This window comes from Microbacterium sp. 71-36 (genome assembly GCF_001898305.1).
GTDB lineage: Bacteria > Actinomycetota > Actinomycetes > Actinomycetales > Microbacteriaceae > Microbacterium.
This window is the reverse complement of record NZ_MKTP01000007.1, coordinates 1-112,879: the sequence shown is the minus strand read 5'-3', so window position 1 is coordinate 112,879 and position 112,879 is coordinate 1. Positions and strand designations below refer to the sequence as shown.

General features: G+C 71.3%; 106 protein-coding genes, 1 tRNA gene and 2 pseudogenes. 37 read left to right on the top strand and 72 right to left on the bottom strand.

The window, feature by feature from the left end:
* The first annotated feature begins 18 nt into the window (after positions 1-18).
* Positions 19-519, top strand: coding sequence for a RidA family protein (locus tag BGO45_RS15415; RefSeq protein WP_292695835.1), 501 nt, complete (start codon positions 19-21; stop codon positions 517-519).
* Complete coding sequence (locus tag BGO45_RS15410; RefSeq protein WP_292695834.1) at positions 516-1,748, top strand: MFS transporter; 1,233 nt, start codon at positions 516-518, stop codon at positions 1,746-1,748. The genes BGO45_RS15415 and BGO45_RS15410 overlap by 4 nt, the downstream gene beginning before the upstream one ends.
* A gap of 15 nt (positions 1,749-1,763) precedes the next feature.
* Here the strand turns inward: BGO45_RS15410 and BGO45_RS15405 are convergent, their stop codons facing one another.
* The 18 genes from BGO45_RS15405 to BGO45_RS15320 form a co-directional block, all read right to left on the bottom strand.
* Entirely contained in the window at positions 1,764-2,195 is a 432-nt protein-coding gene (locus BGO45_RS15405) for a hypothetical protein (protein ID WP_292695832.1), read from the bottom strand.
* Entirely contained in the window at positions 2,192-2,962 is a 771-nt protein-coding gene (locus tag BGO45_RS15400) for an amidohydrolase family protein (RefSeq protein ID WP_292695830.1), read from the bottom strand. Before BGO45_RS15400 ends, BGO45_RS15405 begins: the two co-directional genes overlap by 4 nt.
* A gap of 44 nt (positions 2,963-3,006) precedes the next feature.
* On the bottom strand, positions 3,007-4,065 hold the full coding sequence (locus BGO45_RS15395; protein ID WP_292695828.1) for an ABC transporter ATP-binding protein: 1,059 nt from the start codon (positions 4,063-4,065) through the stop codon (positions 3,007-3,009).
* On the bottom strand, positions 4,062-4,934 hold the full coding sequence (locus tag BGO45_RS15390; protein ID WP_076491441.1) for an ABC transporter permease: 873 nt from the start codon (positions 4,932-4,934) through the stop codon (positions 4,062-4,064). Before BGO45_RS15390 ends, BGO45_RS15395 begins: the two co-directional genes overlap by 4 nt.
* A 1-nt stretch (position 4,935) precedes the next feature.
* Positions 4,936-5,814, bottom strand: a complete 879-nt coding sequence (locus BGO45_RS15385) for an ABC transporter permease (protein WP_292695826.1) — start codon at positions 5,812-5,814, stop codon at positions 4,936-4,938.
* A 207-nt stretch (positions 5,815-6,021) separates the two neighbouring features.
* Positions 6,022-7,095, bottom strand: coding sequence for an extracellular solute-binding protein (locus BGO45_RS15380; protein WP_076491446.1), 1,074 nt, complete (start codon positions 7,093-7,095; stop codon positions 6,022-6,024).
* A 184-nt stretch (positions 7,096-7,279) separates the two neighbouring features.
* The gene (locus BGO45_RS15375; RefSeq protein WP_292695824.1) at positions 7,280-8,701 is read right to left on the bottom strand and encodes an amidase; all 1,422 of its coding nucleotides are present in this window, start codon (positions 8,699-8,701) and stop codon (positions 7,280-7,282) included.
* A complete protein-coding gene (locus BGO45_RS15370) occupies positions 8,698-9,717 on the bottom strand; it encodes a hypothetical protein (protein ID WP_292695822.1) in 1,020 nt (339 codons plus the stop codon). The genes BGO45_RS15375 and BGO45_RS15370 overlap by 4 nt, the downstream gene beginning before the upstream one ends.
* Positions 9,714-11,075 (bottom strand): amidohydrolase, encoded by a 1,362-nt coding sequence (locus BGO45_RS15365; RefSeq protein ID WP_292695819.1) that lies wholly within the window; start codon positions 11,073-11,075, stop codon positions 9,714-9,716. Before BGO45_RS15365 ends, BGO45_RS15370 begins: the two co-directional genes overlap by 4 nt.
* 29 nt (positions 11,076-11,104) lie before the next feature.
* Complete coding sequence (locus BGO45_RS15360; protein WP_292695816.1) at positions 11,105-12,520, bottom strand: amidase family protein; 1,416 nt, start codon at positions 12,518-12,520, stop codon at positions 11,105-11,107.
* Positions 12,517-14,028, bottom strand: a complete 1,512-nt coding sequence (locus BGO45_RS15355; protein WP_292695813.1) for a GMC family oxidoreductase — start codon at positions 14,026-14,028, stop codon at positions 12,517-12,519. Before BGO45_RS15355 ends, BGO45_RS15360 begins: the two co-directional genes overlap by 4 nt.
* Positions 14,025-14,663, bottom strand: a complete 639-nt coding sequence (locus tag BGO45_RS15350) for a cysteine hydrolase family protein (protein ID WP_292695810.1) — start codon at positions 14,661-14,663, stop codon at positions 14,025-14,027. Before BGO45_RS15350 ends, BGO45_RS15355 begins: the two co-directional genes overlap by 4 nt.
* Positions 14,660-15,676: a hypothetical protein gene (locus BGO45_RS15345; protein ID WP_292695808.1), complete on the bottom strand. Its 1,017-nt coding sequence runs from the start codon at positions 15,674-15,676 to the stop codon at positions 14,660-14,662. The genes BGO45_RS15350 and BGO45_RS15345 overlap by 4 nt, the downstream gene beginning before the upstream one ends.
* A 3-nt stretch (positions 15,677-15,679) precedes the next feature.
* Positions 15,680-16,672: a hypothetical protein gene (locus BGO45_RS15340; protein ID WP_292695806.1), complete on the bottom strand. Its 993-nt coding sequence runs from the start codon at positions 16,670-16,672 to the stop codon at positions 15,680-15,682.
* Positions 16,673-16,695: 23 nt separating this feature from the next.
* A complete protein-coding gene (locus tag BGO45_RS15335) occupies positions 16,696-18,162 on the bottom strand; it encodes an aldehyde dehydrogenase family protein (RefSeq protein WP_292695803.1) in 1,467 nt (488 codons plus the stop codon).
* 8 nt (positions 18,163-18,170) lie between these two features.
* Positions 18,171-19,700, bottom strand: coding sequence for a glutamine synthetase family protein (locus BGO45_RS15330; protein ID WP_292695800.1), 1,530 nt, complete (start codon positions 19,698-19,700; stop codon positions 18,171-18,173).
* Positions 19,693-21,030, bottom strand: coding sequence for a Rieske 2Fe-2S domain-containing protein (locus BGO45_RS15325; protein ID WP_292695797.1), 1,338 nt, complete (start codon positions 21,028-21,030; stop codon positions 19,693-19,695). The genes BGO45_RS15330 and BGO45_RS15325 overlap by 8 nt, the downstream gene beginning before the upstream one ends.
* A gap of 45 nt (positions 21,031-21,075) precedes the next feature.
* Positions 21,076-22,023 (bottom strand): PDR/VanB family oxidoreductase, encoded by a 948-nt coding sequence (locus BGO45_RS15320; RefSeq protein ID WP_292695794.1) that lies wholly within the window; start codon positions 22,021-22,023, stop codon positions 21,076-21,078.
* Positions 22,024-22,165: 142 nt separating this feature from the next.
* Here BGO45_RS15320 and BGO45_RS15315 point away from each other — a divergent pair, with 142 nt between their 5' ends.
* On the top strand, positions 22,166-22,888 hold the full coding sequence (locus tag BGO45_RS15315; protein WP_076491478.1) for a GntR family transcriptional regulator: 723 nt from the start codon (positions 22,166-22,168) through the stop codon (positions 22,886-22,888).
* 19 nt (positions 22,889-22,907) lie between these two features.
* Here BGO45_RS15315 and BGO45_RS15310 read toward each other — a convergent pair whose 3' ends face one another.
* The 7 genes from BGO45_RS15310 to BGO45_RS15280 form a co-directional block, all read right to left on the bottom strand.
* On the bottom strand, positions 22,908-23,711 hold the full coding sequence (locus BGO45_RS15310) for a nucleotidyl transferase AbiEii/AbiGii toxin family protein (RefSeq protein ID WP_292695791.1): 804 nt from the start codon (positions 23,709-23,711) through the stop codon (positions 22,908-22,910).
* Entirely contained in the window at positions 23,711-24,358 is a 648-nt protein-coding gene (locus BGO45_RS15305; protein WP_292695931.1) for a type IV toxin-antitoxin system AbiEi family antitoxin domain-containing protein, read from the bottom strand. Before BGO45_RS15305 ends, BGO45_RS15310 begins: the two co-directional genes overlap by 1 nt.
* A 108-nt stretch (positions 24,359-24,466) precedes the next feature.
* Positions 24,467-24,976: a hypothetical protein gene (locus tag BGO45_RS15300; protein ID WP_292695789.1), complete on the bottom strand. Its 510-nt coding sequence runs from the start codon at positions 24,974-24,976 to the stop codon at positions 24,467-24,469.
* Complete coding sequence (locus tag BGO45_RS15295; protein ID WP_292695786.1) at positions 24,976-26,964, bottom strand: primary-amine oxidase; 1,989 nt, start codon at positions 26,962-26,964, stop codon at positions 24,976-24,978. The genes BGO45_RS15300 and BGO45_RS15295 overlap by 1 nt, the downstream gene beginning before the upstream one ends.
* Positions 26,965-27,004: 40 nt before the next feature.
* Complete coding sequence (locus BGO45_RS15290) at positions 27,005-28,504, bottom strand: gamma-glutamyltransferase (RefSeq protein ID WP_292695783.1); 1,500 nt, start codon at positions 28,502-28,504, stop codon at positions 27,005-27,007.
* Position 28,505: 1 nt separating this feature from the next.
* Positions 28,506-29,603, bottom strand: coding sequence for an N-methyl-L-tryptophan oxidase (solA, locus tag BGO45_RS15285; RefSeq protein WP_292695781.1), 1,098 nt, complete (start codon positions 29,601-29,603; stop codon positions 28,506-28,508).
* Complete coding sequence (locus BGO45_RS15280; protein ID WP_292695780.1) at positions 29,600-30,856, bottom strand: aminotransferase class V-fold PLP-dependent enzyme; 1,257 nt, start codon at positions 30,854-30,856, stop codon at positions 29,600-29,602. Before BGO45_RS15280 ends, solA begins: the two co-directional genes overlap by 4 nt.
* 79 nt (positions 30,857-30,935) lie before the next feature.
* On the opposite strand from BGO45_RS15280, the gene BGO45_RS15275 reads away from it, so the two are divergent.
* The 4 genes from BGO45_RS15275 (at position 30,936) to BGO45_RS15260 (ending at position 33,778) form a co-directional block, all read left to right on the top strand.
* A complete protein-coding gene (locus BGO45_RS15275) occupies positions 30,936-31,736 on the top strand; it encodes a class II glutamine amidotransferase (protein WP_292695778.1) in 801 nt (266 codons plus the stop codon).
* 26 nt (positions 31,737-31,762) lie between these two features.
* On the top strand, positions 31,763-32,629 hold the full coding sequence (locus tag BGO45_RS15270; RefSeq protein ID WP_076491502.1) for a spermidine synthase: 867 nt from the start codon (positions 31,763-31,765) through the stop codon (positions 32,627-32,629).
* A 103-nt stretch (positions 32,630-32,732) separates the two neighbouring features.
* Positions 32,733-33,260 (top strand): tetratricopeptide repeat protein, encoded by a 528-nt coding sequence (locus BGO45_RS15265; RefSeq protein WP_076491505.1) that lies wholly within the window; start codon positions 32,733-32,735, stop codon positions 33,258-33,260.
* A 29-nt stretch (positions 33,261-33,289) separates the two neighbouring features.
* Entirely contained in the window at positions 33,290-33,778 is a 489-nt protein-coding gene (locus BGO45_RS15260) for a SprT-like domain-containing protein (protein WP_292695774.1), read from the top strand.
* 44 nt (positions 33,779-33,822) lie between these two features.
* Here the strand turns inward: BGO45_RS15260 and BGO45_RS15255 are convergent, their stop codons facing one another.
* Complete coding sequence (locus BGO45_RS15255; RefSeq protein ID WP_292695771.1) at positions 33,823-34,440, bottom strand: 2-phosphosulfolactate phosphatase; 618 nt, start codon at positions 34,438-34,440, stop codon at positions 33,823-33,825.
* 83 nt (positions 34,441-34,523) lie between these two features.
* Here BGO45_RS15255 and BGO45_RS15250 point away from each other — a divergent pair, with 83 nt between their 5' ends.
* Positions 34,524-35,024, top strand: a complete 501-nt coding sequence (locus BGO45_RS15250; protein WP_292695769.1) for a hypothetical protein — start codon at positions 34,524-34,526, stop codon at positions 35,022-35,024.
* Positions 35,025-35,142: 118 nt separating this feature from the next.
* On the opposite strand, the gene BGO45_RS15245 is transcribed toward BGO45_RS15250, so the two are convergent.
* From BGO45_RS15245 to BGO45_RS15235, 3 genes are all read right to left on the bottom strand, one after another.
* The gene (locus BGO45_RS15245; RefSeq protein ID WP_292695766.1) at positions 35,143-35,793 is read right to left on the bottom strand and encodes a response regulator transcription factor; all 651 of its coding nucleotides are present in this window, start codon (positions 35,791-35,793) and stop codon (positions 35,143-35,145) included.
* Positions 35,794-35,854: 61 nt separating this feature from the next.
* Positions 35,855-37,003, bottom strand: a complete 1,149-nt coding sequence (locus BGO45_RS15240; protein WP_292695764.1) for a histidine kinase — start codon at positions 37,001-37,003, stop codon at positions 35,855-35,857.
* Between the two features lie 62 nt (positions 37,004-37,065).
* A complete protein-coding gene (locus tag BGO45_RS15235) occupies positions 37,066-37,554 on the bottom strand; it encodes an Lrp/AsnC family transcriptional regulator (RefSeq protein ID WP_076491520.1) in 489 nt (162 codons plus the stop codon).
* Between the two features lie 110 nt (positions 37,555-37,664).
* On the opposite strand from BGO45_RS15235, the gene BGO45_RS15230 reads away from it, so the two are divergent.
* Together BGO45_RS15230 and BGO45_RS15225 are read left to right on the top strand one after the other, a co-directional pair.
* Positions 37,665-39,071: a DUF6421 family protein gene (locus tag BGO45_RS15230; RefSeq protein WP_292695761.1), complete on the top strand. Its 1,407-nt coding sequence runs from the start codon at positions 37,665-37,667 to the stop codon at positions 39,069-39,071.
* Positions 39,072-39,229: 158 nt separating this feature from the next.
* Entirely contained in the window at positions 39,230-39,907 is a 678-nt protein-coding gene (locus BGO45_RS15225; protein WP_292695758.1) for an SDR family NAD(P)-dependent oxidoreductase, read from the top strand.
* Positions 39,908-39,917: 10 nt separating this feature from the next.
* Here the strand turns inward: BGO45_RS15225 and BGO45_RS15220 are convergent, their stop codons facing one another.
* Complete coding sequence (locus tag BGO45_RS15220; RefSeq protein WP_292695756.1) at positions 39,918-41,408, bottom strand: MFS transporter; 1,491 nt, start codon at positions 41,406-41,408, stop codon at positions 39,918-39,920.
* A 79-nt stretch (positions 41,409-41,487) separates the two neighbouring features.
* On the opposite strand from BGO45_RS15220, the gene BGO45_RS15215 reads away from it, so the two are divergent.
* The gene (locus BGO45_RS15215) at positions 41,488-42,555 is read left to right on the top strand and encodes a low specificity L-threonine aldolase (protein ID WP_292695755.1); all 1,068 of its coding nucleotides are present in this window, start codon (positions 41,488-41,490) and stop codon (positions 42,553-42,555) included.
* A gap of 29 nt (positions 42,556-42,584) precedes the next feature.
* Here the strand turns inward: BGO45_RS15215 and BGO45_RS15210 are convergent, their stop codons facing one another.
* Both BGO45_RS15210 and BGO45_RS15205 read right to left on the bottom strand, forming a co-directional pair.
* Positions 42,585-43,421: a helix-turn-helix domain-containing protein gene (locus tag BGO45_RS15210; protein WP_292695754.1), complete on the bottom strand. Its 837-nt coding sequence runs from the start codon at positions 43,419-43,421 to the stop codon at positions 42,585-42,587.
* A 22-nt stretch (positions 43,422-43,443) separates the two neighbouring features.
* On the bottom strand, positions 43,444-44,064 hold the full coding sequence (locus BGO45_RS15205) for an NUDIX hydrolase family protein (RefSeq protein WP_292695753.1): 621 nt from the start codon (positions 44,062-44,064) through the stop codon (positions 43,444-43,446).
* A gap of 210 nt (positions 44,065-44,274) precedes the next feature.
* On the opposite strand from BGO45_RS15205, the gene BGO45_RS15200 reads away from it, so the two are divergent.
* From BGO45_RS15200 to BGO45_RS15180, 5 genes are all read left to right on the top strand, one after another.
* Positions 44,275-44,943 carry an alpha/beta fold hydrolase gene (locus BGO45_RS15200; protein ID WP_292695751.1) on the top strand — a complete coding sequence of 223 codons (669 nt, stop codon included), beginning with the start codon at positions 44,275-44,277 and terminating at the stop codon, positions 44,941-44,943.
* Positions 44,944-45,132: 189 nt separating this feature from the next.
* A complete protein-coding gene (locus BGO45_RS15195; protein ID WP_292695748.1) occupies positions 45,133-46,722 on the top strand; it encodes an ABC-F family ATP-binding cassette domain-containing protein in 1,590 nt (529 codons plus the stop codon).
* 79 nt (positions 46,723-46,801) lie between these two features.
* Entirely contained in the window at positions 46,802-51,454 is a 4,653-nt protein-coding gene (locus BGO45_RS15190) for an ATP-dependent helicase (RefSeq protein WP_292695746.1), read from the top strand.
* Positions 51,447-52,223 (top strand): DNA-formamidopyrimidine glycosylase family protein, encoded by a 777-nt coding sequence (locus tag BGO45_RS15185; protein ID WP_292695743.1) that lies wholly within the window; start codon positions 51,447-51,449, stop codon positions 52,221-52,223. Before BGO45_RS15190 ends, BGO45_RS15185 begins: the two co-directional genes overlap by 8 nt.
* Positions 52,224-52,489: 266 nt before the next feature.
* Positions 52,490-52,897 carry a transferase gene (locus tag BGO45_RS15180; protein ID WP_076491546.1) on the top strand — a complete coding sequence of 136 codons (408 nt, stop codon included), beginning with the start codon at positions 52,490-52,492 and terminating at the stop codon, positions 52,895-52,897.
* 189 nt (positions 52,898-53,086) lie between these two features.
* Here BGO45_RS15180 and BGO45_RS15175 read toward each other — a convergent pair whose 3' ends face one another.
* Complete coding sequence (locus BGO45_RS15175; protein WP_292695741.1) at positions 53,087-53,476, bottom strand: DUF1304 domain-containing protein; 390 nt, start codon at positions 53,474-53,476, stop codon at positions 53,087-53,089.
* Positions 53,477-53,498: 22 nt separating this feature from the next.
* Here BGO45_RS15175 and BGO45_RS15170 point away from each other — a divergent pair, with 22 nt between their 5' ends.
* A complete protein-coding gene (locus BGO45_RS15170) occupies positions 53,499-54,236 on the top strand; it encodes a LysR substrate-binding domain-containing protein (protein ID WP_292695738.1) in 738 nt (245 codons plus the stop codon).
* Positions 54,237-54,255: 19 nt separating this feature from the next.
* Here the strand turns inward: BGO45_RS15170 and BGO45_RS15165 are convergent, their stop codons facing one another.
* Positions 54,256-54,576 (bottom strand): hypothetical protein, encoded by a 321-nt coding sequence (locus BGO45_RS15165; protein WP_292695737.1) that lies wholly within the window; start codon positions 54,574-54,576, stop codon positions 54,256-54,258.
* A 63-nt stretch (positions 54,577-54,639) separates the two neighbouring features.
* On the opposite strand from BGO45_RS15165, the gene BGO45_RS15160 reads away from it, so the two are divergent.
* Both BGO45_RS15160 and BGO45_RS15155 read left to right on the top strand, forming a co-directional pair.
* Positions 54,640-55,362: a GMP synthase gene (locus BGO45_RS15160; RefSeq protein WP_292695736.1), complete on the top strand. Its 723-nt coding sequence runs from the start codon at positions 54,640-54,642 to the stop codon at positions 55,360-55,362.
* 91 nt (positions 55,363-55,453) lie between these two features.
* Positions 55,454-56,281: a tryptophan-rich sensory protein gene (locus BGO45_RS15155; protein WP_292695734.1), complete on the top strand. Its 828-nt coding sequence runs from the start codon at positions 55,454-55,456 to the stop codon at positions 56,279-56,281.
* Between the two features lie 24 nt (positions 56,282-56,305).
* Here BGO45_RS15155 and treZ read toward each other — a convergent pair whose 3' ends face one another.
* The 7 genes from treZ to BGO45_RS15120 form a co-directional block, all read right to left on the bottom strand.
* Complete coding sequence (treZ, locus tag BGO45_RS15150; RefSeq protein WP_292695731.1) at positions 56,306-58,057, bottom strand: malto-oligosyltrehalose trehalohydrolase; 1,752 nt, start codon at positions 58,055-58,057, stop codon at positions 56,306-56,308.
* 25 nt (positions 58,058-58,082) lie between these two features.
* A complete protein-coding gene (gene treY / locus BGO45_RS15145; RefSeq protein WP_292695729.1) occupies positions 58,083-60,464 on the bottom strand; it encodes a malto-oligosyltrehalose synthase in 2,382 nt (793 codons plus the stop codon).
* 6 nt (positions 60,465-60,470) lie between these two features.
* Positions 60,471-62,693 (bottom strand): glycogen debranching protein GlgX, encoded by a 2,223-nt coding sequence (gene glgX / locus BGO45_RS15140; protein ID WP_292695726.1) that lies wholly within the window; start codon positions 62,691-62,693, stop codon positions 60,471-60,473.
* An 81-nt stretch (positions 62,694-62,774) separates the two neighbouring features.
* Positions 62,775-63,257: a glutaminase gene (locus tag BGO45_RS15135; protein WP_292695724.1), complete on the bottom strand. Its 483-nt coding sequence runs from the start codon at positions 63,255-63,257 to the stop codon at positions 62,775-62,777.
* Positions 63,254-64,099, bottom strand: coding sequence for a transposase (locus BGO45_RS15130; protein ID WP_292695721.1), 846 nt, complete (start codon positions 64,097-64,099; stop codon positions 63,254-63,256). Before BGO45_RS15130 ends, BGO45_RS15135 begins: the two co-directional genes overlap by 4 nt.
* Before the next feature lie 22 nt (positions 64,100-64,121).
* On the bottom strand, positions 64,122-64,799 hold the full coding sequence (locus tag BGO45_RS15125) for a GTP pyrophosphokinase family protein (RefSeq protein ID WP_292695719.1): 678 nt from the start codon (positions 64,797-64,799) through the stop codon (positions 64,122-64,124).
* 42 nt (positions 64,800-64,841) lie between these two features.
* On the bottom strand, positions 64,842-64,979 hold the full coding sequence (locus BGO45_RS15120) for a hypothetical protein (RefSeq protein WP_292695717.1): 138 nt from the start codon (positions 64,977-64,979) through the stop codon (positions 64,842-64,844).
* 119 nt (positions 64,980-65,098) lie between these two features.
* On the opposite strand from BGO45_RS15120, the gene BGO45_RS15115 reads away from it, so the two are divergent.
* Positions 65,099-65,425 (top strand): hypothetical protein, encoded by a 327-nt coding sequence (locus tag BGO45_RS15115; protein WP_292695714.1) that lies wholly within the window; start codon positions 65,099-65,101, stop codon positions 65,423-65,425.
* Between the two features lie 2 nt (positions 65,426-65,427).
* Here BGO45_RS15115 and BGO45_RS15110 read toward each other — a convergent pair whose 3' ends face one another.
* Positions 65,428-65,745 carry a hypothetical protein gene (locus BGO45_RS15110; protein ID WP_022879211.1) on the bottom strand — a complete coding sequence of 106 codons (318 nt, stop codon included), beginning with the start codon at positions 65,743-65,745 and terminating at the stop codon, positions 65,428-65,430.
* Between the two features lie 111 nt (positions 65,746-65,856).
* Here BGO45_RS15110 and BGO45_RS15105 point away from each other — a divergent pair, with 111 nt between their 5' ends.
* Positions 65,857-66,174 carry a hypothetical protein gene (locus BGO45_RS15105; RefSeq protein ID WP_292695708.1) on the top strand — a complete coding sequence of 106 codons (318 nt, stop codon included), beginning with the start codon at positions 65,857-65,859 and terminating at the stop codon, positions 66,172-66,174.
* A 1-nt stretch (position 66,175) separates the two neighbouring features.
* Here the strand turns inward: BGO45_RS15105 and BGO45_RS15100 are convergent, their stop codons facing one another.
* Together BGO45_RS15100 and BGO45_RS15095 are read right to left on the bottom strand one after the other, a co-directional pair.
* A complete protein-coding gene (locus tag BGO45_RS15100) occupies positions 66,176-66,430 on the bottom strand; it encodes a hypothetical protein (protein ID WP_076491581.1) in 255 nt (84 codons plus the stop codon).
* An 89-nt stretch (positions 66,431-66,519) separates the two neighbouring features.
* Positions 66,520-67,065, bottom strand: coding sequence for a MarR family transcriptional regulator (locus BGO45_RS15095; protein ID WP_076491584.1), 546 nt, complete (start codon positions 67,063-67,065; stop codon positions 66,520-66,522).
* Positions 67,066-67,212: 147 nt separating this feature from the next.
* On the opposite strand from BGO45_RS15095, the gene BGO45_RS15090 reads away from it, so the two are divergent.
* Positions 67,213-67,674: a MarR family transcriptional regulator gene (locus BGO45_RS15090; RefSeq protein ID WP_292695703.1), complete on the top strand. Its 462-nt coding sequence runs from the start codon at positions 67,213-67,215 to the stop codon at positions 67,672-67,674.
* A 28-nt stretch (positions 67,675-67,702) separates the two neighbouring features.
* Entirely contained in the window at positions 67,703-68,668 is a 966-nt protein-coding gene (locus BGO45_RS15085; protein WP_292695701.1) for an alpha/beta fold hydrolase, read from the top strand.
* Positions 68,669-68,671: 3 nt separating this feature from the next.
* On the opposite strand, the gene BGO45_RS15080 is transcribed toward BGO45_RS15085, so the two are convergent.
* The 5 genes from BGO45_RS15080 to BGO45_RS15060 form a co-directional block, all read right to left on the bottom strand.
* Positions 68,672-69,922, bottom strand: coding sequence for an ADP-dependent glucokinase/phosphofructokinase (locus tag BGO45_RS15080; RefSeq protein ID WP_292695699.1), 1,251 nt, complete (start codon positions 69,920-69,922; stop codon positions 68,672-68,674).
* Between the two features lie 18 nt (positions 69,923-69,940).
* Positions 69,941-70,804: a ketose-bisphosphate aldolase gene (locus BGO45_RS15075; protein ID WP_076491598.1), complete on the bottom strand. Its 864-nt coding sequence runs from the start codon at positions 70,802-70,804 to the stop codon at positions 69,941-69,943.
* A 32-nt stretch (positions 70,805-70,836) separates the two neighbouring features.
* A complete protein-coding gene (locus BGO45_RS15070; RefSeq protein ID WP_076491601.1) occupies positions 70,837-71,682 on the bottom strand; it encodes a carbohydrate ABC transporter permease in 846 nt (281 codons plus the stop codon).
* Position 71,683: 1 nt separating this feature from the next.
* The gene (locus tag BGO45_RS15065) at positions 71,684-72,613 is read right to left on the bottom strand and encodes a carbohydrate ABC transporter permease (RefSeq protein WP_292695695.1); all 930 of its coding nucleotides are present in this window, start codon (positions 72,611-72,613) and stop codon (positions 71,684-71,686) included.
* Positions 72,614-72,686: 73 nt separating this feature from the next.
* Positions 72,687-73,979, bottom strand: coding sequence for a sugar ABC transporter substrate-binding protein (locus BGO45_RS15060; RefSeq protein WP_292695692.1), 1,293 nt, complete (start codon positions 73,977-73,979; stop codon positions 72,687-72,689).
* 233 nt (positions 73,980-74,212) lie between these two features.
* Here BGO45_RS15060 and BGO45_RS15055 point away from each other — a divergent pair, with 233 nt between their 5' ends.
* Entirely contained in the window at positions 74,213-75,019 is an 807-nt protein-coding gene (locus tag BGO45_RS15055; protein ID WP_292695689.1) for a DeoR/GlpR family DNA-binding transcription regulator, read from the top strand.
* A gap of 3 nt (positions 75,020-75,022) precedes the next feature.
* On the opposite strand, the gene BGO45_RS15050 is transcribed toward BGO45_RS15055, so the two are convergent.
* The 4 genes from BGO45_RS15050 to BGO45_RS15035 all read right to left on the bottom strand — a co-directional run bounded on the left by BGO45_RS15050 (position 75,023) and on the right by BGO45_RS15035 (position 82,051).
* Positions 75,023-76,042, bottom strand: a complete 1,020-nt coding sequence (locus tag BGO45_RS15050; RefSeq protein WP_292695686.1) for a zinc-dependent alcohol dehydrogenase family protein — start codon at positions 76,040-76,042, stop codon at positions 75,023-75,025.
* Between the two features lie 76 nt (positions 76,043-76,118).
* Complete coding sequence (locus BGO45_RS15045) at positions 76,119-78,962, bottom strand: aminotransferase (RefSeq protein ID WP_292695683.1); 2,844 nt, start codon at positions 78,960-78,962, stop codon at positions 76,119-76,121.
* A gap of 115 nt (positions 78,963-79,077) precedes the next feature.
* On the bottom strand, positions 79,078-80,433 hold the full coding sequence (locus BGO45_RS15040) for an APC family permease (protein ID WP_292695680.1): 1,356 nt from the start codon (positions 80,431-80,433) through the stop codon (positions 79,078-79,080).
* A gap of 16 nt (positions 80,434-80,449) precedes the next feature.
* Entirely contained in the window at positions 80,450-82,051 is a 1,602-nt protein-coding gene (locus BGO45_RS15035) for an amidohydrolase (RefSeq protein ID WP_292695677.1), read from the bottom strand.
* A gap of 172 nt (positions 82,052-82,223) precedes the next feature.
* Between BGO45_RS15035 and BGO45_RS15030 the strand changes: the two genes are divergently transcribed.
* Positions 82,224-82,847: a TetR/AcrR family transcriptional regulator C-terminal domain-containing protein gene (locus BGO45_RS15030; RefSeq protein WP_292695673.1), complete on the top strand. Its 624-nt coding sequence runs from the start codon at positions 82,224-82,226 to the stop codon at positions 82,845-82,847.
* Positions 82,848-82,850: 3 nt separating this feature from the next.
* On the opposite strand, the gene BGO45_RS15025 is transcribed toward BGO45_RS15030, so the two are convergent.
* The 6 genes and pseudogenes from BGO45_RS15025 to BGO45_RS15000 form a co-directional block, all read right to left on the bottom strand.
* On the bottom strand, positions 82,851-83,654 hold the full coding sequence (locus BGO45_RS15025) for a DUF1206 domain-containing protein (protein WP_292695671.1): 804 nt from the start codon (positions 83,652-83,654) through the stop codon (positions 82,851-82,853).
* A 16-nt stretch (positions 83,655-83,670) separates the two neighbouring features.
* A complete protein-coding gene (locus tag BGO45_RS15020; protein WP_292695670.1) occupies positions 83,671-84,363 on the bottom strand; it encodes a phosphatase PAP2 family protein in 693 nt (230 codons plus the stop codon).
* A gap of 94 nt (positions 84,364-84,457) precedes the next feature.
* On the bottom strand, positions 84,458-86,068 hold the full coding sequence (locus BGO45_RS15015; protein ID WP_292695928.1) for an L-lactate permease: 1,611 nt from the start codon (positions 86,066-86,068) through the stop codon (positions 84,458-84,460).
* Positions 86,069-86,076: 8 nt separating this feature from the next.
* Entirely contained in the window at positions 86,077-86,655 is a 579-nt protein-coding gene (locus BGO45_RS15010; RefSeq protein WP_292695668.1) for a hypothetical protein, read from the bottom strand.
* 129 nt (positions 86,656-86,784) lie between these two features.
* Positions 86,785-87,063 carry an HNH endonuclease signature motif containing protein gene (locus tag BGO45_RS15005; RefSeq protein ID WP_292695666.1) on the bottom strand — a complete coding sequence of 93 codons (279 nt, stop codon included), beginning with the start codon at positions 87,061-87,063 and terminating at the stop codon, positions 86,785-86,787.
* Between the two features lie 224 nt (positions 87,064-87,287).
* Positions 87,288-88,229, bottom strand: a pseudogene (locus BGO45_RS15000) (DUF222 domain-containing protein); the annotation flags it as partial.
* A 538-nt stretch (positions 88,230-88,767) separates the two neighbouring features.
* On the opposite strand from BGO45_RS15000, the gene BGO45_RS14995 reads away from it, so the two are divergent.
* Positions 88,768-89,418: a hypothetical protein gene (locus BGO45_RS14995; protein WP_292695663.1), complete on the top strand. Its 651-nt coding sequence runs from the start codon at positions 88,768-88,770 to the stop codon at positions 89,416-89,418.
* A 75-nt stretch (positions 89,419-89,493) separates the two neighbouring features.
* Here the strand turns inward: BGO45_RS14995 and adhP are convergent, their stop codons facing one another.
* Positions 89,494-90,552, bottom strand: coding sequence for an alcohol dehydrogenase AdhP (gene adhP, locus BGO45_RS14990; RefSeq protein ID WP_292695660.1), 1,059 nt, complete (start codon positions 90,550-90,552; stop codon positions 89,494-89,496).
* A gap of 139 nt (positions 90,553-90,691) precedes the next feature.
* On the opposite strand from adhP, the gene BGO45_RS14985 reads away from it, so the two are divergent.
* The 3 genes and pseudogenes from BGO45_RS14985 to BGO45_RS16865 all read left to right on the top strand — a co-directional run.
* Positions 90,692-91,528 (top strand): universal stress protein, encoded by an 837-nt coding sequence (locus BGO45_RS14985; RefSeq protein WP_292695658.1) that lies wholly within the window; start codon positions 90,692-90,694, stop codon positions 91,526-91,528.
* 98 nt (positions 91,529-91,626) lie between these two features.
* A complete protein-coding gene (locus BGO45_RS14980) occupies positions 91,627-91,983 on the top strand; it encodes a YciI family protein (protein WP_292695656.1) in 357 nt (118 codons plus the stop codon).
* A 92-nt stretch (positions 91,984-92,075) separates the two neighbouring features.
* Positions 92,076-92,852: pseudogene (locus BGO45_RS16865) on the top strand (RNA polymerase sigma factor); the annotation flags it as partial.
* Positions 92,853-93,121: 269 nt separating this feature from the next.
* On the opposite strand, the gene BGO45_RS14970 reads toward BGO45_RS16865, so the two are convergent.
* A complete protein-coding gene (locus BGO45_RS14970; RefSeq protein ID WP_292695654.1) occupies positions 93,122-93,658 on the bottom strand; it encodes a pyridoxamine 5'-phosphate oxidase family protein in 537 nt (178 codons plus the stop codon).
* A gap of 117 nt (positions 93,659-93,775) precedes the next feature.
* Here BGO45_RS14970 and BGO45_RS14965 point away from each other — a divergent pair, with 117 nt between their 5' ends.
* From BGO45_RS14965 to BGO45_RS14955, 3 genes are all read left to right on the top strand, one after another.
* Positions 93,776-95,446 (top strand): GAF domain-containing protein, encoded by a 1,671-nt coding sequence (locus BGO45_RS14965; protein ID WP_292695652.1) that lies wholly within the window; start codon positions 93,776-93,778, stop codon positions 95,444-95,446.
* Positions 95,443-96,078: a response regulator transcription factor gene (locus tag BGO45_RS14960; protein ID WP_076491659.1), complete on the top strand. Its 636-nt coding sequence runs from the start codon at positions 95,443-95,445 to the stop codon at positions 96,076-96,078. The genes BGO45_RS14965 and BGO45_RS14960 overlap by 4 nt, the downstream gene beginning before the upstream one ends.
* Before the next feature lie 73 nt (positions 96,079-96,151).
* Positions 96,152-96,982: a universal stress protein gene (locus BGO45_RS14955; protein ID WP_292695648.1), complete on the top strand. Its 831-nt coding sequence runs from the start codon at positions 96,152-96,154 to the stop codon at positions 96,980-96,982.
* A gap of 34 nt (positions 96,983-97,016) precedes the next feature.
* Here BGO45_RS14955 and BGO45_RS14950 read toward each other — a convergent pair whose 3' ends face one another.
* Positions 97,017-97,856 carry a universal stress protein gene (locus BGO45_RS14950; protein WP_292695645.1) on the bottom strand — a complete coding sequence of 280 codons (840 nt, stop codon included), beginning with the start codon at positions 97,854-97,856 and terminating at the stop codon, positions 97,017-97,019.
* Positions 97,857-98,007: 151 nt separating this feature from the next.
* Here BGO45_RS14950 and BGO45_RS14945 point away from each other — a divergent pair, with 151 nt between their 5' ends.
* Complete coding sequence (locus BGO45_RS14945) at positions 98,008-98,883, top strand: serine hydrolase (protein WP_292695643.1); 876 nt, start codon at positions 98,008-98,010, stop codon at positions 98,881-98,883.
* 36 nt (positions 98,884-98,919) lie between these two features.
* A complete protein-coding gene (locus BGO45_RS14940) occupies positions 98,920-99,534 on the top strand; it encodes a hypothetical protein (protein ID WP_292695641.1) in 615 nt (204 codons plus the stop codon).
* 53 nt (positions 99,535-99,587) lie between these two features.
* On the opposite strand, the gene BGO45_RS14935 is transcribed toward BGO45_RS14940, so the two are convergent.
* Positions 99,588-99,678, bottom strand: a tRNA-Ser gene (locus tag BGO45_RS14935).
* Between the two features lie 292 nt (positions 99,679-99,970).
* On the opposite strand from BGO45_RS14935, the gene BGO45_RS14930 reads away from it, so the two are divergent.
* Together BGO45_RS14930 and radA are read left to right on the top strand one after the other, a co-directional pair.
* A complete protein-coding gene (locus BGO45_RS14930) occupies positions 99,971-100,924 on the top strand; it encodes an L-lactate dehydrogenase (RefSeq protein ID WP_076492018.1) in 954 nt (317 codons plus the stop codon).
* A 191-nt stretch (positions 100,925-101,115) separates the two neighbouring features.
* Entirely contained in the window at positions 101,116-102,483 is a 1,368-nt protein-coding gene (gene radA / locus BGO45_RS14925) for a DNA repair protein RadA (protein WP_292695639.1), read from the top strand.
* A 264-nt stretch (positions 102,484-102,747) separates the two neighbouring features.
* Here the strand turns inward: radA and BGO45_RS14920 are convergent, their stop codons facing one another.
* The 6 genes from BGO45_RS14920 to BGO45_RS14895 all read right to left on the bottom strand — a co-directional run bounded on the left by BGO45_RS14920 (position 102,748) and on the right by BGO45_RS14895 (position 108,321).
* On the bottom strand, positions 102,748-103,158 hold the full coding sequence (locus BGO45_RS14920; protein WP_292695635.1) for a dehydrogenase: 411 nt from the start codon (positions 103,156-103,158) through the stop codon (positions 102,748-102,750).
* A gap of 137 nt (positions 103,159-103,295) precedes the next feature.
* Entirely contained in the window at positions 103,296-104,012 is a 717-nt protein-coding gene (locus BGO45_RS14915) for a FadR/GntR family transcriptional regulator (RefSeq protein ID WP_292695632.1), read from the bottom strand.
* Positions 104,013-104,036: 24 nt separating this feature from the next.
* Positions 104,037-104,816, bottom strand: coding sequence for a 3-oxoacyl-ACP reductase (locus BGO45_RS14910; protein ID WP_292695630.1), 780 nt, complete (start codon positions 104,814-104,816; stop codon positions 104,037-104,039).
* A gap of 43 nt (positions 104,817-104,859) precedes the next feature.
* The gene (locus BGO45_RS14905) at positions 104,860-106,215 is read right to left on the bottom strand and encodes an aldehyde dehydrogenase (protein ID WP_292695628.1); all 1,356 of its coding nucleotides are present in this window, start codon (positions 106,213-106,215) and stop codon (positions 104,860-104,862) included.
* A complete protein-coding gene (locus BGO45_RS14900; protein WP_292695626.1) occupies positions 106,212-106,985 on the bottom strand; it encodes a gamma-glutamyl-gamma-aminobutyrate hydrolase family protein in 774 nt (257 codons plus the stop codon). Before BGO45_RS14900 ends, BGO45_RS14905 begins: the two co-directional genes overlap by 4 nt.
* Entirely contained in the window at positions 106,966-108,321 is a 1,356-nt protein-coding gene (locus BGO45_RS14895; RefSeq protein ID WP_292695623.1) for a glutamine synthetase family protein, read from the bottom strand. Before BGO45_RS14895 ends, BGO45_RS14900 begins: the two co-directional genes overlap by 20 nt.
* A gap of 147 nt (positions 108,322-108,468) precedes the next feature.
* Between BGO45_RS14895 and BGO45_RS14890 the strand changes: the two genes are divergently transcribed.
* Positions 108,469-110,001 (top strand): amino acid permease, encoded by a 1,533-nt coding sequence (locus BGO45_RS14890; RefSeq protein ID WP_292695620.1) that lies wholly within the window; start codon positions 108,469-108,471, stop codon positions 109,999-110,001.
* Positions 110,002-110,098: 97 nt separating this feature from the next.
* Here the strand turns inward: BGO45_RS14890 and BGO45_RS14885 are convergent, their stop codons facing one another.
* The 3 genes from BGO45_RS14885 to BGO45_RS14875 all read right to left on the bottom strand — a co-directional run.
* The gene (locus tag BGO45_RS14885; RefSeq protein ID WP_292695617.1) at positions 110,099-110,755 is read right to left on the bottom strand and encodes a hypothetical protein; all 657 of its coding nucleotides are present in this window, start codon (positions 110,753-110,755) and stop codon (positions 110,099-110,101) included.
* A gap of 46 nt (positions 110,756-110,801) precedes the next feature.
* A complete protein-coding gene (locus tag BGO45_RS14880) occupies positions 110,802-111,311 on the bottom strand; it encodes an amino-acid N-acetyltransferase (protein WP_076493568.1) in 510 nt (169 codons plus the stop codon).
* A gap of 62 nt (positions 111,312-111,373) precedes the next feature.
* On the bottom strand, positions 111,374-112,879 hold a 1,506-nt coding region (locus tag BGO45_RS14875), incomplete at its 5' end, for an AAA family ATPase (RefSeq protein ID WP_292695613.1).

The window sequence follows — 112,879 nt, the reverse complement described above, 5'->3', positions numbered from 1 at the left end:
ACCGAAGAGAGGTGCGCCATGACATCCGCCGAAGCACGCGTCCGCGAACTCGGACTCGAGATCCCCGACTACAGTGACCCGCCGTTCGGCATCCGCTACGGACGCATGAAGCCGTTCCACCGCATCGGCTCGCTCATCGAGCTCGCCGGCCTCACGCCCGAGAACCGCGCGGGCGACCGCCTGAACCCGGGTGTCGTGAGCGTGGACGTCACGGTCGAGGAGGGCTACGCCGCGGCGCGGCTCACCGCGATCCACACGCTCGGCATGATCCGCTACGCGGTCGGGTCGCTCGACAACGTGGTGAGCCTGTCGCGCGCCCTGTGCTTCGTGGTCTGCCCTCCGGGGTTCGAGGACCTGCACCTCGTCTCCAACGGCGCGACCGACCTCTTCCTCGACGTCTTCGGCGACGAGGTCGGGAGCGTGGGCCGCGCGTCGATCGGCGCCACGAGCCTGTCGCGCAACAACTGCTTCGAACTGTGGCTCAGTCTCGAGTGCGCACCGGAGACCCCCGCGGCATGAACGGCACGCGGGACATCACCCGCACCGTGCCGTTCTGGCTGATCTTCGCCGCGTCCACGCTCGGCGGCATCACGAACTCGGCCAGCACGCCCCTCATCCCCGTCTACGTCAGCGATGTGCTCGGCGGCGGCACGGAGCTCGCCGGGGCGATCATCTCGCTCGCCGCGGTCGCCTCGATGCTGTCGATGCCGATCGCGGGCGTGCTCGGCGACCGTTTCGGCTACCGCCTCGTCGCGGTCATCGGCAGCGCCGTCGCGACCGCCGCGATGGTCCTCCTCGTGAGCATCCCGACCGTGTGGGGCGCGGGACTCAGCCGCGTCCTCTTCGGCCTCGGCGGCTCGGCCGCGGTGACGCTGCTGATGGCCTGGCTGGTCACGATGGCCTCGCCGGGCGAGCGCGGAAAGGCCCTCAGCATCTACGGCCTCAGCGTCTGGATCGGCCTGGCGCTCGGGCCGCCCCTCGGCACCGCGGTCGATGCTCTCGCCGATCCGCGGACGGTGTTCCTGATGTGCGCCGGCCTCGAGCTCGTCACCGGGCTGCTGATCCTCGCCCTCCCCCGCGTCCCGCGCCCCCTCCCCCGCGCCGACGCGACACCGCGCCCGCGCGGACTCCGCGCCCTCTGGCGCGCCTTCCTGGCGGTCTGGACACCGGGTGTCGTGGCCGCGGCGGCCTGGTGCGGCGAGGGGCTCATGCTCGGGTTCCTCATCGTGCACCTCTCCGCCGCCGGCATCCCCGCGACGGGCATCACCGGTGCGGCCTCGGTGTTCGCCGTCTTCGCGGTGTCGGTCATCGTCGCGCGCCTGTTCCTCGCGAGCCTCCCCGATCGGATCGGCCCGCTGCGGGCGACCGCGATCTCGCTCGTCGCGCTCACCGCGGGCCTGGTCACTCTGGCCCTCGCCGGGAACTTCTGGATCGCGTCGGTGGGCGCCGCGCTCATCGGCGTCGGCTTCTCGCCGCTGTACCCGTCGTTGACGATGCTCGCCACGCGCGGACTCCATCCCGAGAACCGCGCCCTCGGCGTGGGGCTGTTCTCGAGCTTCACGAGCATCGGTTACGGCGGCGGCGCCATCATCGGCGGCGCCGTGATCGCCACCGCCCCCTCGATGTGGGCGTTCCTGCTCGTCGCGGGGCTGCAGCTGGTGGCCCTCGCCGTCCTCGTGATCTTCACGCGCGACGACTCGCCGCGGACGCGGACGGATGCCATCGAGCCCCGGGATCCCGCCGCCTGACCGCCGCGGAGGGCCTCACCAGAGGCGCGAGCGCTTCGCCGGCAGCAGGTCGCGCATCGCCACGGCCACAGTGTCGGCGCCGCGGGTGATCCAGACGCGGGCGTCCGGCCAATAGTCGGTGAGCAGTTCGGCGCAGACGCCGCACGGCTCGATCACGTGCTCGGTGCCGCCCGGACGCCGCAGCACGCTCACGGATGCCACGACCGAACCCGCGGCCGCGACGACGTTCCCCGCGGCGACGCCCTCGGCGCACACCGAGGAGCGGCGCGCCGAACCGTCGACGTGCACGCCCGTGACGATCCGTCCGTCGGCCAGTCGGAACGCCGCGACGACCTCGTGCCTGCCCTCGCGGTAGACCGCGGCGAGCTGCGCCCGCGCGACCTCCAGCAGCTCGGCGTCCACGTCGGACATCTCCGCGGGACGCACGAGCGGCGGACGGTGGGTCACACCGGCACCGCGATGCGCATGATGCGGGCGTAGTTCCCGCCCTCGACGAGTGCGCGGTCGGCCTCGTCCGGGATCGCCTTCGCGATCTTCATGCGCTCGAGGTCGAAGTCCGATCCCGGCCACTCCGAGCCCATCAGGATCTTCCCGGGTCCGAGCCGCGCGTACGCGCGCTTGACGTCGGCCATGAGCGTCGCCGAGGTCTCGAGGTACACGTTCTCGCGCCGCTCGGCGACGATGATCGCCTCGGGCACGTTCCACACCGCGCCCATGTGCGCGATGATCGTCGGCACGTCGGGGTGGTCCTTGGCGATCTCCTCGATCGAGAAGGGCGCGCAGAAGGCGTCGTCGAGGGCGTTGATGATCACAGCCATCCCGTTGGCGGCGCACGCGCGGAACACCGGGTCGAGCAGACCGTGGTCGGCGACGTGATAGCCGTGCATGCTCGGGTGGAGCTTCAGACCCCTGATGCCGGCATCCGCGAGCCGCTGGATCTCCTCGACCGCGTCGTCGGCCTGCGGCATCACCTGACCGAACCCGATGAACCGGTCGGGGTGGGCGTCCTGCAGTCCGATGATGAAGTCGTTCTCGATCCGCTGCGCGAGCGAGCACACCATCGCCATGTCGACGCCGGCGGCATCCATGCGCGAGAGGATCCGCTGCGGATCGAACGGGACGTGCGCGGGCGGGGCCTCTCCCGGACGGGCACCGGTCAAGTAGTCGGAGCGGCCCCGGACGTCTTGGGTGGTGTTGTAGGCGTCGATGATCATGGGCACTCCTGGCAGTCGAGGGGAAGGACGAAGGGGATCCGGGTTCAGACCGGCACGGGGATCGCGGCCGTCGCGACGGCCTCGATGAGGTGGACGCGCTCGGGCGCGCGGCAGGCCAGACGCACGCGCGACCCCACGGCGAGGGCGGACAGGTCCGTCGACGGGGAGAGGGAGGCGACGACCTTGCGTCCGTACGGTGTCACGAGTTCGAGGCGGTAGCGGGAGCCCTGGAAGCTCACGAGGCGCACGACCCCCTCGACCGACCACGCCGGCGTTGCCTCGCCGGGGGCGACGACGCTCATGTCCTCCGGGCGCAGCACCGCGGTGGCATCCACGATCAGACCGGAGGTGTCGTCGACGAGCACACCGTCGGACACCGGGAGGAGATTCGCTTCGCCGAGGAAGCTCGCCACGTAGGCGTTCACCGGGCGGCGGTAGAGGTCCTCGGGCGTGGCGACCTGCACCAGCCGCCCCTCGTGCATGATCGCGACGCGGTCCGACATCGTCAGCGCCTCCGTCTGGTCGTGGGTGACCGAGACGGTCGTGATCCCGACCTTGCGCTGGATGCGGGTGATCTCCACCTGCATCTGCTCGCGCAGCTGCTTGTCGAGGGCGGCCATCGGCTCGTCCAGGAGCAGGATGCCGGGGCTGGCGGCGAGTGCGCGGGCGAGGGCGACGCGCTGACGCTGCCCGCCCGAGAGCGATGCCGGCGAACGATCGGCCATGCCGGGGAGCTGCACGAGCGACAGCATCTCCTCGGCGACCGCGCGACGTTCCTTGACCGGACGGCGGGCCGCGAGCAGCGGGAAGGCGACGTTGTCGCCGATGTTCAGGTGCGGGAACAGCGCGTACGACTGGAACACGACGCCGACGTTCCGCTTCTGCGGGGCGAGGCGTTCGACGTTCTTCCCGTCGAAGGCGACGTGACCGGCATCCACCGCCTGGAGTCCCGCGATGACGTTCAACAGCGTCGACTTGCCGCTGCCGCTGGCGCCCAGGAGCGTGACGAACTCGCCCGGCTGGACGTCGAGGGAGACGCCCTTGAGCACGTGGTTCGCGCCGAGGGTGACCTCGACGTCGGTGACGGAGAGTGCGACGGTCATTCGATGACTCCTTCCGGGCGGACCGCCGCGGTGCGGGCGCGCCCACGGCGCGCTCCGGACCGGCGCGATGCGCGACCGATGACGAGGGGGACGACCGCGAGGACCACGATCGCGAGGACGGAGACGAGCGTCGAGGCGGCCGTCAGCTCGGGCGAGAACGCCTCGGACGCCGCGTTCAGCATCTTCAGCGGGAGGGTCTGCACGCCGGGCGGCAGCAGGAAGACGGCCAGCACGACCTCGTCGAACACGACGACGAAGGCGAACAGCGCGCCCGAGAGGATGTAGGGCAGCAGGGCGGGGAGTTCGATCTTCCACAGCACGAGCGGCCAGCGGGCCCCGAGGGTCCAGGCGGCCGGCCGGAGCGCCGGGTCGATGCGCGCGACGCCGCCGGAGACGATGACGAACACGTACGGCAGCGCGAGCAGCGCGTGTCCGAGGACGAGCGTCAGCACCGAGCCGCGCAGGAACGACAGCTCGGAGCCGGCACCGTACAGCCCCACCGCGTACGCGATCGGCGGCAGCGCGATCGGGACGATGAAGAGCGTGCGGATCCACCGCTGCGCCGCGCGGCTGCGGACCCGCGTGAGCCCGATGGCGCCCACCGCGCCGAGAACGGTCGCGAGGAGCGTGGCGGCGGCGCTCTCCCAGAGCGAGAACGTGAAGGCGTTCATCCAGCGTCGGTCGCCGAGGACCTTCGCGTACCACTGGAGGGAGAACCCGTCGGGTGGGAAGAGGATGAAGCCGCCCTGCGTCCACGAGGTGGACACCAGGATCAGGAACGGCACGATCAGGAGCAGGCTCGCGAGCAGCGCGACGAAGATCACGGGGATCCGCCACGCGCCGAGGCTCCGGGCAACGGTGGTCGTCATGTCAGCCCCACTTCTCGCTCACCTTGAACAGACGATCGGCGACGAGGTAGATGAGCATCGTCCCGCCGACCAGCAGGATGCTCATGGCCGCCGCGAGGTCGGGGCGGTCGGCCTTGCTCATCTGCGCATTGATGACGCCCGAGACCGTCATGTTGGCGGGCCCGCCGAGCAGCAGCGGCGTCACGTAGAAGCCGAGCGACATGACGAACACCAGCACGCCTCCGCTGATGATCGAGGGGACGATGTGCGGCCACGTCACGGTTCGGAAGGTCAGCAGAGGCCCCGCACCGAAGATCGTCGCGGCGTTCAACTGCTCTTTGTCGATCGACTGCAGGGCGCTCATCACGGGCAGCACCGCGAAGGGGAGCATGACCGCGATCATGGCCGGGTACATGCCGGCGACCGTCTGGTAGATCTCGACAGGCTGGTCGCCGAGACCGATGACCCCCAGGAACCAGTGGATCGCACCCTTGGGGAGTTCCAGCAGCACCCAGCCGAACGAGCGCACCATGACCGACGTCCAGAGCGACAGCATGAGGGCCGCCAGGAGGGCGATGCGGAGCCAGCTCGGCGACGTGACGATCGCGAGGGCGTAGGCGGCCCCGAGGATCATGGTCAGCACCATCGTGACCACGGCGATCACGACGGTGCGGACGAGCGACCCCAGGAAGGCCGGCACGGCGAACGCCTCGGGGTACGCGGCTCCCCCGCCCTCGAACGACATCGCGATCAGGGCGATCATCGGGACGCCGAGGGCGATGGCGAAGAAGGCCAGGGGTGGCCACACGAGCCAGCGGACCTCGGCCCGGCTGATCCCGCCGCGGAGTCCGCCGGCGGGCCGCACCCGCGGCACCCTCGTGGCTAAGGTCGCACTACTCACGGGCCCATGCTCCTCGGTTGAGATTGCGGGGGAGTTTCCCCCGGGAGGGATCCGCACCGGCCGGGTGAGTCGGCGTCGTGGATCCAAAGTTAGCTCTTGTGGATCCGATTGTAAACAAGCTGTGTTTCCGGCGGGTAACAGCGCCCCCGGAAACAGCGGAAGGGCGCCTCCCCTGGGGGAGACGCCCTTCGCGAGGGTGCGGGGAACTCAGCCCGCGAGCCACGCCGTGTAGGAGTTCAGCAGCAGGTCCGCGTTCTCCGCGCGCCACTCCTCGCCGTAGCTCAAGAGGTTGGTGTGCGAGGGCGCGTTCACGACCTGCGAGGCGACGTCCTCGGGCAGCTCGTCGAACACCGCGGGGTTCACGGGACCGTAGCCGGTGCGGGTGGTGAACACGGCCTGACGGGCGGGGTCGTTCATCCACGAGGCGAGGGCGGCCACGGCATCCGGGTTCTTCGACGACTTCGGCGAGACCATGCCGGACGGGATCGCGAAGGCCTGGTTCCACTGCACCGTGACATCCTGACCGGCGTTCTGCAGCGCGCGGAACTGGCCCGTGACGGTCACGGCGATGGCGACGCTGCCGCTGCTCAGCAGCTGCTGGGTCTCGGGGTAGGACTGGTAGAACACCAGGCTGTCGCGGATCGAATCCAGCTTCTTCTCCGCGCGGGGGATGTCCAGCGGGTAGAGGTCGGCGGGCTTGACGCCGTCGGCGATCAGGGCGATCTCGTACGACGAGTCGTACGAGCCCGGGTCACCGGGCCACGCGCGCTTGCCCGGGAACTTCGTCGTGTCGAAGAAGTCGGCCCAGTCCTGCGGGCCACCGTTCGGGAAAGTCGCGGTCAGCCACCCCTGGGCGATGCCGAAGACGAATCCGCCGATGTAGTAGGGCCGCACGTTCTCGGGGAGGAGGCTGCCCTGGGCGTCGGCCGGGATCTCGGCGAGGTTGTCGAGGTTGGGCAGGATGTCGGAGATGCCCGCCTGGAAGATGTCGTAGTCACCCTCCTCGCCCTTGAGCTCGCTCTTGTAGACCGAGTCCTCGATGCTCGTCGAGACGACGTCGACACCGGTCTCGTCGATGAAGCTGTCGAAGTACGCGACCTGGCGGCTTTCGTTGGTCGGCCCGCCGTAGTCGGCCCAGACGACCTGGCCGCTGAGGGCGGCACCGTCGCTGGAGGCGGGCTGGGAGTCGGTGGCGCCGGCGCAACCGGCGGCCAGAAGGCTCATCGCGGCGAGTCCCGCGACGGTGGCGGCGATCCGCCGGGAGCGGTTCGGGGTCTTCATGATGGGAGTACTCCTCGGGCTGTACGGAAGGGGCGGAGCGGGTACGGCTCGCGTCGGGTCACGCGCCGCACCCGCCGACCGGGTGGAGAAATCATGGATGTATCTGGTGTGTAACTGGATCCAATATTGCAGGATTGGATCCGCTTGTACATGCCGAGAATGTTTCGCCGAAGTAAAACGTCGCTCAGTCGCGCGGCGATCGGGCGGTCAGACCCCGCACCGCCTCGATTCCGGAGGTGATCGCGAGCAGCTCCGCCTCGCCGCGATGGCGACCGACGACCTGCATCCCGACGGGCAGATCCTCGTGGAATCCGGCCGGAGTGACCACGACCGGGTGCGCCGTGACGGTGAAGCGGTTGGCGAGCATCTGCCACCGGAAATAGCGATCGTAGACAGTGTCGCCCACGCGCTCGACCCACTCGACCTCGGCCGGCGGGGCGACGACGGGGGTGGCGGGGGCGATGATCACGTCGACGTCGGCGAACAGTCGCTCGGTGCGCCGGAACACTTCCGTGCGCGTCCGCAGCGCGTCGGTCAGCTCGGTCGCGGTGATGCGCTCCCCCTGGCGGACGTTGCGCAGCAGGTCGGGACGCATCAGGTCGGGGTGAGCGGCCGCCTCGCCCCGATACGAGGCGAAGAAGTTGTACATCTCCACCGTCTCCCAGGCCGCCTCGGCATCCGCCAGCTCGAGATCCAGGTCGACGATGTCGTACCCCGCGGCCGCGAGCGTGTCGCGGGTGCGGGCGTGGACCGCGGCGACCTCCGCCGAGATCGGCACACCACCGGCATCGACACTCCAACCGATGCGGACGGATCCGGGATGTCGCGGCGTCAGGGACGCGAACACGGCCGGGTCCTCCGCGATCGAGAGCGGCGCCATCGGGTCGGGACCCGCCATCGCGGCGAGCGCGTACGCGACGTCGTCGCTCGTCCGCGCCATCGGGCCGAGGACGCCGTGCGCCGTCCAGCCGTTGTCGAGCCGGCCGCTCGCGACCCGGCCGGGGGACGGTCGGAGCCCCACGACGTTGCAGAACGCCGCGGGGTAGCGCAGGCTCCCGCCGCTGTCGGAACCGTCGGCGAACGGCAGCATGCCCGCCGCGACCGCGGCCGCCGCCCCGCCGCTCGAGCCGCCCGCGTGCCGGGACAGGTCGTAGGGGTTGCGGCACGTGTCGGCGACAGCGCTGAACGTCAACGTGCCGAGGCCGGCCTCGGGGGTGTTCGTCTTGCCGATGACGAGCGCACCCGCGCGTCGCATGCGTCCGACGACCATCGCGTCGGCGCGGGCCGGTGGGGCGTCCGCGTGCAGCCGGGAGCCGTGCCGGGTCGGCAGCCCCTCCACGTCGAGAAGGTCCTTCACGGCGGTGGGAAGGCCGTGGAGGAGCCCCACCTCGTCGCCGCGCGCGACGGCACGGTCCGCCTCCCGCGCCATCGCGAGCGCCTCGGACTCGGGCACCATCGTCACGATCGCCGCGATCGCGGGGTTCCGCTCCTCGATGCGCGCGAGGTGCGCGCGCATCACCTCCTCGGCGGAGAACTCCCGGGCGCGGATGCCGGCGGCGAGGTCGCGTGCGCTCCGTCGGTGCAGGGGCGTATCAGTGAGGGTCATCCGGGGGTCTCCATCCGGTCCAGGAGCGCGACGGGGCGCGCGACGAGCATGTCGTGAAGGCGGGCGTCGTCGACGCCGAGGCCCGCGAGGAGCGGGGCGATGCGCGTGAGCACGTGGCCGTAACCCATACCGCCGTAGCGCGTCAGCTGCCCCTTGGTCCAGACGGAGCAGCTGAGCGTGATCGCGGCGTCGGGCCGTGCGGCGACGAGCGCACCGAGGAAGTCGAGGCGCTCGCGGTCGGTGTGGTCGCGGATTCCTCCGCCGAACGAGTGGTCGCTGCCGAACGCGAACTCGACCACCGCGCCGGTGTCGACGACCTCGCACACGTAGTCCAGGTCGAGCACCTTGTCGATGTTGCAGAACAGGATCCGCTCGGGCGCGAGTCCGGCGGCGGTCAGGATGCCGGCGACCTCGGGGCCGCGCCGGGCGGCGGCATCCAGGCGGATGCTCACCGACGCTCCGGCCTCGGCGGCGGCGCGTCCCGCGGCGCGCAGGGCCCGCCCCTCGGCCGCGGTGATCTCGGCGCTCGTCCCGAGGAGGCCGAGGAGACCCGCGCGGTACGACGTCCCGGGCACGGCATCCGTCAGGGCCGTCCGGAAGAGCGCGGACATCCCGCTCTCGTCGAGGTCGCGCCACCACATCGGGAGGGTCTTGTCGATGTAGGAACCGTAGGCGGCCACGATCCGCACACCGCTGCGGCGGGAGACCTCCGGCAGATCCGCGTGCCGCGGACCCATGCCCCAGGACGTCGCCTCCACGATCGCGTGCAGGCCGGCGGCCTTCGCGGCGGACAGCTCCGCCGCGGCGGCGCCCGGGTCGTCGAGGGTGAGGTTGTCCGGCATCGACATCCAGTTCCACCGGAGGTCTCCCCACGCCTCCAGGCGCGGCGGCCCGTCCAGGAACGTCCCGTCCGGGAGCGGGCGGGCGAGCCCGCGGGAGTCGGTGAGCAGATGCTCATTGGTGGACGTCGGCCCCCACCCCTCCGCGGAGACGGGGCCGAGGACCGTCTCGATCACGCGGCGGTCCCCCGGTACACCGTGCGGCCGCCCACGACCGTGCGGCGCACCCGCAGTCCGCGGAGCGCTTCGACGCCGGCATCCACCGGGTCGTCCGACCACAGCGCCCAGTCCGCCAGCATGCCCGGACGGATCATGCCGCGGTCGTGTTCGGCGAGGCTCGCGTAGGCGGCTCCGGTCGTGTAGCCGGCGAGCGCCTCGTCGAGCGTGATCGCCTCGGACGGATCGAGCGGCTCGGCGGAGTTCGCCACGAACCGCGTCACGGACTGCCACATCAGGTGACGCGGGTCGAACGCGAAGTACGGTCCGTCGGAGCCGAGCGCGAGCACCGCGCCGGAGTCGATCCACGACCGCATCGGGTTCGCGCGCTCCGCCCGCTCCCCCAGTTTCTCGCGGAGGCCCACGCCGTTGTGCCAGATGATCGAGGGCTGGAGGGATGCCACGGTCCCCACGCCGCCGGCCAGACGCATCGTCTCGCCGCTCGGCTCGAGATAGCCGTGGATGACCTGGTAGCGGTTCTCCGCGACCGCGGCGCCCGCGCGGGCGTACTCCCGGGCGACCAGTCCGATCGCCGCTCCCCCGACCGCGTGCGTGCCGACGCCCCAGCCGTTCGCGGCGCAGAACGCGACGAGGCGGGCGTACTCGGCATCCGGGATGCGCTGCTCGCCGCGGTAGCCGGTGGCATCCCACGGCTGGTCCAGCAGCGCCTGGCCCTTCAACGCCTCTCCGTCGGCGTACACCTTGATCGGGCCGAGACGGAGATGGTCGTCGCCGAATCCGGTCGACACTCCCGTCCCCTCGAGGTGGGCGATGACGGCGTCGACGTCGGGCGTCGCGGGCGACCCGATCTCGAGGTACGGCATCGCGACCGTGCGCATGGACAGCCGCCCGCGACGGTGCGCTTCCTGATATCCGCGCATCTCGTCGATCGTGACGGCGGGGTCGACGATGCCGGTGAATCCCAGGGCGTGGAACAGCGGCTGCACGAGGTCGAGGGCGGCGACACGCTGATCGAGCGTCGGCGGGTCCTCGCCGGTCCAGTCCTCGTCGTCGAACGTGCGCGCCATCGCCTCGATGAACCCGTCGACGTCGACGTCGTCGGGCACGTGCTCGCTCGCCTTGAGGCCGCCGCGCTGCATGTGCAGGTGCGCGTCGATGAGGCCGGGGAGCACGACACCGTCGAGCTCCTCCGTCTCGTACTCGGCGGGCAGCGTCGCACGCACCTCGTCGACGTCGCCGACCGCGACGATCCGACCCTCGCGCACGGCGAACGCGGCGGCGTGCGGGCGATCGGGGTCCATCGTGCGCACCGGCGCGAGGTACAGGGTCGTGTCGTCGTTCCGGGGGGACGGGATCATGCGGGGCTCCTCGACGGGGACGGTGGGGGTCAGAGGGACGGGCGGTGGGCCATCGTGTCGGCGACCGCGCCCTCCCACGTCAGGCCGAACTCCAGCAGGGCACGGTCGGCGCGGTACGGACCGACGAACTGCACGCCGATCGGCAGCCCCTCGGCGGAGAACGAGAACGGCAGGGAGAGCGCCGGCATGGCGGTCGCGGTGATCCGGCTGCACGAACGCTGCCACGAGTAGTAACGATCCATCGCGACGCCGTCGATCTCGGTGGGGTACTCCCACTCGACGGGGAACGGCAGCACCTGGACGCAGGGCGCGAGCAGCAGGTCCACGTCCTCGAACAGCGCCTGGAACCGACGGAACAGGCGTGTCCGGGCACCGGCGGCGCGCACCAGGGTCTCGGCCGTGAACCCCGCGGCCCACGCGATGTCGTCCTTCAGCGTCTGCTTCACGAGGTCGGGGTGATCCGCGGCCTCGTCGCCGTGCGCGTCGAGGAACTCCAGCGACCGGAACGTCTCGAAGACCAGATCCGCCTCCGACAGGTCGATGTCGACCGGGATCACCTCGGCCCCGAGATCGGCGGCCAGGCGCGCCGCGGCATCGGTCGCCGCCCGCACCTGCGGGTCGAGGGGCAGTCCGCCCAGGTCGGGGCTGTAGGCGATCCGGGTCCCGGCGAACGGGCGGGGCTGCAGCGACAGGAACAGCGCCGGGTCCTCGTCGATCGACAACGGAGCACGCCGCTCGGGGGCCGAGATCACCGACAGCAGCAGCGCCGCGTCGCGGACGGTGCGCGCGAGCGGGCCGAGCACCGAGCCCGGATCCCAGGCGTTGCCGGGACGCGCCGAGGCGACGCGGCCGGCGGTCGGGCGGAGCCCCACGAGGTTGCCGAACGACGCGGGGTTGCGGATGCTGCCGCCGAGGTCCGAGCCGTCCGCGACGGGCAGCATGCCGCTCGTGACGGCCGCGGCCGCACCCCCGCTGCTGCCCCCGGCGGAACGGGCGAGGTCGTAGGGGTTGCGCGTGACACCGAAGACGTCGTTGAACGTGTGCGAGCCGACCCCGAACTCGGGGGTGTTCGTCTTCCCGACGAACACCGCACCCGCGTCGCGGATGCGACCCGAGATGACGCTGTCGGCCTGCGCGACGTTGTCGACGTGGATGCGCGACCCCGACGTCGTGGGCAGTCCCCGGACGTCCATGAGGTCTTTCACGGCGAACGGCAGGCCGTGCAGCGCCCCCATCGACAGACCGCGGACACTGAGCGCGTCGAGTTCCCGGGCACGGGCGATCGCCTCGTCGGGCCGGTAGGACACGATCGCGTTCACGGACGGATTGATGTCGTCGATGCGCTGGAGGTGCGCGCGCACGACCTCTTCGCTCGACACCTCGCGACGACGGATCGCCTCCGCGAGCGAAGAGGCGGAACGACGGGTCAGGTTCGACAGGCTCATGCGGCGTCCTCGATCAGCATCCGGGCGATGTTCTCTCCCACCACGACGGCGGGCATGGCGGTGGTGGCGCGCGGAACGCGCGGCATGATGGCGCAGTCCGCGACGCGGAGCCCCTCGACCCCGTGCACGCGGCCGCGCGCGTCGACGACCGCGAGCGGGTCGTCGGCGAGCCCCATGCGACACGTGCCGACCGGATGCCAGTAGTTGTCGGGGTTCGCGTAGAGGTGGGCGACCAGCGCGTCGCGGGTGAAGGTGTCGGGACCGGGGTGCAGCTCCCGGCCGACGAGCGGCGCGAGAGCCGGCGTCGCGGCGAGTTCCCGCAGGATCTCGACGCCGTCGACGAGCATCCGCACGTCGGCCCCCTCCGGGTCGGTGAGGAAGCGGTGGTCGATGACGGGCTTCGCCTCGGGGTCGGTGCTCGTGATCCGCACGTGTCCGCGCGAGCGCGGCTGCAGCGCCGACGTGCCGATGCTCCAGCGCGTGCGCTCCCCGCGATGGGTGGGGCTGTACGGCAGGAAGTGCAGGTCGAACGCCTCGGTCTCGAGGCTCGACGCGGCCTTGCCCATCGCCTGCTCGTCGGGGGCCCAGCCCGCCGCGCGGGCGGCATCCATCTGGGTCGCCATCCGCTCCGACCCCTCCCAGTTCATGAGGAGGAACGGCTGGTCGTGGAGGTTCTCGCCCACCCCGGGCAGGTGACGGACGATCGGGATGCCGAGCGGGGCGAGCTGCGCCGCCGGGCCGATGCCCGAGCGCAGCAGCACGGTCGGCGAGTTGTACGCACCGCCGGCGAGCACCACGGTGCCCGCGCGGACGGTGCGCGTCTCGCCGCGGTGGACGGTGACGACACCGGTCGCCCGCCCGCGCTCGACGAGCACCCTGTCGACGAGTGCCTCGCCGATGATCGTGAGGTTCGGAAGCGTACGCGCGGGGTCGAGGTAGGCGAACGCGGTGTTCACCCGCACGCCGTCCTGGATGTTCACGTCCTCGGGGGCGAAGCCCGCGTTCTCGTCGAGGTCGTTGAGCGTGGGGATGCGGGGCATGCCCACCGCGGGGGCGGCGTCGTACCAGGCGTGCTGCCACGGCGTCAGCTCGGCGGCGAGGTACCGCCGCACCCGCATGCGCCGCGTGCCCTCCTCGAACAGCGGCAGCAGGTCGTCGGCCGCCCATCCGGCCAGTCCCGCCTCGGCCCACGCGTCGTAGTCGCGGCGATGGCCCCAGGTCTGGGTGCAGCCGTTCATGTCGCTCGAGCCGCCGATCGCGCGGGCGCGCTCGAAACCCACCGTCCACGGGTACGTGTCGCCGGAGTCGTAGCCCCAGTCGTGCGAGCGGCCGAGGCGCGTGGCATCCACGAGATCCGCGGGCCAGGCGGGGGATCCCTCGGGTCCGAAGTCCGGTCCGGCCTCGAGCAGCAGCACCTCGTGCCCCGCCTCGGCCAGACGCGCGGCCACGACGTTCCCCGCCGTGCCGCCGCCGACGACGACGTACGCGGCCTCGGCGGGGAGGGTCACGCCGAGACCTCGGCGGTGATGCGCTGCTCCAACCAGGCGCCCACCTCGTCGGCGGTCACGAGGGCGTCGCGCTGCAGGTACCGGATCGCCTCGAGCGCCGCGTCGTGCGCGGGGGCGCTGGACCCGCCCACGCAGTCGGTGAGCACGCGCACACGGTAGTCGTGCTGGTGGGCGTCGACGGCGGTGTAGTGGATGCACACGTCGGTGAGACCGCCCACGAGGAACAGCGTCTCGGCTTTGTAGGCCTTGAGCACGATCTCGAGCTCGGTGCCGAAGAACGCCGAGTACCGGCGCTTGCGCACGACGAACTCCTCGGGGCGCGGGTCGAGCCACGCGGCGATCTCGGTGCCGTCGTCGCCCTCGATGCAGTGGGGGCCTTCGGCGCCGTCGAGCTCGCGGCCGATGTCGACCAGCGAGGGCTTGTGCACCTCCTGGATCCAGACGACGGGCACGCCCGCCGCGCGGGCGAGGTCGACGGTGCGCCGCACGCGGGGGCGACGCTCTGCCGCCCCGCCCATGTGCGGGATGCCGCCGTCGCCGAGCGCGACGGTCCCGGTGCCGCCCTGGATGTCGACGACGATGAGGACGGCGTTGCCGACGACGGCGGGGGCTGCGGTGGGGGTGTTGTCGGTCATGGACGCTCCAGGAGTCGGCGGGGGGTGTGGATGAGGATCTGGTCCGCGACCGCGGGGTCGCCGGCGATGGTCGCGATGGCGGGGCCGATGCGCGCGAACAGGTGGTCGTAGCCGCGGCCGCCGTTGCGGCGGAGGTTCGCCTGCGCCCACACGTCCTGCGCGATGACGAGCTGGTCGGCGTACCCCTCGGACAGCAGCCACTCGACCATCTCGAGGCGCTCGGCGTCCGTCGGGTTCCGCAGGTCCGCGCTGCCGTAGTAGAAGTCGGACCCGAACGTGTCGTAGGCCAGCACGGCACCGGCCTGCGCGATGTCGCGGTGGTAGGCCTTGTCCCAGAACTCGTCGAGGTGGCCGATGATCACGCGGTCGGGCGACATGCCCTCCTCGATCAGCACCTCGAGCACCTCGGTCCCGGCCATGCCGCGGAACGACTGGTGCGTGTACACGGCGGCGCCGGTCTCGGCGCCGGCCCGGGCGGCCGCGCGGAGCGAGCGCCACTCGGCGTCCGTGACGGGGTAGCTCGTGCCGATCTCCCCCAGGAGGGCGGGACGGATGCCGGTACCGTCGATGCCCTCGCGCAGCTGCGTCAGCAGCAGCTCGGTGAGGGCGTCGACGTCGGCCGTCCGGACGTCGTCGGGCATCGTCGGTTCGACGTAGAACCCGGCGCCCACCATGACGTGGACGCCTGACCGGCGGGAGATCTCGGGCAGCTCCGCGAGGCGTCGACCCATGCCGTCGAGGGTCAGCTCCAGCACTCCCGAACCGCCCGCGGTGACGACGTGGGCAAGCTCCTCGGCGGCGACGGTGGGGTCGTGCAGCACGATGTTCTCGGGGATCGAGAGGAAGTTCCACCGCAGGTACGCCATGAGCTCGGGGCCCATCTCGACGCCCTCCGGCGGCAGTTCGGTGGGCGTCTTCGCCCAGATGCGCAGGTCGCTGAGCAGGTGTTCGTGCATCGAGGTGCGGCCGAGGTCAGCGGCCTCGATGGGGCCGAGGACGGTGTGGATGGGCATCGGTCACTCCCCGAAGACGGCGCGACGCGGGTTGTCGCGGTGGATGGCGTCGAGGGTCTCGGGGGCGATCCCGGACTCGACGGCGATTCGACGGAACTCCTCGAAGAGGAACGTGTATCCCGGGCCACCGTACGCCCGCAGGTGCGACCGTTGGCAGACGTCGTGCGACAGCAGCACCCGGTGGGCGTACCCGGCCTCGATGATCCGGCGCAGATAGTCGATGCGCCGATCGATCTGGTGGTGCACCAGCACACCGCCCTCCCGGCAGGTCATGAGGCAGTCGAACTCGACGAAGGCCCCGCGCCGGAGGAGTTCGAGCGAGTACTCGACGCTCTTCACGGTGTCGGCGTGCCCGATGACGACGCGCGAGGGATCGACGCCCTCCTCGGTCAGGATCTCGAGCTGCGCGAGCCCCGTCGGGAACGACGCCGCGTGCGTCGAGATGAGCGCCCCGGTCTCGCGCCCGGCGCGGGCCGCCGCGCGGAACGACCGCTCCTCGGCGGCGGTGATGTGCGACAGATCCGACGCGATCTCGCCGATCACTCCCGCGCGAACACCGGTCCCCGGGATCTCGTCGAGCAGATCGGCGATGAGGAAATCGGCGAGCGCGTTGGTCGGCGTCCGGTCGAACCACTCCTTGTCGAGGTAGGTGTCGTAGTAGTGGCCGGTGCCGAGGATGACCTGGATGCCGCTGGCTTTCGCGGCCCGGCGGGTCGCCCGCACATTGGCGATCGAGCGCGACCCGGTCCGGCGGTTCTGCTGCAGCTCGGTGATGTCGTCGCTCTCGCCGAACGGCGCCGCGTAGTCGCTGAGTTCGCCGTTGGTCAGATCGATGATCGTCGAGCCGCCCGCGGCGCGGAACAGCGCGAGCTCGGCGAGCATCTCCTCCTCGACGGCGAGGAACCCGTCCTGCGGGGTCGTGCGCGTCATGTTGATGTAGACGTGCTCGTGCGGCAGGGTGACGCCGAGCTGCGCGGGGGCGATCGGCCCGGACACGCCGTGAACGGTGAGCATGCCGGTCAGGCCTCCGGAACGGCGATCACGACGCTCTTGCTCTCGAGGAACCCGCGCAGTCCCTCTTCGCCGAGATCGCGGCCGAGGCCCGATTCCCCCGTGCCGCCGAACGAGAGGGCGGGGTCGAAGAGGTTGTAGGTGTTGACCCAGACGGTGCCGGCGTCGAGGGCCGCAGCCATCCGGTGCGCGCGGCCGAGGTCGCGCGTCCAGACGCCGGCCGCGAGGCCGTACGCGGTGTCGTTGGCGATGCGGATGGCATCCGCCTCGTCGTCGAAGGGGATCATCCCCACGACCGGGCCGAAGATCTCCTCACGGGCGATGCGCATGTCATTGGTGACGTCCGCGAACAGCGTCGGCTCGACGTAGAACCCGGGCTCGCGCACCCCACCGCCGGCGAGGAGGGTCGCGCCCTCGTCGACACCCGCGCGGATGTACCCGAGCACGCGCTCGCGCTGCTCCTCGGAGACGAGCGGGCCGACCGTGATACCGCCGTCGAGACCGTCGCCGACGGGCACGCGGGCGACCGCCGCCGTCATCCGCTCGGTCATCTCGGCGAGGATCGAGCGCTGCACGAGCAGGCGGCTGCCCGCGGTGCACATCTGCCCGGAGTGTCCGAACGACGCGCGCATGGCGGTGAGGACCGCGGCATCCAGGTCGGCGTCCTCGAACACGATGTTCGGGCTCTTGCCGCCGAGCTCCAGCGTCACGCGCGTGAAGTCGTCCGCGGCGGCGTGGGCGACCAGGCGCCCCACCTCGGTCGAGCCGGTGAAGGTGATCTTCGCGATGCCGGGGTGGGCGGTGAGCGCGGCGCCGACCGACCCGTCGCCGGTGAGGATGCTCACGGTGCCGGCGGGGACGCCCGCCTCCGCCAGGATGCCGCCGAGCCGGAGGAGCGTCAGCGGCGTGTCCTCCGCGGGCTTGGCGACCACCGGGCAGCCCGCGGCGAGCGCCGGGGCGAGCTTGAAGGCGGCCGTCATGATCGGGAAGTTCCACGGCAGGATGATCGCGACCGGCCCGACCGGCTCCTGCAGCGTGTACACGTGGTGCCCGCCGCCGTCGACCGGGATCACCGTGCCGCCCAGGCGCGAGGGCGCCCCGGCGAAGTGTCGGAACGTCCGTGCCGCCATCGCCGTGTCGGCGCGCGAGCGCTCGATGGGCTTGCCGTTGTCGCGCGTCTCGAGAATCGCGAGCGCTTCCAGCCGTTCCTCGATGAGGTCGGCGACGCGGTTCAGGATGCGGGCGCGCTCGAGCGGCGCGAGCCCGCGCCAGCGCCGGTCGGCGTGGGCGTCGACGGCGGTCGCGACCGCGGCGTCCACGTCGGCGGCGGTGGCGTCGGCCACGGTCGTGAGGACCTCGCCGGTGGCGGGGTCGATGACCGCGCGGGCACGGCGGTCGCCGCGCGGCATCCACTCGCCGCCGAGGAGGAACGGCTCGTAGTCCGGCAGGGCGGTGACGGTGGGGCGAAGGCTCATGGGGGTCCTCAGAAGATCTCGAAGTACTCGCGCTGCTCCCAATCGGAGACGTGGCGAAGGTAGCGGGCGAACTCCGCCCGCTTGATGGTCGCGTACCACTCCACCACGACGTCGCCGAGCGCGGCACGGAAGACGTCGTCGGCCTCGAACGCGTCGACGGCGGCCCCGAGGGAGGCCGGCAGCGACGGGGCATCGGTGCGGTACGGGTCGGTGGTCGGCGCGGGCGGGATGAGCCCGCGCTCGATGCCGTCCACGCCGCTGATCAGCTGCGACGCGATGTACAGGTAAGGGTTGGCCGCCGGCTCGCCCGACCGGTTCTCGAGGCGCGTCGCCGGGTCGCCGACCCCGCCGACCGCGCGCACCATCGCGCCCTTGTTGTCGATGCCCCAGGCGATGCGGTCGGGGGCGAGCGAGTTCGGCTGGTAGCGCTTGTAGCCGTTGACCGTCGGGGTCGTGAAGACGGCGGCGCCGCCGGCGTGCGCGAGGAGTCCGCCGAGGTAGGAGGATCCGACGAGCGACAGCGTCGTGCCCGGCGTCTCCGGGACGAACGCCCCGGCGCCGGTGGTGAGGTCGGTGAGCGACTGGTGGAGGTGCCATCCGGTCGACGCGCCGTCGGTGCCCTGCGGGCGCGACATGAAAGTGGCGTGGTAGCCGAGGCCCGCGGCGATGCGGCGTACGGCCGTGCGGCACAGCACGATCGCGTCGGCGATGGCGGCGGCATCCCCGGCCTCCATCGTGATCTCGAACTGGCTGGGTCCGAACTCCAGCTCGATCGAACGCAGCGGAAGGTCCAGCAGCGTGAGCCCGCGGTACAACGCGTCCACGAGCGGCTGCATGCGGTCGAGCCCCTCCTCCAGGAGCAGCTGCGACCCGCGCGTGGTCGGGGCGGTGAGCGAGGCCGCCCCCGGCCGCCCCGGGGTCCCGATGTGCTCGGCGCCGAGCTCGGTGGCGTCGGCACGGAAGACATGGAACTCCAGCTCGGCGCCCACGGTCATGCCGTAGCCGCGCGCGGCGAGGGTGGTCAGTTCGTTGCGGAGGATCGTGCGCGTGCAGAAGGGCACGGGGCTGCCGTCGGGGAAGTGCAGGTCGCACAGGATCCACGCGGTCCCCGGCGCCCACGGCAGCACGCGGAACGTCGTGGGATCGGGCACGAGCACGATGTCGCCCGCGCCGCTGAACCCCGCGACCCCGACGCCCGTCTCGGCGCTGAACACCGAGAAGACCGACTGCCCCGAGGTGTCCTTGAGCAGGAGCGAGCTCGGCGCGGTCACGCCCGAGCGCATCGCGGCGGCGATCCCGCCGCGGGCGATCGTCTTGCCGCGCAGGATGCCGTGCTGGTCGACGAACGAGAAGCGCACCATGTCGATGCCGAGCTCGTCCACGACGCGGCGCATCTGTCCGGCCGCGGCGTAGTGCGCCTCGGTCCACAGGCCGTGGCGGTGGATGAAGCCCTCGCGGTCCTGGGCGAGCATCGGACGGGCGGAGATCCCCCCGCCGCTCTCCGACACCGGGCGCTCGTCGACGTTGCGCTCACGCATCGACGGTCTCCTCGGCGGTCGCCCGGGGAGCCGCCCACGGCGAGGCCGCACGGCGCTCCTGCTCGCGCTGGATCCAGCGTTCCTGCCACGCGTCATTGGCCGAGATCGTGTCCATCGCGAGCGGGCCGGTGAGTTTCGCCGCCTCCTCGGCGCTCACGGGGTGCGACGGCGTCTGCCCCCCGGCGGCGAACGCGTCGATGGCGCGGAGGAGCAGACGACGGTTGGCGGTGACGGCGCGGTCGGAGACGCCGAGCCGCTCGACCGTGCGGTCCTGGATCGGCCCCATGCTCTCGACCGCCCACTGGTCGTGGACGTTGATGTCGAGGCCCATCCCCGTGTAGGTGAGGTCCTTCTGCTCCTGCGGGTCGAAGCCCCAGTTGTTGTCGCGGTTGCGGATCGGCCGGTAGTCCGGCAGCGTCACGCCTTCCAGCCGCTGCTGCAGCAGGGTGTCCTTGTCGGTGACCTCGGCGAAGTCGTACCAGATCATGTACCAGTAGTGGTGCTCGTCGTCGATCGGCACGTGCCACTGCGTGAACACCTTCGTGTTGCCGAAGGGCACCACGAAGGCGTTGGGGAACATGAGGTTCGTGACCCGGACGTGCTTGATGTCGTCGGTGAGCTGCCGCAGCGCGAAGACGCGGAGGCCGTGATCGGCGCTCTCGACCTCGATGTCGGGACGGTAGCTCTCCCCGACGAGCATCGAGAGCTTCTTGCCGGTGCCCTCGACCTCCTCGGCGAACTGCTGCCCGTACATCTCGCGCGGGTCCTCCTGGATGAAGCGGTGCAGGAACGACACGTGGCTCGGGTCGATGCCGCCCTCCAGGCCCTGCAGCCAGTTGCAGTCCCACAGGCCCTTGAACGCGAAGGTGTACTCCTCGGGCGCGACGAAGCAGTCGTAGTCGGGGAAGGGCGGCGGGTCGCCCGCGCCCATGTAGGTGAAGATGATCCCGTTCTTCTCGACGCACGGGTAGTTGGCGATGCGGATCTTGCCGAGGAACTGGCTGTGCTCGGGCTCGGCCGGCTGCTCGACGCACTTGCCCTGCCCGTCGTAGAGCCACCCGTGGTAGAGGCACCGGATGCCGTCCTCCTCGAGGCGGCCGTACGACAGGTCGACGCCGCGGTGGGCGCAGTACCGGCTGATGAGCCCCCAGCCTTCGCGCTTCTTGAACAGCACGAGGTCTTCGCTCATGATGCGGACGGCCTTGACCGGCCGCTCGCCCGGCATCTCCGACACGAGCGCGGCCGGCTGCCAGTACGAGCGCAGGAGGTTGCCGAGCGGGGTGCCCGGCCCGGAGCGGGTGATCTTCTCGTTGTCTTCCTGCTTCAGCATCGCCGTCGCCTCTCGTGGTCGGTTTCCGTGTGGGTTCCAGGCGGGTCAGGCCTGGAGGACGAGGAGGGGGCACGCCGACCGCGAGACGCACACCATCATGCAGTCGTTCGCGGCGCGCTCCTGGGCGGTGAGGACGAAGTCGCGGTGCTCGACCTCGCCCTCGAGGACGCCCGTCTCGCAGCTGCCGCAGATGCCCTCTTCGCAGTCGGTGAGCACGTCGACACCGGCCTCGCGGAGCACCTCGAGCACGCTCTGCTCGGGCTCGACTGTGACCTCTACGCCGGTGAGCGCGAGACGCACCGAGAACGGCCCGCCCGGTTCGTACTCCACGACGGGGGCGGTGAAGTACTCCAGGTGCAGTCGACCGGATGCCTCGGGCACGAGGCGCACGACCTCTTCGAGCATCCGTGCCGGACCGCAGGCGTATACGGCGGCGTTCGGGTGCGCCGCGAGCTCGGCCTCGAGGTCGGCCCGCACACCCTCGTCGCGCGCGACGACGTCGACCGCACCGCCGGGGAACTCCGCGAGCGCGTCGAGGAACGCCATCCGGGTGCGGGAGGCCCCGAGGTACAGCACCCGCCATGGCACGCCCGCCGCGGCGGCGGCGCGCACCATGGACAGAACCGGCGTGATGCCGATGCCGCCGGCGAGGAACACGTACTCGTCGGCGGGTTCGAGGCCGAAATGGTTGCGGGGACCGCGGAGCGACACGACATCACCCGGACGGAGTCGCTCGTGCACGGCCCGGGAGCCGCCACGGCTCTGCTCCTCGCGCAGGACGGCGATGCGATAGCGCGCCGAGCCCGGCTCGCCGCACAGCGAGTACTGCCGCACGGGGGCGCCGGGGAGGGCGAGGTCGATGTGGGCGCCGGGCGTCCATTCGGGGAGCGGGCCGTCCACCCCCTCGAGCTCGACCGACATCACATCGGCCGTCTCGAGCGTCAAGGAGCGCACACGGGCGCGGAGCTCGGCGGCATCCTCTCGGGTGGTCATGTTTGGATCCTAACAGATACATATTGGATCCCGAATCAACTACTTGGGAGCCAGTACCGCGTGGATTGCGTGGCATCCGTCAGCCGTTCTGCTAAGTTCGCACCTCGTGGGATCGCGACCACGATCGACCGAGAGGGGCAGCATGGCCGCACGGGGGGACACCGAGATCTCGGCCGCCGGGGGACACGCCCTCGTCGATGAGATCGCCGCCAAGATCCGCGAACGGATCATGTCCGGCGACATTCCGATCGGCGCCCAGCTGCGCCAGGCGGAACTCGCGAGCGACTTCGGCGTCAGCCGCACCCCGGTGCGCGAAGCCCTGCGCCAGCTCCAGACCGGCGGTCTCATCGAGGTGCTGCCCAACCGGGGCGCCGTCGTGCGTGTGCCCGCGCCGTGGGAGGTGCGCGAGGCCTACGAGGTCCGCGCCGAACTCGAGGCCCTCGCCGCCGCCCGCGCCGTCGAGCGCATCTCGCGCGGCGACATCACGCGGCTGCGCGAAGCGAACCAGGACATGTACGACCGCTCGGTCGAGCGCGAGCGCGGGCAGGGCGACCCCGCCCTCGCCAGCCGCCGCGAGAACGATGTCTTCCACAACACGATCGCGCAGGTCTCCGCCAACGCACGGCTCGCCCGCGCGATCGAGGAGATCAACGAGACCTTCCCCCGCAACGTCTCGGCGCAGTTGCTCGTCGGTGACGACCGCCACCGCGAGGAGAACTTCCAGGAGCACGTGCGGATCATGGAGGCGATCGAGCGCGGCGACGCCGAGGCCGCCCGCCGCGAGATGCGCGAGCACGTCCTGAAGGCCGGCGAGCAGCTCGCCCGTTGGTACGAGCGCCGCTCCGCGACGGTGTTCACCGGCTGACGCACGTGGCTCGCGTCTGTCAGATCAGGCTGGCAAGAGCCCCGCGCACTACCCGCGCCGCTTCCTCCGGCCCCACCTGTGGCACGCACTGATGCCCGAGCGCGGCGGCCCACCCTGCATCCGTAGGCAGCCGGGCGAAAGATACCTGCGACGCACTCGTATAGGGCCCAAGCTTTCCGAAAAGGTCCACGGCGTCGCGGTCGATCTTGCCGGCATCCCCCAGCGCCCATAGATCGTAGAGGTCGCGCGGCGCTCCACGCTCGGTCCAGGCCGCCAGTTTCGCCGCGACGAACGCCGCTGCCGTCAGCACACGGAGACGAGCGGGTGGCGCGTCACTGTACCTCTGCTCGATATCTACGACTTCCGTCGGCCACGCGGGATACCCCTGTGCGGAGAGAAGCTGAAGACGAATACGGACGCCGCCCACCTCCATCACGGAGGACTCGGAGTGGATGGTGTCGCTGATGGTTGGAGTGAACGTCGGCGTTCCGAACGCGCGCCGCAGCCCCCTAGCAAGGGCCGCCTCGATTCTGTCGCCGATCTCGGCGCGCGGCCCGAAGGCGATGAGGTCGATGTCCTCCGAGAGCCGGAGATCTGGCAGATGTGTACGCGCGAGCGCGGTGCCCCCGAAGAACACCAGATCATCCGTGGACACCATGGCGATCGCCGCGAGGGCGTGGGAGACGACGTGATCGCGCACGACCTGCTCCGCAGCGACACCGAATTGAGCCTCGACCTTTGCGCGATCGTGCTCGTCGAGGACGCCCGGCGTGACGCGAGTCGCGCGGCTTCTCGGCTTCCGGTCGTTCTGCCTTTCCACCATCACTGCCCTCGCGTTTCCATCTCGTCGAGAGCCCCGCGCACGGCAGCGTTTGCGCGACCGAACGTGTCGATAACCCGCCGCAGCTCCGCCGGCCCGACCTGCTCGCGAAGATGACGTGCCGCGGCGAGGGCCTCATCGGGCATGCCTCCCTGGCCCGGCTTCATCAGAAGGTCGTACAGCGTCTGCGCCGGCGTCGTCACCAGGGCACGTCCGAGTTCGTTCTGCTCCGCGACGGCGTCGAGACGCTCGACATCCCGTGGGATCAGGTGAACCATGCCCCCGCCGTCGAGGGTCACGGGAGGTCGTCCGGCTTCCGGGATCGCAACGGTCGTCACACCGATAGCTCGAGGGATAGCCGCCCAGTGACGCGCGGCACCAAGCCCCATGAGTACGGCGTTGCGGTTGCCGAATCGCGCAGTCGCCACAGCCAGCCCCCCCACTTCCAGAGTGGGGCGCCACTGACGACCATCGCGCCCCTCCGGGGGTGCCGCGTAAACGCCTTTGGCGAGACGAACCAACGCCCCGCGGTCGGCGAGTCGAGCGATTGTGCGGCGCGCGTGGGCGAGGTCCGCTTCCAGGTCCTGGGGCCGCACCGTCCGCAGCGGCGCACGTTCGATTGCACGTAGCGCGTCAACATCGTTGACCATCGGATCCACCCCTCTTACTGAGATTAGCGTGACAGCTAGTGTCACGCCAGTCTCAGTAAGTCCGCAAAACAGCGGAAACCACGGATCGTTCAGCCCGCGCGGCGCTTCTCAGCCGACCACCAGCGGCGCCGCCATCAGCACCGCCGACACGCCCATCGCGAGCGGCGGCAGCCGCGTGATGAGCGGCCGATCGCGGTGCGCCGTGACGAACAGCACCACACCCCCGACGGCGTACGCGGCCACCCCGACGAGGGTGAGGGCCACGAGCGGCATAGCACCCGAACCGTGATGCGACGAGCCGGGGGATGCGGGGACGTGCGCCGCCAGCAGAAGGGACGCCATGAGCACGGCGCCGAGGGCGTCGAACGCCCGCATCCGCCGATCCTTTCCACGCCGCGTGCGTCCCGGAGCCACGGCCACGAGCGCGGCCAGAAGGAGCGCCGCCGCCCAGAACACCGCCGGCACCCGGCCTCCCCCCAGCACCATGTCGCCCATCGCGAGCAGCATGAGCGCCGCGATGAGCAGCTCCCGCACGCGTGCGGCGGGACGGTCGGCGGCGACGCAGCACGCGCCCGCCGCCGCCGTCACCAGCGCACCGACGTGCAGGACCTCCCCCATCAGTGGCAGGAGTGCTCGTGCCCGCCGGCGTCGTGCCCGTGGAGCGCGTGCCCCTCGGCCACCGCGCCCCCGGCACCGGGCGTCGGCGCGTGGCAGTGGTCGCCGCCCGAGGACGGCGGCAGGTCGAGCGACGGGTTGCGCGTGAAGAAGCCGTCGGGTTCGAACCGCAGGCCGATGCGGTGCACCGGCATGATGGGCCACTCCTCGGGCTTCGGGTAGTGGTGCACGCCGACGATCGGCCACAGCACGAGCTCGGCGCCGTCGAGCGGACGGTCGGCCTGCTGCCACGCCGTGATGCCCTCGGCCTCGAGCGGTGCCTGGTTCGGGTAGTCGCCCGTGATGAAGCGCTCGTTCGGGTCGTACGCGGTGGCCCACAGATGCTTCGAGACGAAGGGCGCCTTGCGCGCGACGATGCTGCCGGGCTTCGCGAACAGACGCGTGGTGTGCATCGCCGACAGCCGGTAGGCGGTGTTCTCGCCGAAGCGGTTGGTGCGCTCGGTGTTCTCGACCCGCCAGTGCACCGCGCGCGACGCGTCGGCCATGCGCCCGGCATCCTTCTCCGACGCGATGACCTCCGACACCATCTTCACGGCGTTGCCCCAGGGGTTGAGCTCTTCGTCCTCCTCGACCTCGGCGTGCACCTCGACCAGGCGGTTCTTCGGGCCGTCGATCGCGGTGTCCATGCGCACGGCGAAGTAGTGCTGGTGCGTGGGCGCCTGGACGTTCGGGCTGACCATACGGCCGAACGCCGGCATCTTGCCGTCGTCGATGCCCGACACCGACAGGATGCCGGTGAGCTTGATCTCCAGTTCGATGGAGCCGTCCTGGTACAGCGACCAGTAGAAGCCGTAGTCGTAGTTCGCCACGGTCGCGAAGAACGAGATCACCAGGCACCGCGAGCGGCGGACGTCGGCCTCGCCCGTGCGGGTGTTGACGTGCTTCCAGAGGATGGACGAGTCCTCCTCGTGCAGGCACACGCCGTTCGTGATGGTCTGGGCCTCGCCCGTCCCGTCGAGCACGTGGGCGTCGAAGTAGTGGATCTCGCCGAGGCAGTCGCATCCGAGTTCGAGGGATGCCGTGAGGGGGCCGGCCCCGTACTCGCCCCAGTCGAAGAAGTTCTTGCGGTACGCCGTGGGGTCGGAGTCGAGGTACGGCACGTACATCTCGTTCACCGCGGCGCGGCGGAGGACGGGACGCTCGACATCGCCGTCGCGGTACGCGATGTCGTGCAGGACGAGCCCCTCACGGTGCGTGAAGCCGATGCGGAACGACCAGTTCTGCCACGTGACCTTGTGGCCCTCGACGGTGAAGCCGGGACCCTCGGGCTGCGTGATCTCCAGCGGGGCGACGTGACGGTCGGGACCCCACGTGCCCGAGCGGTAGTTGCCGCCCTCGCTGGCCATCGGGATGACGCCGTGGTCCTCGAGGCGGATGATGTCGAGCGTCTCGAGGTCGAGGATCGGCACGAGACCCGCGACGGGACGCGCGTAGCCGTTGTCGTCGGCGCTCTCGCGGTACCAGACGGTCCCCCACGACAGTCGACGGTCGGCGAGGTCCTCGGGCTCGAAGCCCGTGATCGACTCGGGGTCCACCCACACGTGCGTGGTGTCGGTGATGCCGCGCTTGGCCAGGGCCTCCTTGAGAAGGGGGTGCTCGCGGGCGGCGCGGGCGATCGCGCGCGCCTCGTCGCTCGAGACGCCGGGGCGCTTGGCATCCACCGGGCTCCAGGATGCCAGCGACGCCTCGGCGCGATCCGTGCCCGAGGTCCAGCCGGTGACCTCCCACGCGGCGTGCGCCGCGGGGTTCATCACGATCAGGCGCACGGGGCGCCCCTGGCCGGGCGCGAGGCTGCGGGCGAGGCCCTCCTCGACGGCGATGCCCCAGAAGCGGGGTTCGGCGCCGATGCGTTCGTCCGCGCGCACGAGCGCGGTGATCTCGACGATCTCGCTCGGGGTGAGGGGGTCGCTCCAGTGCCGGTCGGCGGTCATCGGTTCTCCTTGGTGCGGTGGGACGGGTGGGGCTGTGGGATCAGGATGCCGGAAGGAGCACGGCGACACCGTCGGCGCGGGGATCGCTCGCGGCGTCGCGCACGCCGGCGGCGCCGACACGGCGCACCAGCTGGACGTGTCCGGCTTCGTCGGCGGGCCCGGGGAAGACGGCGACACCGAGGTCGAGGGAGTCCGCCCGTTCGATCACCTCGGGATCGACCCCGGGCTCGGTCACGAGCGTCAGACGGTCGTGGCCGAGGTCGCGGTCGCCGATGACCCAGCGCGGGCGACCGAGCAGTTCGTCGAGATCGGTGGCGGGATCGGTGGCGTCGGGAAGCAGCTGTGCGAGGATCCAGGGCTGCGCGCGACCGCCCTGGCATCCGGCCACCACTGTCACGTCACCGCGGTCGACGATCGCCGGGGCGAGGGTGTGGGGCGGGCGGGCGCCGGGGCGGATCGCGGCCGGCGAGGCCGGGTCGATCGAGAACGCCCCGCCGCGGTTGTGGAGCAGGATGCCGGTCGTGGGATCCAGCAATCCGGAACCGAAGGTCTGGTAGACGCTCTGCACGATCGTGACGGCGAACCCGTCGTCGTCGATCGCGACCACCGCGGCGGTGTCGCCCTGCGGGCGCGGCTCGCCCGGGCCGGTGAGCGGAGGCGCGTCGAGGGTCAGCAACGCGTCGAGGTCGACCGGGCCCGCGGCGGGGTCGCCGAGGTGGGCCCCGCGCGCCCGCGCACCGCGCACGCTCGCCTCCAGCAGCTCCGCGGCGCCCGGCTCGCGCGCGCTCGCCGCGGCGACGCCGACGAGGATCGCGCCCACCGACGGCGGCGGGGCGACGCTGTACTCCGCGTCGCCGATCGTGCGGGTCAGGGCGGGGACGACCTCGGGGCCGTACCCGGCGAAGTCCTCCTCCGTGTGGGTGCCGCCGTGCTCCCGCAGCGTGCGGACGAGGGAGCGGGCGATCTCTCCGTCGTAGAAGTCGCGCGGGTCGACCGCCAGGCGGCGGAGCGAATCCGCGAGCGCGGGCTGGACGAGCACGTCCCCCTCGGCGAGCAGCGCGTCGGTCCGCGTGAACACCGCCCGCAGCCCGGGGTCGGCGTGGATCGCGTCGGCGCGGGAGACCAGGGCGCGCGCCAGACCCGCACTGACCGGCGTGCCGGTCTCCGCGACCTCGGCGGCTTCCGCCAGCGCCCGGGACACCGGCAGGACCGCGCCGAGCCCGGCGATCGCCATCCACCCGGCGACCATGCCCGGCACGGTCACCGAGCCCGCTCCGGCGCGCGGCACCTCGGTCCAGGCGGCCGCGGCTTCGGCCACGGCGGCCGGCGCGGTGCCGGCGGCGACGACGGCGGTCGTGGAGCCGTCCGGTCGGCGCACCAGGGCGATGACGTCGCCACCGATGGCGCACTGATGCGGGTAGACGACGGTGAGCATGGCGGCCGCGGCGAGCGCGGCATCCAGGGCGTTGCCTCCCGCGGCGATCGCGGAACGCCCCGCGGCGACGGCGGCGGCGTGGGGGGCGGCGAGGGCGATGGTCATGTCAGAGTCCTCGGCGAGCGGTCGAGACGAAGTCCAGGTCGGGGCGGGCGATGCCCGTCGCGAGGTCCGCGACGGCGTCGCCGATCGCGGGCCCGAACTTGAACCCGTGCCCCGAGCACGCCGAGACCGCGATGACCTCGGGGGCGTCGGCGAACGGTCCGATGACGAAGCGCTTGTCCTCGGTCATCGTGTACAGGCACGCGGCCGCCTCGACGGGGGCGGTGTCCAGGCCCGGCACGAACGAGTGCAGCAGGTCGCGCAGCGCCTTGACCTCGGCGGGGGTGGGCGGGGCGACGGGGGTCTCGGGGTCCCAGACCTCTCCGGCATCCACCCCGAGCTTCACGCCGTTGCCGGCGGCATCCGGGATGCCGAAGACGAGGCCTTCTGCGCGGTCCACCGAGAACGCCCCGAGCGCCGGCGGCATCCCGGCGGGTTGCCCGGCGCGCACGGTGACGGTGAGGATGCGCCACACCTCGAGGAGGCCCGAGAGCTGCGGCAGCAGGCGGTCGGTCCATGAGCCTCCGGCGACCACCAGCCGCGCGGCGCGGACGACACCGCGGTCGGTGCGGACCTCGACGCCCTCCGCGATCGTGTCCCAGCCGAGCACGCGCTCGCCGTCGCGGAGATCGGCGCCCCCGGCGAGAGCGAGCCGACGCAGTGCGACCAGTGCGCCTTCGGCCTCCAGCACGCCCGCCGACGGGTCGTACACGGCGCGGTACCCCTCGGGCACGACGAACCCGGGCATGAGGGCCGCCATCTCGTCGCGGTCGTCGACCAGGACGCAGTCGGGTCCCTGCAGCTGGGATGCGCCCTCGTGGGCGTACAGACCGCCCGTGCGATGCAGGAGCGTCTCCCCCGACGCGCGTTCGAGCGCGTCCCAGGCGTCGAAGGCCTTCTCGACGAGCGGGTTCCACACCGGGTTCGGATACGCGCGGCGGATCATGCGGGTGGCCCCGTGCGAGGAACCGCGGGAGTGCCCGGCGGCGAAGCGGTCGATCCCGACCACGCGCGCACCCCGGCGCGCGAGCGAGGCGACGGTGGACATTCCGTGGATGCCGAGCCCGAGCACGACGACGTCCGCCGAGACGACCGCGGTCATCGGATGATCCCGGTGGCGATCGCCGCGACCCCGTCGACGAGGGCGGACAGGTCGGTGTCGTCGTTGTACACGTGCGGCGAGGCTCGGACGACGCTCTGCACGCCCCGGTCGCCCAGGTCCCACTGTCCGTGCGTCGCCGGCACCGAGACGACACGGACGCCGCGGCGCGCGAGCTCGACGACCGCGTCGGCGGATGCCACGCCCTCGATGACGAAGGTCACGATGGCCGAGCGGGTTCCCGCGGGATCCGCGAGCGTGACGCCGTCGAGGTCGCCGAGCGCCTCGCGGAGCCGTCGACCGGCGTCCACGAGCCACGCCTCGGTCGCGGGGATGCCGCGTTCGGCGGCCTCGTCCAGCGCGGCGCCGAGCCCGAGGCGCGCGGCGATCGCGCCCTCCCACGTCTCGTACCGCCGTGCCGAGGCGTCGAGCTCCCAGTCGGATCCCGTCGTCCAGCGCGCACCCCGGACGTCGGGCGCGGCCGGCAGCAGACGCTCGCGGAGGGTGTCGCGCACGTACGCGAACCCCGTGCCGCGGGGGGCGCGGAGGAACTTCCGTCCGGTGGTGACCATGACGTCGCACCCGATCTCGGCGACGTCCACCGCCAGATGACCGACCGACTGCGTGGCGTCGAGGATGTAGGTCCCGCCGTGGCGCTGCACGACCGCCCCGATCTGGGCGGCCGGCTCCACGAGGCCCGACGACGTGGGCACATGGGCGACCGTCACGATCGAGGGCACCCCGTCGGACAGCAGGGCGTCGAGGGCGGCGACGTCGACGCGGCGGCGCTCGTCGTAGGGGGCGATCACGAGGTCGATCCCCTGCTCGCGGGCGAGGCTCATGAGGTGCAGCGCGTGGCTGACGTACGTGCTGCTGGAGGCGACGATGCGCTGCCCCCGGGTGGGACGGAGCGCATCGAGCATGACCCGGAGCCCGGTGGATGCACTGTCGAACAGGGCGATCTCACTCGGATCGGCGCCGACGAGGCCGGCGGCCGAGGCGTACACCGCGTCGAGGTGGACGCGTCGCTCGGCGGCGGCCTCGTAGCCGCCCTTCGCCTCTTCCCGGCGGAGATGATCGACGACCGTGGCGACCACGCGGTGAGACGGGAGCGCGGCGCCCGCGGCGTTGAAGTGGCTCGCGAGCGTCGACCCCGTGGTGCGTTCGCGCTCGGCGGCGACGTCGATGGAGGATCCGTCCGCGGTGCGCGCGGATGCCGAGGCCGGTGCGGCGTCTGCGATGGGGAGCGGGTTCATGGGGGACGGGTTACCTCCGAGTAGGATCCAAACATACTACATGTGGATCCAATCTGGGATTCCCGCTCCCGGAGGTGCCGTGTCCCGCATGATCGCCTACGTCGGCCGCGAGCCGATCGACGTCCCCGCCGCCCTCGGCGACGACACCCTGGCATCCTTCGCCGCGCTCTCCCGCCTGCACGCCGACGGGTGGGGAGCCGCCTGGCGCACGCGCGCGGGCGTCTCGGCCCGGGTCGTCGCCGGCCGGCCCGCCCGGCGGGGGGATCTCGCCGCGGCGGTGCCCGCCCCCTCGACCGCGGCGCTGCTCTACCTGCGGTTCGGCAGTGCCGGAAGCGGCGCCGGCGAGGCGGAGGCGCAGCCCTTCCTGCGCGGCGACCGGGCGTTCCAGCACAACGGCGCGCTGTCACCGCCCGATCTGCTGCGCGCAAAGCTCACCGACGGCGAGCGCGGCGGCCTGCGCGGGGGCAACGACAGCGAGCTGTACTTCGCGTTCCTCCGTCGCGCGCTCGCTCCCGGCGCGACCGTCGACCCCACGCGGATCGCGGATGCCGTGGCCACGGTCCGCGCGCTGTACCCGGAGGCGTGCCTCAACGCTCTCCTCCTCACCCCGACGGCGCTCGTCGCCGTGCACTCCTCGGCCTCGCGGCCCGCCCCGCGCGCCGCGTTCGCCGCCCGGGGATTCGCCGAGGCCGATCTGCCCCCGGGCCACGGCGACGGCTACAACGTCCTCTTCACCCGCCGCGCCGAGTCGGGGGCGCGGCTCGTGGCGACGACCGGCATCCCCCTGGCGGGCTGGATGCCCCTCCCCACCGACACGGTCTCCCTGCTGACCCCCGACTCCCTGGCATCCGTCCCTCTCCCCCGCGTCGCGAGCGCGTGAAGGGGGACCGGGATACCGTTGAACGCATGGCACGGATGCGGGTGGAACCGGACGATGCACCGTCGGCGCGCCTGTCCGACGGGGCGATCGCGCGGGTGACCGCCTCGACCTTCGTGTCGGGATCGGAGCTGGTCGTCGACGGCACGCCGCAGTCGCACGTCGACCTCGATGACCCGACGCACCTGCACTTCGAGTACGTCACGCGCATGGGCGCGGTCATCGACAGACTCCGGATGCCGGGACAGCCCCTGACCGCGGTGCACCTGGGCGCGGGCGCACTGACGCTCCCCCGCTACGTCGAGGCGACGCGGCCGGGATCGCGACAACAGGTCATCGAGCTGGAACCGGCGCTGTGGGACCTCGTCCGCGAGAACCTTCCCCTCCCCCGCGGCGCCGCCATCCGCGTGCGCATCGGCGACGCCCGTGCCGGGCTCGGGCGCCTGCCCGCTGGACTGCACGGCGCCGTCGACCTGCTGGTGAGCGACGTGTACTCGGGCGCGCAGACCCCCGCGCACCTGACGACGGTGGAGTTCTACCGCGAAGCGGCGTCCCTCCTCGCCCCCGACGGCGTCCTGCTGGTCAACGTCTCGGACGGCCCCGGGCTCGCGTTCGCGCGACGTCAGGTGGCGACCGTGCGCGAGGTCCTGCCCGAGGTCATCGTGCTCGCCGAGGTGCAGGTGCTCAAGGGCCGGCGGTTCGGCAACCTCGTCGTCGCGGCCTCCGCGGCACCCCTCCCGGTGGAGTGGCTGCCGCGGCTCATGGCGGCGGGTCCGCACCCCGCGAAGGTCGCCCAGGGGGCCGAGATCGACGAGTTCGTCCGCGGCGCACGTCCGGCGACGGATGCCGACGCGACGCCGTCGCCGAAGCCCTCGGCATCCATCTTCGATCGGTGAGCGCCCGGGTCACGACCGGTTCGCGACCGGACGGTGTGGCGTTGCGGCTCCGGTCCCCGACGCACCGCAGACTGGAAGCCACGGCCATTCGAGAGGAGCGACGGTGAGCTACATCCACGGGTACGACCCCGACACGTTGCGTGAGATCACCGACTCTCACGAGTGCGCGGAACGGCTCGAGGAGATCGGCTCGCAGCGCAGTCTTCCCGCGCTCCTCGAGCGCACCTGGCTCCTGAAGGTGCTCGACCGGTTCGACGAGGCACTGACGGTGTCGGAGCAGTCGGTGCGTGTGGCGCGCATGGCCGGAACCCGTCGCGACCTGCTTCGCGCGCGGATCCTGCACGCGACGATCCAGCAGTGCCGAGGCGCGTTCGCCGCCGCCGAGCAGGAGCTCACCGCCTGCGCCGAAGAGGCCGAGGGGCAGGGGTGGGCGGGCATCGCCGCGTTCGCCCTGCAGCACCGCGGCAAGGTCCACTTCGACGAGGGCGACTACGAGTCGGCCCGCCGCGATTTCAAGCGCGCGCTGTTCCTCCGCCAGAACGCCGGGGCCAGTGACGCCGAGCTCGAGTCGACGCTCCTCGCGATCGATGCCGCGGATCGCCGACGCACACGCGCGGTCGTGGCGAGCTGACGTCGGAGCCCCTCCCTACGATTCCCGTCATGTCCGATCTGCAACGTGTGCGCGTCTGGGCAGAGGCATTGATCGCTCTGCACCTCGACGAGTCGTGGTCGTTCGCCTTCGACAACGCCAAGCGCCGGGCGGGACTGTGCGACTACGGCCGGCGGCGCATCAGCGTCTCGCGCTACCTCGCCGCGCGGTATGACGACGACACCAACCACCAGACGCTGCTGCACGAGGTGGCGCACGCGCTCGCCGGTGCGCCCGCGGGGCACGGACCGGTGTGGAAGCGCGCCGCGCGCGAAATCGGGTACGTCGGCGGAACCACCCACGCCGGCGAGACGGCGAACGAGCTGGCGCCGTGGGTGGGCACCTGCCCGGCCGGTCACGTCGCCTACCGGCACCGTCGGGCGACACGCCCCACCTCGTGCGCGAAATGCGCACCCTACTTCGACCGGCGCTTCGCGCTGACGTGGGTGCATCGCGACATCAGCCCCGCGACGCGGCTGGCGGCGGCGACCCCGCGCTGAGCCCAAGCTCGCTTCAGGCCGCGGTCGATGCCGCGGCTCGCGGTTCACGCCGCGGCGTAGACGCCGTCGCGCAGCACCGGGACGACGGATGCCGCATCACGTTCGGCCGCGGCGAGCACGAGGTCGCGCTCGCCCGCGTCGGCGCGCAGGCGCCCCGTGCCGCTGGCGGTGAGGAGGTGGCGCACCGCTCCCCGAAGCGCCCGGAACCCCTCGCCGGCGACGGCGGCATCCGGCGAGGCGTGGTCGATGCCGAGGTCGCCGAGCGCGGCCACGACCGCCCCGGCGCCGAGCAGATCCTCGACGGCGTACCGCGGGCCCGCCTCATCGACGTCACCCGCCGCGATGACCGCGATGCTCGTGCGCTCGCCCCGGGACCGCTGGACGTCGAGCACGTGCGCGGCGACGGCGGCGGCGTTGCGGATCCCGGCGACCACGACGTGCGCACCCGCGCGCTCCGCGGCGAGCGCGAGCCGGTCCGCGGCCTCGGTCTCCGCGGGCTCGGTCTCGCCGTTCTCGGCCGCCGCCAGCACGCGGGCCGTCAGACCGAGCGTCTGCACCACGACGACGACGTGGGCGGCAGCGAGCCGTGCGAGCCCCGCCTCACCCCACTCCAGACGCACCTGGTAGTTCGCCTGCGAGAGCGCGTCGGGGGTGTTCGGCATCCCTCGAGCCTACGACGAGCACCGCCCACCGACCGATGCGTCAACCCGACGTCGTTCCCGGCCGGAGGTGGCACGATGCGAGCATGCGCATTCTGCTGAAGTTCGAGATCGACTGCGATCCGGATGCCGCGTGGCGGGCCCTGCACTCGCCGCGCGCGGTCGCGGAACTGTACGGTCCGCTGCTGGCGGTCGAGACCCTCGAGGAGGCTCCGACGTCGTTCTCGTCCGGGGACGACGTTCCGGTGCAGATGCGGGCGGCGGGGGTGTTCCCCGTGGGTCGCCAGCTCATCTCGGTCGCCGACCGCGAGACCGCCGACGGCAACGGCCGCGTGCGCGTGTTCCGCGACTGGGGCGTGCCGCTCACCGGCCCGCTCGCGGCGCTGGACGTCTGGGACCACCAGATGGCGGTCTCGGCGGTGCCCGGAGACCCGACCCGGACGCTGTGGCGGGAACGTCTCACGATCGGCGGCGCCGCCGCGCCCGCGCTGTGGCCGGGCCTGTGGGCGATGTGGCAGTGGCGCGCGGCGCGCATCCGTGCGCTGGCGCCCACCTGGGCGCACGACCCGGAGCTCGCGGAGGACTGAGCCGCACCACCCGGCGCAGCCTCGGCGATCCGCACGACCTCAGTCCGATCCGGCCGGATGCCACTGACCGACGGCGGATCACCGAGGTTGCGCCGGCGCCGACCGCCGCGCGCCGCGCTCAGACGAGCCCGTGGCGGTACGCGAACACGACGAGCTGAACACGGTCGCGGAGCGCGAGTTTGGTGAGGATGCGACTGACGTGCGTCTTCACCGTCGCTTCCGAGAGGAACTCGCGCGCGGCGATCTCGGCGTTGCTGAGTCCCGCCGCGGCGAGGGCGAAGATCTCGCGCTCGCGATCGGTGAGGGCACCGTAGGCGGCCGGCACCGGATCGATCGCCCCGCCCTGGGCGATGTGCGCGAACAGGTCGCGGGTCGCTTGAGCGGCGATCACCGCCGACCCGGCGTGCACCGTCCGCACCGCGGACAGCAGGAACTCCGGGTCGGAGTCCTTCAGGAGGAAGCCGCTCGCGCCGTGCTGGATCGCCCGGGCCGCGGCCTCGTCGAGGTCGAACGTCGTCAGGACCACGACCCGCGGGGCCGCGGGTTCGCGAAGGATCTCCGCGGTCGCGGTGAGACCGTCCATGACCGGCATCCGCACGTCCATGAGCACGACGTCGGGGCGTGTCGCCCGGACGACGTCGACGCCCTCGCGTCCGTCGGATGCCTCACCGACGACCTCCAGGTCGGGCTGCGAATCCAGCACCATCCGGATGCCGGCGCGGAACAGCGCCTGGTCGTCGACGAGCACGATGCGGATCGGCGAGGTCATCGGTGCGGGTCCTTCCGAGGATCGGGGGCGGGATGGCATCCACTCTGCCCTGTCGCCGCGCTCAGGACGTCGTCCCCAGCGGCAGGCTCGCGCGGACGACGAAGTCGCGGGACTCGGGCTGCGCCGACAACGTGCCGCCGGCGAGCTGCGCGCGCTCGCGCATGCCGATGACCCCGTGCCCTCCACCCGTGAGCGAGGGGGTGTCGGCGAGGCGGTTGCGCACGGTGAGATCGACGCGATCCGGATGCCACGCGAAGCGCACCGCCACACGACGGTCGCCCCCGTGCCGGAGGGCGTTCGTCAGCGCCTCCTGCAGGATGCGGTACACCGCGAGCTGGATGGCCGTCGGCGGCTCCGCGGCGGGTGCCGGATCCACCGTGGTCTGCAGGTCGACCCCCGCCGCGCGGACCTGGGCGTACAGCGACTCGAGGTCGGCCAGCGTCGGCTGCGGCCCGTCGGCCTGGCTGTGCCGCAGCTGCTGGAGGAGCAGCCGCACGTCGCCGAGGGCTGCGCGGGCGGTGGTCGAGATGGTGGAGAGGGCGCGTGTCGCCGCCTCGGAGTCCTGCGCGGCGGCGTAGCGGGCCCCGTCGGCCTGGGCGATCACCACCGCGAGAGAGTGGGCGACGACGTCGTGCATGTCGCGGGCGATGCGCACCCGCTCCTGCTCCGCGATCGTGGCCTCTTCGGCCGCGCGTCGCGCGGCGGCGTTCGCGGCCGCCCGCCGGGTCGTCCGCGCGAGGGTTCCCGAGCCCCAGGAGAGGAGGAACGCGAAGCCCGCGACGAGCACGATCGCGAGTGTGTCGAAGGTCGGGACGAAGACATCACGTCCGGCCCGCACGGTCAGGTAGGCCGTGACGACCACAGCACCGACGACGGTCGAGGCGAATCCCGCCCAGTACACGCGACGGGTCCCGTAGGCCGCGGCCGTGTACAGCACGGCGTAGGTCACCAGGTCGACCGGGCTCGGGTCACGCTGGAGCGACATCTGCACGATCGCCGCGATCCACGCCAGGAGCAGCGCGGCACCGGGCTGAAGCCGCCGGAGGGCGAGGGCCGCGGAGAAGAGCGCGACCACGACGAGCGCGCCGACGTTGCCGAGGACGTTTCCCGGATCCAGCTCGATGAGGAACGACAGCAGCCCGAAGAGACCGGCCGCGACGAGGTCGACGACCAGTTGGTACCGGAAGAGGGGACGCAGGGCGATGCGCATCCCTGTCACGCTACGCGGCACCGCCCGCGTCGGCATCCCTCCCGGGATGTATCCCTCGCGCGTCAGGCGGGGAAGTCCGCGGGTTCGATGGGACGAGCCTCGAAGAAGGTCTGCAGCACGATCGTGGTGCGCGTGTTGACCTGGGCGGCCGCACGGATGTCCCGGATGAGCGTCTCGAGGTCGCGCGGCGTGGGGACCCGGACGAACAGCATGTAGGCGGCGTCGCCGGCGACGGAGTGGCACGCCTCGATGGCGCTCAGGTGCGCGAGGAGCTCGGGGGCGTTGTCGGGCTGCGCGGGATCCAGCGGCGTGATCTCGACGAAGGCGGCCAGGGGGCGGCCGAGCGCCTCGGCGTCGAGGACCGGGCGATAGCCGCGGACGATCCCCCGCGCCTCCAGCCGGCGCAGACGCGATTGCACGGCCGACACCGACAGTCCCACTTTCTCGGACAGATGGGCGAGCGTCGCGCGGGCGTCGAGGGAGATCTCGCGCACGATGGCCGCATCGACGGTGTCGTCGAGCCGGGCGCGGCGAACGGAACCGTCGGACATGCGCCGACAGTAGCAGGATTCCCGGCCTCACCTCTGGCAGGGTCCGTAAGTTTTCCGTTAGCATTGCGATTTGACCGGATAATTTCCCGCCCGATCGATCGGAGGCCACCATGACCCTCGCAATGCCCGCGCGTTCCGCACACGATCTGCTCGACGGGCACACCGTGGCCACCGTCGAGCTCTCCCCGGGATGGGCGCAGCTGAAGGACGCCGCGGTCGAACTGCAGAGCCTGCAGGCGTCGGACGGCTCCGTCCCCGAGTCGTCCGACCACGCTCGCGCCGCGGTGCTCGTGGCCGAGATCATCGACGCGATCGCCGCGCTCACGCCCCTGTTCCCCCACGACGACGCCTACCTCCGCGCGTCCGTCGGCGACTTCGAGCGGTGGCGCGACGGCGGCTTCGGCGTCCCCGACTTCCTGGACTCGCTCGTGGCCTTCCAGCCCCAGGAGCACCGGGTCGACGGCATCCGTCACCTCGTCGTGTTCCCGATGTACACGCAGAACGGCTCGCGCGAGCGCCACGTCGAGGCGGTCCTCGTGGAGGTCATCTGGCCCGAGTTCATCGCGCGGCTCGAGACCGAGTACACCAACCGTCTGTTCGTCTCGCTGCGCCTGGTCGACTTCACGCCGGGCTACGACACGAACTCGGCGGTGCTGTTCCCCGAGACCGTCGCCATGCGCGAAGTCCCGACGTTCACGTGGGGCGCGATCTTCCAGGACCGCGAAGCGGCCCGCTACCGTCGCGTGACCCGCGCCGCCGCGGAGATCACCAAGCTGGAGCTGCCGGCCGCCGCCGCCCGCATGCTCGACGACCAGTCGCTGACGGAGCAGACGTTCGTGATGTGGGACATCATCCACGACCGCACCCACATGCGCGGCGACCTGCCGTTCGACCCGTTCATGATCAAGCAGCGGATGCCGTTCTTCCTGTACTCGCTCGAGGAACTGCGCTGCGACCTCACCGCGTTCCGCGAGTGCGTCGAGATCCAGAAGCGTCTGTCGGCCCGAGACGACCTGGATGCCACGGAGAAGGCGATGCTCGAGCACGCCGAGCTCGTGCAGTACGCGGTGATCTTCGACCGCATCTTCCGCTTCGCCATCACCGGCTCGCGCGTGCGCAACTACGACGGCCTCGGCGGCCAGCTGCTGTTCGCGTGGCTCCACCAGCGCCGGGTGCTGCACTGGACCGACACGTCTCTCGCGTTCGACTGGGACGAGGTACCGGCCGCCGTGGTGGCGCTGGCCGACGCGATCGACGAGCTGTACTGGCGCTCGATCGACCGCCCGAAGACCGCTCACTGGCTGGCCGCGTACGATCTCGTGCGCTCGGTCGTGACCCCGCACCCGGCCTCGGTGTGGGCGCGCGGACTGTCGGACGAGGTGCTCGCCGGGCTCCCGAAGGGGTACACCGACGCGGTGCTCGACGACGAGTTCCCGCTGTCGATGTTCTTCGAGGCGCTGGAGAAGAAGATGCGCCCCGTCATCGCCTCGACCGAGGGCATCACCGGCCGGGACTGAGCGGACGCCCCGGTCCGCCCCGGGCCGGCCGTCGTGCGGACTCTGCGGCCGACACGCCGCGGGGGTGGCGTTCGGGACGGCGCGTCGGACACGATGTCCGCACATGGGAACGTCGCCGCGCGACCGCGTCGACCCGACCGAACCACGAAGGAGACGGCATGAACACGGGCGTCGAAGGCCGGACGGTGCTGCTCGCCGGCGGTACGAGCACGGCGGGGCGCAGCGTCGCACGCGCCCTGCGGACGGCGGGCGCGACGGCGATCGTGGTCGGCTCCGACGCCGGACGACTGGCATCCGTCGCCGCCGAGATCCCGGGCGTCGTCACCGAGCGATGCGACCTCACCGATCCGGATGCCGTGGCGGCCCTCCGCGAGCGGGTTCGCGCCGCGCACGGAGGGGTCGACGGCATCCTGCACCTCGTCGGGGGGTGGCGTGGCGGTGGAGGCCTGGCCGGTCAGAGCGATGAGGACTTCGCCTTCCTGCTGAACTCCCTCACGGCGCTGCGCAACGTCACCCGCGCGTTCGACGCCGACCTCCGCGCATCGGATGCCGGCCGCCTGGCGATCGTGTCGTCGACCTCCGTCGCCCGCCCCCTCGCGGGCGGGGCGAACTACGCCGCGGTCAAGGCCGCCAGCGAGGCGTGGACACGCGCCGTCGCCCAGGGTTTCGCGAAGTCGGCGAGGGATGCCGGGACCGCGCCGTCGGCCGCGGCGGTGGTGTTCCGCGTGAAGAGCCTGGCCGGACTCGAGGACGCCCTCGCCCTCGCCTTCCTCGGGTTGTGGGGCGACCCGGCGGAGGACATCAACGACGTCACCATCGAGCTCGCCGGGGCGTGAGCCGGCGCGGTCAACGCGAGGGGTCGGACGGCGGCGCCGAAGGGTCGGGGAACGTGGATGCCGCGGCATCCGGGATCCCTCCGGCGCGCGCGGCGAGCGACGAGGCTTCGTCCTCCGGCCCGGGTGCCGAGGCCGGCGCGGAGGCGTCGCCGAGCGGCTCCTGCTGGTACTGCCGGGACAGCACCCGGTACGAGCGCGTGAGGAACGCCGCCGCGCCCACGACGACCATCACGAGCCCCGCGAACAAGAAGACGAGCGCGATCCCCCGCCCGATCCCGTCGCCGAGGAGCCACCCCCAGGTCGCCCTGCCGTCGGCGCCGTCCATGTAGGGGATGATCGCGAACTGGGCGATCGGGGCGATGAGGAATGCGGTGATCGGGGCCGAGGCCGATTCGAACGCGGCGGCGAAGCCGAAGACACGCCCCTGCGTTTCGAAGGGGACGACCTTCTGGATGACGGTCTGCTCGGCGGCCTCGACCGCGGGGATGAGCGCCATGTACGCCCAGATGCCCACGACGTACAGCCACCACCAGTCGCGGAGCGTGAAGGCGGCACCGAGAGCGCCCATGGCGATCACGATCAGGAGCATCGTGCGGATCGGATTGCGCCCCAGCCCGAACTTCGCCACGAGCGCACCGCCGATGATGAATCCCGTGGCGGTGACGCCGAGGACCAGCCCCCACCCCTCGACCGTGAAGAGTTGGAGTCCGTACGGGTCCATGAGGGCGAGGTAGACGCCGCCGATGAGGTTGTTGAACGTCGAGAAGATCAGCAGCGCGAACAGACCGGGAGAGGCCCGGACGGCCCGGATCGCGCCGCGCACATCGACGACGGGGAGCCGTTCGCTCGGAGGCTGCGGGCGCTCCTCCGGGATTCGGATCGTGAGCAGATGAACGAGAGCGGCCAGGGTGAGGACGATCGCGATCGCCAGCGTCCACCCCATCCCGAGCTGCCCGACCGAGAGTCCGCTGAACACGCTCGTGACCACGAACGACAGCCCCTGCACCGTGCCGACGAGACCGTTGGCGTTGGCCCGGCGATCCTCCGGGACGAGGAGCGTCACCGTCGTCGACAGCGCGATGTTGCGCATGTTCTCGATGACCGCGCCGGCGAGCACGACCCCCGAGAAGATCCAGAACCAGGGGCCGCCGAGGTCGAGCAGCGCACTCTCGGGGAACGCCAGCCACAGAGCACCGGCGACGAGGAAGGCCAGGAGTGTGATGATGCCCGACACCACCATGACGCGGTGTTTGCGATGGCGGTCGACGATCGTGCCGAAGAGCATCGCGAACACGGCCAGCAGCAGCATGTAGGCCCCGCCGATGATGCCCGTCGCGAGCACCGACCGGGTCTCGAGGTACACCCAGAACGTCAGCGCGAACCACAGATAGCTCGTCGTGACGTTAGCGGCGGCGGTGTTGACGAGGACGCCCACGAAGGCGCGTCGGCCGTCGGCGCCGTGCGCCGTGGCGGCGGAGGCGGACGGGGGCGTCTCTGTCATGCGGCACACGCTAGCGACCGCCTCCGACATCGGCCAGTGCCCCGGCGTCGAGGGCATCCCCGGTGACTACGCTGGAGGGGTGACCCCCCTGCATGACACCGCCGTCCGCGGCTTCGCGTCCGACAACTACTCCGGCATCCACCCCGACGTGCTGGCCGCCATCGTGTCCGCCAACGAGGGCCACCAGGTCGCCTACGGCGAGGACGTCTACACGGCGCGCCTGCAGGAGCTGTTCACGGGCCTCCTGGGCGACGGCGTCGAGGCCTACCCCGTCTTCAACGGCACCGGGGCGAACGTTGTCGGGCTCCAGTCGATGCTTCCCCGCTGGGGCGCCGTGATCTCGGCCTCCACCGCGCACATCAACGTCGACGAGGGCGGTGCCCCCGAACGCGTCGGCGGCATCAAGCTGCTCACGGTTCCGACCGACGACGGCAAGCTCACCCCCGAGCTCGTCGACCGCGAGGCCTGGGGCTGGGGTGATGAGCACCGCGCGCAGCCGCTGGTCGTGTCGATCACCCAGTCGACCGAGCTCGGCACGCTGTACACCGTGGACGAGATCCGGGCCCTGGCCGAGCACGCGCACGCCCGCGGCATGCGCCTGCACATGGACGGCGCCCGCATCTCGAACGCCGCCGCCGCCCTCGACCTGCCGCTGCGCGCGTTCACGCGCGACGCCGGCGTCGACGTCCTCAGCTTCGGCGGCACCAAGAACGGGGCCATGATCGGCGAGGCGATCGTGGTGCTCGACCCCGCGGCATCCACCGGTCTCACCTACCTGCGCAAGCTCGACATGCAGCTCTCCAGCAAGATGCGGTTCGTGTCCGCGCAGCTGGTCGCCCTGCTCGAGGACGACCTGTGGCTGCGCAACGCCCGGCATTCCAACGCCATGGCCCAGCGCCTGCGCGCGGGTGTCGAGGCGGGCCTCGCGGATGGCTCGATCCGCGGCGTCGAGTTCACGCAGCCGACGCAGGCGAACGGGGTCTTCGCGACCCTCCCCGAGGGCGTGGCCGATCGCCTGCGCGAGAGCTTCCGCTTCTACGACTGGGACGAGGCGCGCCGCGAGGTCCGCTGGATGTGCTCGTTCGACACGACCGAGGCCGACATCGACGCGTTCCTCGCCGCGATCGCGCGCGAGACCACGCGCTGAGACGTCGGCCCCCGCGGCCGGAGCGGGGGTCAGCGAGCCGACGGGCGGCCGAGGACGAGCGTCGACGGCGAGGGACGCCAGTGTCGAGAGACGTATTCGACGGCCTCGTCAACGCCCAGCGCCCGGCTCGAGTTGCCCACGCGCACCCAGAGGTCGGTCGCGGAGCCGCCGTCCTTGGGTTGAGTGAGGAAGACCGGCCGCGGAGCCGGGCGGCACACGACGACGCACACCGCGGGTCGATCCTCGCCGACCGACGCGAACACGATGCGCGGTTGAGCGGCCGCGTTGCGGCCGAGGGCGGTCGAGAGCATGTCGCGCAGCCACAGCTCGAACCGGTCGTGGTCGGCGGTGCGCAACGTCGCGAGATCGCGGTCGAGTCCGATCGGCGCGCCGGTGTCGTCGGCACCGATTACCAGGGTTCCGCCGCGCGAGTTCAGGAACGCCGCGACGGATTTCGCGATCGCGATCTCCATGCGCGCGTCCTTGCGGTTCTCGCGGACGTTCCAGCGCGCGGTCTCCTTGAACTCGACCCGGTCCGACTCCCCCGCGCGCAGCAGCGCCGCGACGTCGATGTCGCCGCCGTCGCGCCGAGCCGCGGCGACCACCGCCGCCACGATCGCCGACAGGCCGATGCTCGCACCGACCGAGAACAGGATCGTCGTGGGCACCCAGAGGCGCGCGGCGCCGCCGACCCACGCCGACAGCAGCAGCCCGACACTCACGCCCAGCACTCCGATGACCGTCATGGTGGGCATGCTCAGCGACCGCGCGGGTCCGAACACCCGCCGCAGCAGCAGCGCGATCAGCCCGGCCAACGCCAGGACGACGGGCAACGCGATCGCGAGATCGACGAGGGAGGTGTCCATCGGCATCCGGATCCGGCGAGGGTCAGCGCAGCGCGCCCACCGACGCCAGCCCCAGACGGATGAGCGTGCCGCGGCCGCCCTCCATCTCCGCCGAGAGGGCATCGGATGCCGCCTCCTCGGGCGAGAGCCAGGTGACCTCGAGCGCGTCCTGTCGCGGCTCGCACGTACCGGTGACCGGGACCACGAAGGCCAGCGACACCGCATGCTGGCGGTCGTCGTGGAACGCGCTCACCCCGGGCAGGGGGAAGTACTCGGCGACCGTGAACGGAGCGGGCTGGGGCGGGAGGAGGGGGAAGGCCATGGGCCCGAGGTCGTTCTCGACGTGGCGGAACAGCGCGTCGCGCACCGTCTCGCCGTAGCGCACTCGACCGGACACGAGCGTGCGGGTCATCTCCCCCAGCGGAGTCGCCCGCAACAGGATGCCGACCTGGGTCACCGCGCCCATGCCGTCGGTGCGCACCGGCAACGCCTCGACGTAAAGCATGGGCAGCCGCCGACGCGCCTCGGCGAGCTCGACCTCGCTCAGCCACGCCGGGTTGGTGTTCGGCCCGGGGCTCGCGGGCGCGCCCGAGAAGGACGCCGAGAGCGACTCGCGCTCGTCGCCGTTGTCGCCGGGTTCGGGGTCGGGTGTGCGCACAGGCATGCTCCCTGTATATCAACGGTCCGCGGGGATGCCTACGCGGAGGGGGCCGCGGTCGAGCCCGGCGATGTCGGAGACACGGTCACGGGAGGACATTCGGGGAGCGGAGGATCCGCGGCGCCGCTCGCGTCCTCCCTGCGCCGAACATCCTCCCGTCGCCGCCGCGGTCGACCCCGCCGTGCCCGTGTCGGAGGGCTTTGCCACAATGGCCGCATGAGCGAGCGCCCGACCCTCGATCCGTCCGCCGTCCGCTGGTCGATGCCGCCGGCCGAGATCGGCGAGCGTCCGGTGCTCCTCCTGCTGCACGGGTACGCGGCCGACGAGCACGACCTGTTCGGCCTCGTGCCGTATCTGCCGGACGACATCGCCGTCGCGAGCGTGCGCGCGCCACTGACGCCTCCGTGGCCGACGCCGGGGGCGTCCTGGTACCCGATCGAGGGGCTGAATGGGCGGGATCCCGACGCCGTCACGCGGGCCGCCGAAGCGCTGTTGGAGTGGATCGCCGAGCATCTCGGGGGCCGCCCCGTCGGGCTCCTGGGCTTCTCGCAGGGCGGCGCGGTCGCGATCCAGACGCTGCGGGTCGCGCCCGAGGCGGTTCAGTTCGCGGTCGTCCTGGCCGGTTACGCCGCGGGCGGCGAATTGCCCGGCGACGCGGTCCTGGCCGAGCGACGTCCGCCGGTCTTCTGGGGCCGCGGGTCGCGCGACGACGTCATCCCTCCGGCGCTCATCGACATGACGGCGCAGTGGCTGCCGACCCACAGCGAGCTGACGGGCCGCGTGTACCCGGGGCTGACCCATTCGGTGTCGGAAGAAGAGCTCGCCGACGTCCGAGCGTTCCTCGACGCGCGGCTGGCTGCGAGGTCCACGGCATCCGAGGGTTGAGAAGAAGGGGACCGAACGGCTAACGTGGGCAGCCCTGTCCCCGAGAACGAGGTCTCCTCCGGTGAAGAACGTCGACGCTTCCGCGCCCCTGTCCGCGCGCTGACCCGTCGACCCGCCGTTTTCTCGGCCGCCCTCCGCTGATGCGGACGGGTCCGGTGTCCGCGCCTCCCGCGTTCCCGGAGTCTCGTCATGTCATCACCCTCCCCTTCTCTCGTCTTCGATCGCGTCCGCCTCGTGTGGCCGGACGGAACCGTCGCCCTGGACGACGTCTCCGGCTCCCTCGGCCGTGGGCGCACCGGTCTCGTCGGCCGCAACGGCGCCGGCAAGTCCACGCTCCTGCGCGTCGCCGCGGGGCAGATCGCGCCGACGTCCGGAACGTTCTCGGCATCCGGCGAGGTCGCGATGCTGCCCCAGCGTCTCGCGGCCGATCCTCGTCGCCCGGTCTCCTCGATCCTCGGCGTCGAGACGGCACTCACCGCGCTTCGCGCGATCGAATCGGGCGACGTGGCTCCGCACCATTTCGAGGCCGTCGGCGACGACTGGGACGTCGAGACCCGCGCCCACAGTCTCCTCGCCGAGGCAGGCTTGGCATCCGATGCTCTCGATCGGACCGTCGGCGAACTGTCCGGCGGCGAGACGATGCTGGCGGCGCTCGTGGGGCTGCGCGCCCGCGCGGCCGACATCACGCTGCTCGATGAGCCGACCAACGACCTGGACCGCGACGCGCGTGCGCGAGTGAGCGAGCTGGTGCGCGGCTGGCCCGGCGCGCTCGTCGTCGTCAGTCACGACGTGGAGCTCCTCGAGCAGATGGATGCCACGGCCGAGCTGTACGCGCACACGCTGAGCGTGGTGGGTGGCCCCTACAGCGCCTGGCGGGAGCAGCGCGATGCGGAGCAGGATGCCGCGCTGCGCGCCGAACGCGACGCCGCCCGGTCGCTGCGTCGGGAACGGCGTGAGCGGATCGAGGCCCACGACAAACTGGCCACTCGCGCCCGCGTTGCGCACAAGGCGCAGGTCGAGAAGAGGGTTCCGAAGATCGTTGCGGGCAACCGCGCGAACGCGGCGCAGGTGAGTGCGGGTCGTCTGAGCGCCGAGATGAAGGGGAAGGAGGATGCCGCGCGGGCCGCGCTGAACGAAGCGGCGACCCGTGTCCGCGACGACGATGTGGTGCGCATCGACCTGCCCGACCCGGGCAACGCGCCCGGTCGGCGCATCCTGACCCTGGGCGACGGTGAACGCGACTGGATCGTTACCGGCCGCGAGCGGGTCGCCCTGGTGGGGCGGAACGGAGCGGGGAAGACGACGCTGCTCGAGAGTATCGTGCACGGGACGGGGGCGGCGGTCCACGCCGGAGCGAGCGTGGAGCACGTGGGCTACCTCGCCCAGCGTCTCGACGGCCTCGACGACACGGCATCCGTCCTCGACACCGTCTGCGCGGCGGCGCCCGACGTCCCCATCCCGGCGGTCCGCGATCGGCTCGCCCGTTTCCTCGTGCGAGGAGACGCGGTCACCCGTCCCGTCGGCTCGCTGTCCGGCGGCGAGCGCTTCCGCGTCGCGCTCGCCCGCCTGCTGCTCGCCGATCCGCCGCCGCAGCTGCTCGTGCTCGACGAACCGACGAACAACCTCGATCTCGACACGGTCGATCAGCTCGTGTCGGCTCTGCAGGCCTACCGCGGGGCCGTGCTCCTGGTCAGCCACGACGATGCGTTCCTCGCGCGCCTCGGGCTCGACCTGCGGCTGGAGCTGGAGGACGGGCGGCTGACCGAGCGCGCCCCGTGACCTGAGCCGACCCGGGCGTTCCGCGACCAGCGAACGTCAACCCGCCCGCGATGTCGGAGGTCCGGGAGAGGATGTCGGCATGGCCGACGTGCTCGACAGATTCGGTCCTGCGACGCAGGACTGGTTCCGCGGTGCGTTCTCGGCGCCCACCACCGCCCAGAAGGGCGCGTGGGAGTCCGTGGCCTCCGGTCGCAATGCCCTCGTGGTCGCGCCCACCGGATCGGGCAAGACGCTCTCGGCGTTCCTGTTCGCGATCGACCGGGTGTTCCGCGAGAAGGCGCCCGAGGTCCCGGATGCCACTCCCCCGCGCCGCGGCGCGAAGAAGACGCCCACGCGCACCCGCATCCTCTACATCTCGCCGCTGAAGGCCCTCGGCGTCGACGTGGAGCGCAACCTGCGATCGCCGCTCGTGGGCATCGGCCAGTCCGCGCGGCGACTGGGCATCGAGGTCCCCGCGGTCACGGTCGGGGTGCGGTCGGGCGACACCACGTCGAGCGATCGTCGCAAGCTCGTGACCGATCCGCCCGACATCCTCATCACGACTCCCGAGTCGCTGTACCTCATGCTGACGAGCCAGGCCGCCGAGACCCTGCGCGGCGTCCACACCGTCATCATCGACGAGGTGCACGCGGTCGCCGCGACAAAGCGCGGCGCGCACCTCGCGGTGAGCCTCGAGCGGCTCGACGCGCTGCTCGACGCCCCCGCCCAGCGCATCGGGCTCTCCGCCACCGTGCGCCCGATCGACGAGGTCGCCCGATTCCTCGGCGGTGCGCAGCCGGTCGACATCGTCGCGCCGCGGGCGACCAAGGCGTTCGACCTGTCGGTCGTGGTGCCGGTCGACGACATGCTCAACCCGCCACCCCCACCGGGCTCCCCGGCGCCCGACGAGGCGGCCGACGGCGAGTGGTTCTCCGAGCGGCCCGAGAGCACCGAGATGTCCGGATCCGTGTGGCCGCACGTCGAAGAGGCGATCGTCGACCGCATCCTCGAGCGCCGTTCGACGATCGTGTTCGCCAACTCCCGCCGCCTCGCCGAGCGGCTGACCGGTCGCCTCAACGAGATCTACGCCGAACGGCAGGGCATCGACGTGCCCGAGCCGACGGTTCCGGCGGCCACGATGGCTCAGGCCGGATCGTCCGCCGGGGTCGCCGCGATCCTCGCGAAGGCCCACCACGGCTCCGTGTCGAAGGAGCAGCGCGCCCAGGTCGAAGACGAGCTGAAGTCGGGCACACTCCGCTGCGTCGTCGCCACGAGCAGCCTCGAGCTCGGTATCGACATGGGTGCGGTCGACCTCGTCATCCAGGTCGAGGCACCGCCGAGCGCCGCATCCGGTCTCCAGCGCGTCGGCCGGGCCGGGCATCAGGTCGGCGAGGTCAGCCGCGCCGCTCTTTTCCCCAAGCACCGCAGCGACGTCCTGCACACCGCCGTGGTCACCGAACGGATGTTGTCGGGCAAGATCGAGGCGATCTCGGTTCCCCAGAACCCGCTCGACATCCTGGCTCAGCAGACGGTCGCCGCCTGCGCCCTCGGGTCGATCGACGTCGAGGAGTGGTTCGAGACGGTCAAGCGCAGCGCGCCGTTCCGCTCGCTCCCGCGGTCGGCGTACGAGGCGACGCTCGACCTTCTCGCCGGCCGCTACCCGTCGGACGAGTTCGCCGAGCTGCGTCCGCGGCTCGTGTGGGACCGAGACGCGGGCACGCTCACCGGACGCCCCGGCGCGCAGCGGGTCGCCGTCACGAGCGGCGGCACGATCCCCGATCGCGGCCTGTTCGGCGTCTTCGTCGCGGGCGAGTCGCAGAACGCCCGCGTCGGTGAACTCGACGAAGAGATGGTCTACGAGTCGCGGGTGAACGACGTCTTCACCCTCGGCACCACGAGCTGGCGCATCGTCGAGATCACCCACGACCGTGTGAACGTGCTCCCCGCCTTCGGGCAGCCCGGGAAGCTGCCGTTCTGGCATGGCGACGGCCTCGGCCGGCCGGCCGAGCTCGGTGAGGCGCTGGGCAAGTTCTCGCGCGACATCGCCGGAGCCGACCAGGCGAAGGCCGAGGAGCGGCTGCGGCAATCAGGGCTCGACGACAACGCGATCACGAACCTGCTCGCCTACCTCGCCGAGCAGCGTGAGGCCACCGGCAGCCTCCCCACCGACCGCACGCTGACCGTCGAGCGCAGCCGCGACGAGGTCGGCGACTGGCGCATCATCCTGCACTCGCCCTACGGCATGCAGGTGCACTCGCCGTGGGCGCTCGCGGTGAACGCGCGGATCCGCGAACGGCTGGGCGTCGAGGGGGCCGCCGTCGCGAGCGACGACGGCATCATCGCGCGGGTTCCGGATGCCGCGGCCGAACCGCCGGGCGCCGACCTCTTCGTCTTCGAGCCCGACGAGCTCGAGCAGATCGTCACCGACGAGGTCGGGGGCTCGGCGCTCTTCGCGTCCCGGTTCCGCGAGTGCGCCGCCCGCGCCCTGCTACTTCCGCGTCTGAACCCGAACCGCCGATCACCGCTCTGGCAGCAGCGTCAGCGCTCGGCTCAACTGCTCGAGGTGGCCCGGCGGCATCCGTCTTTCCCGATCATCCTCGAGACGCTGCGCGAGGTGCTGCAAGACGTCTACGACCTCCCCGCCCTCCTGCGCGTGGCACGGCAGATCGGCGAGCGGCGCATCCGACTGGTCGAGACGACCACCAGCCAGCCCTCGCCGTATGCGCGCGACCTGCTGTTCGGGTACGTCGGCGCGTTCATGTACGAGGGCGACTCGCCACTCGCCGAGCGGCGAGCGGCCGCACTGTCGGTCGACCCCGCGCTGCTGAGCGAGCTGCTGGGCAAGGTCGAGATGCGCGAGCTGCTCGATCCCGACGTCATCGCGCAGTTCGAGCGCGAGGCGCAGCGCCTCGATCCGGATCGCCGGGCGCGCGGGGTCGAGGGCGTGGCCGACCTCCTGCGTCTTCTCGGACCTCTGGATGCCACGGAGGTCGCGGCCCGTCTCGAGGGGGAGTCGCCGACCGAGGCTTCGGCCCATCTGCGGGCGCTAGTCGAGGAACGGCGTGCCATCCCGGTCACGATCGCCGGCGTCTCGCGCGTCGCGGGCATCGAGGATGCCGGGCGCCTGCGCGACGCGCTCGGCGCGGCGCTCCCGGTCGGCATCCCGAACGCGTTCCTCGAGCCGGTGGCCGACCCGCTGGGCGACCTCGTGGCCCGATACGCCCGGACGCACGGGCCGTTCACGACCGACGCGGTGGCCGAGCGTCTCGGCGTCGGGGTCGCCGTCGCCCGTCTCACGCTGCAGCGCCTGGAGTCGCAGGGGCGGTTGGCGAGCGGTTTCTTCCTCCCCGAGGCGGCCGGCGGGCGTGGCGACGACACCGAGTGGTGCGACACCGAAGTCCTTCGGCGGCTGCGGATGCGCTCGCTCGCGGCGATCCGCGGCAGCGTCGAGCCCGTGCCGCCGTCGGCGTACGCCCGGTTCCTGCCCGTGTGGCAGCACGTCACGCGGCCGCTGGAGGGCGTCGATGGAGTGCTGGCGGTGGTCGAACAGCTCGCGGGCGTGCCGATCCCGGCGAGCGCATGGGAATCGCTCGTGCTGCCCTCCCGCGTGGCCGACTACACCCCCGCCCTCCTCGACGAGTTGACCGCGACCGGCGAGGTCGTGTGGTCGGGGCACGGCACGCTCCCGGGCCGGGACGGGTGGATCGCCCTGCATCCCGCCGACGCCGCGCCCTTCACGCTGCAGGATCCGGACGATCCGGAAGATCCCGCCCCCGACTCACTCGAAGCCCGACTGCTGGCGGCGCTCGAGGGGGGCGGCGCCTACTTCGCGGCGCAGCTGAAGCAGCTCACGGGCGCGGAGAACGAGCAGTCCGTCAACGACGCGCTGTGGGCGCTCACCTGGGCGGGACGCATCACGAACGACACCTTCGCACCGGTGCGGTCGCTGCTCGGCGGCGGCGGTCAGGCGCACCGGGTCGCGCGCCGGGCTCCCCGCGCGCGCATGTACCGCGGAGCGACCCTGCCGCGGCCGACTGCCGCTCCCCGTCCACCGTCGCTCGGCGGGCGCTGGTCGCTCCTCCCCGATCGCGAACCGGACGCCGCGGCGCGGGCGACCGCGACGGCGAGTCTGCTCCTCGACCGGTACGGCGTCGTCACGCGCGGCGCCGTGCAATCCGAGGGGGTGCCGGGCGGCTTCGCGCAGGTGTACCGCATCCTCGCCGGCTTCGAGGAGGCCGGGCACTGCCGCCGCGGCTACGTGATCGAGAAGCTCGGTGCCGCGCAGTTCGCGGCGTCCGCCACCGTCGACCGGCTGCGCGAGTTCGCCGCGGTCGCCGACCCACCGCCGCTGCGGACCGTCACGCTCGCGGCGACCGATCCGGCGAACCCCTACGGGGCGGCGCTCGGCTGGCCGGCGCTGGAGCGGGTGACCCACCGCCCGGGACGGAAGGCGGGCGGCCTCGTCGTGCTCGTCGACGGCGAGTTGACGCTGTACCTCGAACGCGGCGGGCGCAGCGCCCTCGCCTTCACCGACGACGAGGCACGGCTGCAGGCCGCCGCGCGCGATCTGGCCGAGACCTCGCGGCGCCGGCGCCTCGACACCCTCACCGTCGAGCAGGTCAACGGCGAGTTCGTCTACGGCACGGCTGTCGGCCGAGCCCTCCGCGAGGCGGGATTCGTCGAGTCTCCGCGCGGACTCACGCTGCGGCGCCTCACCGCCGGCGACACCCTGCGCGAGGCGGCCCGTGCCTGAGGGCGACACCGTCCATCGTGCGGCGGCGAAGCTCTCCGCCGCGCTCGCGGGCCGTGAGGTGACCAGGTTCGACATCCGCGTTCCGGGCAGCGCGACCGCCGATCTGCGCGGCGAGACCGTGCACGAGGTCGTCGCGCGCGGCAAGCACCTGCTCGAGCGGATCGGCGACTACACGCTCCACTCGCACCTGAAGATGGAGGGCCGCTGGGACGTGTATCGCCCGGGCGAGCGATGGCGACGGCCGGCATTCAAGGCCCGGGCGATCGTCGGGGTCACCGGGGTCGACACCGTCGGGTTCGACCTCGCGATGGTCGAGGTGCTGCCGACTTCCGACGAGGACCGGGTCGTGGGGCACCTGGGGCCCGACCTCCTGGGCCCCGATTGGAACGAGGCCGAAGCCGTCCGCCGGGTGTCGGCCGACTCACGCGCGGCCCATGTCGCGTTGCTCGATCAACGCAACGTCGCCGGCTTCGGCAACGTGTACGCGAACGAACTGCTGTTCGTCCGCGGGATCGCGCCGACGACGCCCGCGAACGAGATCGACGTGGCGGCGACGATCGCGCTCGGACACCGGATGATCCACGCGAACCTCCCGCGCGCCGAGCGCACCTTCACCGGCGACAGCCGCCCCGGCCGACGCATGTGGGTCTACGGCCGCGACGGGGCGCCGTGCCGGCGCTGCGGAACCCCCATCCGGGCGACCACGCTGGGCGCGTCGGCGACGAGCGAGCGCAACGTGTTCTGGTGCCCCACCTGTCAGCCCGGATGACTCGGCGCGCGGCCCCGCGAGGGCGATTCGCAGCGGGTGCGACCGCGCGGGAACAGTGAGACATTTCCTCCTCGCTGTCAACCCGCCGTCTCCGGATGCACGAGCATGCGACAACGGTCTGAGACAAACCGGCGCAACGGAAAATACCGTGATCCGGCGGGAATCCGCCGGGGTGTCCGCGCCGAACAACCATGCACGGGAATGAGAACGCACCCGGATCGGTTGTCACACAAGTCGGCTCACCCGAGAGCCGATCGGAGGGGATCGTGGGAAAGAACTACATCGACATCGAGAACGACCACGGCGAGACGCTGCGTTACCGCAAGCACGTCAACGGTCGTGGACTCGTCGCGCACGGCGCGAAGGTCCACCCGTCGGCACTGGTGGAGAACGGCGCGTACGTCGAACCCGGAGTGCAGATCGCGGCCGGTGTCCGTGTGGGCCGCGGCGCCTGGATCGAGTCGGATGCCGTCATCGGGCCGGAGGCGCACATCGAGCCGCACGCGCACATCTGCTCGGGCGCGGTGATCGGCGCCGGCGCGCACATCGGCGTCCGCACGCAGGTGGGATCGAACGCCCGCGTGGCGGTCGGCTCGCTCATCGGGGACGACGAGGTCATCAACGACGGCGAAGCCGTCGCGACGGACCGACGAGGTCTTCGCCTGGCGGCCTGAGGCACACGCCTCGAGGCATCCACCACCCGCACGTTCTTCGGAACGTGCGGGTTTCGCCTTTTCCGCGGCGGAAACTGCTTCGACGTCGAGAAGAATCACGCCGAATTCGGTTCGACGTCGAGCAGTCTCCCGGCCGAGAATTCTTCGACGTCGAGATTCCCGACGGCGATTCCCTCGACGTCGAAGAAGTCAGGCCAGCAGCGTCAGGACGAAGCCGATGAGCGGGAGCGTGCCCTGGATGGCGGCGGGACGCAGGTACTTCCGACCCGAGGTGATGAGCACGAGGGCCGCGGCGAGCATGGAGCCGAGGGCGAAGAGCAGCAGGGTCCGTCCGGCCACGTCGCCGACACCGTTGACGGCCCAGAGCACCACGCCGATGCCCGCGCCGATCGCGAGGAAGAGGTTGTAGAACCCCTGGTTGTACGCCATGGGCTTGGTCGTGTCGGCCGCGTCCTGCGAGGTGAGGCCGAAGATGCGCCACACGCTGGGGTGCGACCAGCGCACGCTCTCCAGCACGAAGATGTAGACGTGGAGCAGGGCTGCGAGCCCCGCGAAGACGAGCGCCAGGATGCCGAGCATGCCTCCACGTTAGCCTGGGGGCATGGCGAAGAGCGGGAACGGATCACGGGGTTCGCGCGGGGGCGCGGGACGCCCGCGGTCCGGGGCGTCGGCGCGTAAGCCCGCCCCGGCGCGCAAGAACACCGCGGTCCGAGTGCCTCGCCCGCCGTCACCGCCGGCCGCCGACCTCGCCCGCACTTTCACCCTCGGCGCGGTTCCGGGCGCGACGCCGGGCAAGTGGATCGGCGTATGGCGCGACCGGATGCCGCACGTGACTCTCGACCTGCGCGAGATCGCGGTCTCCACGCAGCGCAGCGCGCTCGACGCCGTCGATGCGGCTCTCGTCCGCCTCCCGATCGACGGTGCCGACGACCTGCACGTCATCCCCCTGTACGACGAGCTCCCCGTCGTCGTCATGTCGACCGAATCGGCCCTGACCGCGGCCGACGAGGAGATCACCGCCGCCGATCTCGCCGGTGAGGTCGTGATCGTCCCCGCCGACGACGTGCTCGGCGCGCGGATCGCGGATGCCGTCGCCCCGACGTTCGCGCCCCCGGCCGACACCGCCGAGGCGATCGCGACCGTGGCCGCGGGGGTCGGTGTCGTGATCGTGCCGATGTCGCTCGCGCGGGCGAACCAGCGCCGCGACGTGGAGTACCGGGTGCTCGCCGACGGCCCCGTGTCGACCGTCGCGCTCGCGTGGCGGCGCGACGCGACGACGGAGGACGTGGAGACGTTCGTCGGTATCGTCCGGGGCCGTACCGCGCGCTCGTCTCGCTGAGTCGCGCCCGACCGCCTCGTCAGCGCGCGGTCGTGCGCCGCACGTCGTCGACGGTCGCGCCGCCGCGCAGTCCGCGAGCCCGCGCGGCGCGCAGCACCGCCGCGGCGTCGACGGCCGTGCCCTCGGCCAGGGCGTGCAGGTCGACGCGCACCGGGATGGGCAGACGCTTGCGTTCGCGATCCCGACGGGCGGCGGCCGCCGCGTCGGATTCGTCGACCTCGTCGCCGGCGAGAGTGCGGACGGTGAGCCCGCAGCCGAGATCCGCGGCGGCGGCGCGCAGGTGGGCGACGACGTCGCCGAGGTTCTCGACGTCGGTGACGAGCAGTGTCGCGGTGGTCATACCTCCATTGTCGCGGGAGGTCACGCCCTGGGGGCGTGCGTCCGACACGCATAGAATCCCTGGGTGACCGGTCGACTCCTCTACGTCTGCGCACGTCCGCAGCGCGAGGCGGCCGTCGCCGAATGGGCATCGTTCCGCGACGGGCTGGGCGTGACCGACGACGACCTCGTGCATCACGATCTCGTCCGTACACCGCTCCCGGCGGACCTCGAGCGGTACGCCGGAGTCGTGGTGGGGGGCAGTCCGTTCAACGTGACGGACCCGGACAAGACCGATGAACAGCTGCGCCTCGAGCGCGACCTGGAGTCCCTGGCATCCGCGGGGCTGGAGGGACGGACGCGAACGCTGTTCACGTGCTTCGGGATCGGCGTCGTCACGCGTCTCCTCGGCGGCGTCGTGACCCTCGATCACCCCGAGGGCACCGGTCCCGCCGAGATCGCGCTGACGGACGACGGAACGCGCGACGAGCTGTTCGGCATCCTGAACCCCCGTTTCGAGGCTCTCACCGCACACAAGGAGGGGACCGCGGTCGCGCCTCCGGGTGCGACGCTGCTCGCGCGCAACGACGACTGCCCCGTTCAGGCCTACCGGGCGGGCGCGGCCCTGTGGGCGACGCAGTTCCACCCCGAGCCGACCGCGGACGCCTTCGTCGCGCGGATGGCCGTCTACCGCGCGGCGGGCTACTTCGACGCCGACGCGTTCGACGAGGTCGCCGCGCACGTCCGCACCGCGTCGGTCGATCAGCCGACCCTCCTGCTCCGCACGTTCGCCGCCCTCGCGGCCTGACCCGCGGCCCCGGCGCGAGTCCGACCGCACGACGGCTCGAGGCCTGTCAAGCCGGAGCGGAGAACTGGCTAGCTTATCTAGTGTTCTCTCTATGAACGCGAGAGATCACGTCACGAAGACCACGCGCGGCTCCGACCTCGGGCGCCAGATCGTCGTCCTGTCCGCCCTGTCGTTCATGCTGATCGCGGCGGTGATCGGGGCGGGGGCCTTCGGCAACACCGCCGTCCAGGACCAGCAGGGCGGCGCCCTCAACACCGACGGTTCGTATCTGGCCCCGGCCGGGCCGGCGTTCTCGATCTGGTCGGTCATCTACCTCGGGCTCATCGCCTACGGCGTCTGGCAGGCCCAGCCGCGCCAGCGCGCCTCCGACCGACAGCGCGCGATGGGCTGGCCCATCGCCGTCACGATGGTGCTCAACGGGCTGTGGCTGGTGGCCGCACGCTTCGGCACCCTGTTCCTCACGGTCGTCGTGATCGTGCTGCTGCTGATCGCGCTGGGCTGGGCGTTCCGCACGGCGGTGCACACGCGCGATCCGCGCGGGGGCGTGGTCGACTCCGTCCTGATCGACGGGGTCACGGGGCTGCACCTCGGCTGGGTCACCCTCGCGACCGTCGCCAACACCGCGGCCTGGCTGACCACGGTCGTGCCGCCGTCCTGGGAGGGCGCGGCGAGTGCGATCGGCGTCACGGTGCTGGTCGTCGTCGCGCTGATCGGCCTCGCCATCGCGTGGCGGAGCGACTGGCGGGTGGCGCCGGCGCTCGCCCTCGCGTGGGGACTGTCGTGGCTCGCCGTGGAGCGCCTCACCGGATCGCCGACGAGCACCCCGATCGCCATCGCCGCGATCATCGTCGCGCTGATCGTCCTGCTTCCGCCGGCGGTCGTGTCGGGTCTGCGCCTCATCCGCCCGTCGGTCGACTGACGCCGCGGGACGCGAGCCCCCGCGTCAGAGCGCGGGGGCCGCGATCGCGCTGCCCCCGGCGGGCACGGTGAGCAGCCCGTCCGCGAGGACCGTCCCCTCGACCGTGGCGAGCAGCACACCGGAGCCGGAGGCCACGGGCACCGCCGCCTCGGCATCCGAGAGGTTCACGACCACGACGAGGTCGCCGCGGTGCAGCTCGTACACGCGGCCACCGGCGGCGTCGAGCGCCCGTGCGGACAGACCCGTGCGGGAGGGATCGGTCAACTCCGGCCGCTCCCGCCGCAGGCGTGCGAGTTCGCGGTACAGGCCGAGGAGGAGAGCGTGGTCCTCGCCCTGGAGTTCCGACCAGTCGAGCTTCGACCGGTGGAAGGTCTCGGGATCCTGGGGATCGGGGACGACCGATTCGTCCCACCCCATCTTCTCGAACTCGGCCACGCGACCCTTCGCGGTGGCCTCGCCGAGCTCGGGCTCGGGGTGCGAGGTGAAGAACTGCCACGGGGTCGTCGCGCCCCACTCCTCTCCCATGAACAGCATCGGCGTGCCGGGGGCGGTGAGGGTGAGCACGGCCGCGGCGGCAAGACGGTCGAACGGCAACGACTGCGAGAGGCGATCGCCGGCGGCCCGGTTGCCGATCTGGTCGTGATCCTGCGCGAAGGTCACCAGGCGCCAGTTCGGCACCTCGGCGGGTACCGGGTGGCCGTGGGCGCGACCGCGGAACGTCGAGTAGGTGCCGTCGTGGAAGAACCCGCCCTCGGAGACCTTCTCGAACGCCTCGATCGCGGCGAAGTCCTCGTAGTAGCCGATCGTCTCGCCCGTGAGCGCGACATGCGCGGTGTGGTGCCAGTCGTCCGACCACTGCGCGGTGAGTCCGTACCCGCCGGCCTCTCTCGGGAGGATCAGTTTCGGATCGTTCATGTCGCTCTCGGCGATGGTCGTGAGCGGGACGCCGCGATGCGCCGAGAGGGCATCGGTGCGCTCCGCGATCTCGTGCAGCACGTGCACCGGGCGCTCGTCGAGCAGCGCGTGCACGGCATCCAGGCGCAGCCCGTCGACGTGGTAGTCGCGCATCCACATGAGCGCGTTCTCGACGATGTAGGAGCGCACGGCGTCCTCGTCGAGATTGATCGAGTCGCCCCACGTGTTGCGGCTGCCCTCGCGCAGGTACGGCCCGAACTCCGGCAGGTAGTTGCCCGAGGGTCCGAGGTGGTTGTAGACGACGTCCTGCACGACCGCGAGCCCCGCCGCGTGGGCGGCATCCACGAACCGCTGGTAGGCGGCGGGACCGCCGTACGCTTCGTGCACGGTGTACCAGAGCACGCCGTCATAGCCCCAGTTCCAGACGCCGTTGAAGCCGTTGACCGGCAGCAGCTCGACGTGGGTCACGCCGAGGTCGACGAGGTGGTCGAGGCGTCCGATCGCGGCATCCAGGGTGCCCTCGGGGGTGAAGGTGCCGAGGTGCAGTTCGTAGATGAGGCCGCCGGCGAGCTGCCGCCCCGTCCAGGCGGCATCCGTCCAGGAGAAGGTCGACGGGTCGAACCACTCGGATGCCTCGTGCACACCCGCGGGCTGCCGCCGCGAGCGCGGGTCGGGGCGCAGGTCGTCGCCGTCACCGAGGACGAAGCCGTAGCGTTCGCCGTCGGCGAGGACGACGGGGGCGGTCCACCATCCGCCGGACAGCGGCTCCATCTCGATGTCATCGACGACGGTGTCGCCGCTGTCGTCGAGCCGGCGCAGTCGCACCCGCTGCACCTTCGGCGCCCAGACGTCGATGCTCATGTGGTCGTTCCTTACGCGTGAGGGATCAGAAGATCAGCAGGGCCACCGGGTACACACCCAGCAGGTCGGCGAGGGGCGTGGGACCGCCGGCGAAGGCACGACCGGTCAGCACATCGATCACCGGCGTCTCGGGCAGCAGCACCACGGTGTCGCGCCATCCGCCTGCCGCCGCCAGCCCGTGCGGCAGACGGGTCGCGACCGCGAACACGCCGCCGCGGTCGAACGCCACGACGTGATCGGATGCCACGCCCGCCGCCTCCAGCGGACGGTAGATCTCGAGCGGGTGCTCGCGGCGCAGGCGCAGCGCACGAGAGGTCACGAGCATCTTCGCCGCGCCCGTGGCATCCACCGCCGGAGGCCTCGCCCCGGGCGCATCCAGCGACGCGAGCAGCCGGCGCCGCTCGGCGAAGTCCACCGCGCGACGGTTGTCGGGGTCGACGAGGGACTGCTCCCACAGCTCCGAACCCTGGTAGACGTCGGGCACGCCCGGCCCCATGATCTGCAGCAGCTTGGCCGACAGGCCGTTGGACCAGCCCGCGGGGGAGATCTCGTCGACGAAGGCGCGGACGCGCTCGGCGGCGGGACCTGTGGCCGCGTCCACGACCGCGTGCATGCGCTCCTCGAACGCCTCGTCCTGCTCCCACCAGCCCGTGACCTCGCTCGCCTCGCGTGCCGCCTTCTCGGCGTACGCGTGCAGGCGCTCGCGATAGTCCTTCAGCCCCTCGGGGGTGGATGCCGACGCGGGCCACGCCCCGACGATCGCCTGCCACAGCAGCGCGTCGAAGGGCCCGTGACCGGTCGAGGCGATCCCCCGGAACTCGTCGAGCACCTCGGCCCACCGCGCGGGGATCTCCGCGAGCACCGCGATGCGGGCGCGCGTGTCCTCGCCGCGCTTGGTGTCGTGCGTCGACAGCGTGGTCATGGCGGTGGGCCACGACGCGTGCCGAAGGGCCTGCGCCGTGTGGAAGCCCGCGACGTCGAGGGAGAACTCCCCCGGGTCGCCGCCCACCTCGGTGAGCGACCCCAGCCGGGTGTAGCGGTAGAACGCCGTGTCCTCTACGCCCTTGGCCATGACGGGACCGGTCGTCTGCTGGAAGCGCCAGGCCACTTCGAGACTCGCGTCGGCCAGCACCGGGACAAGCTTCTCGATCACGTCGCCGAGCTCGGGACGGCGCACCTCGGCCTCGCCCGCGGCGGCGTCGAGGTGCGCGCGACCGGCGGGCAGGTACGAGCGGTAGACGGGGAAGCAGGCCAGGATCTCGGCGAGCGCGTCCTGAAGGACGTCGGCTCCGAACTCCTCGCGGAGCTGCGCGGGGAGCCCCCGCACCAGTCGACGGATCTCCGACACCTGGATCGAGTCGGCGATCCGGCGCTTGGTGTCGTGGATGAGGTCGTGCCAACCCGTGAGGGCGGGCAGGCCGCTGTCGGCGCGCAGCCGCGCATCGAGCGCGTCGAGCGCCGCCTCCCCCGCGGGGTCGGTGAGCACGCGGTCGATCTCGGCGAGCGCGTCGTATCCGGTCGTCCCGGCGGTCTTCCACCACGACGGCAGCGCTTCGCCGTGTTCGAGGATCTTCTCGCCGAGCACGTAGCCGACCTCGCCGTCGCCGGCCTCCTCGAGCGCGACGGCGAGCCGGTCGAGGTACCCGCCCGGGTCGACGAGACCGTCGGGGTGGTCCACGCGCAGGCCGTCGGCGATGCCCTCGCGCACCCACCGCAGGATCTCGGCGTGGGTGGCGTCGAAGACCTCGGGGCGTTCGACGCGGACGCCGGCGAGGGTCGTGACGGCGAAGAAGCGACGGTAGTTCAGGTCGGCGGCCTCGTCCTGCCAGAACCGCAGCTCGAAGTTCTGCGCGTCCAGGAGCGCCCGGATGTCCGCGGTCGCGGTCCCCGGCGCCACCGGGAACACGTGGTCGTAGTAGCGGATCAGGCCGTCGGGGGCGTCCGCCGCGGGCGTCGGGTCGTAGGAGATCTCGTCGATCACCTCGGCGAGGTCGGCGCCGAGCACGGGCACGCGCACCTTGCCGTTCCCGAACTCCCAGTCGATGTCGAACGCGTCGGCGTGGGCCGAGGCGCGCCCCTGCCGCAGCACGTCCCACCACCACGCGTTCGCGCGCGGCTCGGACACGCCCATGTGGTTGGGCACGATGTCGATCAGGATGCCGAGCTCGTCGGCGCGGGCGGCTGCGGCGAACCGCGCCAGCCCCTCCGCGCCGCCGCGCGCGGGGTCGACGCGCGTGACGTCGACGACGTCGTAGCCGTGATCCGACCCGGGCGTCGCCTCGAGCAGTGGCGACAGGTACGCCCACGACACCCCGAGGTCACGGAGATAGCCCGTGACCTCGGCGGCGGTGTCGAGGGGGAAGGATTCGCGGATCTGCAGGCGGTAGGTCGAAAGCGGATGCCGCATTCTGAATCAGAGCTCCGGTTTGGGGGCCTGCCCGGGCAGGTCGTCGGTGGCGGTGATGGCGATCTGCGCCGTGAGGGACGCGGCCACGGTGTGGTCGATCTCGGGCTCGGGCAGGTGGTGCTCGCGCAGCACGATGAGCGACTTCGGCTCGAGCTGCAGCGCCTCGCCCGGGAGGATCGGCTCGGTGTTCGCCCGCTCGCCCGCGGTGTCGACGTACACGTCCCACTCGGGCGAGTACTCGAGATCGGGCACGTGGAAGTCCACCGGCTCGTCGCCGGCGTTGAAGAGCACCAGGAAGTGGTCGTCGCTGATGGCCTCGCCACGACGATCGCGTTCGCGGATCCCCTGACCGTTGAGGAACACGCCCACCGCGCGGCCGAAGCCGGAGTCCCAGTCCTCCGGCTGCATGAGCGTGCCGTCGGGGCGCAGCCACACCACGTCGGGGATGTTGTCGCCCTCCTCCATCTTCACGGGGCGGCCGTCGAAGAACCGGCTGCGGCGGAAGGTGGGGTGCTCCTTGCGGAGGCGGGCCAGGGCCGCGGTGAACTCGATGAGCGGGTGGTCGACGCTCGACCAGTCCACCCACGTGATCTCGTTGTCCTGCGCGTAGCCGTTGTTGTTGCCGCCCTGCGTGCGGCCCAGCTCGTCGCCGTGCAGCAGCATCGGGACGCCCTGGCTCAGCAGCAGCGTCGCGATGAAGTTGCGCTGCTGCTGGGCGCGGCGCTTGCGCACTTCGGGGTCGTCGGTCGGACCCTCCACGCCCATGTTGCTGGAGCGGTTGTGCGATTCGCCGTCGTTGTTGTCCTCGCCGTTGGCCTCGTTGTGCTTCTCGTTGTACGAGACGAGATCGCGGAGGGTGAAGCCGTCGTGGGCGGTGACGAAGTTGATGGATGCCACCGGCCGACGGCCCGAGTGCTCGTAGAGGTCGGCCGAGCCCGTCAGGCGCGAGGCGAACTCGCCCAGGGCCTGCGGCTCGCCGCGCCAGAAGTCGCGGACGGTGTCGCGATACTTGCCGTTCCACTCCGTCCACTGCGGCGGGAAGTTCCCGACCTGGTAGCCGCCGGGACCGACGTCCCACGGCTCGGCGATGAGCTTGACCTGCGAGACCACCGGGTCCTGCTGGACGAGTTCGAAGAAGGTGGCGAGGCGGTCCACCTCGTAGAACTCGCGGGCGAGGGTGGATGCCAGGTCGAACCGGAAGCCGTCGACGTGCATCTCCAGCACCCAGTACCGCAGCGAGTCCATGATGAGCTGCAGCGTGTGGGGGTTGCCCACGTTCATGCTGTTGCCGGTGCCGGTGTAGTCGGTGTAGTAGCGCTTGTCGTCGTCCTCGAGGCGGTAATACGCCTCGTTGTCGATGCCGCGCATCGAGAGCGTCGGGCCCATGTGGTTGCCCTCGGCGGTGTGGTTGTAGACCACGTCCAGGATGACCTCGATGCCCGCGGCGTGCAGGGCCTTCACCATGGCTTTGAACTCCTGCACCTGCTGACCGTGGTCGCCGGTGGAGGAGTAGGTGTTCTGGGGTGCGAGGAACGCGATGGTGTTGTAGCCCCAGTAGTTCGACAGGCCCTTGTCCTCGAGCGTGGAGTCGTTGACGAACTGGTGCACCGGCATGAGCTCGATCGCGGTGACGCCGAGCTTGCGGAGGTGGTCGATGATCGCGGGGTGGGCGATACCGGCGTAGGTGCCACGCAGTTCCTCGGGGACGTCGGGGTGCAGCTTCGTGAGGCCCTTGACGTGCGCCTCGTAGATGAAGCTCTCGGCGTAGGGCGTCTTGGGGCGGCGGTCGCCCGTCCAGTCGAAGAACGGGTTGATGACCACGCCCTTCATCATGTGCGCGGCCGAGTCCTCGTCGTTGAACGAGTCGGGGTCGCCGAACTCATAGCTGAAGACCGGCTGGCCCCAGTCGATCTGCCCCTCGACGGCCTTGGCGTACGGGTCGAGCAGGAGCTTGCTCGGGTTGAAGCGCTGACCGTTCGCGGGGTCGTACGGGCCGTGGACGCGGTAGCCGTACCTCTGCCCGGGCTGGATGTTGGGGAGGTACGCGTGCCAGACGAAGGCGTCGACGTCGACGAGCTCGACGCACGTCTCGGTCCCGTCCTCGTCGAACAGGCACAACTCGACGCGCTCCGCCCCCTCACTGAAGAGGGCGAAGTTCGTCCCGTTGCCGTCGTACGTGGCCCCGAGGGGATAACTGGATCCTGGCCATACCTGCTGCACGTCGCTCACGATAGACCAGGGAAGTTACGGCCGATGGCCCGGGTCTCCGTCGTTGACAGCACCCCTGCGGCCGACTATGCGCGTGGGCTCCTATGCCCGCTCCGGCGGGTGGACGAGGAGCTCGATCCGCTCGTCGAGGTACCGCGCCAGCGGCATGTACCCGCCCTGCGCGCTCCACTTCACCGCGGGTTCCCCGTCGCGCAGCGCGAGCGGCGCCGATCGGTCGTCGAGAGCGGCGGGATCGAGCGGATGCCACCCGATGTGCACCGTCTCGCCTTCGGGCACGCCTCCACGGTGGGCGGCGGCGGCGAGCTCGGCGCGACGGCGCTGGGATTCGGCCGGAAAGCCGCGGCGGACTTCGGCGCGCGAGCGCACGATGTCGCCGGTGGCGAGGACACCGTCGTCGGCGAGCAGCAGCACGCCCAGATGCCAGGCGCGCCCGCGGTCGACGATGCGGGAAGCACGCGGGATGCCGAGCAGACGCCGCCCCTCCTGCAGTTCGCCGAGCCGCTCGCGTGGCGCATCGGAGAGCCGGGCGCGCGCCGCGGCGAGGAGTTCTTCGACCGTGCTCACGACGCCCCTTCCCCCGCGGAGCGGGCGCGGTCGAGGTCGCGCGCGCGGGCGGTGGCGGTCTCGCGCGCCGCCGCCGTCTCCTCCGCCGCCGCGTCGGCGGTCGCTTCGGCCGCCTCGGCGTCCTTCTCCACCCGGGCGATCTCGGCGCGGAGGCTCTCCAGCCGCTCGCGGATCCGATCGGCCCGTTCCCGCGCGGTCGCCTCCCGCGCCTTCGCCGCCGTCACCGCACGGTCGGCCTCCGCGCGCGCCCGTTCCGCTTCACGGATCGCGCGCTCCGCGGCCTTGCGCGCCCGGCGCTGAGCGAGGTCGTCCCGCGCGGGAGCCTCCGCGACCGCCACCCCTTCGGGCACCGAACCGGCCACCGCCGCGCTCGGATCGACGTCGTCGGCGAGATCGACGGATGCCACCAACCGCCCGGTGAGAACGATCGCCGCCGCCTGCGGGTCGATGATGGCCGCGTTGACCGTCTTCTCGACCGCGTCCCGCATCGTCGCGCTGAGGGGCGAGCCGGCCCCGGCGGCGAGATCGGCCGCCCGCCGGGCGAGGGCGGCGACCAGTTGACGACGCTGACGCCCGAGGCGCGTCATCTCCGCCGCATCCGCGTCGTCCTGCGCCTCGCGCAGCGCCTGCGCCAGCTCGACGGCCTCGGCGAGCTGTCCGTCGCGCGCGAGCAGGTTGACCGCCCACGCCGCCAGAGTCGGTTTGCGCAGCTTCGCGATGCGGCGACCGACGGTGCCGCCGATCTCCGCGGCGCGATCGTTGCGCGCCTCGGTGAACCGGGCCGGGGGGAGGGCGAGCAACTCGGAGGCGATCTCGTCGAGGAGAGTCGCGGCGTCGCTCATCCCTCCATTCTGACCCGTTCGGTCAGAGCGGGACCACCCCGGGGCGCGGTCCGCGGATCTGCCGGTGCAGTCGTTCCATGCGGGCGTCCAGTTCGGCGGCGGTGTCGGCGGCGTCCTTGAGTTCGGCCAGCAGCTCGTCGGGGACGAGCCGGTCGTACTTGTAGTAGATCTTGTGCTCGAGGCTCGCCCAGAAGTCCATCGCGATCGTGCGGAACTGCACTTCGACCGGGACGTCCACACGCCCGGTCGAGAGGAAGACCGGCACGTCGACGATGACGTGCAGGCTCTTGTACCCGTTCTCCTTGGGCCGCGCGATGTAGTCCTTCACGTCGCGCACGGTGATGTCGTCCTGCTGGGTCAGCAGGTTCGACAGCCGGTAGGCGTCGTCGACGAAACTGCAGGTGATGCGGATACCGGCGATGTCGGTGATCGTGCTGCGGATCGAGTCGAAGTCCGGCTCGATGCCTTTGCGCCGCACCTTGTCGACGAGACTGTCGGGCGACTTCACCCGGCTCGAGACGTGCTCGATCGGGTTGTAGTCGTGCATCTCCTGGAACTCTTCGCGCAGGATCGTGATCTTCGTCTCGACCTCGGCGAGACCGAACCGGTACTCCATGAGGAAGCGCTGGAACTCGTCGCGCATCGCGCGGAGCGAGGCGCCGGACACCGTGATCTGCTGATCCTCCAGCGGGTCGGACATGTCTCCGACGCTACCGGCGACGGCTACGAGCGCCCTGGGAGGTCACTCAGCCGCGGGCGGAGACGAGCGAGGGATGAGCTCCCCGTCCACGACGTCGATTCCGGTGAGCTGATCGAAGACGTCGGGGAGGTCGCCGGCGTCATCGGGTTCGGGGAGGAGGGGGAATCGGCTGTCGCTCACGGCGGGGTCCTTTGGGTGGGTGAGACCACCCTGACAGAGCCGTCTCGCGCAACGGGTGGCCTTGACACCCCGGCGAGGGCCACGTAGATCCCCGCAATCCCGCCGGTATCGTGGAGGCCATGGGCACGATCTTCTACGGCGGCGGCGGGACGGCAGTCCCCATCGAAGACCGCGCGTTGGCGCATCTCAAGGTCGTCATCTCCACCAAGCTCCGCCGCGGCGAGAGCTTCACGCTCTCCTGGCAGCACCCCGACGACCAGCCGCGCGGACGCAGCACGCTGTGGCTGCACCCGGCGATCCCGCTCCGCTTCGTCTTCGACGACGCCGAGCCCACGAAGCTCAGTCGCGAGTGGATCGAGCGCCTGGCGGATTCGGCCAACTCGTCGGGCGGGATCATGCTCGTCCCCGAAGACATCGCGCCCGCCGAGGACGCGTCGAAGCGCTGAGGTCAGCCCTCTTCGACGAGGGTGTCCTCCGACGGCTCGGGCGTGATCGCGAGCCCGTTCGGACCCGAGGCCGCCAGCATGAGGTCTTCGACCCACACGCGGTTGATGCGCGGCTGACGGCTTCCGTAGAAGTGGAACTGGATCGGCACCGACGGGTGCATCCAGAAGCTGCGGCGCCCACTGCCGTCACCGACTTCGACGTCGAACATGAACGACTCCGAGCGCCGGAGCTTGTTCATCACGACGATGCGGAGGTGCGCCAGCGTGCGGTCATCGATGTCGACGGCGTTCGCGACGGTGTCGTAAATGAAGCGGCCCATGGGAGCGAGCCTATCCGAACACCCGCGCGTGGCCGCCGCGCGAATGCCATGGCACGGGCCGTCGAATCAAGCCCCCGGGCGCGGGCAGGTCGGCGGTGTTGACTGATACGCGTGGGAACGTTGTACTACGGCGATGTCGCGACCCCGATCGAGATCGAGGATCGCGCGCTCGCGCACGTCAAGGTCGTGATCGCCACCAAGCTTCGCCGCGGCGAGAGTTTCACGCTGTCCTGGACGCACGGACCCGGGCAGGAAGTGGGGCGCAGCACGGTGTGGCTGCATCCCTCGATCCCGCTGCGCTTCGTGTTCGACGACCCGGAACCGGCGTTGCTCAGCCGCGCGTGGGTCGAGGAGCTGGCCAACTCGGCGAACTCCTCCGGCGGGCTGCTGCTCGTGCCGGAACCCGGGGGCGACGCACCGAAGACCTGAGTCAGGCCGAGCGCTGGTCCAGGATCTCGCGTGCGCCCTCCTCGACGGCGGTCGGCACGACGAGCGGGCGTCCGGCGGAGAACGCCTCCCACTCGCGCAGGACCACCGTCTCGATGTGCACGGGGTCTTCTCCGGGGTAGTCCAGGCGCAGTCGCGTGACGACCGAGTGGAGGGATGCCACCGGCACGCCGTCCACCGTCTGGACGGCGTCGACGGCGGTCACGCTCGTGCGTGCCTCGATCGCGTTCTCGTCCATGACTTCATGGTTCCACGGACGCGGACCGATTCCTAATACTCGGAATTCAACTAGGCTTCCTAGTTTCTTACGCGCGAAGTGCATCGCGGTCAGAGCGAGACGTCGGCCCCCATCGACGACTCCGCGGCCTCGTGGTGCGGGTCGACCTGATCGACGGCGTCCTGGAGCCGGCCGAGGCAGGCGATCACCGTCGCGGCCTCCTCGGGGGTCATGTCGACGACGGCCGCCATCATTCGCGAGTGCATGGAACCGAGGGTGGCGCGCACCTCGGCGTCGCTCGCGGCGGTCGCCACGATGTAGATGCTGCGCCGGTCGGTGGGGTGCGGCACCCGGGTGACGTGTCCGGATTTCTCGAGCCGGTCGACGATCGCCGTCGTCGACGCCGTCGAGACGCCGAGGTAGCGGGTCAGCTCGCTCGGTGAGACCTGACGGCCCTGCCCGGAGGCGCGCAAGAGGTAGCGCAGCACGAGGAGCTCGTTCTCGCCCATCGACATCGACTCGCGGGTCCGACGGCGCATCGCGACCTCGGCCGCACGGTACACGCGGAACGCCTGAAGCACTTCCACCGCGCGACGGCGGCGGTCTTCGTCGCTTCCCCCGTACCAGTAGCGCGACGACTGCGAGGCGTTCTCCACCTCGGCATCCTACGTCAGCGGCGCACGACGGAGCCCCTGCCGATTCGTATGGCGTACAGGTACGATGGTAAATATATCGGCCCGCTACTTGATGGGTAATTGAGATACGAGGAACACGAACTATCCCGATCAGGGGGTGACGAGAACATGACCACGGAAGAAGACGTGGTGAAGGCCGTCAGCGACCTGTCCGAGTCCGGCGCCGTCTCCGAGCGCGTCGCACTGCATTCCCTCGGCATCGGCCCGAACGACGCCAAGGTGCTGCGGTTCCTCCTCGACCGCGAAGAGAGCGGCGAACAGGTGACTCCCCGCCTGCTCGCCGAGATGCTCCGCATCTCCTCCGCCGCGACCACGGCCCTCATCGATCGTCTCGCCGACGCGGGGTGGGTCGAACGCGTCCCGTTCCCCGGCGACCGCCGCTCGATCGTCGTGCGTGCGACGATCGCCCAGGACTCCCCGGCCCGCCACCTGCTCGCGGTCCGTCGCTCGTCGGTCGCCGAAGCGGCATCGCGGCTCGGGGCGGCAGAGCGCCGCGTCGTCGCGGATTTCCTCGACGAGGTCGCCCGCGCGGAGACGCAGCGCGTGGAGCACCTGCAGTCCCGCGACTGAGGACGGTCGGGTGCGGCATCCTGGAGGGGTGCCCGAACGGATCCGCCCCGCCGACCTGGACGTCCAGGTATACCGGGACGGGCCCGCGCAGACCCGCGTGACGATCGTGTCGTCGGGGGCGACGAGCGAACGTGCTTTCGTCCTCGTGGCGGGGATCGGCGTCGCGGCGAGCTACTTCGAGTTCCTCGCTCCGCTGCTGGCGGAGCACGGCGACGTCTACGCGCTCGACCTGCCCGGCTTCGCCGGGATGCCCGCGTCCGGCGAGGAGCCGACGGCGGCGTTCTTCGCCGACCAGGTGGAGAACGTGATCGCCCACTACGGCCTCGTCGATCCGGTGCTCATCGGTCATTCGATGGGCACGCAGGTGGTGACCGAGGTGCTGACCCGCCGCGACGACATCACGCACGCCGTGCTGGTGAGCCCCGTCGTCGACGAGGCCGAGGCGAGCGCGCTCGTCCAGGCGGTGCGCTTCGTTCAGTCGACCGTCCGGGAGTCGGTGCACATCGCGATCATGGCGTTCTCGGCCTACCTGCTGTGCGGGATGCTCTACTTCATCGAGGTGCTCCCGCACATGCTGCGGTACCGGATCTCCGACCGGATCGGCCTGGTCCGGGCGCGGCTGCTGCTGATCCGCGGCGAGTTCGACCGCCCGTCGCCCCGACGCCTGCACTCGCGGCTCGTCGCCCGCGCCCCCCATGCGCGCCGGTGGGAGATCGAAGGGGCCGCGCACTCGATCATCAACGGCCACGCCGTCGGCGTCGCCCGCCTCGTGCACCGGCACCTGGCCGACGACCTCGCCGCGCGGGGACGGATGCCAGCCGCCGAGGCGAAGGTCCCGCCCGCGCGGCACACCGATCTGCAGATGGTCCTGGATGCCACGGCCAGCCGCATCGTGGAATGGTTGAGCGCCGTTCGCCGCGATCAGGACGGCGTCGAGCGCGCCAAGTCACGTCACGCCCGCCTCCTGTGGCGGGCCTACGTCTCGCGTTCCTGAGCGTCAGCCCACCCGCTGCCGCGAGGTCGCGGCATCCAGCGCCCGGTCCAGCGCCGCGGCCGTGGCGAACCGCACCGCCGCGGGGACGGCCGCGAGGAAGCCGCCCACGAAGGTGTCGCCCAGGCCGATGGTCGTCGGGCGCGCGACGTCGACGACGTACGCGGGTACGCCCACGGCCGGCAGCCGCTGCTCGGCGGCCGCGACCACGGCGGCCCCTCCCGCGTGACGCGGCAGACGCGCGGTGTCGTCGAGATCGTCCGCGCGACACGCGTCGCCGAGCCGGTAGCGCGTCGCCGCGGTGCGGGTCGCGCTCTCCAGCGCGGCGCGGTGTCGGGCGGCCTCCGGCCCGACGGCCACCGCCCAGTACTTCGTGTGCACCACGAGAGCGGGTGCCGGGATCAGCGCGTGGGCCTCCGCGAGCGCCGCGACGACGTCGTCGGGGGACAGCAGATCGAGGGGCCGGCCGAGGTACTCCTGCAGCTCGTCCTCGTTCATGCCGTACACGTCGATGCGCTCCATCAGACGCGTCCGCACGAGACCGGCGAACGAGCGCTCGTAGAACCCGGCGTCCTCGTAGTACACGAGCGCCGACGGCGGCAGGCGCCGCATGGCGGCGCGCACGTCCTGCAGCCGACGGTCGAGCAGCGCGGCATCCTGCATCGTGTTGAACCCCGACACGAGGAACGCCGACGCCTCGGCGAGGGCCTCGCCCAGGTCGGCGGCGATCGCCATCTCGCGGTTCGGGGCGTCGTTGGCGAAGATCAGGCGATTGGATGCCGGAGCGACGACCTCGCCGCCCTCGACGCGCACCACCGCCCCCTGGGGGTACTGCACGATGAGGTGCGGGTCGAGGGTGTCGCGGGTGGCGGAGGAGACCACGCGCATGGACGGGGGCAGGAGGCGCCGGACATTGTCGTCGATGCTCACGAGATGCTGCACCGTGGGCACGCCGATGCGGTCCAGCGCGATGCCCGCCCGGACACCCGTGCCACCGAGCGTGACCTCGACGTCGAAGTGCGCGGCGAAGCGTTCGACGATCTCGCTCGACAGGACGAAGCGCTCGCCTCCCCCGCCCGTGGCGAGGAAGGCGAGAACCGTGACGACGAGGGCCCGCTCGTCGATGATCGGCGTCGTGGTGGTCAGCTCGTCCCGGTGGATGCCGTACTCCCCCGCGAGGGCGCTGAGCACGTCGGCATCCCACCGGATCTCGTAGTCGACGGTGCCGCCGAGTCCGAGGACGAGGTCTCCTGCCATGACGCCGATCCTCCCCGATCAGTACAGGTCGGCCTTGCCGGCGGCGCCGAACAGGTCGATCTTCTCGGCCGCGGTCACCTTCATCGCCGCGATCGGCTCGGGCTGGATCGCGTTCGGCTCGCGGAGACGCCGGTCGGTGCCGAGCACCTCGCGCATGCGGTCGTGGTACGCGACCTTGATGTCGCTGGAGATGTTGATCTTGTTGATGCCCAGCGACACGGCGCGGGCGAGCTCGGCGTCCGGGTTGCTGGATCCGCCGTGCAGGACGAGCGGGATGCCGACGGCGGCCTTGATCTGCTCGAGCAGATCGTGCCGCAGCTCGGGGTTCTTGTCGGACGGGTACAGTCCGTGCGAGGTGCCGATGGCGATCGCCAGGCTGTCGACGCCGGTCTGCTCGACGAAACGCACCGCGTCGTCGACGTTCGTGTAGATGATCTCGGCCGCGCCCGACTCGCCGTAGCTGTCGTTCGCGCCGATCGTCCCGAGCTCGCCCTCGACCTGGATGCCGGCCGCGTGCGCCGCCTCGACGACCTTGCGGGTGATCGCGACGTTCTGCTCGAACGGCTCGAGCGAGGCGTCGATCATCACCGACGTGAAGCCCGAGTGGATGGCCGTGATCATCTGCTCGTACGACCCGCCGTGGTCCCAGTGGATGGCGACGGGAACGCTCGACCGGTGGGCACGGGCGTGCATCGCGGGGATCAGATCCGTGGTGATGTGCGACACCTCGTCGGGGTGGATGGCGATGATGACCGGGGCGGACTTCTCTTCGCTGATGTCCATGATCCCGGTGAACATCGCCCAGTCGGAGATGTTGAAGGCCGGGATGGCGAAGCTGTGGGCGTTCGCCACGTCGAGGATGGACTTGCCGGTGTAGAGCACGGATTTCTCCTTGTCGGGGTGGTGGTCGAGAGTCAGCTCTTCACCGAGCCGGCCGTCAGGCCGCTGATGAAGAAGCGCTGGAAGAAGAGGAAGAGGACGAGCACGGGGATCGAGCCGAGGATGCTCATCGCCATGATCTGGTTCCACTCGTACGAGTGCTGGCCCATGAGCAGCTGGATGCCGATCGGCACCGTGCGCATGTCGAGGGTGCGCGTGAGGGTCAGCGCGAAGAGGAACTCGTTCCACGCGATCATGAACGTGTAGATGCCGACCGACACGATCCCGGGGATGGAGATCGGCACGAGGACGCGCCAGAGGGCGGTGAACGATCCCGCGCCGTCGACCCGGACCGCCTCGTCGAGCTCCTTCGGGAGGGTGTTGAAGTAGCCGGTCATCATGATGATCGCGTAGGGCAGCGTGAACACCATGTAGGTGAGGATCAGGCCCGGGTAGGTGTTGTAGAGCTTCAGGGTCACCATGAGCCCGAAGTAGGGGATCAGCAGCGTGATCGGCGGGACCGCCTGGACGCTCACGATGATCACGTTGACGATGCGCTTGCCGCGGAACTCGAACCGGCTGAACGCGTACGCCGCCTGGATCGCCACGAGGAGGGTGAGGATCGTCACCGCGCCCGCGACCACGTAGCTGTTGATGAAGAAGCGCACCGTCTCGGGCGTCGTGAAGATCTTCACGTAGGCGTCGAACGAGAACGTGTCGGTGATGAGCCGCGGGGGGAGCTCGAAGATCTGCGTGTTCGATTTGAACGAGCTCGAGAGCATCCACAGGACCGGGCCGGCCGCGAAGACGGCGCCGAGGATCAGTCCGATCAGCACTCCGGTCCGGGCGACGCGGGTGCGTGCGACGGTGGTCAGGGCCATGTCAGTCCCTCGCCTTCTGGTGGCGGACGTAGAGGACCGCGATGATCAGGGACATCGCCAGCACGAGCACCGCCGAGGTGGAGGCCGTCGAGAAGTCGTACGTGGCGAACGCGAGCTTGTAGGTGTAGGTGCTGAGCATCTCGGTGACGTCGATCGGGCCACCGCCGGTGGTCAGCCAGATGAGGGCGAACTGCTGCGACGTCCAGATGAGGTCGAGCAGCACGAGGCTGACGATGATCGGGCGCAGCTGCGGGACGGTGACGTTCCAGAAGCGCTGGACGGGGCTCGCACCGTCGACCGTGGCGGCTTCGTACAGATCGCTCGGGATGCCCTGGAGGCCGGCGAGCAGGCTCACCATGAAGAAGGGGTAGCCGGCCCAGATGTTGATGAAGGTGACCGTGCCGAGCGCGAGCTGCGGCGAGGCGAGCCACTCGATGTTCGTGTTCAGCAGGAAGTTGACGATCCCGTTGGGGGCGAGGAGCATGCGCCACAGGACCGCGATGACGGCGACCGTGAAGAGCCAGGGCAGGACGTAGAGGCCGCGGAAGATCGCGCGGGGCACGGCGCCGATGAGGCGGCTGTTCAGCAGGAGCGCGAAGCCGAGGCCGAGGACGAGGTGGGCGGCGACGCTCGTCAGGGTGAAGAAGAGCGTGTTGCCGGTGGCCTTCCAGAACCCCGAGTCGGTGAGGACCGCCATGTAGTTGTCGAGCCCGACGAACTGCGGGTTCTTGTTGGTGATGACGTTGTCCTGGAACGAGTAGCCGATGACCATGACGATCGGCACGATCATCAGCACGAACAGGAGGATCAGCGTAGGCGACAGGAAGCCGTAGGCCTCGGAGGTCTTGCGGAGCTGGCGCGTGCGCCGGGACGCGGGGCGCCCCGTGACGATCAGCTCGGTATCGGGGGGAGTGAGGGTGCGCATGGTCATGGTGTGCGGCCTTCCTGGCGGGGATGCCGCACCGCCCGGCTTCATCGGTGCGGCATCCCCTGTCAGCGTCGGATCAGAACTTCGACGTCCACTCGTCCTGGGCCTTCTGCAGCGCGTCCTTCATGGACTGCTGGCCGTCCAGGGCGGACTGGAACTGCTCACCGAACTGGCGCATGAGCTCCTCGGCGACGGGGAGTCCGGTGAATTCGTTCGCCGGGTAGCCGGCCTTGTAGATGTCGAACGCCGTCTTGAACAGGGCGTCGTCGTTGACGAAGTCCGGGACGGACTCGGTGTTGCCCGGGAAGGCCTTGGCCATCGTGGACAGCTGCGAGTTGACGTCCTTGCCCATCAGGAACGACACGAGCTTGAACGCGGCGTCCTTGTGCTCGGAGTTCTCGGCGACGCCGATGCCCCACGAGGCGTACGGGATGCCCCGCTCACCGGTGAAGCCGTCCTCGGCGGGGATGGCCGAGATCGAGAACTTCAGGTCGGGGTTCGACTCGCGGATGAGGTTGATGTGGGCGAGCGAGTCGATCATCATGCCGACGCGGCCGTTGGTGAACTCCTCGACCTTGTCCTGCTCCTTCATGGTGAAGGATCCGGGCGCGATGACCCCGTCGTTCCAGAGCTGCTGGATGTAGTCGGTCGCCGACGTGACGTCCTTGTTCGTCAGGTCGGGCTTTCCGTCCTTGAGCATCGATCCGCCGGAGGCCCACACCCATGACATGACGTCGTTCTGCACGCCGTTGGGGGCTTCGAGCGAGAGCGGGAGCACCCAGCCCGAGACGTCGCCGCCGAGGGCCTTGATCTTCTTCGCCGCGTCGGCGAACTCGGTGCGCGTGGAGGGGGGTGCGCTGACGCCGGCCTGCGACAGCAGGGCGTCGTTCGTGAACATCGGGTACACGAAGTTGACGACCGGGATCATGTAGGTGCTGCCGTCGACCTTGATCTGGCTGGCGAGCTGGCTCTCGTCGTAGCCGGAGTCGCTCATGAGCTTCGACAGGTCGGCGATGACGCCCTGCTTGGCGAAGTCGCTGACCCACGCGCCGTCGAGACCGACGACGTCGGGCATGGTGCCGGAGGCGGCACCCGCGAAGAGCTGCTCCTTGGTCGAGGCGTACGGGCCGCTGACCAGGTCGACCTTGATGCCCGGATTCTCCTGCTCGAAGGTGTCCATGAGCGCGCGGAACTGACCGTCGGGAAGCTCGGGCTCCCACCACTGGGCGAACTCGATCGTCACGTCACCGCCGTCGGAAGGGGCCGCCGAGTTCGACGAGCACCCCGCCATCGCCAGGAGGGTCGTGGCCGCTGCGGCGGCACCGACGAGCTTGATGGCGTTTCGACGCCCGCGCCCGCTGTTGTCCATCGTTTCTCCTCATTGAGATCTGCTGTTATTCGCGCTGTTCTGCGCGTTCTTGCGTCTTTCAGCATGAGTATGCGCGGATCTGCGGCGTGCGTCAAGGTTGCGATGCAGATTCGTGACAATTCCGGCACGCGACAGCGTCCATCTCCCGAAAGAAACGCAGAATTGTGCCGTTTCGTGCGGATTTCGACCGAAAGAGGTCGATGGATTTGCCGCTCTGTGCTAGAGATGACGGCATGGAGGGCACAACCACTCACACCAAGAAGCGGCTCCCGGCCGGGCGGAAAGCCGAGCTCGCCGCGTACGTCGCCGAGACCGGGCAGGTCACGGTCGTCGATCTCGCGTCGCACTTCGGCGTCTCGATCGACACCGTGCGCCGCGATCTCGATCAGCTCGACCGCGAGGGCATCGTCGTACGCACGCACGGAGGTGCGGTGAGCGCGATGTCCGTTCCCGGACGCGATCGCGGGCTCGACGTGCGCCTGCAGATGCAGACCGCCGAGAAGGAGAAGATCGCCGCGATCGCCGCCGATCTCATCGAGGACGGCTCCGTCGTGATGCTCAACGCGGGGACGACCACGCTCGCCGTGGCGCGGGCGCTCCGCAACCACCGCAACCTCACCATCGCGACGAACAACCTGCGCATCCCCGCCGAGATCTCCCCCGGCGTCTTCCGCGACCTGTTCATCTTCGGCGGCGCGGTGCGCACGATCACCCAGGCGACCACAGGTCCGGTGACGCTCTCGGCCGCATCCAACAGCGCCGACGTGGAGATCCGCTGCGACTACGCGCTGATCGCGGTGGGGGCCGTGGACGCCTCCGGCTTCTCGACCAGCAACCTCGGCGACGCGACCATGATGAGCGAGATGATCCAGCGCGCCGATCGCACCGCGATCCTCGCCGACTCCACGAAACTCGACCGGCGCCTGTTCGCCCAGGTCGCGGCGCTGGAGAAGGCCGACTACCTCATCACCGACGCCCCTCCGTCCGCAGCGCTCGCCGCGGCTCTCGAGGAGGCCGGGGTGACGGTCCTCACACCCTGAGGATCAGACCGTGAGCAGCACCTTCGTCGCGCGGCGTTCGTCCATCGCGCGGTAGCCTTCCGCGGCCTCCTCGAGCGGGAGGGTCAGGTCGAAGACGGCGCCCGGGTCGATCTCGCGGTCCCAGATGAGCTGGATGAGCTCCGGCAGGAAGCGTCGCACGGGCGCAGGACCGCCGTGGAGGTGCACCGCGGAGCGGAACAGCTCCTGACCCTCGAGCGTGACGTCGTGCGAGACGCCGACGAACCCGATGTGCCCGCCGGGGCGCGTCGAGCGCACGGCCTGCTCCATCGACTGCTGCGTTCCGACGGCCTCGATGACGGAGTGCGCACCGAGCCCGCCGGTGAGTTCCTTGACCTTCGCGATCCCCTCGTCGCCGCGCTCCTCGACGATGTCGGTCGCGCCGAACCGGCGCGCGAGCTCCTGGCGGTCGGCGTGCCGCGACATCGCGATGATGCGCTCGGCGCCGAGCTGCTTCGCGGCCAGGATGCCGAGCAGCCCGACGGCGCCGTCGCCGACCACCGCGACCGTCTTGCCGGGGCCGACCTCCGCCGCCACCGCGGCGAACCAGCCGGTGCCGAGGACGTCGCTCGCGGCGAGCAGCGACGGGATGAGGTCGGCATCCGGCTGCCCGGGGGTCGCGACGAGAGTGCCGTCGGCGAGCGGGATGCGGGCGAACTCGGCCTGGGTGCCGACGCGCCCCATCGGGACGACGTGCACGCAGCGCGACTGATACCCGGCCTGACAGATCTCGCAGGTGTTGTCCGAGGCCATGAACGAGCCGACGACGAAGTCGCCCACCTTCACGTTCTCCACCGCGTCACCGATCTCGGTCACGACCCCGACGTACTCGTGGCCCATGGGGGTGGCATCCACGGTGTCCGCCCCGCGGTACGGCCAGAGGTCCGAGCCGCAGATGCAGGACGCGGCGAGGCGGATGATGGCATCCGTCGGCTCCTGGATGACCGGGTCTTCGCGGTCTTCGACGCGCACGTCGCCGGCGGCGTGCATGATGACTCCACGCATGGGGGCTCCTCTCGGGTGGAAGGTCTCGACCACAGGTCTACTCCTCCCACCCGGGCGGCCGGCCGGGCTTGCGCGATCAGAACCCCGTGGACAGCACCCGGTCGAGCATGTCGGCGAAGTAGTCGGCGGAGGCGCGCGAGACGCACAGCGGCGGCTTGATCTTCAGCACGTTCTGGTGGTCGCCGGTCGGCTGCATGATCACGCCGAGTTCGAGCAGGCGGTCGCAGATCGCGGCGGTCTCCTCGGTCGCGGGCTCGAGGGTCTCGCGGTCGCGCACGAACTCGAGGCCCAGGTACAGCCCCGACCCGTGCACGGTGCCGACGAGGGGATGCCGCTCCCCCAGCTCCTCGAGACGGGCCTTGAGGTGTCCGCCGACGACGCGGGCGTTCTCCTGCAGCTCTTCGTCCTCGATGATGTCGAGCACGGTCATGCCCACGACCGAGGACAGCGGGGAGCCTCCCGTGGAGGAGAAGAAGTAGCCCTGTGTCCGGTAGCGGTCGGCGATCTCGCGGCGCGTAATGACCGCGCCGAGCGGGAAGCCGGCACCGATCGACTTCGCGACCGCGACGATGTCGGGCACCACGCCCTGCTGCCGGAAGCCCCAGAACCACGACCCGAGACGGCCGAAGCCCACCTGCACCTCGTCGGCGATCGCGAGGCCGCCGAGCTCGCGCACCGCGGCGTAGACCTCGCGGAGGTAGCCGTCGGGGAGCGCGACACCCCCGGCGTTGCCGTAGAAGGTCTCGCTGAGGAAGGCCGCGGGCGCGTGCCCTTCGGCGGCGAGAGCGCGGATGCGTTCCACCGCCTCGGGCGCGTAGCGCGCGGCATCCGCCCCGCGGTGACGACCGCGGTAGGAGTTCGCGGCGTCGACCGTGTGCACCCAGTCGGGGCGGGTCTCCAGGGCGTTGGGGTTGTCGGCGATCGAGGTCGACACCGCGTCGCTGGCGTAGGTCCAGCCGTGGTACGCCTCGGCCATCGCGATGACGTCGCTGCGGCCGGTCGCGGCCATGCCGAGACGGATCGCGAGGTCCACCGCCTCCGAGCCGGAGTTGACGAAGAACACCGTGTCGAGTTCGTCGGGCAGGGTGGCGGCCAGCCGCTCGCCGTACTCGGTGATCGCGGCGTAGTGGAAACGCGAGTTGGTGTTGAGCAGCCGCGTCTGACGCGAGACGGCGGCGTGGATCCGCGGGTGCGCGTGGCCGACCGAGGCGACGTTGTTCACCATGTCGAGGTAGACGCGTCCGTCGACGCCCACGAGGTACTCGCGCCACCCGCGCTCGATCTGCGGCGGCCGGGAGTAGTAGTGCTCCTGCACCTCGGCGACGACGGCCTCACGGCGTTCGAGCAGATCGTCCGGTTCGGGCGCGGGCGCGGCGACACTGAGCGCGGGGGTCGCATCGCCGATCACGGCACGCCAGCCGGGCAGGTCGCCGGGCCGCACCGCATCCGGGATCTCCGCGGGGTCGAGGGCGCTGAGCAGCACGCGCACACGTGTCCGGGCGGGCACCTCGACCGTGCCCGCACCGGAGCTCGGGATGCCGTCTCCCACGCGCACCGAGAGCGCGCCGTCGGGCAGTTCGAGGCTCGTCGGCGTCGCGAACCACACCGACGCGGCCGTCGGCACGGTCGCCGGCTCCTCGGGAGTGCGGGACGGGGCGCCCAGGAGCGTCGGCACGAGGGCGGGGAGGACGACCGCGTCGGCGCCGCCGTCGATCAGGCGCTGCGCCGCCCGCTCGAGGGCATCGGCGTCGAGCCACGCCCCTTCGTCCGACAGCGGCGACAGGGTCGTGGCATCCAGGACGACGGGACGGAGCGTCGCGGGGAGGATCGGTGCGCTCTCCCAGGCCGGGAGGTCGGAGGTCGGGCGGCCGAGGGCTCGGCGGATGCGGGCGGTCGCGACCTCGACGGGCACGGCGACGGCACGGCGGAGGATCTCGAACTCGCGGTCGAGCGCGTTGGTGGCGTAATCGTTCGCATCGTCGAGCCGCACCTGCTGACGGCCGCTCAGCACGAGGACGACCCCGCGCAGCACGACGAGGGGCCACAGCGCCGTGATCTCGTCGTCGGACAGCGGGCGGCGACGATCGAACGCCGCGATCGCGGGCAGGGTCGAGGCGTAGGTCGCGCCGTCGTGGTGGAGCACCGACGACACGGTCACCGCGATCTCCCCCACGGACCACGATTCGATGACGTCGCCGAAGTCGATGACGGCGTCGGGGAGGGTCGCGACGCCGTGCGGGCGCAGGACGTTGTCGTCGGTCACGTCGAAGTGACCGAGTTGCCGCGGCAGGGCGGCGGCGACGGGGTGCAGCACGGCGAGGGCGGCGGCCGTGGCCGCGGCGCAGTACTCGCGCACCTCGGCATCCGGTTCGGTCGCGGAGATCTCGGCGATCACGCGCTCCGCGTGCTGCAGATCCCACTGCAGCACGCGACCGGACGCGGGGTGGGTCTGCCCCGCGAGCGCCACGCTGACCGCGGCCGAGAGTTCACCGAGGCGTTCGACCACGCGCGGCGACAGGTAGCCCGATCCCATCAGGGTCGAGCCCGGGACGAACGAGATCACCCGCGCATGCAGCCGCCCCTGGCTGGTCTGCCACCAGCCGGTCATCGGACCGCGGGGGCCCTCGACGATCTCGGGGACACGCAACCCCGGCTCGGCCCGCGCGACGGCGGCGGCCGCGGCATCCTGCATGTCGATCTCGATCTCGCTGAACACGGGGTTGCTGATCTTCAGCACCCCCAGCGGCTCGCCGCCCCCGGCGGGGCGGACGAGGAAGTTCTGGTCCTGCTGGCTGCCGAGGCTCTGGAGCTCGACGTCGAGCCCGTGCACGTCGCGGAGGAGCGCGACGGCCTCATCGGTGGGGAGGGTCGGAGTCGGCAGCTCGCCGGCCGTGAAGTAGTCGAACAGGGTGTCGGTCATGACGGGCTCCATGGGGCGCGGAACGGGTGGGGCGGCAGCGCCCCGGGTCTTCGGGTGACGAGAAAACACTAGGGCGGCGCGGCGCCCCGGGGAACGGGACGCCGCGCCGGACGGGTCAGGCCAGGACGCGCTCGGGAGCCGGGGCCTCGTCGTCGAACTCGACCTCGGGCGGGCGACGACGGAATCCGCGCGTGAGGATCGCGAGCCAGCCGATGCCGACGGCGATCCACACCAGACCGACCGTGAGCGCCAGCGGCGAGAGGCTGAACCACAGCCACGCGGTCAGGGCGAACCCGAGGGCGGGGAGCACTCCGTAGCGGAACACCGCCGCTCCCCCGCGCCTCTTCTCATCGATGAGGAAGTGCTTGATCACCGACAGGTTCACCAGCGAGAAGGCGGCGAGCGCGCCGAAGCTGATGAGGGATGCCACGGTGTTCAGGTCGGCGAAGAGCGCGGCCAGCGACACGACGCCCACGAAGATCGCCGCACCGATGGGCGTCTGGTAGCGACGGCTCAGCCGCGCGAAGAACCGCGGCAGCACGCCGTCACGGCCCATCGCGAACAGGATGCGAGAGACGCTGGCCTGCGAGGCGAGGGCCGCGGCGATGCAGCCCGCGATGTAGGCCACGAGGAAGAAGACCTCGAGCCAGCGGCCCGCGGCCACCTCCATGATCTGGTTGGCCGCGGCATCCGGGTTCGTCAGGTCGGCCACGTCGGGGATGACGAGCGTCGAGACGTAGGCGATCACGGTGAAGATGAGTCCGCCGATGATCGTCGTGAGGATGATCGCGCGCGGGACGGTGCGCTGCGCGTCGCGCGCCTCCTCCGACAGGGTCGAGATCGCGTCGAAGCCGAGGAACGACAGCGCGAGCATCGCCGCGCCGGCCAGCAGGCCCGGGAAGGTCAACCCGGCGTCGTACAGCGGCTGCAGGAGCGAGACCCCCGGGTTCTGGGCGACGTGGGCGATCGCGCACACCACGAACACGGCGGCGAACACCAGTTGCAGCCCGACCAGGACGAGGTTCGCGTTTCGCACGACCGTGATCCCGACGATGTTCAGTCCCGTGATGAGCAGCACGCCCGCGAGCGCGAACACCCAGGGCGGGATGCCGGGGAGCTGCGCGTTGAGGTAGATGCCCATGAGCACGTAGTTGATGAGCGGCAGCAGCAGGTAGTCGATCATCAACGACCAGCCAGTGAGGAAGCCGACGTGGCCGCCGAACGCCCGACGTGCGTACGTGTAGGCGCTGCCGGCACGCGGGAACGCCTTCACGAGGGCGGCGTAGCTGAACGCGGTGAAGAGCATGGCCACGAGCGTCACGAGATACGCCGTCGGCACGTGGCCGCCGGTGGTGACGGCGACGAGGCCGTAGGTGGTGAACACGGTGAGAGGCACCATGTACGCCAGGCCGAAGATGACGAGGGAGGGCACTCCCATGACTCGCCGCAGCGAGGTGTCGGTGGAGGACATCGGGTTCCTGTTCGGGTCAGAGAACGGCGGCCGCGGGGACGGCGAGGAAGGTGGGGATGCCACGGCGCCAGGTGCCGCGGACACGTGCATCGGCGATCCGGGACGCCGGGGTGCGGCGGATGTCCCGGTCGATCCAGACGAGGTCGGCGACCATTCCGGGTCGCAGGGTCCCCCGGTCGTCCTGGTCTCCGGCCTGGTGGGCGACGCCGAGGGTGGCGGCGTCGAGGGCCTCGTCGACGGTGAGGCGCTCGTCGGGCTGCCATCCACCGGCGGGGAGTCCGTCGGTGTCCTGGCGGGTGACGGCGGTGCGGATGCCGGCGAGCACCTCGGGCGAGGTGACCGGCCAGTCGCTGCCGAAGCTGAGGCGGGCACCGGCCTTCTGGGCCGAGTGCATGCGGTACTGCCGTTCGCGCCCGGGTCCCAGGCGCGGAAGAGTGAGGTCGGTCATCACCGCGTCGGGCATGGCCCACTGCGGCTGGAAGCAGAAGGTCACGTCGAGGTCGGCCAGGCGATCGAGGTCGACGGGGTCGATGACCTGGGCATGCGCGATCGTGAGCCGGCGCCCCCCGCGGAGGCTCTCGCGGATCCGTTCCGCGGCGTCGATCGCGGCACGGACCGCGGCGTCGCCGATCGCGTGCAGGTGCACGTCGAACCCGGCCGCGTCGCACGCGACGACCGCGTCGGCCAGCTGATCCGGCCGCCAGTTGGGGAGACCCCGGGTCTGGGCGTCGTGGTAGCACTCGAGCAGGTGCGCCGTGTGGTTCTCGAGGATGCCGTCGACGAAGAACTTCACCGTACGGCAGGTCAGTCCCGGTTCGTCCCGCACCGCTCGGGCGGTGCGGCCGAGGTGCTCCAACTGGCCGGGCCACCGCTGCGGGTCGGCGCGGAGCGCGAGGTCGACGTCGACGGCCAGTCGGCCGGCGCGCGCCGCGGCGATCCAGGACGGGACGTCGTGCTCCTCCGCCCACGCCTCCTGCGCCCAGGCGATGCCGTGGGTCGCGAGGTGCTGCGTGGCCCACGCCAGCGCGTCGACGTCCGCGGCCAGGCCCGGCCGAGGGGCACGATCGAGCACGAGATCGATCGCGGGCCGCTCGACGAGGGTGCCGCGCGGGGACCCGTCGGCCCTTCGCAGGATGCGCCCGAGGGCGGGGTCGGGGGTGTCGGCATCCACCCCCGCGGCCTCGAGGGCCGCCGTGTTGACCCATGCCGTGTGGTAGTCCCACGCGTGGAGCACGACCGGGCGGTCGGAGACGGCCGCATCGAGCCACCGTGCATCGAACACGCCGCCGTCGACGAGAGTGGCGTCGTAGCTGCCGCCCACCAGCCACGGCTCGTCGGACTCGGCGGCCCACGCGCGCACCCGCTCCACGATCTGGTCGACCGAGCTCGCATCGCGCAGGACCGGGCCGCTGCGCTCGCGCCCCGCCAGGAGCGGATGCGCGTGACCGTCGCGAAAAGCGGGGAGCAGCAGCCCGCCCTCGAGGTCGACGGTCTCGGCGTCCGCGGGCACGGGATGACCGGGGTCCGCGATCACCCCGTCGACGACGACCAGTCGGTCGGCGTCGGGGCCGACGCCGTCGACCCGGATCGCGCCACCGTGGAATACGACGACCGCCATGGAAACCTCCTCGAGACCACGCCCGAATGAAACATACAGCGTAGGTTTTACGAACGCTACGGTTTCCTTCCCGCGGCCGTCGCCCGTTTCGCCGACTCTTCACCGCACCGATACACCGTCGAAACACGAGCGATCGCGTAGCGTTGTCGCACCCCGACCGAAAGGCTCCGTCGTGCCCCGGCCGTCGCATCCGAAGCTCTCCCGCGAAGCGATCGCGCGCGCAGCCCTCGCCCTCGTCGACCGCGACGGATCCGACGGGGCGAGCATCCGCCGCGTCGCCGACCGATTGAACGTGCACCCGACGTCGCTGTACAACCACGTGCCGAACCTGGCCGCCCTCATCGAGGACGTGCGCGCCCTCGTCTCCGCACGCATCGACTCGACCGCCCTGCGCGAGCGGGAGTGGGAAGAAGGTCTGGCGCTCTGGGCGCGCTCGTACCGCGACGCGTTCCGCCGACATCCGAAGACCATCCCACTGCTGATGTCGCACCGGTCGTCCGCGCCGTCACTGATGTCGCAGTACGAGGACTTCGCGTGCGCCGCCGAACGCGTCGGCTGGACGAGCGACGACATCCTGCCGCTCCTGACGGCTTTCGAGTCCTTCATCCTCGGCAGTGTGCTCGACATGTCCGGGCCGAGCGTCATGTTCGACCCCACCGGCCAGGAGGCGACCGTCCCCCGTTTCGCCGCCGCCTACGCGGCGCTCGAGTATCACGACCCGGTCGACCCGGTGGCCACTCGGGCGTTCGAGCTGGGCCTCGGCCTGCTCATCGCCGGGGCGCGCCCACGGCGCTGAGGCTCACATGCGGGCGTAGCGCGAACGGGCGAAGCAGAACAGGCCGTAGACCACGAGTCCCGCGCCCACGAGCCAGAGCACGATCTGGCCGAACGGGAGGCCCGCGAGCGTGCGGAGGGCTCCATCGAGTCCCGTCGCGGCGTTCGGGTCGTGGGTGAGCGCCGCGACCACGAACAGGATGCCGGCCACCCCCACCGCGATGCCCTTCGCGATGTATCCCACCGTGCCGAACGCCCGGATGCCACGGCCCGCGGCGCCGCTCGGGACCGAGATGCTCTTCAGGAACGCGCGGGTGATGCCGCGGACGACGAACGCCACTCCCACCGCCGCGACGGCCACGCCGACGAGGACGAGGAGGAAGACGCCACCGGGCGACGCGAGCAGGGTGGCGCTGAAGTTCTTCGTCTGCTCCGAGGACTGCGATCGTCCCCCCATCGCCGCCGTGAATGCGGTGCCCGCGATCGCCGCGTAGGCAACCGCGGTACCGACGTACTTCACCCGATAGCCCCACCGCTTCTTGGCATCCGGGTTCCGCTCGACGACGGCCTCACTGATCTGCCAGATCGCCAGCGCCGCGAGACCGACGACGATGACCCACAGCAGGAGCAGCCCGGCGGGAGCGGCGGCGACCTGGGCCAGCGCTCCCGACTGATCGGCGCTGTCCCCCGCGCCGCCGGTGGCGATCGTGATCGCGATGACGCCGATGAGGAGATGGAGCACCCCGAGCACGACGTACCCGACACGGGCGGCGACACGGAAGGCGGTCGAGTCTTGTGCTTTGTCTGCGGCGGCGCTGGCGGATGTCATCCGTGCACCGTAGCGCTCACGGCGCCGGGACGGCAGCCCGTTGCGCTCGTCGCTCTCGTCCTGTTTCGACGGCCGCCCACACGAGTGTCGCCACCGCGATCCCCTCGAGCAGGCCCGCCGTGACGTCCGACAACCAGTGGGCGTGCAGGTACGTCCGGCTCCACATCATCAGCACGACCCAGATCGCACCGGCCGCCCACACCCATCGCCGCCGCAGGATGAGACCGAGGGTCACGACGATGGTGGTGGCCACCGCCGTGTGGCCCGAGGGGAACGACGTCGCGACCGTCTCCGCCAGGGAGTCGGTGGGGCGCGCGCGGGCGATCACCGCGGCCATCGGCGCGCCGATCGCGACGACCAGGGCGATGGCTCCGCCGACGTTGAGCGCATCCCACGGTCGTCGGAGCACGAGGAACACCACCGTCGTCGCGACCCCGATCAGGATCATGCCGATCGTGCCCCCGACGATCGCCGGCACCCACGCGACGATGACACCGACCGGCGACGCGATGGCCGACATCGTGTCATCCCACGCCGCATCGACCGGCAGCGGCGCCGAGTTCGCCAGGGCGACGAAGAGTCGCAGGGCGACGAAGAGCACGGTGGCGACGACGCCGACGACCAGCGCACGCGCACGGCGCGCATCGGGGGCGGCCGGCGCGATCGGGGCGGCGGGATCAGCCGAGGGGCGGTCGGCGGTGGCATCCATCCCGCGATCTTCGCAAAAGCGGTCGGGACGGAGCGAGAGCTTGCGCGAACGCGGCGAGGCGCTTTCTCGCCGCGACCGTCGAGCGACGCCCGCGTCACCCCGGGAACAAACTCGACAGAGCCCAGGCCCAAACGCTGACCACCGCGAGCATGCCGAGGCTGTAACCGACGGACGCCCGCAGGATCTCGCCCTCTCTCCCCGACAGCCCGACGGCGCCCGCGGCGATGGCGATCGATTGCGGTGACACCACCTTCGCGGTGGTGCCGCCGGCGGTGTTCGCCGCGATGAGGAGGTCGGGTTGAACACCGATGCGCTCGGCTGTCGCGACCTGGAGAGGACCGAAGAGCGTGTTGTTGTTCACCACCGATCCGGTGAGGAACACCCCGATCCACCCGATGATCGGCGCGAAGAGCGGGAAGAGCGGGCCCACCGCGGCCAGCGCGCTCCCGATGCTCGCCGACCCTCCCGAGTAGTTCGCGATGTTGGCCAGCACGAGGATCGCGGCGATCAGCACCAGTGCTCGCCAGAGCTCGCGCAGCGTCGCGACGAGCTCGCGCCCGAGATCGGCCCCGGACAGGCGCGGCGTCGTGAAGAACGAGACGAGCACCGCGAGGAGGATCGCCGTGCCGGTGGCGCTCAGAGGAGTGAGATCCCAGGTCACCGCGACGGTCGTGCCGCTCGCCGTGGCGACCTCCCCCGTGAGGCCGGGAATCGGCAGCTTCACCACCGCCGCGCTCAACGGGCCACCGGCGCCGAACAGCGCCTTGAACCACGGCAGGCTCCACACGAGGATGAAGCCCGTCAGGATGTAGAACGGGCTCCACGCCACGATCACTTCGCGCGCCGTGTGCCGCTCGACCGGGGGCGCCTCGGCGCCGCCCTCGCGGAAGACGTGCCGAGGCTGCCAGACGCGGCCGAAGAGGAACAACGCGACCATGGCGCCCAGGCCGGCCCCGAGATCGGCCAGCTCGGGGCCGAGGAACCACAGGACACCCGCCTGGATACCGCTGAACACGACGCTCACGAGGAGCACAGCCGGCCACGTCTCCCGCAGGCCCCGCCACCCGTCGAGGATCACGACGAGAAGGAACGGAACGAGGAACGTCAGCGGCTGCAGCAGCAGAACCATCGTGCGGGACAGCTCGGCGACGTCGATCCCCGCCACCTGGGCGCCGACGATCACCGGGATGCCGATGGCCCCGTACGCTCCCGCCGCCACGTTGGCCACGAGCGACAGCATCGCGGCCTTCACCGGGCGGAACCCCAGCTGCACGAGCAGCGCCGCGCAGATCGCGATCGGAACGCCGAACCCCGCGGCCCCCTCGAGGAATGCCCCGAAGGCGAACGTGATCAGCAGGACCTGGATGCGCTGATCGGTGGAGATGCCCGAAATCGAGGAGCGGATGACATCGAAGCGTCCGCTCGCCACCGCCAACCGGTACAGCCACACGGCCATGACGATGATGTACGCGATCGGCCAGACCGCCGTGAGGAGGCCGATCAACGCCGAGCCGGCGATCGCAGGAGCCGGCATCCCGAAGACGAATGCCGCGACGATCACCTCGGCGAGGACCGCGATGCCCGCGGAGACGATCCCCGTGAGCTTGAGCACGACCAGGCACAGCAGGAAGATTCCGAGCGGGACAGCGGCGACGAGCGCCGACAGCCAGAGGTGGGACAGGGGATCGACGTTCTGGGTCCACAACGCGTCGTTCATCGCGGCCCGGATCCGTAGGCCAGCGTCACGGTCCATGAGTCGCGCGAGAGGTCCGCCAGCGCGTAATGGACGGAGCGATCCGGCACCCATCCCCGCGAGAGATCCTGATCGAGGCGGACGTGCTCGGGCTGCACCCGGGACCCGCGGCCGTCGGCGTGACGGACGGCGGTGACGCGGGTCCAGTGGGCGAGCAGCTGCGCCGCATCGGCATCCGGGAAGAGGTGCGAGTGCCGCCGCATCTCGTCGAGCTCCGCCGGCGTCGGATGCGCCGCCCGCAGGTCGACGCCGAGGGGGATGACGATGTCCGCGACCGCGACGACGGTCGCCGGGCCCCTGCTGCACGTGTGGATCGACAGGGGCACCTCCTCGCCCCGCACCGTCGCGAGCAGGCGAGGGTGATAACCGAACTGCGCGGGGGCCTCGCGGATGACCTTCACCTGTCGGGGCTCGGCGTCGAGGAGGGCCGCGATGACTCGGCTCGCGAGAAGACGTTTGCGCTCGTGGTGGTCGAGTCGGTCGCTGACGCCGAGAAAGGCGGCGACTCCCGCCGGTGCCGACAGAGCTTCTGAGTCCACGAGCTGCCCTTCTCTCGTCGCGACCCGCACGGGCCGCGATATCGGCTCCACGCTAGCGAGAATCGGGACATTTCTGAATGACTGCTCCACGAAGCCGCCCGACAACGGCCCGGGCGGAAGTGATACGTCTCAGAACGGTGCGGGCCCGGGGTCGTGATCACCGGGCCGAGACGGTGATGACGGTGTGGGGGCGGGTTCGCCGGGCAGGAATCTCACTGCCGGTGCGTAGGGCAGTGGTTCGTCGGCGTAGACGCGGCCGGTCGGGGAGGTCCATTCGAGGATTCCGGCGGGGAGTTGATGGACTTTCCAGCGGGTGAACTGTTTCTGGGTGTGGTGTCTTTGGCAGAGGTGGGCGAGGTTGGTGACGTTGGTGGGGCCGCCGAGGGCCCAGTCGTGGGTGTGGTCCACCTCGGCGCGGACGGCGGGGGTGGTGCAGCCGGGCCAGCGGCAGTGGCGGTCGCGGGCGCGGAGGTGTCGGTCGATCGCGGTGGTGCGGGCGTAGGTGTCGGTGTGGAGCACGGCGCCGGTGACGGGGTGGGTGATGACGCGGTCCCAGGGCAGCGGGGGGGGGCGTCGGCGAGGTTGCGGGCGGTGTCGGCGTCGATGGGTCCGTGGCCGACGAGGTGCGCGGGGTCGGAGTTCTCGGTGCCGGGGTGCAGCATCGTGAGCGCGGGGACGACGACCTGCACCCGCGCGCGGATCGCCCCGAGTGTGCCGGGGCCGTCATCGGCGCGGGTCGGGTCGGCGTCGGGCGCGGCGGTGAGGAGCAGGTCGGCGAGGATGTCGGCGCGGACCTGGTCGGCGGTGCGGGTGTCGGGGGCGGGTGCGGAAGTCGTCGTGCTGCCGTGTGCTGCGGTGGTGCCCTCCGCCCGCCCGTCGCTGCCCGCGGGAGACCGCAGCCCCTCTCGCGGGGTGTCCCGCCGTGCGTCGACGAGCGCGGCGCTCTGTTGCACGAGTCGGTCGTAGATCCCCACCGCCAGCACGGTCGGGAGCGTCGCGATCAGGTCGGACATCCCGTCGACCCCGGGCACGACGCGGACGCACCGGGTCTCCCGCCCACGCCGGTGGCGCTCGGTGAGGGTGGTGGGCTGCAGCGCTTCCGCCAGCGCCGCGAGGCGCGCGTTCAACCTCCCGGGACTGAGTCCTTCGGCGGTGGCGACGGCGAGGACATCGAACTCCGCCCGACGATCCTGGGGCAGGGGCAGCCCGGCATCCACGATCACCCGCACATGCGCGCCGGTCAACGCTCCGGCCTCCCACGCATCCAACGTGACCGGGAAGTCATCGGCGAGGGTCATCGCCTGACCGATCTGTCCCTGCACGGCGCGATCGGACAGGTGTGACGCGGCCGCGATCTCGGACGCGACCTCCCGTAGCGCCATCTCGGCCGCCCGCGCCGAGGCCCGCAGTCCCGCGGTCGCGTCGAGGGCGAGGTGCCCCGCCCGGGCCAGCGCCCGCACACGTCGGGCTTCGGCGGAGGCGACTTCGGTATCCACCGCCCGCACCTCGACGAGCACCGACGACAGGGCGACAGCCCCGTCATCGGGGAACGGTGAACGCGAATCGAAGGACATGCATGCATGCTAGCGAGGGGGTCCGACATCGGAGCGGGCTCGAGGCGCCAAATGGGGACGAGCCCGGCCCCGGGAGCACTGGGGAGGAGGGGTCGAGCCGTCACCGGCCGTGACGACCGGCCGCCGACCTGGGCTTTCGTCGACGGAACCCGGCGAGGGTGAATTCTCCTCGTCACGCGGCAGCGCTCGATGGAGCGCCCCACCCTCGCCGGTCCGCCCCGGCCGCCGCCAGGCCGCGTTCGCGACCCGCGACAAGCCCGCGCGGAGCGCGCGCGTCGTCTCGTCGGCGAGGACTCCGTCGTGCCCGCGGTGGGTGTCGGTGGAGTCGAGGTACGCCCACCACGCGCGCGCATGTGTCGTGGCATCCGATCGGTCCAATATCTGCGCTCACTGCGGAGTGCCCCTCGACGTCGACACGAGATGGCGTGGCAACGGCCCGGGCCGTGAGGGGGCCGCGTGGCGCCCCTCGGCTGAACGCGACGACCGGAGCGCCACGGCACCCCGGACGCAGATCGCGCCTCTCGCTAGGCTCGAAGGGATGAGTGCACCGGTGAACGACGTCCTGGTCTCCGCTGCCGTCGTCGCCTACCTCGGGTGGGGGCGCGGCCCGCACCCGGACGCCGACGCACCGGCGGTCGCGGATCTCGCGCATCGGCACGACGTTCCCTTCTCCGACCTCGCGCGCGCCGTGGAGCAGGCGATCACCGCGGCGAACACGATCCGCCTCGACGAACTCGCGCCCGACGGCCGACCCCGTTTCGAAGCCCGCCTCCGCGCCCTGCTGCCCTCGCTCGAGGACGACGCCGTCGCCGCACTGACCTCGCGTTCGTTCTGGTACGCGCGGTGGGACGGCGGAGACCCTCCCCCTCCGCACATCGCCCCTCGCTCCGACCGGTCGGCGGACCGACCGGCGACCGGCGAGACGCCCGGCATCGCCTCTCGCTCCGACCGGTCGGCGGACCGACCGGCGACCGGCGAGAAGCCCGAACCGCGCGAGTACTGGCGACACTCGACACGCCTCGGGATCCGCTACTTCGCGTCCTCTGCCGGGCAGGACTTCATCCTCCGCGGTGGCGAATGGGTGCCCTATGACGTGTACAAGTCCGGTCCCAGCTGGTGGCGGCTCACGGGTGAGATCGACGCGGACGCCGTCGATCGGTCGGAGCTGCCCCCGGGAACGCCGGACTGAACGACCGAACACCGGTCGGCCCCGCTTCATGGGAATCGACCGACGTTCCGCGGGCAGAGCCGCAGGAAACCTGCCTTACGAGACGGTCTCCACCGCCTCGGTCACGGGCACCAGGTCGGCCGTGTGGTACGCGAAGACCAGCCGTGCCGGAACCGCACCCGCGAGCACCTCCGCGACCGAGCGGTTCACGTCCGCCAGGTCGCGGGTCTCGGTGATGACCCGCGTGCGACCGAGGGCGTGGAGCGCGAACACCTCGACGAGGTCCTGGCGCGTGCCCACGATCGAGCCGATGACGCTGATGCCCTTCAGTACCGTGTCGAACACGGGGATCGTCAGCTCGCCGTCCGCGGGCAGGGACACGAGCACCAGCCGGCCGCCGCGGTTCAGCGAGTCGAACGCCTGACGGAACACCGCAGGCGCGACCGCCAGGACGATCACGGCATCGGCCCCGCCGTGCTGCCGGATCGCCTCGACCGGGTCGGTCTCGCGGGCGTTGACGACGAGATCGGCGCCGAGCTCGGTCGCCAGTCGCAGCTTCTCGTCCGTCACGTCGACCGCGATGACCTTCGCCCCCACGAGGCGGGCGTACTGCACGGCGAGGTGGCCGAGGCCGCCGACGCCGAAGATCGCCACCGTCTCCCCCGGAGTGACGCGGGCGTTCTTCACCGCCGCGTAGGTGGTGACCCCGGCGCAGGTGAGCGGCGCGGCATCGAGCGGAGTGACCCCGTCGGGCACCGGCACGGCGAACCGGGCATCGGCGAGCATGTACTCGGCGTACGCGCCGTCGACGCCGTAGCCGTTGTTGTACTGCTGCTCGCAGAGGTTCTCCCGCCCATCGACGCAGTAGCGGCACTCGCCGCAGGCGTGGCCGAGCCACGGCATCGCGACGCGCTGGCCGACCGTGCGCGTGGTCACGCCCTCGCCGAGCTCCTCGATGATGCCGACGCCCTCGTGCCCGGGCACGAGCGGCAGGGGCGGCTTCACCGGCCAGTCACCGTTCATCGCGTGGATGTCGGTGTGGCACAGCCCGCACGTCTCGAGACGGACGAGCACCTGCCCGGGTCCGGGGTGGGGGATGGCCCGCTCCTCGACCTTCGCGAGCGAACCGAACCGGTCGACGACTGCTGCACGCATGATCTCTCCTTGGATTCTCTGCCTGACTCGAGTCTTCGCCGAAGGCCCCTCGGGCGGCGGGTCCAAGGTCCCGCGAGGTTCGCCCGGCCGGCGGGACGATCGGAGCGAGCCGACCCCCGGCTCGGATGGAGGAGTGATGATGAACGGGACGATTGCGGTCGGAGTCACGGATGCGGCGGGGGCGCGGAGCGCCCTCGAATGGGCGATCGGCCGCGCGGCCGCACGGCGGGAACGACTGCTGCTGGTGTCCGTCGTGGGCTCGGCGTGGGGCGTCGGCGGTGAGGAGACGCTCGTCGAACGGGCGGTCGTCCGTGCCACCGCCCTGCTCGAGAGCAGCGCCGACCGGGCCCGAGAGGCCGGAGTGGATGCGGAGACGCTGATCGAGCGCGGAGACCCGGTGGCGCGGCTGATCGACGTGTCGGAGCGCGCCGACCTCCTGGTCCTGGGCAGCGACTTCGCGCGCGACGGTTCGCGACTGCGCGGTGTCCGCGGCGTGCGGATCGCCGCGGGGGCCCACTGCCCCGTCGTCGTGGTCCCCGAGACCGTCGACGGTGGCGGCACCGGCGTCGTGGTGGGGGTCGACGGTTCGGATGCCTCGGAGAAGGCCGTCGCCTTCGCCGCCGCGGAGGCGGACCGCACGGGCGAACGCCTCACCGCCGTGATGACGTGGTCGCCGGTGCCCGTGCCCTTCGAGCTGGACGAGTACCCGCAGGACTACCTGGATCGGATGCAGTCCCTCACGGCGGAGGATCTGGCGATCTCGCTCGCCGGGCTCCGGCAGGACTACCCCGACCTCGCCGTCTCCACCGTCGTCGAATCGGGATACCCCACGGGCGTGCTGCTGCGCACGGCGCGGTCGGCCCGGCTCCTCGTCGTGGGCAGCCACGGACGCGGGCCGGTGGCCCGATTCCTCCTCGGCTCGACCAGCCAGGCGGTCCTGTCGCATCTGCCCACCGTCACCGCCGTCGTCCGATAAGAGAATCTGGCCGGATTGTCGATCCGACGGCAGGCTGTTCGTCGTCAGGATGACGGAGCCGGACAGGCCGGCCCGCGGCCCAATGCAGGAGGCATCCCATGGCCAAATACGCGATCCTCATCTACGAAGACCCGAACTTCTACGCGACGATGTCGCCCGAGGCGTGGAGCGCGGTCATCGACGCGCACGACGCATTCACGAAGCAGGTCTTCGCGCTCGGCGCGCCCATCGAGGGCGGCGCGGCACTCGCGTCCATCACGACGGCCACCACGATCAAGAACGGCGGCACGGTGACGGACGGTCCCTTCGTCGAGACCAAAGAGGCCTTCGGCGGCTTCTACGTCGTCGAGGCGCGCGACCTCGACCACGCCGTCGAGATCGGGAAGCTCTGTCCCGCCCCCGGTGGCGGCGTCGAGGTGCGGCCCGTCGTCGACCCCACGACGAACCCGTTCTGATCGCTCCTCGCGACGAGTCGACCGCGTCCGCCGGGCAGGCGGACGCGGTCGTTGCCGCGCTGGCGGAGGCCCACCGCTCGGAGTGGGCCTTCGTGCTGTCCGCCACAGTGCGCGTGGCCGGCGACCTGGATCTCGCGGAGGAGTGCGCGCAGGAGGCCTACGTCAGCGCGCTGCAGGCCTGGACTCGGAACGGCATCCCGGAGCGGCCGGGCGCCTGGCTGACGACGGCCGCACGGAATCAGGCGCTCGACCGTCTGCGCCGGGAAATCACCCTCCGGCGCAAACTCCCGCTTCTCGTGGAGCCCGCGGGCGTCGACCCGCACGATCCCGTCGACGAGGAGGGCGGTGACGCCGTGCCGGATGATCGCCTCCGACTGGTGTTCACGTGTTGCCACCCCGCCCTCGCACCCGAGGCGCGAGTCGCCCTCACGCTCCGCCTGGTCTGCGGTGTTCCCACCCCCGATGTCGCACGCGCCTTCCTCGTGTCCGAGTCGACGATGGCCGCGCGGATCACCCGTGCCAAGAAGAAGATCTCCGAAGCACGCATCCCCTACCGGGTGCCGGACCGGGTCGAGCTGCCCGAGCGACTGGACAGCGTTCTCACCGCCGTCCATCTGCTCTTCAGCACGGGCCACACCGCCGGCGAGGGGGACGCACTCGTCCGGGAGGACCTGTGCGACCGGGCGCTTCACCTCGCCCGCACATTGGCCGCGCTGCTGCCCGAGCAGGCCGAGACCCGCGGTCTCCTCGGTCTGCTGCTTCTCACGGACGCCCGCCGGGCCACCCGCACCGACGAGCAGGGTCGGCTCCTGCTCCTCGCAGATCAGGACCGGACACGGTGGAACCAGCGCGCCATCCTCGAGGGGCTCACGGCGACGGCCGGGGCACTGGCATCCGGCCCGCCGGGGCGCTTCACCCTGCAGGCGGCGATCGCCGGCGTCCGCGCGGGAGCTGACAGCCAATGCCGCGGAGCGCGCCTTCCTGGAGCATCGACTGTCCGAGGTCGAGAGCGCCGATCCGCCGGGCGTCTAGGACACCGTGCACGCCGGGTCGGGGTCCCCGGGGCGACGCCCGGTGAACGTCACGGCGACGAGGCCTCCCGAAGCCCCACCCGGTCGCCGGACGATATCGGCGGACCTCACGCGTCCCCTCGCGGGCTGATGCCCGCGATCGGGTGCGGCGGTCGCGCCGCCGGGGGGAGGGCGTCGTCGCGCGGCCGGAAGATCCGCGGCCGCACCGGGTCATCCTCCCCGTCCGGCGGACGCTCGGCGAAACGGCGTCCCGTGACGCTGCGCGGCAGGATGCGGACGACGTACGGCTTCGGTTCGGGACTCATCGACCGCAGCCCGGTCGCACGGGCGCGGCGGATCTCGGCATCCCTCTCCACCCGGAAGGCATGTCCGAGGACGACGACGCTCCATCGGTCGCCGGTATCCTCTCCGTCGATCTCGAACGCGACGGCCGGCCGGGAACGCAGGAAACGCAGCTTGGCGTCGTCGGCGCTCCGGAGGTGGATCACTCCGTCGCTGACGGCGAAGTTCACGGGATAGATCCTCGGCTCGCCGGCGGCGTCGACGAGCGCCAGCCTGCCGAGCCGCTCGGACTCGAGCAGCCGCCAGCACTCCGCGGTTCCGAGGTCGACGACGGGCGCGGCCGGGTTCTGATCGTGGGTCATGGTGGACCTCCCTCTCACAGTCCAGCGCGCGCCGGTCGGCGTGCGCGGGTCGAAGGTCCCCCGATCTGGTCAGACTCCGGCACCGGTCATAGATTTGAGAGGGGAGAGGGGTACCGGATGCCGAGCGAGAACCACGGCAGGGTCGCCGCGGAGCCGCAGGCGTCTTCGCCGGACCGCCTGCGCGGGCTTCTCCGCGCCATCGAGACGGTGGTCGGCGAGATCGAGCTGCCCGTGGTCCTCCGCCGAGTCGTCGAGGCGGCGGTCGAACTGGTGGATGCCGAATACGGGGCGCTCGGCATCATCGCCGCCGACCGCTCGTCCCTGGATCAGTTCATCCACGTCGGCCTCTCGGCCGAGGAGGCGGATGCCATCGGGCACCTCCCCCGCGGACGCGGTGTCCTCGGGGCCGTCATCGCGCACCCCGAGCCGATCCGCCTCGATCATCTCGGGAACGATCCGCGGGCGGCGGGCTTCCCCGCCCATCACCCGCGCATGGAATCGTTCCTCGGAGCACCGATCCGCGTGCGCGGTGAGGTCTACGGCAACCTGTACCTGACGAACGCACGGCGGGGCGCGTTCTCGGCGGAGGACGAGGAACTCGTCCGCGCTCTGGCATCCACCGCGGGTTTCGCGATCCAGAACGCGCGGCTGTTCGACGAGGCCCGGGCGCGTGCGACGTGGATGACGGCGACGGCGGAACTGTCCGCGGCGATCCTGTCCACCCCGCCGGACAACGTCTACGACCTGCTGGCGGGACGCGTCGCCGACCTGGTCGACGGGAGTCTCGTGACGGTGCTCGTCCCGGTCGAGGGGACGATGACGCTCCGCGTCGCGGCCGCGCGGGGTCCTCGGGAGGAGGACGTCCTGGGCGTGACCGTCGACGAGGAGGGGAGCATCGCGGGCGCGGCGATCGAGGACGACGGCGCCCGGGTCGCCACCGTGCCCGCCGGCGCGGGACGCCCCGACCCGGCGCTCCTCGCCACCGGCCAGGAGACCGGCCCCGCGATCGCGGTCCCCCTGCGCACGCGCCAGCGGACCTGGGGTGCACTGTGCGTCGCGCGGCCGCCCGGCGCGCGAGGGTTCTCCGCCGTCGAGCTCGAAGTGCTCGGCGACCTGGGGTCGCAGGCGAGCATCGCCGCGGAACTCTCCCGGGCACGCGGAGAGCAGCAGCGGGCGATGCTCACCGACGAACGGGCGCGTATCGCGCGGGACCTGCACGACCACGTCATCCAGCAGATCTTCGGGGCGGGCCTCACGCTCCAGTCGATGGCGGCCACGGTCGACGGCACGCGCGAACGGAACCGCGTAGACGAGGTGATCCGTCAGCTCGACGACGCGATCACCCAGATCCGCACCGTCGTGTTCGCCCTGTCGAGCCGCGACGGGACGTCCCTCCGCCATCGCCTCATCGACGTGGTCGCCGAAGTCTCGGGAGCCCTGCGCCGCCCGCCCGCGCTGCGGTTCGCCGGTGCGGTCGATCACACGATCCGCGGCGCTCTGGCGGACGATGTCGTCGGCGTGGCGCGGGAGCTCCTCAGCAACAGCGTGCGCCACGCGGGCGCGGACACCATCTCCCTCGACGTCGGGATCACGGGAGACGATGTGTCGGTCGTCGTCGCGGACGACGGAGCGGGGATCCGCGACGAGCGACGCAGCGGCCTGGCCAACCTCGCGGAGCGGGCCTCCGCACGCGGGGGATCGCTGACGGTGAAGACCGGCGCGGACGGCACCCGCGCGGAATGGCGGGTCCCGATCGAGGGAACCGAGGAACGGAGAACCCTGCGATGACACGCGTCTTCCTCGTCGACGATCACGAGATCGTCCGGCGCGGTCTGTCCGACCTGATCGACGGGACGCCCGGACTCGAGGTCGTCGGGGAAGCGGGCACCGTGCGCCAGGCGCTCGCCCGCATCGAAGCGGCCCGACCGGATGTGGCGGTGCTCGACGTGCGCCTCCCCGACGGCAGCGGCATCGACCTCTGCCGGCAGATCCGATCGTCGATGCCGCAGGTCGCGTGCCTCATCCTCACGGCCTACGACGACGACGCCGCGACCTACGCCGCCGTGCTCGCGGGGGCGTCGGGGTACCTGCTGAAGAACATCGCCGCGATGCGGCTGCTCGAAGACATCCGCGCGGTCAGCACCGGCCGCACGCTGCTCAACGGCGCGGCGGCGGCCCGGGCCGCGGCGAGCATGCGAGACGGATCCCGTGACGACGACCCGCGCTGGGGGTCCCTGGGGATGCGCGAGCGACAGGTGCTCGCGCTCATCGCCGACGGACTCACCAATCGTCAGATCGGCGAACGTCTGGGCCTGGCGGAGAAGACGGTGAAGAACTACGTGTCGTCACTGCTGCTGAAACTGGGCGTGGAGTCGCGCACGCAGGCGGCCGTCCTCCGACTCGGGCACCCCGACCTCTGAGGCGCGGGACCTTCGGCCCTCCCCGCGCCCGCGCCCCGCGCCTACGCTCGGGGCGTCCGGAGGGAGTCAGGCCATGGAACGAATGGTGCTGGGGTTCGATGGCAGCCCCGCGTCCGAGGCGGCGCTGGAGTGGGCCGCGGAACGCGCGCGCGGCGAGCGGGTCGAGCTCGCCGTCGTCCTGGTGACGAACATGTTCCTCTCCGACCGCGTCGAAGCGGATCGGATCCTGGATGCCGCCGTCCACCGCTGGCAGTCCTTGGCTCCGGATTCACCGGCCGACGTCGTCCGGCTCGACGGGGTGATGCCCGCGACCCTGACCGACTCCGCGCGCGGCGCCGGGCTGCTCGTGCTCGGGATCCGGCCGGGATCCCGGAGGCGGTCCGTTCTGGGGGGAGGGATGCCGCTGCGCGCGGCGCTCCGATCCGGTGCTCCGACCGTGCTCGTCCCCGAGGGGTGGACGGCCGGCGACGATCCGGTCGTGGTCGGGCTGGATGATGACGACTCCTCGCAGGAGGCCGTGCACTTCGCGGCGGCGGCGGCCACCTCGGCCGAAGTGCCACTGCGCGTCGTCCACTCGTGGCTCATGGGCGGATCGCACGTGCACGGGACGACCGCGGTGCAGCCGAGCCCGCACCGGGTCGCCGCAGAGCACGCCCGGATCCTGGATGCCGCCGTCGCGCGCGTCCGCACCGACTTCCCCGAGCTCGACGTGCGGCCGGAGCTGGTGCGGGACAACCCCACCTCCGCGCTCACGCGCGCGGCCGCCCGGTCGAGCCTGGTCGTGATCGGGTCGCACGGCCGCGGTCTCGTCGCCGGAGCCCTGCTCGGCTCGGTCGGACAGGATCTCGTCGGAAGTCTGGAGCGACCGATCGCGGTCGTGCCCGCCTCGACGCGGGGCGTCTGAGCCCGGACGCCGTTCCCGGAGGGGGCGGTGCGGCTCAGGCGCCCTTCGCCGGGAAGCTCGACGCGGGCACCACCGCGATCGGGCATCCGGCGTGCCACAGCAGATCCCGATCGACCGAGCCGACGAACGCCCCCGACACGACCCCTTCCCGATGCGTGCCGACCACGATCATCGCCGAGTGCGGCGCCTGCTGCAGAAGGGCCGCCGCCGGGTCGGAGCGCACCAGATCCGCCTCGATGTGCAGCGCGGGGAAACGCCGTCGCACGGACCGGACGGTGGCGTCGAGCAGTTCGCGGTGCTCCACGAGGATGCGTTCCGGCTGCACGAGCAGCGCGGCGGCGCCGTCGATCGACGGTTCGGGCAAGCGCCAGGCGTGGACGATCCGGAGCCGGCCGCAGGTCGTCTCCGCCTCGCGGGCCGCGAACGTCACAGCCTCGGCCGAGGACACATCGTCCTCGAGACCGACGGTGATCGTCCCGGGACGCGGCACCCAGCCCGCGGGCACCACGCACACCGGCGGCTCGGTCCGCGCGATCACCCGGACGGGCAGCCACCCGCCGACGGCGGCACGGACGGGATGCTCGGGATCGACCCCGATGACGAGCAGGTCCGCGTGCGCCGACACCTCGCGGAGCGTGTCCGCGACGCCGCCCTTCGCGCGGTGATACGTCGCGTCCTGACCCGGGGCGGCGGCCCGCAGCACCCGCTCGGCGTTCCCGAGTGGATCCCGCTGCGGCGTCGTGTGCGCGTCGGCCGATGCCACGACGTGCACCACTTCCACGTCGGCCGCGTGGCGTGCACACCGATCGGCGACCCACTCGAGCGCGGATCGCGCCGCGTCACTGTCATCGACCCCGACGACGATCTTCTCCATGGCGCCCTCCCTCGCTCCGCACGGTAGGCGCCGCCCCGCGTGGGGCGGGGGTCGAAGGTCCCGCGGGGGGCTCGGGACCTGCGATCCTGAACGCAACACCGGGTGGCGCTGCCCCGTGACGCCCACCCCCTCCCCCGAAGGAAGGTCCCCCGTGGCATCCGCATCAACCGTGCTCGAGCGCATCGTGACGTCGATCGACGGAGAGTCCCTCGGCGCCTACGGCGTCCACGTCGCCCTCGGAGACGACGTCGCAGAGCGCCGGTGGCGCAGCGACGACCGAGTGAACATCTACTCGGTGTCGAAGGGGGTCAGCGCCCTGGCCGCCGGGATCGCCGTCGACGAGGGGATCCTGACGCTCGACACGCGCGTCGACGAGATGCTCCCGGGCATGCAGTTCGGCACCGGCGTCGAGTCGGTCACGCTGCGCCACCTCCTGACGATGACCAGCGGGATCGACTTCGCGTGGTTCGGGCGCGAGCCCGCGCCCTGGCCCGACCTCGCACAGGAGATGCTGCGCCGCCCCACGCGGGGCCCCGGCGAGGTCTTCCAGTACTCGGATGCCAGCACCTATGTGGCGATGCGTCTGCTCGGCGCGGCCGTCGGCGACGTGCGCGACTGGCTGCTCCCCCGGCTCTTCGATCCGCTCGGCATCGACAACCCGCAGTGGCACCGCTGCCCGAACGGGTGGATCGTCGCGGGCAGCGGTCTCGAACTGCGCACCGAGGAACTCTCCCGGATCGCCCGCGTCCTGCGCGACCGGGGCCTCTGGCGGGGGGAACGGATCGTGAGCGCCGAATGGCTGGATGCCATGCGCACCGGCGTCGTCGACACCGGTGGTGACGGCGACTTCTCGCGCTACGGTCTCGCGACCTGGGCCGGCCCCGGCGACGGGTGGCGCCTCGACGGGCTGTACGGCCAGTACGTCTACATCGCGAACGACCGGGACGCCGCGGTCACGATCACGGCGCACGAGGAGGAGCGACCGCACCGGCTCGTGGAGATCGCCGCGGCGGCGCTGCGGGGCTGAGTCCGGGCGCGTCCTCTGCCCGGCTAGAGTCGGCCCGTGGGCAGTCCGGCGGAGTCTCCGCACGCGGAGTACGACCGCTGGATCGCGCGGCGCGAGCGATGGGGTGCGCGGTTCGCCCTCTTCGGGCGGACCGTGTTCGCCATCGTGGCGGTCGTGTTGACGGTCGCCCTCGTGGTTCTCCTGATCGTCACCCTGATCGACGTCGCACAGCCCCGCGTCTGGGGCACATTCACGCAGACGGGCTGCGAGGCGAGCGCGCGCCGCGGCTGCCGCCCCTTCGGCACCTGGGCCAGTGACGACCGGACGATCGTCTGGAGCCACGTCTATCTGAACGGGTGGACCGATGGCAGCGGCAGAACACGGGCCGCCTACCAGCCGACCGCGCTCCTCGGGTCCGACGTCGTCAACGCTCCCGTGTTCACCTTCGCCGGACCGGTGCTCACGGGATTCCTGCTGGTCTGGTGGGGGGTCGTCGTGCTGCGCACCGCCGCCTCATGGGGGTACATCGCCTTCCCCCGCAGCCGCTGGCTCGGCGGACGCGGTGGTCCTCGGAAGCGACAGGGGACGCTCGGTATTCGCGGGTCTTTCCGACGCCAGTACCGGCAGTCGCTCGCCCGCGCCGGAGCGGAGGACTCCCGCGCGGAGCCGTGATCGCCTGAAACGCAGATCAGCCCCGCTCGAAAGCGGGGCTGATCTGGTGAAAGTGGCGGTGACGGTGGGATTTGAACCCACGGTAGGGGGTTACCCTACACAACTTTTCGAGAGTTGCACCTTCGGCCGCTCGGACACGTCACCGCCGACCAGCTTACGACACTCCGCGGGATGCCGCGAATCCGCGCGGTCCGGGCCGTCCGCCCGCGCGTGCCGGGCTCCGGAGAAATCGCGGCCGACGCCCCCTCACGGCACGATCGGGACCTGCCACGTGCGAAAACTCCGGAGTCCGGCCCGCCCGACACGGCAGCGACACCCACGCCAGCGCGCCCGCGGCAACGCGCGGGTCTCCACGGCGCCGACCGTTCGGCATCCACTCGTCCACCGTCGAGAAACCGCTCTGGCAGCGGTCCCACACGGATGCCAGGATCGAGCCATGAGCGTGATCGAGAACTCCAAACTGACCGTCGTCGGCGCGGGGAGCGTGGGGGCCAGCGTCGCGTACGCCGCCCTCATCCGCGGGTCGGCCCGGCACGTCGCCCTGTACGACATCGCCGAGGCGAAGGTCGAGGCCGAGGTGCTCGACCTCGCCCACGGTACGCAGTTCACCGGATCGAGCGACATCACCGGGGGCAGCGACGTCTCGGTCGCCGAGGGGTCGCACGTCGTGGTCATCACGGCCGGCGCGAAGCAGAACCCCGGGCAGACGCGCACCGAACTCGCCGCCACGAACGCCGGGATCATCCGGCGCATGATGCCCGACCTGCTCGAGGTGGCCCCGAACGCGATCTACGTCATCGTCACCAACCCGTGCGACGTGCTCACGGTCCTCGCGCAGCAGGCGACGGGGCTGCCCACGCAGCGGATCTTCGCGTCGGGCACGGTGCTCGACACCTCGCGCCTGCGCTGGAAGATCGCGCAGCGCGCGGGGGTCGCCACCTCGAGCGTGCACGCCTGGATCGTCGGTGAGCACGGCGACACGGAGTTCCCGCTGTGGTCGACGGCGACGATCGGTTCGATCCCGATCACCGAGTACGACCTGCCCGACGGCACCCGCTTCGACGAGACCGAATTGGATGCCATCGCCGTCGACGTCCGCGACGCGGCGTACAAGGTCATCCGCGGCAAGGGCGCGACGAACTACGCGATCGGGCTGTCGAGCGCGCGCATCGTCGAGGCGATCCTGCGCGACGAGCACGCGATCCTCCCCGTGAGCACCGTGCTGGAGGACTTCCACGGCATCTCCGGTACCGCGCTGTCGGTGCCGTCGATCGTCAGCGCGCGGGGCGCGGTGCCGCTCACCGGCACGCCGTTCTCCGACCGTGAGCTCACGCTGCTGCGCCGCTCCGCCGATGCGCTGACGACGGTCGCCGACTCGCTGCGCGACTGACGGGCGCGGCGGTGCGCGCGCCCCGGCGATGCGCGGGCGTCGCGGCGCGGCGGCCCGGCGCCTTCTCGCGATAAACGCGATCCGCGACGGGAAACGCGTCGCCGTCACGTTTCTCGCCGTGGATCGCGTTTATCGGGATGCCGGTGAGCCCGGCGGCAGCGATGTCGGAGCCCCCGCGTAGCCTGGGCACCATGGCATCCCGTCGCCCCTCCCCCACGGCCGCTCCGTACCGGTGCACCGAGTGCGGGTGGACGACGCTGAAGTGGGTCGGCCGCTGCGGAGAGTGCCAGTCGTGGGGAACGGTCGTCGAGGCGGCGGAGCAGACCGGCATCACGCGATCGGTCACCGCCGTCGCGCCCGCGGCGGCTCGCGCAGCCCGGCGCATCACCGAGATCGACACGCAGGACGCGCCGCGGCGCACCAGCGGGGTCGGCGAGTTCGATCGGGTGCTCGGCGGCGGGATCGTGCCCGGTGCGGCGATCCTGTTGAGCGGTGAGCCCGGCGTCGGCAAATCGACACTGCTGCTCGAGGTCGCGGCGCAGAGCGCGCGGGCCGGACGGCGCGTGCTCTACGCGAGCGGCGAGGAGTCCGCGGCGCAGGTGCGCCTCCGCGCCGAGCGCACCGGCGCGCTCCACGACGAACTGTTCCTCGCTGCCGAGACCGACCTCGCCACGATCCTCGGCCACATCGACCAGGTCGAGCCCGAGCTGCTCATCGTCGACTCGGTGCAGACGGTGTCGTCCGCGTTGAGCGACGGAGCAGCGGGACAGCCCGCGCAGGTGCGCGAGGTGGCATCCACACTCATCCGCGTCGCGAAAGACCGGGGATTGCCGGTCGTCATCGTGGGGCACGTGACGAAAGACGGCACGATCGCGGGGCCGCGCGTACTCGAGCACCTCGTCGACGTCGTGTGCCATTTCGAGGGCGACCGGCAGACGTCGCTGCGCTTCGTCCGGGCACTGAAGAACCGCTTCGGACCGACCGACGAGGTCGGATGCTTCGACATGACCGGCAGCGGCATCGCCGAGGTCAGCGACCCGAGCGCGCTGTTCCTCGGCCACGGCGATCCCGAGCCCGGGACCTGCGTGACGATCGCCATGGAAGGGCGGCGCGCGCTGCCCGTCGAGATCCAGGCGTTGACCGTGAAGCAGACGGCCCCCAACCCGCGACGCATCGTCAACGGCGTCGACTCGTCACGCGTGGCGATGGTGCTCGCGGTACTCGAGAGTCGCATGGGGGTCTCGCTCGCCGACAAAGACGTGTACGTCTCGACCGTCGGCGGAGTGCGTCTGGTCGAACCCGCGGCCGACCTGGCGATAGCCATCGCCGTGGCGAACGCCGTGCAGAACCGGAAGGTGTCGAAGCGGCTCGCGGCGATCGGCGAGCTGACGCTCACGGGTGAGATCCGCAACGTGACGCAGGCGGCGCAACGCGCATCCGAGGCCGCGCGTCTCGGGTATCACACGGTCCTCGACTCGTCGTCGCGAAAGCTCGCGCAGGCGCTCAACGAGTTGAAGGTCCGCGGAATGCCACGCGAAGAGGCCGTGCCCGAGTTCTGACTCCGCAGCCGGGTCGGATCAGCGACCGGGCGGCGCCGAGCGGCGACGGCGGTGCGGCGACGTGAAGCCGAGCACTGCGGGGATCACGAGTCCGGCGGCGCACACGGCGCCGGCGATCAGGTACTCCATGGCCCGAGTCTTGCACGGGCGTCTCACCCGCGCGAGTCGGGTACTTCACCTGCGGAGTGTCGTCGGCGAGCGGCGTCGCGGTAGTGGCATCCCCTCGGCCCGGACGCCCGCCCCGCCGCAGCGCGAAGCCGCCACTCAGGCGTCGAGGGCGGCGATCAGGTCGGCGGGTGCGGCCTGGATCGGGTGCGGACCCGCGATGTCGATGAACACGGTCGTGATCTCGTCGCGGTGCTGGTCGAGGAACGCCCGCAGCCACTGCGGAGACTGCAGCGCGACGTGCGGCGGCAGAGTCTCGGGCTTGTGGGCCGCGTCGCTGAACAGCAGCAGCGCGATCTGCCCGGTGTTCGGGTCGCGGTACGTCCACACCTCGCCCACGTCGAGCGGATTGTCGGCGTCGCCGGCGCGCATGAGCGGCACGACGGTCGGCCCATGCCGCAGAGCGAACGCGATCGCGGCCATGTCCTGCGTCTGCAGGGCGTCGGTGAGGGCGGTGTTCTTGAACTCCACGTCGGGTCGCTTCCCCTTGCGCTTCTTGCCACCGGCCATCCTCTGAGCCTATCCGCGGCATCCCCGCCCGGGACACGTCCCCACCGGGGCGCCTTTCGTGCACCGGGGCGGCCGGTGCACGCCCCGGTGCACGAATCACGCCCCGAAACGCGCCGCCCGCCTGTGCAGCCGCCGCCCTATGCCAGGAATCCGCGCAGGAGAGCCTCGCTGCCGGCGAGGTGGTCGCGCATCGCCGCGTGCGCGGCATCCGGTCGCCCGGCGAGGATCGCCGACACGATCGCCGCGTGCTGCGCGGTCGAGTGGTCGATGTTGCGCGGCAGCAGCGGGAACGTGTCGAGCCACGCGTTCACCCGCGCGCGGTTGTCGGCGACGAGCGGGACGAGCGAGGGGATGCCGGCGAGTTCCGCGATCGTCAGGTGCAGGAGCGTGTCCAGCCGACGGTAGTCCTCACCGTCGGCGACGGCCGCGGCTTCGTGCCGAGCCCACAGCACGTCGCGTTCCTCCGGTGCCAGGGTGCGGCCCGCCGCCGCCCACGCGGCACCCGGTTCGAGCACGCCGCGCAGCGCGATCACGTCGTCGAGCTCGGCGGCGGATACCTCGGCCGGGCCCGCGGGCCGCGGGACGGGGTCGACGACGAACGTGCCGCCGTAGCGTCCGCGGCGGGTTTCGAGCCAGCCGGCATCCGCGAGTTCCCGGATCGCCTCGCGCACCGTGTCACGGCTGACGCCGCACAGCGCGGCGAGCTCGCGCTCCGCGGGCAGCGACTCCCCCGGCGCGACGAGCCCGAGCCGCACCGTCTGCACGATGCGGGCGGTGGTGTCTTCGAGCGCATTGCCGCTGCGGACGGGCCGGTACACGGCCCGGCGCAGATCGTCCAACGGCGCTTCGCTCATCCCGTCAGACTGTCATGCCGCGGGTCACAGGGGCGTCACGTAGGCGTTGGTGATACCGCCGTCGACGACGAAGGCCGTCGCGGTGATGAAGGACGCGTCGTCGGATGCCAGGAACGCCACGGCCGCGGCCATCTCCGCAGGATCCGCGAACCGGCCCATCGGCACGTGCACGAGACGACGTTGCGCGCGCTCGGGGTCCTTCGCGAAGAGTTCCTGCAGGAGCGGCGTGTTCACGGGTCCCGGGCAGAGCGCGTTCACGCGGATCCCCTGCCGGGCGAACTGCACGCCGAGCTCGCGGGTCATCGCGAGCACGCCGCCCTTGGACGCGGTGTAGGAGATCTGCGAGGTCGCCGATCCGAGCAGCGCGACGAACGACGCCGTGTTGATGATCGAGCCACGCCCCGCGGGCACCATGTGCCGCAGCGCCGCGCGCGAGCAGAGGTAGACGCTCTTGAGGTTGACGTCCTGCACGCGGTCCCAGGCAGGCAGTTCCGTCGTCTCGATGGAGTCGTCGTCGGCGGGCGAGATGCCGGCGTTGTTGAACGCGATGTCGACGCTGCCGAAGTCCGCGGCGACGCCGTCGAAGAGGGCGTCGACGGATGCCTCGTCGGCGACGTTCACCTGACGGAAGACGCCGTCGACCTCGGCGGCGGCAGCGAGCCCGGTGGTCTCGTCGAGGTCGGCGATGACGACGCGCGCACCCTCGGCGGCGAAGCGGCGCGCGGTGGCGAGGCCGATGCCCGACGCGCCGCCGGTGACGATGGCGACGCGGTCGCGCAGCCGCTGGGTGAGGTCGATGGTCATGTGCTGTGGTTCCTTACGCGTGGGGGTGGGATGGAAAGAGGGGTCACTCGGTGGCGTAGAAGACGTTCTTCGTCTCGGTGAAGTGCTCGGCGGCATCCGGGCCCAGTTCGCGACCGAGGCCCGAGGCCTTCATGCCGCCGAACGGGGTGGAGTACCGCACGGACGAGTGCGAGTTCACCGACAGCACGCCGCTGCGGACCCCGCGGGAGACCCGGATGCCGCGGCCGAGGTTCTCGGTCCAGATCGAGCCCGCGAGGCCGTACGCGGTGTCGTTGGCGAGGCGGATGGCATCCGCTTCGTCGTCGAACGGGAGCACGGCCAGCACGGGTCCGAACACCTCTTCGCGCGCGATGCGGTCGCCGGGCTGCGCGAGCACGACCGCGGGGGCGAACCAGAAGCCGTCGCCCGCGGGTGCCGAGCCGCGGAACGCGATGTCGACCCCGTCGAGGAACCCCTCGACAGTGGAGCGGTGGGATGCCGAGATCAGCGGCCCCATCTGGGTGGTTTCGTCGTGCGGGTCACCGACCTTCCACGCCGCGACGGCGGGTTCGAGCATCTCGAGGAACCGGTCGTAGACGCTGCGCTCGACGAGCAGCCGGCTGCGCGCGCAGCAGTCCTGGCCGGCGTTGTCGAACACGGAACCCGGGACTCCGGCCGCGGCTTTCTCGAGGTCGGCATCCGCGAAGACGATGTTGGCGCTCTTGCCGCCGAGCTCGAGGGTCACGGGCTTGAGCAGCTGCGCGCACCCGGCCGCCACCTGGGTACCGACCTCGGTCGACCCGGTGAAGACGACCTTGTGCACGTCGGGGTGCGAGACGAACCGCTGCCCGACGACCGAGCCCGACCCGACGATCACCTGGAACAGCCCCTCCGGCAGACCCGCCTCGAGCGCCAGCTCCCCGAGTCGCACGGCGGTGAGCGGCGTCAGCTCGGCGGGCTTGAGCACGACGGCGTTCCCCGCGGCGAGCGCCGGGGCGAAACCCCACGCGGCGATGGTCATGGGGAAGTTCCACGGCACGATGATCCCGACGACGCCGTACGGCTCGTGGTAGGTCACGTCGAGGCCGCCCGCGACGGGGATCTGTCGTCCGATCAGGCGTTCCGGCGATCCGGCGTAGTAGTTGAGCACCTGGGCGACGTGCTGCGCCTCCCACCGGGCCGAGCCGATCGGGTGCCCGGAGTTGCGCACCTCCAGGGCGGCGAGCTCCTCGACGTGGGCCTCGACGACCCGCGCGAAGGCACGCAGGGCGTCGGCGCGGGCGACGGGGGCGAGCGCCGCCCACGCGCGCTGCGCGCGCACGGCGTCGGCGACGGCGGCGTCCACCTCGGCGACGTCGGCGCGGTCGAGCGTCGTGATCGGGGCGCCGGTCGCGGGGTCGGTGACGGTGAAGGTGCTCATGCGGGGACTCCCTGGTGCGTGGAACGTAGGGCCCGATGCCGCGCTGCGGCGGCGACAAGTCCGAGGAACAGACGCCGGTCTTCGGCGTTCTCCTCGGGATGCCACTGCACCGCGACGAGGTAGTCGTCACCGTCGACCTCGACGGCCTGCACGAGTCCGTCGTCGGTGCGCGCGGTGACGCGGAGTCCGTCACCGACCCGGTCGACGCCCTGGTGGTGGTAGCTGTGGACGGTGAGCTCTCCGGCGCCGACGAGGCCGGCCAGCCGGGTTCCGGCATCCACCTCGACGGTGTTCTCGGCGAACACTCCCCCGCCGATCCGATAGCGCTCGGTGCCGAGGGCCTCGGGCAGGTGCTGGTGCAGCGTGCCGCCGAGAGCGACGTTAATCAGCTGCAACCCGCGGCAGATCCCGAACACCGGGATGCCGCGCTCCCGCGCGCCGGCCAGGAGTGCGAGCTCCCACGCGTCGCGGTCGGCGCGCGCGGGGTCGGTGAGCGGGTGGCGCTCGGCGCCGTACAGCTCGGGCTGCACGTCGAGACCCCCGGTGAGGATGAGCCCGTCGAGGCCGTCGAGCACGGCCGCGGCGGCCTCGGCCGGTCGGGGCTGCGGGGGCAGCAGCACGGCGGTGGCGCCCGAGGCGGTCACGGCGTCGAAGTACTGCTGCGGCAGGAACGACGCGCGCACGTCCCAGACGCCCTGCTTCGCGCGCTCGAGGTAGGTGGTCAGCCCGACGACGGGTGTCCGGGCCGGATCAGAGACGCTCGAAACCACGCACGCGCTCCCAGTCGGTCACGGCGGCGTCGAAGGCTTCCACCTCGATGCGCGCCTGGTTCAGGTAGTGCTCGACGACGTCGTCGCCGAAGGCGGCCCGCGCCACGGTCGACTCCGCGAACAGCTTCGCGGCCTCGCGGAGCGTCGTCGGCAGCGTGTCGACGCCGGCGGCGTACGCGTTGCCGGTCAGCGGCGCGGGCAAGGGCAGCTCGTTCTCGATGCCGTGCAGTCCGCCCGCGATGATCGCCGAGATCGCGAGATACGGGTTGACGTCGCCGCCGGGCACGCGATTCTCCACGCGCAAAGATGCGCCGTGGCCGACCACGCGCAGCGCGCACGTGCGGTTGTCGACGCCCCACGCGACGCCGGTGGGCGCGAAGGAGCCCTTGGCGTAGCGCTTGTAGGAGTTGATCGTGGGGGCGTACAGCAGCGTGAACTCGCGGAGGGTGGCGAGGATGCCGGCGATCCAGTGCTCCATGAGGGGACTGAACCCGTGCGCGCCGTCGCCGGCCATGACGGCCTCACCGTTCTCGCCCCGCACCGACAGGTGGATGTGGCAGCTGTTGCCCTCGCGCTGGTCGAACTTCGCCATGAAGGTCAGCGACTTCCCGTGGCGGTCGGCGATCTCCTTCGCGCCGTTCTTGTAGATCGTGTGGTTGTCGGCGGTCTCGAGCGCCTCGGCGTAGCGGAACGCGATCTCCTGCTGCCCGTCGTTGCACTCGCCCTTGACGCCCTCGCAGTACATGCCCGCGCCGTCCATGCCGCGGCGGATATCGCGCAGCAGGGGCTCGAGCCGCGTGGTGGCGAGCAGGTTGTAGTCCACGTTGTAGTCGGTCGAGGCCGTGAGCCCGGTGTAGCCCTTGGCCCAGGCATCCCGGAACGAGTCGTCGAAGACGATGAACTCCAGCTCCGTGCCGACGTACGGGGTGAGTCCGCGTTCGGCGAGCCGGGCGCGCTGGGCGTTCAGGATGCCACGCGGCGACTGCACCACCGGCGCGCGGTCCTCCCACGCGAGGTCGGCCATGACCAGCGCCGTGCCCTCCTGCCACGGGACGCGGCGCAGGGTGTCGAGGTCGGGCACGAGCAGCATGTCGCCGTAGCCCTTCTCCCAGCTCGACATCGCGTAGCCGTCGACGGTGTTCATGTCGACGTCGACCGAGAGCAGGTAGTTGCAGGCCTCGGCGCCGTGCGGCAGCACCTCGTCGCGCCAGAACCGCGCGGCGACGCGCTTGCCGACGAGGCGTCCCTGCGCGTCCGGGAAGGCGACGACGACGGTGTCGATCTCGCCGGAGTCGATCGCGGCATCCAGTTCCGCGGTGGTGAGATTGCCCGCCATGGTCTCCCTCTCGCCTGCTCGAGGTCCCCACGATCGGAGGACGTAACGAGGAACTTACACGCCAAAGGTAGACAGGTCGACCAATAGAACGCCATGATTCTCCGCAAAGGCGCTCCCGAAGCCTGTCCGCATACGTCTGGAGGCTCCATGTCCACCTCGAGCAGTTCTCAGAAAAAGGTCGCCGGGGCCACCTATACGGCGACCGACTCCACCTACTTCGAGAAACGCACGCTGAAACGCTCCGCGGGAGTGTGGGGCCTGTGGGGTCTCGCCGTAGCCGCCGTCATCTCGGGCGACTTCTCGGGCTGGAACTTCGGCATCGGTTTCGCCGGCTTCGGCGGCATGCTGATCGCCTTCGTCGTGCTCGTGATCATGTACTACGGCCTCACCTTCTCCATCGGCGAGATGGCCGCGGCGATGCCGCACACCGGCGGCGCCTACTCGTTCGCCCGATCGGCGATGGGGCCGTGGGGAGGCCTGGCGACCGGCCTCGCCGAGACGATCGAGTACGTCGCGACGACCGCCGTGGTCGTGTACTTCTCGGGGCAGTATGCCGACTCGGCGCTGGAACTCCTCACCGGCGTGAGCCTTCCGCCGTTCGTCTGGTGGATCATCCTCTACGCCGTGTTCATCGCCCTCAACGCCGCCGGCGCCAACATCTCGTTCGTCTTCGCGATCGTCGTCTCGATCATCTCGATCGGCATCATCGTGGTCTTCGGCGTGATGGCGGTGGCATCCGGAGCCTTCGACTGGGGCTCGCTGTGGAACATCGCACCGGATGCGGGGCAGTCCGAGTTCCTGCCGTTCGGCGTCGGGTCGATCCTGCTCGCCCTCCCCTTCGCGATGTGGTTCTTCCTCGGTATCGAGGAGCTCCCGCTCGCCGCCGAAGAGTCGCACAACCCGGCCAGGGACATCCCCCGCGCGGGCCTGTGGGCCCGCGGCACGCTCATCATCACGGGTCTCATCGTGCTGTTCCTCAACACCGGGGTCCTCGGAGCCGACGCCACGGGCAGCTCCCTCGAGCCGCTGCTCGACGGCTTCCGCGCCATGGTCGGCGACCAGGCCGCCGCACTGCTGTCGCTCCTCGCGCTCGTCGGACTCCTGGCCTCCCTGATGGGCATCATGTTCGCCTACGGGCGCAACATGTACTCGCTGTCGCGCGCCGGCTACTACCCGCGCTGGCTGTCGCTGACCGGTGCACGAAAGACACCGTGGGTCGCGCTGGTCTTCGGCGCCGTGCTCGGATTCCTGGCGCTCGTGGTGGTCCAGGCGGCGGGTGGGGATGCCAGCCCCGCCGGCGCCATCGTGCTGAACATCGCCGTGTGGGGCGCGGTGGTGGCGTACTTCCTGCAGATGGTGTCGTTCATCGTGCTGCGGCGGAAGTTCCCGAACGCCGTGCGGCCCTACAAGAGCCCCTGGGGCCTGTTCGGCGCCTACTCGGCGGCGATCATCGCGGCGATCGTGTTCTTCGGACTGCTGCTGAACCCCGCGTACCTGCTCGCGATCGTCGCGATCATCGCGGTGTACGCGGTCATCTTCATCGGCTTCGCGATCTACGGGCGCCACCGGCTCGTGCTCTCCCCCGAGGAGGAGTACGCGCTCTCCGGCGGCCTGCACCGCGACCCGCAGGAAGAGGGCTACGACGCGATGGAGGGCGAGGTCTTCGGCGAGAAGCGCTGACGGGAGAGGGTGTCACCCCACGTTGAGTGTCCAAGACACGCGGATAGGCTCGCGCGGCATCCGCGTGTCTTGGACACTGAATCCGAGGCAGTCGCGCTCAGCGCAGGATGAACGACACCGTGCCGGACGACGGGATGCCGCCGATCGACACGCTCAAGTGATACGTGGCACCGCCCCCGGGGGCGAACGGACGCTCGCCGCCGCACGACGACACCGATGACCGGGTGCGGTCCCAGGTCAGGGGCGCGGCACTGGTGACCTGCTGGCCGGCCGCGAGCGTGACCTCCATGTCGCTCGGCTCGGACTGGCAGTCCGTCGAGCGCCACCACACGTCGGACCCGCTCGTGACCGTGAACGACTGCGCACTCGTGCCGACGTTCATCGTGCACGCGTTCGCCGACGTGTTCGTCAGGCGGATCGACAGCTGCGGGTTCTCGCCCTGGCCGTACTCGCCCTTGTCCGTGAGCGCTTCGACCGTGATGTCGGCGGGACTGCACTCGACGGGACCCGCGGGAGCGGTCGGCGTCGGGGTGGGCGTGGGCGTGGGGGACGCGACGGGGGCCGGAGCGGACGGCGCGGGCGCGACGGTGCTCGCCGCCGGCGCGGGGTCGGCGGTCGGGGCGGAGCGCCACGGAGGCGCCGCGACGAGCCACACGACGAGGCCGATCACGAGCAGCGCGAGGAGCGCGGCGGCGAGACGGCGACGACGGTAGACCGCCGGGGATTGCCGCCGCCTGCGGGGGGCATCGGTCATCGTTCCAGCGTAGGCCGCGCGGCTGTGGGCCCGCGCCATGCCGCGCTCACAGGTGCTTGAGCATCCGCGTGTTGCCGAGGGTGTTCGGCTTCACGTGCGCGAGGTCGAGGAACTCCGCGACACCCTCGTCGGGGCTGCGGACGAGCTGCGAGTAGACGTCGGGGTCGACGACCTGCTCGCCGATGGGCGAAAACCCGCGCCGAGTGAAGAAGTCGACCTCGAAGGTGAGGCAGAAGAGCCTCGTGACGCCGACGTCGCGCGCGTTCTGCTCCAGCGTCTCCACGATCGCCCGGCCCACGCCGTGATGCAGCCAGTCGTCGTGGACGATGAGCGTGCGGATCTCGCCGAGGTCCTCCCACATCACGTGCAGTGCGCCGCAGCCGACGACTTCACCGTCGACCTCCGCGACGACGAACTGCTGCACGGAACCGTAGAGCACGACCAGGTCCTTGCCGAGCAGGATGCGCTTCTGCACGAACGGCTCGAGCAGCTCATGGATACGTCGGACGTCGCGCGTCCCGGCGGGGCGGACGACGAACGGCGCGGCGGAGGTCATCGTCCCAGGGTACGACGAGGGCCCGGATGCCATGGCATCCGGGCCCTGTTGTCGTGCGATCGTCAGCTACCGGCGACGATGTCGGGCGTCGCGGAGATCTCTCCGGCGGTGCCGACACCGATCGCGACCTTGTCACCGCGGGGTCCGCTCTCGAACGTGAACCGGCCGTTCTCGACGCCGACCTTGACGTGGTCGCCGGATTCGAGCTCACCGTGCAGGATCTTCTCGCTCAGGCGGTCTTCGACCTCGCGCTGCATGGCGCGGCGGAGGGGGCGGGCACCGAGGGTCGGGTCGAAGCCGATCTCGATCAGCTTGTCCTTCGCGTCGTCCGACAGCTCCACCGTCATGTCGCGGTCGAGCAGCCGGTCGGCGAGGCGCTTCACGAACAGGCCGACGATCTGACGGAGCTCGTCCTTGTTCAGCTGCGGGAAGACGATGACGTCGTCCACGCGGTTGAGGAACTCGGGCTTGAAGTGGCGCTTGAGCTCCTCGTCGACCTTGCCCTTCATCCGCTCGTAGGACGTCTGCGCGCTGCCCTCGACCTGGAAGCCGACCGGACCACCGGCGATCGCCGACGAACCGAGGTTCGTCGTCATGATGATCACGGTGTTCTTGAAGTCGACCACGCGGCCCTGACCGTCGGTCAGACGACCCTCTTCGAGGATCTGCAGCAGCGAGTTGAAGATGTCGGGGTGAGCCTTCTCGATCTCGTCGAAGAGCACGACCGAGAAGGGCTTGCGGCGCACCTTCTCGGTGAGCTGACCGCCCTCTTCGAACCCAACGAACCCGGGAGGGGCACCGAACAGACGCGAGACGGTGTGCTTCTCACCGAACTCCGACATGTCGAGCGAGATCAGCGCGCCCTCGTCGTCGAAGAGGAACTCGGCGAGCGCCTTGGCCAGCTCGGTCTTTCCGACGCCCGTGGGGCCGGCGAAGATGAACGAGCCGCTGGGGCGCTTCGGGTCCTTGAGACCCGCACGCTGGCGACGGATCGTGCGCGACAGGGCCGCGATCGCCTCTTCCTGGCCGATGACCCGCTGGTGCAGGGCCTTCTCCATGAACATGAGGCGGCTGGACTCCTCCTCGGTGAGCTTGAACACCGGGATGCCGGTCGCCTGGGCGAGCACCTCGGCGATCAGACCCTCGTCGACCACGGCGTGGGAGGCGACGTCTCCCGAGCGCCACTGCTTCTCGAGGCGCAGACGCTCGGCGAGGAGGGACTTCTCCTCGTCGCGGAGCGCGGCGGCCTTCTCGAAGTCCTGCTCCTCGGAGGCCTGCTCCTTCTGCTCGCGGACCTTGGCGATCTTCTCGTCGAACTCACGGAGCTCCGGCGGCGACGACAGGATCGACAGGCGGAGGCGGGCACCCGCCTCGTCGATCAGGTCGATGGCCTTGTCGGGCAGGAACCGGTCGCTGATGTACCGGTCGGCGAGGTTCGCCGCGGCGACGATGGCACCGTCGGTGATCTGCACCTTGTGGTGCGCCTCGTAGCGGTCGCGCAGCCCCTTCAGGATGTTGATCGCGTGGGGCAGGCTCGGCTCGGCGACCTGGATCGGCTGGAAGCGGCG

Bases quoted from the DNA above. Each gene is read 5' to 3' on its own strand.
- BGO45_RS15415 (WP_292695835.1), top strand. From the start codon at position 19: ATGACATCCGCCGAAGCACGCGTCCGCGAACTCGGACTCGAGATCCCC.
- BGO45_RS15410 (WP_292695834.1), top strand. From the start codon at position 516: ATGAACGGCACGCGGGACATCACCCGCACCGTGCCGTTCTGGCTGATC.
- BGO45_RS15400 (WP_292695830.1), bottom strand. From the start codon at position 2,962: ATGATCATCGACGCCTACAACACCACCCAAGACGTCCGGGGCCGCTCC.
- BGO45_RS15395 (WP_292695828.1), bottom strand. From the start codon at position 4,065: ATGACCGTCGCACTCTCCGTCACCGACGTCGAGGTCACCCTCGGCGCG.
- BGO45_RS15390 (WP_076491441.1), bottom strand. From the start codon at position 4,934: ATGACGACCACCGTTGCCCGGAGCCTCGGCGCGTGGCGGATCCCCGTG.
- BGO45_RS15380 (WP_076491446.1), bottom strand. From the start codon at position 7,095: ATGAAGACCCCGAACCGCTCCCGGCGGATCGCCGCCACCGTCGCGGGA.
- BGO45_RS15375 (WP_292695824.1), bottom strand. From the start codon at position 8,701: ATGACCCTCACTGATACGCCCCTGCACCGACGGAGCGCACGCGACCTC.
- BGO45_RS15365 (WP_292695819.1), bottom strand. From the start codon at position 11,075: ATGATCCCGTCCCCCCGGAACGACGACACGACCCTGTACCTCGCGCCG.
- BGO45_RS15360 (WP_292695816.1), bottom strand. From the start codon at position 12,520: ATGAGCCTGTCGAACCTGACCCGTCGTTCCGCCTCTTCGCTCGCGGAG.
- BGO45_RS15350 (WP_292695810.1), bottom strand. From the start codon at position 14,663: ATGACCGACAACACCCCCACCGCAGCCCCCGCCGTCGTCGGCAACGCC.
- BGO45_RS15345 (WP_292695808.1), bottom strand. From the start codon at position 15,676: ATGCCCATCCACACCGTCCTCGGCCCCATCGAGGCCGCTGACCTCGGC.
- BGO45_RS15335 (WP_292695803.1), bottom strand. From the start codon at position 18,162: ATGAGCCTTCGCCCCACCGTCACCGCCCTGCCGGACTACGAGCCGTTC.
- BGO45_RS15330 (WP_292695800.1), bottom strand. From the start codon at position 19,700: ATGCGTGAGCGCAACGTCGACGAGCGCCCGGTGTCGGAGAGCGGCGGG.
- BGO45_RS15325 (WP_292695797.1), bottom strand. From the start codon at position 21,030: ATGCTGAAGCAGGAAGACAACGAGAAGATCACCCGCTCCGGGCCGGGC.
- BGO45_RS15320 (WP_292695794.1), bottom strand. From the start codon at position 22,023: ATGACCACCCGAGAGGATGCCGCCGAGCTCCGCGCCCGTGTGCGCTCC.
- BGO45_RS15315 (WP_076491478.1), top strand. From the start codon at position 22,166: ATGGCCGCACGGGGGGACACCGAGATCTCGGCCGCCGGGGGACACGCC.
- BGO45_RS15310 (WP_292695791.1), bottom strand. From the start codon at position 23,711: ATGGTGGAAAGGCAGAACGACCGGAAGCCGAGAAGCCGCGCGACTCGC.
- BGO45_RS15305 (WP_292695931.1), bottom strand. From the start codon at position 24,358: ATGGTCAACGATGTTGACGCGCTACGTGCAATCGAACGTGCGCCGCTG.
- BGO45_RS15300 (WP_292695789.1), bottom strand. From the start codon at position 24,976: ATGGGGGAGGTCCTGCACGTCGGTGCGCTGGTGACGGCGGCGGCGGGC.
- BGO45_RS15295 (WP_292695786.1), bottom strand. From the start codon at position 26,964: ATGACCGCCGACCGGCACTGGAGCGACCCCCTCACCCCGAGCGAGATC.
- BGO45_RS15290 (WP_292695783.1), bottom strand. From the start codon at position 28,504: ATGACCATCGCCCTCGCCGCCCCCCACGCCGCCGCCGTCGCCGCGGGG.
- solA (WP_292695781.1), bottom strand. From the start codon at position 29,603: ATGACCGCGGTCGTCTCGGCGGACGTCGTCGTGCTCGGGCTCGGCATC.
- BGO45_RS15280 (WP_292695780.1), bottom strand. From the start codon at position 30,856: ATGAACCCGCTCCCCATCGCAGACGCCGCACCGGCCTCGGCATCCGCG.
- BGO45_RS15270 (WP_076491502.1), top strand. From the start codon at position 31,763: ATGGCACGGATGCGGGTGGAACCGGACGATGCACCGTCGGCGCGCCTG.
- BGO45_RS15260 (WP_292695774.1), top strand. From the start codon at position 33,290: ATGTCCGATCTGCAACGTGTGCGCGTCTGGGCAGAGGCATTGATCGCT.
- BGO45_RS15255 (WP_292695771.1), bottom strand. From the start codon at position 34,440: ATGCCGAACACCCCCGACGCGCTCTCGCAGGCGAACTACCAGGTGCGT.
- BGO45_RS15250 (WP_292695769.1), top strand. From the start codon at position 34,524: ATGCGCATTCTGCTGAAGTTCGAGATCGACTGCGATCCGGATGCCGCG.
- BGO45_RS15245 (WP_292695766.1), bottom strand. From the start codon at position 35,793: ATGACCTCGCCGATCCGCATCGTGCTCGTCGACGACCAGGCGCTGTTC.
- BGO45_RS15240 (WP_292695764.1), bottom strand. From the start codon at position 37,003: ATGCGCATCGCCCTGCGTCCCCTCTTCCGGTACCAACTGGTCGTCGAC.
- BGO45_RS15235 (WP_076491520.1), bottom strand. From the start codon at position 37,554: ATGTCCGACGGTTCCGTTCGCCGCGCCCGGCTCGACGACACCGTCGAT.
- BGO45_RS15230 (WP_292695761.1), top strand. From the start codon at position 37,665: ATGACCCTCGCAATGCCCGCGCGTTCCGCACACGATCTGCTCGACGGG.
- BGO45_RS15225 (WP_292695758.1), top strand. From the start codon at position 39,230: ATGAACACGGGCGTCGAAGGCCGGACGGTGCTGCTCGCCGGCGGTACG.
- BGO45_RS15220 (WP_292695756.1), bottom strand. From the start codon at position 41,408: ATGACAGAGACGCCCCCGTCCGCCTCCGCCGCCACGGCGCACGGCGCC.
- BGO45_RS15210 (WP_292695754.1), bottom strand. From the start codon at position 43,421: ATGGACACCTCCCTCGTCGATCTCGCGATCGCGTTGCCCGTCGTCCTG.
- BGO45_RS15205 (WP_292695753.1), bottom strand. From the start codon at position 44,064: ATGCCTGTGCGCACACCCGACCCCGAACCCGGCGACAACGGCGACGAG.
- BGO45_RS15200 (WP_292695751.1), top strand. From the start codon at position 44,275: ATGAGCGAGCGCCCGACCCTCGATCCGTCCGCCGTCCGCTGGTCGATG.
- BGO45_RS15195 (WP_292695748.1), top strand. From the start codon at position 45,133: ATGTCATCACCCTCCCCTTCTCTCGTCTTCGATCGCGTCCGCCTCGTG.
- BGO45_RS15190 (WP_292695746.1), top strand. From the start codon at position 46,802: ATGGCCGACGTGCTCGACAGATTCGGTCCTGCGACGCAGGACTGGTTC.
- BGO45_RS15175 (WP_292695741.1), bottom strand. From the start codon at position 53,476: ATGCTCGGCATCCTGGCGCTCGTCTTCGCGGGGCTCGCAGCCCTGCTC.
- BGO45_RS15170 (WP_292695738.1), top strand. From the start codon at position 53,499: ATGGCGAAGAGCGGGAACGGATCACGGGGTTCGCGCGGGGGCGCGGGA.
- BGO45_RS15165 (WP_292695737.1), bottom strand. From the start codon at position 54,576: ATGACCACCGCGACACTGCTCGTCACCGACGTCGAGAACCTCGGCGAC.
- BGO45_RS15155 (WP_292695734.1), top strand. From the start codon at position 55,454: ATGAACGCGAGAGATCACGTCACGAAGACCACGCGCGGCTCCGACCTC.
- treZ (WP_292695731.1), bottom strand. From the start codon at position 58,057: ATGAGCATCGACGTCTGGGCGCCGAAGGTGCAGCGGGTGCGACTGCGC.
- treY (WP_292695729.1), bottom strand. From the start codon at position 60,464: ATGCGGCATCCGCTTTCGACCTACCGCCTGCAGATCCGCGAATCCTTC.
- BGO45_RS15130 (WP_292695721.1), bottom strand. From the start codon at position 64,099: ATGAGCGACGCCGCGACTCTCCTCGACGAGATCGCCTCCGAGTTGCTC.
- BGO45_RS15125 (WP_292695719.1), bottom strand. From the start codon at position 64,799: ATGTCCGACCCGCTGGAGGATCAGCAGATCACGGTGTCCGGCGCCTCG.
- BGO45_RS15115 (WP_292695714.1), top strand. From the start codon at position 65,099: ATGGGCACGATCTTCTACGGCGGCGGCGGGACGGCAGTCCCCATCGAA.
- BGO45_RS15110 (WP_022879211.1), bottom strand. From the start codon at position 65,745: ATGGGCCGCTTCATTTACGACACCGTCGCGAACGCCGTCGACATCGAT.
- BGO45_RS15100 (WP_076491581.1), bottom strand. From the start codon at position 66,430: ATGGACGAGAACGCGATCGAGGCACGCACGAGCGTGACCGCCGTCGAC.
- BGO45_RS15090 (WP_292695703.1), top strand. From the start codon at position 67,213: ATGACCACGGAAGAAGACGTGGTGAAGGCCGTCAGCGACCTGTCCGAG.
- BGO45_RS15080 (WP_292695699.1), bottom strand. From the start codon at position 69,922: ATGGCAGGAGACCTCGTCCTCGGACTCGGCGGCACCGTCGACTACGAG.
- BGO45_RS15070 (WP_076491601.1), bottom strand. From the start codon at position 71,682: ATGGCCCTGACCACCGTCGCACGCACCCGCGTCGCCCGGACCGGAGTG.
- BGO45_RS15065 (WP_292695695.1), bottom strand. From the start codon at position 72,613: ATGACCATGCGCACCCTCACTCCCCCCGATACCGAGCTGATCGTCACG.
- BGO45_RS15060 (WP_292695692.1), bottom strand. From the start codon at position 73,979: ATGGACAACAGCGGGCGCGGGCGTCGAAACGCCATCAAGCTCGTCGGT.
- BGO45_RS15055 (WP_292695689.1), top strand. From the start codon at position 74,213: ATGGAGGGCACAACCACTCACACCAAGAAGCGGCTCCCGGCCGGGCGG.
- BGO45_RS15050 (WP_292695686.1), bottom strand. From the start codon at position 76,042: ATGCGTGGAGTCATCATGCACGCCGCCGGCGACGTGCGCGTCGAAGAC.
- BGO45_RS15045 (WP_292695683.1), bottom strand. From the start codon at position 78,962: ATGACCGACACCCTGTTCGACTACTTCACGGCCGGCGAGCTGCCGACT.
- BGO45_RS15040 (WP_292695680.1), bottom strand. From the start codon at position 80,433: ATGTCCTCCACCGACACCTCGCTGCGGCGAGTCATGGGAGTGCCCTCC.
- BGO45_RS15035 (WP_292695677.1), bottom strand. From the start codon at position 82,051: ATGGCGGTCGTCGTATTCCACGGTGGCGCGATCCGGGTCGACGGCGTC.
- BGO45_RS15025 (WP_292695671.1), bottom strand. From the start codon at position 83,654: ATGACATCCGCCAGCGCCGCCGCAGACAAAGCACAAGACTCGACCGCC.
- BGO45_RS15020 (WP_292695670.1), bottom strand. From the start codon at position 84,363: ATGGATGCCACCGCCGACCGCCCCTCGGCTGATCCCGCCGCCCCGATC.
- BGO45_RS14995 (WP_292695663.1), top strand. From the start codon at position 88,768: ATGAGTGCACCGGTGAACGACGTCCTGGTCTCCGCTGCCGTCGTCGCC.
- adhP (WP_292695660.1), bottom strand. From the start codon at position 90,552: ATGCGTGCAGCAGTCGTCGACCGGTTCGGTTCGCTCGCGAAGGTCGAG.
- BGO45_RS14985 (WP_292695658.1), top strand. From the start codon at position 90,692: ATGAACGGGACGATTGCGGTCGGAGTCACGGATGCGGCGGGGGCGCGG.
- BGO45_RS14980 (WP_292695656.1), top strand. From the start codon at position 91,627: ATGGCCAAATACGCGATCCTCATCTACGAAGACCCGAACTTCTACGCG.
- BGO45_RS14970 (WP_292695654.1), bottom strand. From the start codon at position 93,658: ATGACCCACGATCAGAACCCGGCCGCGCCCGTCGTCGACCTCGGAACC.
- BGO45_RS14965 (WP_292695652.1), top strand. From the start codon at position 93,776: ATGCCGAGCGAGAACCACGGCAGGGTCGCCGCGGAGCCGCAGGCGTCT.
- BGO45_RS14960 (WP_076491659.1), top strand. From the start codon at position 95,443: ATGACACGCGTCTTCCTCGTCGACGATCACGAGATCGTCCGGCGCGGT.
- BGO45_RS14955 (WP_292695648.1), top strand. From the start codon at position 96,152: ATGGAACGAATGGTGCTGGGGTTCGATGGCAGCCCCGCGTCCGAGGCG.
- BGO45_RS14950 (WP_292695645.1), bottom strand. From the start codon at position 97,856: ATGGAGAAGATCGTCGTCGGGGTCGATGACAGTGACGCGGCGCGATCC.
- BGO45_RS14930 (WP_076492018.1), top strand. From the start codon at position 99,971: ATGAGCGTGATCGAGAACTCCAAACTGACCGTCGTCGGCGCGGGGAGC.
- radA (WP_292695639.1), top strand. From the start codon at position 101,116: ATGGCATCCCGTCGCCCCTCCCCCACGGCCGCTCCGTACCGGTGCACC.
- BGO45_RS14920 (WP_292695635.1), bottom strand. From the start codon at position 103,158: ATGGCCGGTGGCAAGAAGCGCAAGGGGAAGCGACCCGACGTGGAGTTC.
- BGO45_RS14915 (WP_292695632.1), bottom strand. From the start codon at position 104,012: ATGAGCGAAGCGCCGTTGGACGATCTGCGCCGGGCCGTGTACCGGCCC.
- BGO45_RS14910 (WP_292695630.1), bottom strand. From the start codon at position 104,816: ATGACCATCGACCTCACCCAGCGGCTGCGCGACCGCGTCGCCATCGTC.
- BGO45_RS14905 (WP_292695628.1), bottom strand. From the start codon at position 106,215: ATGAGCACCTTCACCGTCACCGACCCCGCGACCGGCGCCCCGATCACG.
- BGO45_RS14895 (WP_292695623.1), bottom strand. From the start codon at position 108,321: ATGGCGGGCAATCTCACCACCGCGGAACTGGATGCCGCGATCGACTCC.
- BGO45_RS14890 (WP_292695620.1), top strand. From the start codon at position 108,469: ATGTCCACCTCGAGCAGTTCTCAGAAAAAGGTCGCCGGGGCCACCTAT.
- BGO45_RS14885 (WP_292695617.1), bottom strand. From the start codon at position 110,755: ATGACCGATGCCCCCCGCAGGCGGCGGCAATCCCCGGCGGTCTACCGT.
- BGO45_RS14880 (WP_076493568.1), bottom strand. From the start codon at position 111,311: ATGACCTCCGCCGCGCCGTTCGTCGTCCGCCCCGCCGGGACGCGCGAC.